The organism is Amycolatopsis azurea DSM 43854 (assembly GCF_001995215.1).
GTDB lineage: Bacteria > Actinomycetota > Actinomycetes > Mycobacteriales > Pseudonocardiaceae > Amycolatopsis > Amycolatopsis azurea.
Map to the genome: position 1 here is coordinate 56,926 of NZ_MUXN01000014.1, position 111,368 is coordinate 168,293.

A 111,368-nucleotide genomic window follows, 5' to 3' on the forward strand; every position below is an offset into this window, starting at 1 on the left:
TCACGATTAGCCCGCTAAAGTCGCGCCGCCTGTGGGGGCACCTACTTGGCGGGTTTGGGCTTCGGAGCGGGTTTCTTCGGGGCGTCGTCCTCGCCGATCACGGGCGGGACGACCTGACCGGGCTCACCGACCACATCGGACGGCTTCGAGGCGGGCCGTGTCTTCGACTGGTGCGCGGTCCCGCCTCCCCCGCCGGCGCCCATCCCCATCATGGGCGCCATCCCCATCGGCATCATCGCCGAGCCCGACCCCGCGGCCTGTCCCTGAGCAGGCGCGGCCTGCACGGGCGCGACCTCCGGGATCGGCGCCTGACCTTGCTCGATCAGCGGTTCGTGCGATCCGGTCTTCCGGCCGTCGCCGGGATCGGCCGCGGACGGCGACGTCGACTGCTCCTCCGACTCGGTACCGGAATCCGCCTCGGCGGACTTCTCAGCGGCCTTCTCCCGAGCAGGCGCGCTCGCCGGCTCGGACTCGTCGTTGAGCTTGAACTCGTCCTGCGGAAACCGGTGGGCGATCTCGATGCTCCGCGACGCACCGTCGGGATCGTCGACGCCGTCACAAAGGCGAACGAAGCCTTCGATGACGTTGCGGCCGGCTTCGAAGAGCGCCTTGGCCGACTCCTGAGCCTCTTCCAGCTGGGTCCGCGCCCGCCGGACACCGCCGACCGGCAGCATCGCGGTCTCGGAGGTCAGCTCGGCCGTGTCGACCAGGACCTCGACGAGGTCGGTCAGGATGCGCCGGATCGACAGCACCAGCTCGTCGAGCGAACCCGCCAGCGTGGTGAGGGCCTCTTCGACGTCGGTGCCCGCGATCTTGATGTCACCGATGTACGCGACGAACGCGTCGGCGTCCTTTCCGGACCATCCCGCGTCGAGGCGGCCAAGGTCTTCCGACAGTTCTTTCGAGACGGTGCCCGCGGTCGCCGCCGCTTTCCGGAGCCTGTCCGCTTCTTCCCTGAGGTCCTCCCAGCGCCCCGCCAGCGGGGTCAGGTAGGCCTCGACAGGGTCGATCAGTCCCAGATGGCCGGACAGCTCGGAGACGAAGGCGAGATGAGGCGCCGCGGCCTCGACCAGGTCCTCACCGCCCGACCCCGTCGCGTTTAGCGGGCTAAACGCGCTCGGGTCCGGCGCCGGCTCGGGAGCGGCGGCGCGGGCGGCCTTCGGGTGCGGGATGGAATCGGTCGGGTTCTCCGACTCGGCGATCATGCGGTTCAGAGCTCCACGGCGCGTTTGATCATCTGGGCGGCCTCTTCGTCGTGCCCGGCGTGCCGCGCGGTCACCGTGTGCAGGGCCTCGGACGCCGACCGCAGAGCGGCCGCGCCTTCCTCCAGCTGACGCCGGATGGCCTCGGCCGCACGTCCGTAAGACACGCCAAGGCCCAATTCCTCCCCCAGCGCGCCAAAGGACTCGACGGTGACGCCGTCCCCGGTCACCTCGGCGGCCGCCAGATCGAGCTCTCCGGCGGCCGCGTCCACCCGCTTCGCATAGTCAACGACGACGGTGCCGTCGATCTTCAGGCCGGCCACTGCACCCTCCACTCACCCGATACCGCTTGGGCGTTGAGACGCGCGCGCCGTCCAACGGGTTCCCGCGATCAGTTGCCCGCGGGAGCCTGCTGTGACTGTGTGGCGACCGAGCCCGCCCTGTCGTCGATCGGCACCGTGTCGAAGGTGCGAAGCACGTCCTGCGTGTTCAGCGAAGCGCCGGTCGGCAGGATCCGGATGATGGACTCGGGCGCGGGAACGCGCTTGTTGAGCCCGATCGAATCCGCTGTCACGGCGTCGGGGACGCCGTAGCGGATACCGCGATCGGAGATCAGCTGGATCGGTCCCTTGTCGAAGGTCTCTTTGCCGGTCGACGACTGGACGACCGCCGCGAGGCCGGGGTCCATGTAGAAGCTGTTGATCGGCGCGCCGGCCGGGCCGGGAGTACCGATCTTGATGCCGGGCGCGGACCGGTCGGCGTTCCTGCCCTTGGGCAGCTTGTCGTCGACGTAGACAGCGGTGTGGGCGTCCCGGCTGGCACCTTCGCCGGTGATGGACCAGCTCAGGCAGGAGACCCGGGAACCTTGGGTCGCGTTGAGCACCGTCGGGACGGCCTGGGGGTACGCGTCGAGCCCGACGAAGCCGTCCTGTCCCGTGGTCACCCGCGTGACGTTGCGGATCTTGCCCTGCGCCACGGACATCACCGAGGTGCTGCCGTCGTTCTTGCCGGTCTGGACGATGTCCGCGACCGCGGACGAGATGGACTGGATCCCTTGCCGCAGGATGAGGTGGAAGTCCTTCCGGCCGTCGGCCTGCTCCGTGGAGAAGACGTCGCCGACCTTCAGGCCTTCGATCTCATAGTTGGGGGTCCCCCCCTTGCCCTCGACGTCCGGCAGCTTCAGCTCGGGCACCTCGGGAATCGCGTCCAGCAGACCCTGGGAGATCCCGCGCGGCTGGTCCGGCAGCTTCAGCGCGGAAAGCACGGCGCTCGATTCGGGCTTGATCTCGGCCTTGACGGCGTTGGCGTTCGGCAGGTTGGGGTTCGCTGCCAGCCGGTAGACCAGATACGTCCTGCCGTTGGCGCCCTTGACCATCAGCGCCTCGTTCTGACCGAGCTCACGGTTCCCGAGCTGCTTCACACCCGCGTAGACGGTCGTCTCCGTCTTCGTCAGATCGGGCTTCGGCACCGACGGGTCGTACATGACCTCGTCGCACACGCCCCAGTCCGGGCTGACGCGCTGGGTCTCCGTCGGCATCAGCTGCGGGCCGTTGGGAATGCCCATGAGCTGACCGCGGGGGATGTTCTTGAGCTGTTCGTCCGAGACGACTGTGGGGTTCTTCACTTCGGAAGCCTGCTGCGGCCCGGAAGGCTTGGTCCCCGCCTGCTGCGCCCCCTGCTTCGACTGCGCGATGATCAGCAGCCGCGCGGAGGCGAGGTTGAAGGTCGGGACGAGTTTCTTCGGGTTCCCCGCGACGACGTACACCGTTCCGGACTGTTCCCCGATGACGATGTTGCCCGCCTCGGGCACCGAGGGCTTCGGGCTCAGGAGTCCCCAGATGACGAAGACCAGGACGCCCAGCGCGGCCAGCACGACCCCCACGATGGTGGCGCGCGTGTGCGTGCGCATCGGGTCATGGAGCATGACGGCATCGCGACGGACCAGCGCGGATTGCATCCGGCGCAGAACGAACTGATAAGCCTGAACTTGAGACTTAGTAGTCGGTGTTGATGGCATTCTCGACCTACAGTCCTCCCCGTCGCGGTACGGTTCCGCAGGATAGCCGTACGGGGACCGTCTGGTGTGGGGTTTCTACCAACTCCAGCTAGGGTCGAGTTCCTCGGGACCGGCTTTCCGGGTACGCAGCACGCACGAGGGGAAGAGAAAGCGCGGATGTCCGTCACCACTCCTCCACGTCCGCCCGGCCCTCCGGGGCCGCAACCTCCTGGTCGTCCGCCGGGGCCACCGCCGAGGCCCGGGAGACCGGGTGGTCCGGGCGGCCCGGCCGGAGGCCAGGGCGGTCCCGGTGTTCCTCGCGGTCCTGGCGGCCCCGGAGGCCCTGGAGGGCCCGGCGGACCGCAGGGTCCCGGCGGCGGCCCCGGTGGTCCGGGAGGACCCGGCGGCCCCAAGGGGCCTGGTGGTCCCGGCGGACCTGGTGGTCCCGGGGGTCCGGGAGGTCCCGGTGGGCCAGGCGGCCCGGGCGGTCCTCCGTCCGGCGGCCCCGGTCCGCAGTCCGGCCCCCCGCCCGCTCCGGCGACTCGGATCGCCGCGCCCACGCGGCGCCGCACCGGCGGGATCAACCTCGGCCCGCTGCCGGTGGCGAACCTGGTCGTGCTCGAACTCGGGCTCGCGATCGGCCTCGTCCTGCTCGCGATCGACATGAAGCTGAAGTGGATCGCGATCGGCGTGCTCGGCTTCGCGATCATCATCGCGTTCCTGCGCTGGGGCGGCCGCTGGTTCACCCAATGGGCTGGACTCACCATGCGGTACACGTTCCGCTCACACGACCGGGTGGCGAATCCGCTTCCGCCGAGCAGCATCGAATCGCTGGCCGCCGAAGAGGACGCCGTCACCGGCCCCGACGACGCCAGGGTCAACCTGCTCCGGCTCGCCGTTCCCGACCTCGTCGTCGCGCACGGTGTGGACCACGAACGCCAGCAGGTCGGCCTCGCGTGGAACGACGGGACGTGGACCGCGGTCCTGCTCGTCGAGCCCGCGCCCGCGCTGATCACCCAGGCGGGCGGCGCGCCGAGCCTGCCGCTGTCCGCGCTCGCCCCGTGCCTCGAGGACCGCGGTGTGGTCCTCGACTCGATCCAGATGATCTGGCACTGCTACCCCGGTAGCGCCGCGCTTCCGTCGGACTCGCCCGCGCTCAGCTCCTACATGGAGGTGCTCGGGCCGCTTCCCGCGGCCGCGCGGCGGACGACGTGGGTCGCCATCCGGCTCGACCCGCGCCGGTGCCCGGCCGCGATCCGCGAACGCGGCGGCGGCGTCGTCGGTGCGCATCGCGCGCTGATCGGCGCGCTGTCGCGAGTGCGCAACGCCTTGGAGTCGCAGGGCGTGCCGACCCGGCCACTCGACCCGGACGAGCTGCTGCGGTCCAGCATTTCGGCCGCGGAACTGACCGCGGTCGCCGGTTCGCCCGCGAAAGTCGGTCTGCAGGAGCGCTGGACCGGCGTCACCGCGGCGGGCATCGGGCACGCGAGCTACGCGATCACCAGCTGGCCGAAGGGCAAGATCAGCGGCAGCCTGAACGCGCTGACCAGTGTCCGCGCGCTGTCGGCGACGGTGGCGATGTCGATCTCGCCGTCCGCGGACGAGGGCAAGATCGGGCTGCGGGGAATCGTTCGCCTGAGCGCGCGGAACCCGCGTGAACTGGACGCCGCCGACCAGCGGCTGCAGAGTGTCTCGGACAAGCTGGGTGTGGCGCTGACGCCGTTGCGGGGCATGCAGATCTCCGGGTTCTCCGCGACTTTGCCGATCGGAGGCACGGCATGAGCACCCGCATGCGCGACGCAGGCCAGAGCACCGGTGTCGCCCCGGAATTCACCGTCGACCCGGCCATGCTCGACGCGATCAGCCCGTCCGGCGACCGGGGCGGGATCGTCCTCGGCTCCGGGCTCAAGGGCGAACCGCTGACGATCTCCGCGCTGCGTTCGACGCCGACCCGGATCGTGCTGGTCGGTGGCCTGTACCTGGCTCGCCAGGTCGCGCTGCGGGCGATGGCGGTCGGGGCGTGGGTCGTCGTGGCGACCGGTCGCCCGGCCGCGTGGCAGGTTCTCCCGCAGGCCGCGGGAAACCAGCCCAACGGCAGGCCTTCGCCGCTGGTGCAGATCCGGCGGCTGTCGCCGGTCGACCTCCCGCGCCCGTCCGAGGACGCGCCGCTGCTGGTGGTGACCGACGGCGGCCCGACACCGCAGGACCTGTTCCCGCCGCGTTCGCCGTGGCAGACGACGGTCTACGTGCTGCCGTACCTGCACCCGCAGGCCGGGGCGACCGCGAACGCGGCCGACCTGGTGCTGATGCAGCGGCTTCCGCCGGGGCAGGCCGAGCTGGCCGCGCGGATCTGGCGGCTCCCGCCGCAGATGATGAAGCAGCTCACGACGCTGAAGGACGACCAGGTCGTCGCCCTGGGCCGGAACCTGTGGCGCCCGCTTCGCCTCGTCACCACCGCGAAAGAACAGCAACTGCTGGGCCCAGTACGCCGCGGCGACTAACCGGCCGCGGCGACTTTAGCGGGCTAACCGTGCTCTGCGGGGGCATTGTCCACATCGGACAGTGCCCCCGTTTTGCGTCCGGCCCGCGTCACGATTAGGGGGCTAAAGTCGACCTGGCGCGGGAAGCGGGTCGGGAGTTCGGCTGTCAAGGGGCAATCGCGCGAGCTGTGGACAAGCGGGGGCTTGTGGATAAGTAGGCCCTGAGAGGCCGGGACGGCCTTGGGTTGTCGGTCTTCTCGATCACTGTGTCGGCATGACCAGACCCTTCGATTCATCTCATCTCCCCGACGTCTTCCGCGGCTCGGTTGCGCGCAAGGCGGGCCTCATCACGGCGAGCCAGCTGCGTGGTTCCAGCGTCCGCAGGCTGTTCCAGGACGTCTACACGCGCGCTGATGTCGAGGTCACACACGAGCTGCGTTGCCGTGGCGCCGCTTTGCTGGCGCCGCCGGAGGCCGTGCTGACCGGCCGATCGGCCGCGACCGTGCAAGGCGTCGAGCTGGCCAAACCCCATGATCCGGTCGAGATGGTCGTACCGGAGAAACAACGCTTCGGCCCGATAGTCGGCATCAAGGTCCGACGCACCGAGATCAAGCCAGAAGAATCGAAGCCGTGGAACGGCATTCGTATCGCGCGGAGGACCCGAGTCGCACTGGACCTGCTACTCCGGCTTTCTCCTCGCAAATCCGGGTGGGTGCGACGGCTCCGCATCGGCGTCCCGGATCTGGACCAGTTCATGAGAGCCGAGAAGTTGAGCGATCTGCTTCTCAACCGGGAGTTCTACGGTCGTCGCAATCGAGGAATCCGCTTGGCCAGACATGCTTTACGGCTGTCCGACCCTCGCGCGGAATCGCCCCCGGAATCGGAAGTCCGCATCGTGCTGGCCGCCGGCGGCATTACGGCGACGCCCCAGGTCGAGGTCTTCTCCCGCACAGGCCACTTCATCGCTCGCCTCGACCTTGGAGACAAGGAGCACAAGGTCGCCATCGAATACGACGGCCGATGGCACAACACGCCAGAACAACGAGCCCACGATCGCAGACGCCGAAGACGCGTGGAAGCCGAGGGCTGGCGCTTCGTCATCGTCACCGCGGAAGACCTGGCGAACGACTTCAAGGGCATCGTCGACGCCGTCTGGCGTGCCCGACGCGGCGCGATTAGCCCGCTAACTGCGCCACGTCCGGGTCAGGAGGGGGTGCGCATGGCGCGCGTTTGATCGGCCCGGGCCGCGAGTTCGGTATCCGGCGGGTAGTCGACGGCCATCAGCGTAAGGCCATGTGCGGGAGCGACAGCGCTGTCCCGCGTCCGGCTCTCCAGGACGCCACCGGGCCAGTCCAGCGGACGACGGCCGTCACCGACCAAAAGCAGTGCCCCCACCAGGCTGCGCACCATCGAGTGGCAGAACGCGTCAGCGGAGACGTCGACCTCGACAGCGTGCGGTCCGGTCCGCTTCCAGACGAGCTTCTGCAGCTCGCGAATAGTCGTCCCGCCTTCACGCTGCTTGCAGAAGGCCGCGAAGTCCTGAAGCCCCAAGAGAGACTCCGACGCCTCGTTCATCGCGTCGATCGAGAGCGGACGCCCCCAAGCCAGGGTGTCGTGACGCCTCAACGGATCCACGCCCCACGGCGCGTCCGAAACGCGGTAGCGATAGTGACGCCGCACGGCCGAGAACCGCGCGTCGAATCCGGGTGCGGCCACTCGGGCGTCCAGCACCCGCACGTCACCCGGCAGGTACCGATTCCAGCGGTGAAGCATCCGCCCCAGGTCAGGAATGCCCTGCTCGTCCAGTTCCAGGCGGCCGGATCGCGTTTTGCCCGCTAAAGGCGACACGTCGACATGGACCACCTGGCCGGCGGCGTGCACACCGGCATCGGTGCGGCCGGCGACGACGACGGACTTCGGCACCGAGGCCCCTGGAGGCTGCTTCGCGAGCGCCTCTTCTAGGAGTCCCTGCACCGTGCGCCGCCCGGGCTGCCGCGCCCAGCCGGAGAAATCGGTGCCGTCGTAGGAAACATCCAGACGCAGACGAACGAGCCCGCCCTCCGCAGTGGGAGTGGCGGGCTCGTCCGGGGTGTTCGGTGCCGTCAGGACGTCAGTCCTTCTTGCTGTCCGCGTCCGCGGCGGGGGCCTCAGCGGCCTCGTCGGCGGCGGGAGCCTCGGTGGCCTCCGGAGCCTCGGTGGCGGCCGTGTCGGCAACCTCAGGGGCGTCGGTGGTCTCCTCGGCGGCCGGGGCGGCAGCCTTCGGCTCGTCCTTGGCGAACTTCGTCTTGCGCGCGGCCTCGGCCTCGGCGGTGACGGTCTTCTCGGCCACCAGCTCGATGACGGCCATGGGGGCGTTGTCGCCCTTGCGCGCCATCGTCTTGGTGATCCGGGTGTAGCCACCCGGACGCTCCGCGAAGAACGGACCGATCTCGGCGATCAGCTTGTGCACGACGTCCTTGTCGCGCACGATGCGCTGGATCTGACGACGGTTGTGCAGGTCGCCCCGCTTCGCCTTCGTGATCAGCTTCTCGGCCAGCGGGCGCACCCGCCGGGCCTTCGCCTCGGTCGTCGTGATCTTGCCGTGCTCGAACAGCTGGGTGGCCAGGTTGGCCAGGATCAGCCGCTCGTGCGCGGGCGACCCGCCGAGACGGGGTCCCTTTGTGGGGGTGGGCATCGGTTCTCCTCGTTCAGCTCACAGCTGGAGGCCGGGGCTCCCCCACCCCTACCGGTGAGGGAGCCGTAGCTGGCCTTACAGCTGCTCCGTCTCTGCGTAGTCCTGGCCATCGTCGTGGCCGTTGTCCGAAATTCCGTCCGTGATGCTGTCGACGCCCTCGGACCAGCCTTCACCGTCGTAGCTGGCCGCGGCCGCGGTCGGGTCGAACCCGGGCGGGCTGTCCTTCAGCGCGAGGCCGAGACCGACGAGCTTGAGCTTGACCTCGTCGATCGACTTCGCACCGAAGTTGCGGATGTCCAGCAGGTCGGCCTCGCTGCGCGAGACCAGTTCGCCGACGGTGTGGATGCCCTCGCGCTTGAGGCAGTTGTACGACCGGACGGTGAGGTCCAGGTCCTCGATCGGCATCGCGTAGGCGGCGATGGTGTCCGCCTCCTGCGGCGACGGGCCGATCTCGATGCCCTCGGCGTCGACGTTCAGCTCGCGCGCGAGACCGAACAGTTCCACCAGCGTCTTACCGGCCGACGCGACAGCGTCCCGCGGCGTGATCGACGGCTTCGTCTCCACGTCCAGGATCAGCTTGTCGAAGTCGGTGCGCTGCTCGACACGGGTCGCCTCGACCTTGTAGGTCACCTTCAGCACCGGGGAGTAGATGGAGTCGACCGGGATCCGGCCGATCTCCGCGCCCGCCTGCTTGTTCTGCAGGGCCGGAACGTAACCGCGGCCGCGCTCGACGACGAGCTCGATCTCGAGCTTGCCCTTGCCGTTCAGCGACGCGATGTGCAGATCCGGGTTGTGCACGGTGACACCGGCCGGGGGCACGATGTCGGCGGCGGTGACCTCACCGGGGCCCTGCTTGCGCAGGTACATGGTGACCGGCTCGTCCTCTTCCGAGGAGACCACGAGCTCCTTGAGGTTCAGGATGATGTCGGTGACGTCTTCCTTCACCCCGGGAACGGTGGTGAACTCGTGCAGCACGCCGTCGATGCGGATGCTCGTCACGGCCGCGCCCGGAATGGACGACAGCAGCGTACGACGCAGCGAGTTGCCGAGCGTGTAGCCGAAGCCGGGCTCCAGCGGTTCGATGGTGAACCGGGAGCGGGTCTCGTTGACCGTCTCTTCGCCGAGAGCCGGTCGCTGGGAAATCAGCATCTTTCCTAATTCCTTTCCAAACGGCGCCCGCCATATGACACCGAAAGGGATGGCGACGCGGCGGCGCATTCTGAACGCCGCCGCGCGAACCCACGCCGGGCCGGAGGATCTCCGGCCCGGCGATGGATCACTTCGAGTAGAGCTCGACGATCAGCTGTTCCTGAACCGGAACGTCGATCTGAGCGCGCTCCGGGAGCTGGTGGACCAGCACACGGAGATTGGACGGAACAACCTGGAGCCACGCGGGAACGGGACGTTCGCCGAAGGACTCCTTGGCCGCGACGAAGGGCAGCATCGCGAACGACTTCGGCCGCACGTCGATGATGTCCCACTTCGTGACCTGGTAGGACGGGACGTTGACCTTGACGCCGTTGACCACGAAGTGGCCGTGGCTCACCAGCTGACGCGCCTGACGGCGGGTGCGGGCGATGCCGGCGCGGTAGATCACGTTGTCCAGACGGGACTCGAGGATCTGCAGCAGGTTCTCACCGGTCTTACCCGGACGCCGGACGGCTTCCTTGTAGTACCGGACGAACTGACGCTCGAGAACGCCGTACGTGTAACGAGCCTTCTGCTTCTCCTGCGACTGCAGGAGGTACTCGGACTCCTTGATCCGGCCACGGCCGTGCTGGCCGGGCGGATAGGGGCGACGCTCGAAAGCCTGGTCGCCGCCGATGAGGTCAACCTTGAGGCGACGCGAAATACGCGTCGCGGGGCCGGTGTAACGAGCCATTTCTTCTTACTCCTCCCCGTTCCTCAGACCCGGCGCCGCTTGGGCGGGCGGCAGCCGTTGTGAGGCTGCGGGGTCACGTCCTGGATGGTGCCGACCTCGAGGCCGGCCGCCTGCAGCGAGCGGATCGCCGTCTCGCGGCCCGAACCCGGGCCCTTCACGAAAACGTCGACCTTCTTCATGCCGTGCTCGGCAGCCTTGCGGGCGGCGTTCTCGGCGGCCATCTGCGCGGCGAACGGGGTGGACTTACGCGAGCCCTTGAAGCCCACGTGACCACTCGACGCCCACGCGATCACGGCACCGGTCGGGTCCGTGATCGAGACGATGGTGTTGTTGAAGGTGCTCTTGATGTGCGCGTGACCGTGCGCGACATTCTTCTTTTCCTTACGGCGGACCTTCTTGGCCCCCGCCGCAGTACGAGACTTCGGTGGCATGTTCTGAGGGTTCTCCTGTTAGCGCGCGTTCTCTTGGTGAGCGGCGACCGCTTCGGCCTGTCCGCGCCGGATGATCGAACCGGCGTCGGTGTACAGGTTGCGGAGCGCCATCGGGCGGGCGTAGAGCGCCTTGGGCGAGACACAAGCCGAGCCGCGGCGGTGAACGCCGCCCATCCGCACGACCTTCTTGCCCTGGACGCTCACTTCTTGCCAGCCTTCTTCTTGCCGGCGACCGTCTTCTTCGGACCCTTGCGGGTGCGGGCGTTCGTCTTGGTCCGCTGACCACGGACGGGAAGTCCGCGACGCCAGCGAAGGCCCTCGTAGCACCCGATCTCGATCTTCCGACGGATGTCGGCGTTCACCTCGCGGCGAAGGTCACCCTCGACCTTGAAGTTCTCCTCGATGTAGACCCGCAGCTTGGCGAGGTCGTCATCGCTCAGATCCTTGACGCGAGTGTCCGCGTTGAGCTCGGCAGCAGCGATGAGCTGCTTCGAGCGGGTACGGCCGATGCCGTAGATGTAGGTCAGCGCGATCTCCAACCGCTTTTCGCGGGGGAGGTCTACGCCAGCGAGTCGTGCCATTGGCGTTGATGCTCCTTCATAGAATTCATCTCCAGGTCTGCTCCCCGTCCGGTCCCGGGACCGACTCGCCTGTCGTGCCCTTGGCTTGCGCTTCGGGTGTCCCGGCCCCGGCCTGAAGTCCGGGGGTGAACCGGGCCGTTCACACGGCCCGGCAGGTGCGGGGAGATTGTGTAGCCGTCAATCCACTCTGTTACGAGTGCGAGTGATCAGCCCTGCCGCTGCTTGTGCCGCAGGTTCTCGCAGATCACCATGATCCGGCCGTGACGGCGGATCACCTTGCACTTGTCGCAGATCTTCTTGACGCTCGGCTGGACCTTCACGTCTCCTGCTCTCCTGCTTGTGCTAACTCGTCGTGATCACTTGTAGCGGTAGACGATGCGACCACGTGACAAGTCGTAGGGCGAGAGCTCCACGACAACCCTGTCCTCGGGCAGGATGCGGATGTAGTGCTGCCGCATCTTGCCGCTGATGTGTGCAAGGACCTTGTGGCCGTTCTCCAACTCGACGCGGAACATCGCGTTGGGGAGCGGCTCGACTACGCGGCCTTCGACCTCGATGGCCCCGTCTTTCTTGCCCATGTCCTCCGCATTTCCTGTCGCTACACTGTGTGATCAGTCAAAGCTTGAGTGCTTGGCTGGGTGGTGCTTCGGCACACTCCTGCCCGGCTCCAATGTCCGTTCGCGAGAATTCACGAGCGCGCAGGATCCGGGCGCGATGAGTACACCGACTTGACAGTGTACGCAACCCGTGTCGTGAGCCCCAAACGGGGGTAACTGTGTTAGGTGACCCCTGGGCCCGTCCGCAGCGACCTCCACCATCGTACGCCTCCGCCGACCTGCGTTTAGCGGGCTAAACGCGCTCCGTCGGGTGGGTGTCCTGGCGCGGTTGGCGGGCCGGGTGCGCCCGATGGGGGCAGCGGGCGGGCGCCCCATCGGCGGGCCCGGGCGCTGCGCCGACCGGCGGGCGGACTTGCGTTTAGCGGGCTAACCGTGCTCCCGGCGCGTTCGACTTTAGCCCCCCTAAACGAGCTCCGGCGATCGCGTTTAGGGGGCTAAACGCAGGTCCGGGCGCACTTGCGTTTAGCGGGCTAAACGCGATCCGGCAGGGGCGAAGGGGGTCAGGAGTCTTCGGGGGCGGTCAGCACCCACGGGCCGTCATCGGTGATGGCGACGGTGTGCTCCCAGTGCGAGGCCCGCGAGCCGTCCGCGGTCACGACGGTCCACCCGTCCTCGAGCTCGACGGTCTCACCGCCGCCGCCGGTCAGCATGGGCTCGATCGCGAGCGCCATACCGGTCTTGAGCCGCGGCCCCTTGCCAGGTTTCCCGAGGTTCGGCAGGAACGGGTCCATGTGCATCTGGCGCCCGATCCCGTGACCGCCGTATTCGACGATCATCCCGTATTCGACGCCGTCGTCCTGGCCGGCCTTCTCCGCCGCGGTCTGCACGGCGTGCGAGATGTCCGTGAGCCGCCCACCGGACGACACCGCGGCGATCCCCGCCCACATGGCGGCCTCGGTGGCCGCGGAAAGCGCGAGATCCGCCTTCGACACCTCGCCGATCGCGAGGGTGACGGCGGAGTCGCCGTGCCAGCCGTCGAGGATCGCGCCGCAGTCGACGGAGATGATGTCGCCGTCGTTCAGGACCTGCGTCTTCGACGGGATGCCGTGGACGATCTGCTCGTTCACCGAGGCGCAGATCGACGCCGGGAACCCGTGGTACCCCTTGAACGAGGGCACCGCGCCGGCGTCGCGGATCGTCTGCTCGGCGAGTTCGTCCAGGTCGGCCGTGGTCACGCCCGGTTTGGCGATCTCGCCCACCGCGGTGAGGGTGCGCCAGACGACCAGGCCCGCGGCCCGCATCGCCTGGAGCTCACCAGGCGTCTTGATTTCGATCATGCGCCCACGACGAAGCCGTTGCAGTACACGCAGTCCTCCGAGATTCACGTGCGGTCGCGCAGCGCTTCCAGCACGCGGGCGGAGATCTCGTCGACCGAGCCGACGCCGTCGACCGTGACCAGGATGTCCGCGTAGTACTCGAGCAGCGGAGCCGTCTCGGACACGTAGATCTGCTGGCGGCGACGGATGACCTCTTCGGTGTCGTCCGAGCGGCCGCGGGACAGCAGCCGCTCGACGACGACGTCTTCCGAGACCTGGAGCTGGATGACCGCGTTCAGCTCGGTGTCGACCTCGCCGAGGATCTCACCGAGGACGTCGGCCTGCTTGGTGTTCCGGGGGAACCCGTCCAGCAGGAAACCGACCTTGGCGTCGGGTTCGGCGAGGCGCTCGCGCACCATCTCGTTCGTGACCGAGTCGGGCACGAGTTCGCCGGAGTCCAGGTAGCGCTTGGCTTCCTGGCCCAGCGGCGTCTGCTCGCCCACGTGGGCGCGAAACAGGTCGCCGGTCGAGATGTGCGGGATCCGGAGCTTCTCCGACAGTGCTACCGCCTGAGTACCTTTGCCCGCGCCAGGAGGGCCAACGAGAACCAGGCGCGTCACTTCAAGAACCCTTCGTAGTTACGTTGCATCAGCTGGCTTTCGATCTGCTTCACGGTGTCGAGACCGACACCGACCATGATCAGCACAGCCGTGCCACCGAACGGGAAGTTCTGGTTGTTCCCGCTGCCGGTGACGGACAGGAAGAAGTTCGGAAGGATCGCGATGATGCCCAGGTACAGCGAGCCCGGCAGGGTGATCCGGCCGAGGACGTAGCTGAGGTACTCCGCGGTGGGGCGTCCCGGGCGGATACCCGGGATGAAGCCACCGAACTTCTTCATCTCTTCCGCACGCTCGTCCACGTTGAACGTGATCGTGATGTAGAAGTACGTGAAGAAGATGATCAACGCGAAGTACAGCAGGACGTGCGCCCAGCTGGACTGGTTGACGATGTAGTTCTGGATGAAGACCTGCCAGCCCGCGTTGCTGTTGGCGTCGCCGACGAGGCGGCTGATCAGGTCCGGCAGGTAGAGCAGCGACGAGGCGAAGATGACCGGGATGACACCGGCCTGGTTCACCTTGATCGGCAGGTAGGTCGAGGTCCCGCCGTACATACGGCGGCCGATCATGCGCTTGGCGTACTGCACCGGGATCCGGCGCTGGCCCTGCTCGACGAAGATGACGCTGGCGATGATCACCAGGCCGAACACACAGATCAGGGCGAAGACGACGCCACCCGCGCTGCTGAGGATGTTGCCACCCTCGATCGGGATGCGGGCCGCGATGTTCAGGAAGATGAGGACGGACATGCCGTTGCCGACGCCGCGCTCGGTGATCAGCTCACCCAGCCACATCATGACGGCGGTACCGGCGGTCATCGTGATGACGATGATGGCCAGCGTGTAGACGCTGTTGTCCGGGATGATCGCGGTGTCGCACTGCGGGAAGAGCTGCTTGCGGTCGGCGAGCGCCACCACACCGGTGGCCTGCAGGACCGCGAGGGCGATCGTCAGGTACCGGGTGTACTGCGTCAGCTTGCCCTGACCGGACTGGCCTTCCTTCTTCAGCTCCTCGAACCGCGGGATGACCACGGTGAGGAGCTGGACGATGATGCTCGCCGTGATGTACGGCATGATGCCGGTCGAGAACAGCGACAGCTGCAGCAGCGCACCGCCGCTGAACAGGTTCAGCAGCTGATAGACGCCCTCCTGCGACCCGGTTTCCGTACATTTCTGGACGGCGGAGTACGAGATGCCCGGGGCCGGGATGGTGGCACCGATTCGGTAGACCGCGACGATGGCTAGCGTGAACAGGATCTTCTTACGTAGATCCGGCGTCGCGAGAGCCGAGCGGAAGGCGCTGAGCACGCGGGAGACCTCCTCGGCGTCGTCGGCTGTCTTACCGACGATCGGCTTGGCCGACCTGGGGCCGGCGGGAACACACAGCTTTCTGGCACAAGCCAGGAACGCTTCGGGGCACACTCGTCCCGAAGCGTGCGGCCGACTCTAACAGCTTCACAGGGCGTGTCCGCAGTGCGTGTGGGTTTTCCGGACGAAGGTTGGTCCGCGAGGTTGATCGACTTGCTCTTCTCGCTCCGGAACCTTGACAGATCAGCCTGTCGTTCCTTGCTTTCCGGGCGCCGTCGGATCACGGTTAGCCCGCTAAACGCAACGTGATCAGGAGCTCGAAGCGGCGAGGGCGCCCGCCATCCCGAGGAGCACGACACCGGTGCCTCGGTCGACGTTGCGAGTCGCGCGGCGGGACAGCCGAAGCGACTTCACGAGCGCGCCGGCTCCGACGTAGGTCGCGCCCGCGACGAACTCCGCGAGCAGGTAGATAGCGCCGAGAATCGCGATCTGGGCGGGAAATGAGCCGTGAGCTGCGTCGATGAACTGGGGCACGAACGCCGTGAAGATGAGGATCGCCTTCGGGTTCGTGATCGCGACGACGAACTCCTTCCTCGCGATCCGCAGTGCCGGCACGGGTTCGGCGTCTTGCGGTGCTTGGACCAGTGCGGTTCGGCCGGCACGGAACGTCGACCAGAGCAGCCGCCCGCCGACCCAGACCAGGTAGGCGACACCTGCCCACTTGATCACCGTGAGTGCAAGTTCAGAGGCCGCGAGGAGTTGCCCGAGGCCTGCCTCGACCGCGGTGATCAGCACCGCGAATGCGGCCAAACGGCCTAAAAGTCCGGCGAGCCCTTTCCACGTCCCCTGTGTCATGCCGTGGTGCAGGCCGAGCAGGTTGTTCGCCCCTGGCGTAAAAGCCACGAGCACCGCCGCTCCGAAAAAGACCACCGCCCAAGTCATCGGCCACCTCCTCCCCCACCGTATCGGTCGCCGCGAGCGCGTTTAGCGGGCTAATCGCGCTCTTTCGGGCCGGGATCCGACGGAGGCGCGAAGGCCGAATAGTCCGGGGGCCCGGGCTGCGGCTCCGGTGGGAGCACCGTGATGGAGATGCCGTCCTTCGGGGTCGGCATCTCCGCGAGACCCGGGTCTTCGCTCACCGGGACCTCGTCCTCCTGGACCCGATGGCTCATGACGGCCGCGCCGACAGCGGCGACAACCGCGGCGAAGAGAGCCCACATGCCCGCCTCGAGAGTCAAAGCCACCTTGACGTCATCTCCTAGCTGGCGTCCGGCCCCCAGCGTGGCGACGCAGCTGACGACCCCGGCGAGAAACACCGCCGCGATGGTGGTGAGCCACCTGTCCAAGGCTCCCGGGCGATGACGCCCCGCCAGCCGCGTGCTGACGATCGCGGCCGCCAGCAGGAGCGTCGCTGCGATCAAGAGCGGGATACCGACAGGTGACGTCGACGTTGTGAAGGAAGGTTGGCCGGGCTGTTCCGCTGTGGTGTCCCACGCGCTCTGCACGAACACAAGCATGTTCTGTTCGCTGGCGTCGAAGGCGAACCGATGCTCGGTCCTGAAGAGCGGGAAGAAGCAGCCGACGAGGGTCAGCACGAGAGCCAAGACGGACAGTCCGGCCGCGACGAGCCTGCGAGGCTCGAGGTGACCGGACCGGCGTGGTTCTCCCGGAGGATCCATAGGACCCGAAACGGATACGACCATCGGCGGCGCATCCGGCTGCTGTTGGAAGGGCTGCGAATCCTGCCCGAGAGGTATGGCCACCTCATGATCCTCCCAGCTCAGGTACCCCTGCGCCACGCTCGCGGCCCCGGCGGCCGACCTGCGTTTAGCCCCCTAATCGCGATCCGGGCCGCGGGCACCTGGGCGACCGGAGGACTTGCGTTTAGCCCCCTAATCGCGATCCGGGGCCCTGGAGCGCCCCCGCCACCGGGATCGCGATTAGGGGGCTAAACGCAAGTCGGAGCGAGCAAAGCGAAAGGCCCGCCGGGCGGAGCCGGGCGGGCCTTTCGGTGAAGCTGAGGCTCCCGCAGCGAAGCGGAGGGAGCCGGGTGAAGCGGGAGCGAGCTCAGAGCGTGGTGGCGGAGCCACCGGCGGCGGAGAGCTTCTCCTTGGCGGAGCCGGAGAAAGCGTCGGCGGTGACGTCCAGCTTGACGCCGTTCAGGTCACCGTTCCCGAGCACCTTCACGAGCTTGTTCTTGCGAACAAGGCCCTTCGCGACGAGCTCCTCGTTGCCGACCTTGCCACCGTCCGGGAACACGCGGGCGATGTCGCCCAGGTTCACGGGCTGGTACTCGGTGCGGAAACGGTTCTTGAAGCCGCGCAGCTTCGGCAGCCGCATGTGGATGGGCATCTGCCCACCCTCGAAACCGGCGGGCACGTTCTTCCGGGCCTTGGTGCCCTTGGTACCGCGACCGGCGGTCTTGCCCTTCGAGCCCTCACCACGGCCGACGCGGATCTTGTCGCGCTTCGCGCCCGGAGCCGGACGAAGGTGGTGGATCTTGATGGCAGTCATGCCTTGACCTCCTCGACCTCCACCAGGTGGCGGACCGTGTGGATGAGGCCGCGAACCTGGGGGGTGTCTTCACGCACGACGCTCTGGCGGATCTTGCGCAGCCCGAGGGTGCGCAGCGACTCGCGGTGAGCGTGCTTCGTGCCGATCTTGCTCTTGACCTGGGTCACCTTGAGCTGAGTCATGTCAGACCCCCTGACCCGCGCGCTGACGCAGCATGCGAGCCGGAGCGACGTCCTCGAGCGGGAGACCGCGGCGGGCCGCGACCTCTTCGGGACGCTGCAGACCCTTCAGGGCCGCCACGGTCGCGTGCACGATGTTGATCGCATTGTCGGAGCCGAGCGACTTCGACAGCACGTCGTGGACACCCGCGCACTCCAGCACCGCGCGCACCGGGCCACCGGCGATGACACCGGTACCGGCCGAGGCCGGACGCAGCAGCACGACACCGGCGGCTTCCTCACCCTGGATCGGGTGCGGAATGGTGCCACCGACGCGGGGAACGCGGAAGAAGTTCTTCTTCGCTTCCTCGACGCCCTTGGCGATGGCCGCGGGAACTTCCTTGGCCTTGCCGTAGCCGACGCCGACCTGACCGTCGCCGTCACCGACGACCACCAGAGCGGTGAAGCTGAAGCGACGACCACCCTTGACGACCTTGGCGACGCGGTTGATCGTCACGACCTTCTCAAGGTGCGGGGTCTTCTCCTGGCCGGCCCCGCCACGGCCGCTGTCGCGCCGGTCCCGGCGGTCGCGACGGTCATTGCGGTCGTTGCCGCCCTGCCCGCCGGGTCCGCCCTGGCCGCCGCCGAATTGCCGTGTACGTCCCGGCATCAGGCTTTCCTTCCATTCACGAGCATCTGCATCAGAACTCCAACCCCGCCTCACGGGCAGCGTCGGCGAGCGCCGCGATGCGGCCGTGGTAGGCGTTGCCACCACGGTCGAACACCACGGTCGAGACGCCGGCGTTCTTGGCGCGGGCGGCGAGAAGCTCCCCGACCTTGGCGGCCTTGGCCTTCTTGTCGCCGTCCAGCGCGCGAACGTCCGCCTCGAGGGTGGACGCCGACGCCAGGGTCTTGCCGGCGAGGTCGTCGATCAGCTGCACGGCGATGTGCCGCGACGAACGCTTGACGACCAGGCGCGGACGCTGGTCCGTGCCGTTGATCTTCTTGCGAAGGCGGAAGTGCCGACGGGCCTTCGCGACGCGGCGGCGGGTCGAGATGTCCTTGCCGACCGGCTTGCGCTTCGTAGTCGTGTCGCTCATGATCACTTACCCGTCTTTCCGACCTTGCGGCGGATCTTCTCACCCTCGTAGCGCAGGCCCTTGCCCTTGTACGGGTCCGGGCGGCGCAGCTTGCGGATGACCGCGGCGATCTGGCCGACCTTCTGCTTGTCGATGCCCGAGACCGAGAACCGGGTGGGGGTCTCGACCTTGAAGGTGATGCCTTCCGGGGCCTCGATCTTCACCGGGTGGCTGTAGCCGAGGGCGAACTCGAGGTCCGAACCCTTGGCCTGCACGCGGTAACCGACACCGTGGATCTCGAGCTTCTTCTCGTAGCCCTCGGTCACACCGACGACGAGGTTGTTGACCAGCGTCCGGGTGAGACCGTGCAGGGCACGGCTGGTGCGCTCCTCGTCGGGACGCTTCACCTCGAGCGTGCCGTTTTCGGCCTGCTCAACGGTGATCGGCTCGGCGATGGTGTGCTCGAGGGTGCCCTTGGGCCCCTCGACCTTGATCTGCTGACCGTCGATGGTCACCTTGACCCCGGAGGGGACGGCGACCGGCAGCTTTCCAATGCGTGACATGTCTGTGCCCCCTTCCTTACCAGACGTAGGCGAGGACTTCGCCGCCCACGCTGTTGCGCTTGGCCTGACGGTCGGTCTGGAGGCCGGACGACGTCGAGATGATCGCGACGCCGAGGCCACCGAGAACCGACGGCAGTTCGGTCGATTTTGCGTAGACCCGCAGGCCGGGCTTGGACACGCGGCGGAGGCCGGCGATGCTGCGCTCACGGTTGGGGCCGTACTTCAGCTCCACGATGAGGTTCTTGTGCTTCTCGCCCGGCTCGTCACGGTAGCCCGAGATGTAACCCTCGCGCTTGAGGATCTCGGCGATGTTCGCCTTGATCTTCGAGTGGGGAAGCACGACCTCGTCGTGGTAAGCCGAGTTCGCGTTACGCAGACGGGTCAAGAAGTCTGCGATGGGGTCGGTCATCGTCATGGTGACCTGTCAACCTTTCTCGCCCTGGTTCCCTGCTGATTCGATGCGGGGCCTGTGGCGAAGTGGGAGTTAAAAAAGACTCTTACCAGCTGGACTTGCGGACGCCGGGCAGCTCGCCCGCGTGTGCCATCTCGCGAAGGCAGATCCGGCAGAGCCCGAACTTGCGGAACACCGAGTGCGGGCGACCGCACCGCTGGCAACGCGTGTAACCGCGAACCTTGAACTTCGGCGTCTTCGCGGCCTTGTGGACCAGTGCTTTCTTGGCCATCGACTCAGTTCTCCTTGAACGGGAAGCCGAGCTTGCGAAGCAGCGCGCGGCCCTCGTCGTCGGTGTTGGCGGTGGTGACGACAGTGACGTCCATACCGCGCGGGCGGTCGATGGCGTCCGGGTCGATCTCGTGGAACATGGACTGCTCGTTGAGACCGAACGTGTAGTTGCCGTTGCCGTCGAACTGCTTCGGCGAAAGCCCGCGGAAGTCACGGATACGCGGAAGCGCGATGGTCAGCAGCCGGTCGAGGAACTCCCACATCCGGTCGCCGCGCAGCGTGACGCGCGCGCCGATCGGCTGGCCCTCACGCAGCTTGAACTGCGCGATGGACTTGCGGGCCTTGCGAACCTCGGGCTTCTGCCCGGTGATCGCGGCCAGGTCCTTGATGGCGCCTTCGATCAGCTTGCTGTCACGGGCGGCGTCACCGACACCCATGTTCACGACGACCTTGACGACGCCCGGGATCTGGTGGACGTTCTCGAAGGAGAACTCCGCCTGGAGCTGTCCCTTGATCTCCTCGCGGTACCGCACCTTGAGGCGCGGGGCGATCTTCTCTGCGGTGGTCATGATCAGATGTCCTTACCGTTCCGGCGCGAGACCCGGACCTTCTTGCCGTCCTCGCCGATGCGGTAGCCCACCCGGGTCGGCTTGCCGTCCGAGTCGACGACCATCACGTTCGAGACGTGGATGGGCGCCTCCTGCGTGACGATGCCGCCGGACTGCGCGCCGCGCTGGGTCTGGGAGATCCGCGTGTGCTTCTTGATCCGGTTCACGCCCTCGACCAGCACGCGCTCGCGCTCGGGGTAGGCCTGGATGACCTTGCCCTTGGCACCCTTGTCCTTGCCGGCGATGACGACGACCGTGTCGCCCTTCTTCACCTTCATGCTCTACAACACCTCCGGCGCGAGCGAGATGATCTTCATGAACTTACGGTCGCGCAGCTCGCGACCGACCGGCCCGAAGATGCGGGTGCCGCGGGGCTCATTGTCGTTCTTGATGAGCACAGCAGCGTTCTCGTCGAAGCGGATGTAAGAACCGTCCGGACGACGGCGCTCCTTGCGCGTGCGAACGATGACCGCCTTGACGACGTCACCCTTCTTCACGCCGGCAGCCGGCATGGCGTCCTTCACGGTGGCGACGATGATGTCGCCGATGCCCGCGTAGCGCCGCCCCGAGCCACCGAGAACGCGGATGCAAAGGATCTCCTTCGCGCCCGTGTTGTCGGCAACCCGAAGCCGCGACTCCTGCTGGATCACGTCTACTCCTGTATGTCGCGCTGGTTCTCGCGGTGATCTGCGAGCCTTGCGGAACTAAGGGACTCAAAAAGAGCCCTACTTACTTGGCCTTCTCCACGATCTGCACCAGACGCCAGCGCTTGGTCGCCGACAGCGGGCGGGTCTCCATCAGGGTGACCCGGTCGCCCACGCCCGCCTCGTTGTTCTCGTCGTGCACCTTGACCTTGCTGGTGCTGCGGAGAACCTTGGCGTAACGACGGTGCTTCTTGCGGTCTTCGAGCTCGACCACGATCGTCTTGTTCATCTTGTCCGAGACGACATAGCCCTCACGGACCTTACGGTCGTTGCGGCCGGCCGCCTCGGTGGGCTGCTCGCTCATGCGGCACCTTCACTCTCGGCGTCAGGGGAAACGGACAGGCCGAGTTCACGCTCGCGCATGACCGTGTAGATCCGCGCGATGTCCGTGCGGACGGTACGCAGACGGCGGTTGTTGTCGAGCTGTCCGGTCGCCATCTGGAAGCGGAGGTTGAAGAGCTCCTCCTTGTATTCCTTCAGACGCAGGACGAGCTCTTCCGCGGTGAGCTCACGAAGCTCCGATGCCAGAGCGGCACCTGCCTTCGCCATCAGAACTCACCACCTTCACGGGTCACGATGCGGCACTTCATGGGCAGCTTGTGGATCGCGCGACGGAGCGCCTCACGGGCGGTCTCCTCGTTCGGGAACGAGATCTCGAACATCACGCGGCCCGGCTTAACGTTGGCGATCCACCACTCGGGCGAACCCTTACCGGAACCCATGCGGGTTTCCGCCGGCTTCTTGGTCAGCGGGCGGTCCGGGTAGATGGTCGTCCACACCTTGCCGCCACGCTTGATGTGACGCGTCATGGCGATACGAGCGGACTCGATCTGCCGGTTGGTCACGTAGCTGTGCTCAAGCGCCTGGATGCCGTACTCGCCGAAGTTCACCTTCGTACCGCCCTTGGCGGCACCGTGGCGCTTCGGGGAGTGCTGCTTCCGGTGCTTGACCCTGCGCGGGATGAGCACGTGTCAGCCCTCCGTCTTTTCTGCAGTCTCAGCAGCCGGGGCCTCGGTGGCCGCGGGGGCGGTGTCGTCGCTCTTCGCGGCGGCAGCAGCCCGACCGGCTTCGGTCGAGGTCGGCGTCGTGCCCGACGAGCCGGAACGGCGCGGTCGGGACGGACGGTCACCACGGTCACGGCGCGGGGCGCGCTCGGCGGCCGCGGCGGCGTCACGCGCCTCCTTGGCCTTGAGGCCACCCACGAGCTCGCCCTTGTAGATCCACACCTTCACGCCGATGCGACCGAACGTCGTCTTGGCCTCGAAGAAGCCGTAGTCGATGTCGGCGCGCAGCGTGTGCAGCGGGACGCGACCGTCGCGGTAGTGCTCGGAGCGGGACATCTCGGCACCGCCGAGACGACCGCCGCACTGCACGCGGATGCCCTTGACCTGCGGCGAACGCATGGAGGTCTGGATCGCCTTGCGCATCGCGCGGCGGAACGCCACACGGTTGCTCAGCTGCTCCGCGACACCCTGAGCGACGAGCTGGGCGTCGGCCTCGGGGTTCTTGACCTCGAGGATGTTCAGCTGGACCTGCTTGGCGGTCAGCTTCTCCAGCGCGCCGCGGATACGGTCGGCCTCCGCGCCGCGACGGCCGATGACGATGCCCGGCCGGGCGGTGTGGATGTCGACGCGGACCCGGTCACGGGTGCGCTCGATCTCGACCTTGGAGATCCCGGCGCGCTCCATGCCCGTGGACAGCAGCTTCCGGATCTTGACGTCCTCGGCCACGTACTCCGCGTACTGCTTGTCGGCGTACCAACGCGACTTCCAGTCCGTGGTGATACCCAGGCGGAAGCCGTGCGGGTTGATCTTCTGGCCCACTACCGGCCACCTGCCTTCTTCTTGCCCTGTGCCTTCTTGGCCTCGGCCTTGGGACGCGACTCCACCTCGACGGTGATGTGGCTGGTCCGCTTGCGGATCCGGTACGCGCGGCCCTGGGCCCGCGGACGGATGCGCTTGAGGGTCGGGCCCTCGTCGGCGTAGGCGTTCTTGACCCAGAGGGTGTCCGGGTCGAGATCGAGGTTGTTCTCGGCGTTGGCCACGGCGCTGGCGAGCACCTTCGCGACCGGCTCGCTTGCCGCCTGCGGGGCGAACTGGAGCACGGCCAAGGCGTCGGCGGCGCTACGTCCCTTGATCAGCTCGATCACCCGGCGCACCTTGGTAGGCGAGTCCCGGACGAAGCGAGCCCGCGCGTAAGCCGTCGGCAAAGCCTCGGCCACGTCGTTCTGGGCGTTCATCGCTAGTTCCTTGTTCTCTCGTGCCCGCTCAGCGGCGGCGCGACTTGCGGTCGTCCTTGATGTGGCCCTTGAAGGTCCGAGTCGGAGCGAATTCGCCCAACTTGTGACCCACCATCGCCTCGGTGACGAACACCGGGACGTGCTTGCGACCGTCGTGCACCGCGATCGTGTGACCCAGGAAATCCGGGATGATCGTGGAGCGTCGCGACCAGGTCTTGATGACGGTCTTCTTGCCCGACTCGTTGAGAGCGTCCACCTTCTTGAGCAGGTGGTCGTCCACGAAGGGGCCCTTTTTGAGGCTACGTGGCATGTTCTTCTACCTCCCTGCTCAGCGCTTCTTGCCGGTACGCCGGCGGCGGACGATCATGGCGTCGGAGGCCTTGCGGCGGCGGGTGCGGCCTTCGGGCTTTCCGTTCGGGTTCACCGGGTGGCGACCACCGGAGGTCTTACCCTCACCACCACCGTGCGGGTGGTCGACCGGGTTCATGACGACACCACGGACGGTGGGGCGCTTGCCGCGCCAGCGGTTACGGCCCGCCTTGCCCCAGTTGATGTTCGAGTGCTCGGAGTTGCCGACCTCGCCGATGGTGGCGCGGTTGCGCACGTCGACGTTGCGGATCTCGCCCGAGGGGAGACGAAGCTGGGCGTAAGGCCCGTCCTTCGCCACCAGCTGCACCTTGGCACCGGCGGACCGCGCCATCTTCGCGCCGCCACCGGGGCGGAGCTCGATCGCGTGGATCACGGTGCCGACCGGGATGTTGCGCAGCGGCAGGTTGTTACCCGGCTTGATGTCGGCCCGGGGGCCGTTCTCGACCGTGTCACCCTGCTTGAGCTTTTCCGGGGCGATGATGTAGCGCTTCTCGCCGTCGGCGTAGTGCAGCAGCGCGATGCGAGCGGACCGGTTGGGGTCGTACTCGATGTGCGCGACCTTGGCGGGAACGCCGTCCTTGTCGTTCCGGCGGAAGTCGATCAGCCGGTACGCGCGCTTGTGGCCACCGCCCTTGTGCCGGGTGGTGATCTTGCCGCTGGAGTTACGGCCGCCGGACTTGCTCAGCGGACGCAGCAGCGACTTCTCCGGGGTGGACCGAGTGATCTCGGCGAAGTCGGAGACGCTGGAACCGCGACGACCCGGGGTCGTCGGCTTGTACTTGCGGATGCCCATGTGTCAGCTCAGTCCTTTACGCGGTGGGTCCGCCGAAGATCTCGATCGGCTTGCTCTCAGCCGAAAGAGTCACGATGGCGCGCTTGGTGTCCTTGCGCTTGCCGAAGCCGGCGCGAGTCCGCTTACGCTTGCCCTGGCGGTTGGCCGTGTTGACGCTGACCACCTTGACGCCGAACACCTTCTCGACCGCGATCTTGATCTGGGTCTTGTTGGCGTCCGGGCGGACGATGAACGTGTACTTGTGGTCCTCGAGCAGCCCGTAGGACTTCTCGGAGATCACCGGCGCGAGCAAGATGTCGCGGGGATCGGGGATGGCGATCGCACTCACTGCTCGTCACTCCCTTCAACCTCGCTCGACCGCGCGCTTGCCTTCGCGCCCTTGCCCCGGACGGGACCGGCGACGAACACGTCGTAAGCGGCCTTGGTGAACACCACGTCGTCGTTGACCAACACGTCGTAGGTGTTGAGCTGATCGGGCGTGATGATGTGGACCTCGGCCAGGTTCCGCAGCGAGTTCCAGCTCAGCTCGTCGTCGCGGTGCAGGACCACGAGAACGCGCTTCGCCTGGGTCAGCGCGGCGATGGCGGCCTTGGCGGACTTGGTGGACGGCTTCTCGCCGGTCACCAGTTCGGTGACGACGTGCAGCTGTCCGGCACGGGCCCGGTCGGAGAGGGCGCCACGCAGGGCGGCGGCCTTCATCTTCTTCGGGGTCCGCTGGGTGTAGTCACGCGGCGTGGGGCCGTGGACGACGCCACCACCGGTGAACTGCGGCGCCCGGGTCGAACCCTGGCGGGCGCGGCCGGTGCCCTTCTGGCGGTACGGCTTCTTGCCACCACCGCGGACTTCACCGCGGGTCTTGGTGTCATGCGTGCCCTGGCGCGCGGCGGCCAGCTGGCCCACCACGACCTGGTGCATGAGGGGCACGTTGGCCTGCACGTCGAAGATCTCCGAGGGGAGCTCGACCGTGCCGTCGGCTTTACCGGCCGGGGTCTTCAGCTCGACGCTGGTCATGTTCAGTTACCACCCTTCGCGGCGCTGCGAACGAACAGCAGGCCGCCCTTGGGACCGGGCACGGCGCCCTTGATCAGCAGCAGGCCGTCCTCGGCACGCACCGCGTGCACGGTCAGGTTCTGCGTGGTGACCCGGTCGTTGCCCATCCGGCCCGCCATGCGCAGGCCCTTGAAGACGCGGCCCGGGGTGGCACAGCCACCGATCGAGCCGGGCTTGCGGTGCACGGCCTGGGCACCGTGGCTCGCGCCCTGGCCCTTGAAGCCGTGACGCTTCATGACACCGGCGTAGCCCTTGCCCTTGCTGGTACCGGTCACGTCGACCTCGATACCGGCCTCGAACACCTCGGCGGTGATCTCCTGGCCGACTTCGTAGGTCTCGGCGTCGGTGGTACGCAGCTCCGCAAGGAAACGACGCGGGGTCACGCTCGCCTTGTCGAAGTGGCCGGTGCGCGGCTTGTTCACCCGGCGCGGGTCGACCGCGCCGAAAGCCAGCTGCACGGCCTTGTAGCCGTCGTTCTCCTGGGTCCGAACCTGGGTGACCACGTTCGGCCCGGCCTGCACGACGGTCACCGGGACGACCCGGTTGTTCTCGTCGAAGACCTGGGTCATGCCGAGCTTGGTGCCCAGGATGCCCTTCACTTGCCTGTCAGACATGAGTCTCTTACTCTCCGCCGCTCGCCAGCCGCTGCTACTGGATGTTGACGTCGACGCTCGCCGGCAGGTCGATGCGCATGAGCGCGTCGACCGTCTTCGGCGTCGGGTCGAGGATGTCGATCAGACGCTTGTGCGTGCGCATCTCGAAGTGCTCGCGCGAGTCCTTGTACTTGTGCGGCGAGCGGATGACGCAGTAAACGTTCTTCTCGGTGGGCAGCGGCACCGGCCCGACAACACGGGCGCCGGTACGCGTGACCGTCTCGACGATCTTGCGTGCCGAGGTGTCGATCGCCTCGTGGTCGTAGGCCTTGAGCCGGATGCGGATCTTCTGTCCCGCCATGGTGGCTGCTCGTTCCTTGTCGTCTCGTGCCGCTTTTGTCTTTTCAAACCTCAGCCTGGCTGAGGTTTTCCCAGTTCAACGGCCCTGTCCCCGGTCCACGCGGTCGGGCGTGTCGTGCCCGACGCACAGACGGATCCCGCGGGATCTTCGTCTTGCCTGGTCTTCCTCAACGTGAGGAGGCATCGAGCCGGCGGAAAAGCTTGGTCGCCGTCTCAAACGCCTTTGCCCGCTAGCCTCACCCGAAGGAAGTGCTCCGCGGACCGTGGCCGCTCATACCAGGGCGGCCGGAACCCGTTCTCCAAAGAAGTACGAGTTCGGCCGCCCCAGGACGAGCAACCTGAATAGTGTCGCACACGTGATTTGACGCCTTGAACCCGGGGGTGTATCAGACCCCCGGGTCGGCGTTAAATCACTTGTTGATCTTGGTGACCTGGCCGGCGCCGACGGTCCGTCCACCCTCACGGATGGCGAAACGCAGGCCCTCGTCCATGGCGACCGGCTGGATCAGCACGACGCTGATGTCCGTGTTGTCGCCCGGCATGACCATCTCGACACCCTCCTTGAGGGTGACGACGCCGGTCACGTCCGTGGTACGGAAGTAGAACTGCGGGCGGTAGTTGTTGAAGAACGGGGTGTGACGGCCACCCTCGTCCTTCGACAGGATGTAGACCGAGCCCTCGAACTCCGTGTGCGGGGTGGTGGTGCCCGGCTTCACGACGACCTGGCCGCGCTCGACGTCCTCGCGCTTGATGCCACGGACCAGCAGACCGACGTTGTCGCCGGCCTCACCCTGGTCGAGCAGCTTGCGGAACATCTCGACACCGGTGACGGTGGTCTTGGTCGACTTCTCCTTGATGCCGACGATCTCGACCTCTTCGTTCACGTTGACGCGGCCACGCTCGATACGGCCGGTCACGACCGTGCCACGGCCGGTGATCGTGAAGACGTCTTCGATCGGCATCAGGAACGGCTTGTCGAGCTCGCGCACCGGGTCCGGCACGTTCTCGTCGACGGCCGCCATGAGCTCGAGAACGCTCTCGCCCCACTTGGCGTCGCCCTCGAGGGCCTTCAGGCCGGAGACCTTGACGACCGGAGCGTCGTCACCCGGGAAGTCCTGGGAGGACAGCAGCTCGCGGACCTCGAGCTCGACGAGCTCCAGGATCTCCTCGTCGTCGACCATGTCGGCCTTGTTCAGCGCGACCACGATGTAGGGCACGCCGACCTGCTTCGCGAGCAGCACGTGCTCACGGGTCTGCGGCATCGGGCCGTCGGTCGCCGCGACCACGAGGATCGCGCCGTCCATCTGCGCCGCGCCGGTGATCATGTTCTTGATGTAGTCCGCGTGACCGGGGGCGTCCACGTGGGCGTAGTGACGCTTCTCGGTCTGGTACTCGACGTGCGAGATGTTGATCGTGATGCCGCGCTGCTTCTCTTCCGGCGCGTTGTCGATCTGGTCGAACGCCGACGCCGTGTTCAGCTCGGGGTACTTGTCGTGCAGAACCTTGGTGATCGCCGCGGTCAGAGTGGTCTTACCGTGGTCGACGTGACCGATGGTCCCGATGTTGACGTGCGGCTTGGTCCGCTCGAATTTCGCCTTCGCCACTGGAATGTCCTCCTGGACTGTTTTGCTTACTCACCGGCCAACGTGGCTGTCGGACGGAGATTCGTTTGTTGACGGATGCTGCGGACGTTCAGGAGTGTTCCTTATGCCCGCGAGCGGACGGGAACTACTCCCCCGTCGCCTTCGCGATGATTTCCTTCGCGACGTTCGCGGGAACCTCGGCGTAGGAGTCGAACACCATGGAGTAGTTGGCACGTCCCTGCGTACGCGAACGCAGGTCGCCGACGTAACCGAACATCTCCGACAGCGGGACCAGTGCCTTGACGACACGGGTACCGGCGCGCTCCTCCATGGCCTGGATCTGGCCACGGCGGGAGTTGAGGTCGCCGATCACATCGCCCATGTAGTCCTCGGGCGTGGTGACCTCGACGGCCATCAGCGGCTCGAGGATGACCGGACCGGCCTTCTTCGCGGCTTCCTTCATCGCCATGGAGCCGGCGATCTTGAAGGCCATTTCCGAAGAGTCGACCTCGTGGTACGCGCCGTCCAACAAGGTGAACTTCAACCCGACGAGCGGGTAGCCGGCCAGCACGCCGTACTGCATGGCGTCCTGCGCGCCCGCGTCGACCGACGGGATGTACTCCCGCGGCACGCGACCACCGGTGACCTTGTTGTCGAACTCGTAGAGGGCACCGTCGGTGGACTCGAGCGGCTCGAGCTTGACGATGACCTTCGCGAACTGACCGGAACCACCGGTCTGCTTCTTGTGCACGTAGTCGAGCTTCTCGACCGTCTTGCGCACCGTCTCGCGGTAGGCGACCTGCGGCTTACCGATGTTCGCCTCGACCTTGTAGTCGGACTTCATACGGTTGACCAGCACCTCGAGGTGCAGCTCGCCCATACCCGCGATGATCGTCTGGCCGGTGTCCTCGTCCAGGTTGACCTGGAACGTCGGGTCCTCTTCGGCCAGCTTCTGGATCGCCAGGGACAGCTTCTCCTGGTCGGCCTTGGTCTTCGGCTCGATCGCGACGCGGATGACCGGCGCCGGGAACGTCATCGACTCGAGGACGACCGGGTTCTGCGGGTCGGCGAGGGTGTCACCGGTGGTGGTGTCCTTCAGGCCGATGACCGCGTAGATGTGGCCGGCCTGGGCCTCGTCGACCGGGTTCTCCTTGTTGGAGTGCATCTGGAAGAGCTTCCCGATGCGCTCCTTGCGCTCCTTGGTGGCGTTGATCAGCTGCGCGCCGGAGGCGACCTTGCCCGAGTACACCCGGATGTAGGTCAGCTTGCCGAAGAACGGGTGCGCGGCGATCTTGAACGCCAGAGCGGAGAACGGCTCGTCGACGGACGGCTTCCGGGTGACCGGGGTCTCGCCGTCGGGCAGCGTGCCCTCGACGGCGGGGACGTCCAGCGGCGACGGAAGGTAGTCGATGACCGCGTCGAGCATGGGCTGGACGCCCTTGTTCTTGAACGCGGAACCGGTGAGCACCGGGTACGCCTCGCGGTTCACGGTGAGCTTCCGGATACCGGCCTTCAGCTCGGCCTCGGTCAGCTCCTCGCCCTCGAGGAACTTCTCCATCAGGGAGTCGTCGGTCTCGGCGATGGCCTCGACCAGCTTCTCCCGGTACTCGGCCGCCTTGTCGGCGAGCTCGGCCGGGATCTCCTCGACGGCGTAGTCCTCGCCCTTCTGGACCTCGCCGCGCCAGGTCAGCGCCTTCATGCGGACCAGGTCGATGACGCCTTCGAACTCGTTCTCGGCGCCGATCGGCAGCTGGATGACCAGCGGGCGGGCGCCGAGGCGCTCCTCGATGGTGCGGACGGTGAAGTAGAAGTCCGCGCCGAGCTTGTCCATCTTGTTGACGAAGCAGATACGAGGAACCTCGTACTTGTCCGCCTGACGCCAGACCTGCTCGGACTGCGGCTCGACACCTTCCTTGCCGTCGAAGACGGCGACGGCACCATCGAGCACGCGGAGCGAACGCTCCACCTCGACGGTGAAGTCGACGTGGCCCGGCGTGTCGATGATGTTGATCTGGTGGTCGGCCCAGAACGTGGTGGTGGCAGCCGAGGTGATGGTGATACCCCGCTTCTGCTCCTCCTCCATCCAGTCCATGGTGGCGGCGCCATCGTGGACTTCACCGATCTTGTAGTTGACCCCGGTGTAGAACAGGATCCGCTCGGTGGTGGTGGTCTTACCGGCGTCGATGTGGGCCATGATGCCGATGTTGCGGACCTGGTTCAGGTCGGTCAGCACTTCACGTGCCACGAGAGTGTTCCCCTGTCTCAAAATTGGGGCCCGGCAAGGCTTTGATCGGCAGCCGGGCGGTCATCACCAGCGGTAGTGCGCGAAGGCCTTGTTGGACTCGGCCATCTTGTGGGTGTCCTCGCGCCGCTTCACGCTGGCGCCGAGGCCGTTGCTCGCGTCGAGGAGCTCGTTCTGCAGACGCTCGATCATGGTCTTCTCGCGGCGGGCCGCGGAGAAGGAGACGAGCCAGCGCAGCGCGAGGGTGGTGGAGCGGCCCGGCTTGACCTCGATCGGCACCTGGTAGGTGGCACCACCGACGCGGCGGCTCTTCACCTCGATGGTGGGCTTCACGTTGTCGAGGGCGCGCTTCAGCGTGACGACCGGGTCAGTGCCGGTCTTCTCGCGAGCGCCTTCGAGGGCGCCGTAGACGATGCGCTCGGCCAGGGACCGCTTGCCGTCCTTCAGCACCTTGTTCACCAGCTGGGTGACCAGCGGGGATGCGTAGACGGGGTCAGAGATCAGCGGCCGCTTCGGGGCCGGACCCTTGCGGGGCATTAGCTCTTCTCCTTCTTCGCGCCGTACCGGCTGCGCGCCTGCTTACGGTTCTTGACACCCTGGGTGTCGAGCGAACCGCGGATGATCTTGTAGCGGACACCCGGCAGGTCCTTCACACGACCACCGCGCACGAGCACCATCGAGTGCTCCTGCAGGTTGTGGCCTTCACCGGGAATGTAGGCGGTGACCTCGATGCCGCTGGTCAGCTTCACACGAGCGACCTTGCGAAGCGCCGAGTTCGGCTTCTTGGGGGTTGTGGTGTACACGCGAGTGCACACGCCACGCCGCTGCGGGCTCCCCTTGAGGGCCGCGGTCTTCTGCTTGGCAGCCTTGTCCTGGCGGCCCTTACGGACCAGCTGCTGGATCGTGGGCAATGGACCAGCTTTCTGTTCGCGATCTTGCTACTACGTGTTGTCTCCGGCCCCCGCGGTCGGGCGTGTCGGCCCGCGTCACGGTCTTGCGACCGGTAACTTCCCGTAGGGATTTTCCGTCGGATCCCGCGTGGGCGAAGCCGGTGGACCGGATGCCTGAGCACCCCGTCCATGCCGCACGGCACACGGGACGGCCCGACGCCTGCCGGGCACGGTCTCCAAAGATACCCGGCCACATCCGGACCGGCCAAATCGGGGGGTCGATAACTATATCGTGCCGGGCGTCACGCCGCGGCCACCCTGATGGAACGGCGATTCGGGGCTGATTCATTCCCCGTAGGCCTCCGGCGCCGGATCTCCCGGCAGAGGGTCATTCCCGCCCCACCCTCACCGGAGACGCCGCGCGCCCGGCCTTCACTCCTCGTCGGGCTTGGCGTGGTCCGCCCGGCCCGGGTGCGGGTCCCGGCTGAGGTCGATCAGCGGGTGAACGGGCGCCCCCTCCGGCGCCGCGTGACTCCCCCGCCTGGGTTCTTCGGTGCTTTCCTGCTTCTCGGCGTCCACGACGCCTCCCCTCATACGTACTGATACCGCCCTGCTCGGCGAACCACGCTACCTATTCCCCCAACGGGTGAGCCGGATGGATCCGGAAAGCACACCATCGCGTCAAACAGGTGAATGGGTCACGATGACACCGGTCACAGTGATGACCGCTGACGCACCGCAAGCACGGGGAGGCTCCATGTCGGCCGAGTTCGAACAGCTCGTCGCGGAATTCGAGAAATTCCAGTCCAAGATCAAACAGGCCGAGACGCAGTTCGCGAAGGTCGGCGAAATGCAGGGCGAACTGGCGGAACTGGAGTCGGTGGCGGCGTCGCCGGACCGCTCGGTCACCGTCGTCGCGGGGCCGGGAGGCTCCGTGAAGGACATCCGCCTGTCCCCGGAAGCCCTTCGGCAGCAACCACAACAGCTCGCCGCCGCCATTCTGTCCACTTTGCACACCGCGGTGGCCGACGCGGCGCGGAAGCAGGCGGGGATCGTCGACGCGCAGTTCGGCGGGGTCTTCCACACGAACGTCGAAGAACAGGTTCTCGAAGCCCAAGCGGAAGCATTGGGAACCACGAAGGACGAACTGCGGTCTCAGATGTCGGAGGAGCCGCCGCAGGACACCACCCGCGCCGACCGTCGCCCTCGCAACGAGGACGACTTCAGCGAGGAAACGGTGCTCCGGCGGTCGGACGAGCCGACTCCCGGGCAGTCGCCTTCGGGCGGGAACTCGGCCGGTGACCAGTTCCTCAAGAACCTGTTCGACGAGGAGGACCACTGATGACCGGACCAGGCGCCGGCGGGCACGCGGTCAAGACGCAGGCCTTGACCGACTACGCGCACAAGCTCGGCTACTACAAGGACGAGGCGGGCAAGTTCGGCGGCCTCGTCGACCAGGCCGACGTCACGGACAAGTCGTGGGGCCTGATCGGGCTCGCGGTGAAGCAGACCTACACCGGCAAGCTCGCCGACCTGCGCGAACTGCTCGAACTGATGAAGACCGGGGTGGACTCGTTCTCCGGGAAGATGACTCAGGCGGCGTCGATCTACAACGGCTTCGAAAACGACGCGACGATCACCCTGGGGAAGTACGAAGCCAAGATCGACGGACCGAAGTGAGCTGGGGGACGGCATGACCGACGAGAAGGCGAGCATCGCCGGTGGCGTGAAGATCACCGGCGACGACAGCTTCGGCAAGAACGCGGTCGACGCGGCGAAGAAGGTGCCGATCGCGGGCAAGGGCGTCGCCACCGTCACCACCGCCTACGAGAAGTTCAGCGCCGCGCAGGGCCCCGGCGACCTCGTGGCCGCCGGGGGGCAGCTGGTGCAGGACGGCGCCGGTTTCATCGCGGGGGCGGGCGCGGACCTCGCGAGCTTCGTGCTCGACCCGGTCGGCTGGCTGGTCAGCAACGGCCTGAACATCCTGATCGAGCTGATCCAGCCGTTGCAGGACGCGCTGCACTTCGTCACGGGTGACGGTCCGGCGCTCAAGACCGCGGCGGGCAACTTCGGCAACATCGCCAAGGGCTTCGTCACGCTGGCCGACGACTTCGTCAAGACCGGCGACGAGTCGCTGAAGGACTGGGTGGGCGACGCGGGCGACGCCGCCCGGAACGCCCTCGGCGACTTCGCCGTCGGCATCAAGGGCATCGGCAACAGCGCCGGCACGGTGGCCGAGACGCTGCAGATGTGGTCGATGGTGATGACCGTCATCGAAGAGGTCGTCAAATCGATCATCTCCGAACTGGTCACCTGGGCGATCTACATCTGGCTGCCCGCGCTGGCCGCGTCCGTCGTCAGCCTCGGCTCGACGGTGGCCGCCGCGATGACCGCGACGATCGCCAAGGCCGCGAGCGCGATGGGCAAGATCACCAAGCACCTCGGGAAGCTCGGCAAGCTGCTCGACAAGTTCATGGGCTTCATGCTCAAGTGGACCGATGACCTGGTCAAACAGGGTTCCAAGCTGACGAAGGCGGGCAAGGTCGGGCTGACCCCCGGTCAGGAGAAGTCGATCGTCGGCGCGTTCGCCAAGGACACCGGGACCCAGCTGGGGACGTTCGGCGACGCCGCGAAGGACGTCCTCAAGGGCGTGCCGAACCAGGCGATCAAGCAGGTGGTCGGGGTCAATCCCAGCGACCTGTCGAAGGGATCGGCGTACCAGGGCAAGGCGGCTTTCGACGCCGCGAACAAGGCCATCGACAACACCAAGAACATCACCACCGGGCAGGAGTACGGCCGCACCGGTGGTCGCCACAGCGAAGAGGAGACCCGCGAGAACCTCGACATGGACCAGTAGGGTCGCCCGATGGACGATCAGCTGGCCGGGCCTTGGCTCATCGCCGGTGGTTACACCGTGGCCTTGGCACTGTTGCTGCTCGGCGGGCGGTTCGACGGACGGCGGCCGACCGCGGCCGCCGTCAGTTACGCCCTCTGCGGGATCCTCGTCTCCGAGACGTCGCTGTACTGGCTCTCGGCGGGCTCCGGCAGTGCGGTGCCCGGCTGGCTGTGGTTCGCGTTCCCGCTGGTCATCGCGGCTCTGGCGGCATGGCGGGGGTATCGGCAGAAGACGTGGATCGGCAGGCTCGACGGGTCCGGTGAGCCTTCGTTCGGTGTGCTTCCCGTGCGTGGGATCGCCGTCACGGGGGCGTCCCCCGAGTCCGTGAACACGGCTGTCGAGTTCGGTCACAACGGGCATCGGCTGCTCGGGGTCGAGTACCGGCTCGGTGGTTCCCAGGGCTCCGACGGGTTCCCGGAGCTGGCCAGGACGGCTGACCTGATCGATGGGACGTACGCCCTGATCCAGCTGCGGACGCCGGTCGTGCCGTCGGTCGTCATCACTCCGGCCATCGGTGCTTTCGAACCGGAACGGTTCACGCCGCTGGAGGACGCCCGCATCACGCGGAACACCATCGGGGCACCGAAGCCGGACGCGTTGCTGCAACGGTTCGAGACCGGCACGGAGTTCGACCGCCGGTTCACCGTGAAGACGTCGGATCCGGAGTTCGCCGCGGCCCTGCTGACCCCGGACGTCCGTGGTCTGCTGGCGGGCGACCCGTGGTTCCGGGTCCGCGAGGTGGCTTTCCACGGTGGCTCACTGTGGGCAGCCGAATCCGGGACGCTGACCGAAGAGATGATGTTCGCCGACTCGCGCCGCCTGGCCATCCTGGCGTCCACAGTGGACTGGGAGGACGCCGATTTCCGTTCTGCCGCGAAGGCTTCGGACACCAGCGACGCCGGATGGCTCGGTGGACGGCGGGGGCCGCTCGCCGGGCTCCGCGTCCCGCTCAACGCGCGCCGGGAAGCGACAGGCCGTCAGCCGCTGTCTTCGCTGTCCCTGGTGGCGCGGACCGTCGTCGCGCTCGCGCTGGTGCTGCCCGGGCTGGCACTGGCGGTGAACTCGCTGACCGCGTTGACCGGGCTCGCGCCCGAAGCGCGGCTCACCGTGACGGCGACGTTGCGGGCAGAGGCGGGCACGTCGAACTGCACCAGTTGCGGCAACGGCAACCTGGTGGACGGCACATACGAACTCGACGGCGAGACGCACGAGGTCAAGGACCTGCGGTGGCTGTCGTTCGGGAACTTCCCGGAGCGGGGTGACGTCGTCGACATCTCCGTGACGCCGCTGTGGGGGCATCCGCTGATCGAGGGCAAGGACACGGGCGTCATCCTGCTGCTGATCGGCCTGGCCCCCGTCCTCGCCGGCGTCTTCCTCGCGAAGGCGACCTACCGCCCGCGACCGCGTCGCGTTTAGCCCGCTAAACGCGATCCGGGAGTTCCAGGGACTTCGCGAAGTAGTGATGGGCGAAGGGGTCGTCGTTGAAGGGCTCGACGGTCTCGTAGCCGAGACGCGCGTACAGGGCCCTCGCCTCGACGAGGTCGTCGCGGGTGTCGAGGCGGATCAGCGTGGCCCCGAGGTCGCGGGCGACGTCCTCGGCGGCGGCCACGAGCAGCGCCGCGCCGCCCTTGCCTCGCTCTTCCTTCCGGAGGAAGACGCGGGTGAGCTCGGTGATGTCGGGGGCGGCGACCCGGAGCCCGGCGCATCCGGCGAGCACCCCGTCGCGCCAGGCGAGGAGGAAGGCGCCGGTCGGCGGGGTCAGGTCCCGGCTGTGGTGCTCGTCGAGCGCGGCGTCGAGTTCCTCTTCGGTGATCTGGCGCTCGTAGAAGCGGGACGCGATCTCGTCCAGGTACTCCCGCAGCAGCTGGGCGGCGTCCGGGTGATCGACGGGGGTGACTTCGAAGCTCCAGGTCATGGCCCCATTCTGCCCACCCGCGCCACCGGTTTTCCCCGACCACCGGATCGCGATTAGGGGGCTAAACGCAGGTCCGCCGCCCGGATCGCGATTAGCCCGCGAAAGTCGACTCGGGGCCCCGGAGCGCGTTTAGCCCGCTAAACGCGACGCCCCGGTCAGGAGGGCCCCAGATCGCGATTAGGGGGCTAAACGCAAGTCCGGGGTCAGGAGGGGGCGAGGCGGCCGGCGCAGGTCGCGACCTCGCCGGGGGTGGACTTCTCGGACGTGACGACGGTGCCGCCCACGGTCACCCGGCATTCGACGGCGCCCTCGCCCTGCCCCATCACTTGGACGGTCGGCGGGGTGCCGGTGTTCTTCCACGTGAGCTCCTTGCGCCACGGCAGCGTCACCTGGAGCTCCTGATGCACGAGCCCCAGCCCGTTCGAGTCGTAGACCACCGTCGCGGTCCCCGTCCCGACCAGCTCGTAGGCGATCTGCCAGTCGTTCGACACCGGCGGCGGCTGCGCCTGGCTCAGCGTCCGTGTGATCGTGCGATCCGGCCCGCGCGACGGCGCGGCCTCGGTCGGCTCGCCGACGACGGCCACGCCCTCCGCCTGCGGTTCCTCACCGCCGTTGAGCAGCACCACACAGGTCGCGAGCGCGGCCACCACGATCCCCGCGATGGCGATGCGCCCGATCAGTTGTCTGTCGGCCATCGGTTCTCCTCACCGGAAGCGCCGGAAGCAGCGGCGCGACACCGGGACCAAGCCGGTGTCGCGCCACCACGGGGATCAGGACGGCAGCAGCTTGCCGGGGACGCCGTTGAGCGACTGGATGAGACCGAGCACCGGCACGCCGAGCGGCGCGAACGTCCAGATGTTGTTGAGGTCGCTCGTGTCGGGTTCGTCGACGACCACGACATCGTTCGGGGCGGCTTCCGCGGCGAGCGCCGGGGCGGCCGAGCCGAGTACGACGAGACCGGCGAGCGCCGCGCCGGTGACCGCGCGGACGAAGGTCTTCTTCATGGGATTCTCCTTTGCTGGTAACGGTTTTACGAAATGGGCGTGATGATCCCGTAGATCGGGGCCAGGAGGTCGGTGGGCACGGGGACGGTGGGGCCGAGCAGGCTGCCGAGGTCGACGCCCGGGATCAGCCAGACCGCGGGGTTGCCGCCGCCGGTGGGCAGACCCGGCAGCGGGTCGGCCGAGGCGACGCCGCCGGCGAGTCCGGACAGCGCGCCCGCGACGGCGAGCGGCAGCAGCACACGGGCCGCGATTCGTTTCATCTCTTCTCCCTTTTCTTTCGTTGAACTCGAGCCTTACCGCTGCTGGAATCGAGCGGAATCCTTCACCGCAGTACCGAGCTGACCGGCACGATCGTGCCGTCGGGGATCCATTGCCCCGCGTAGTTCCGGTCCGCGATCATCCCGACGGCGTGCGGTTCGCCCGGGTACATCGGCATGGCGTTGACCTGGGCCGCCGCGAAGATCTGCACGTCGCCGTTCATCGACCGCCACTGGTCACCCAGCCAGTTCCGGAACCCGCCGAGAGTGGGGCTTTCGCCGCCGAAGGCGTTGCCCGCGGCGACCGCGTAACTCACCGCGACCTGTTCGCGCGGGTCGAACCGCAGAGGTACCGAGGAACTGGCGACGGAGTTGACGATCGGCCCGTTGAGCAGCCAAGGCGCCAGGTACAGGCCGTACTGGTGGGTCGGCTTGAGCCGCTGGGACTCGGCCGCGCGGGTCATCGCCGTGTAGCCGCCCGCCCAACCGGACACCACGACCAGGGCGGTGTTCGGGCCCGCCTCGGCCTGCACCGGGAGCCCGGAGCGTGCGGCGGTCTCCCGGACGAGCTTCGCGGCCGCGACACTGCGCGGCGAATCGTCCTCGACGAGGGTCAGCGCGGAAGGCTTGCGCCCGGCGAGGAACTCGACGAGTTTGACGAGAGAACCGCTGTCCTCACCCGAAAGCGCGTCGGCGGGGCAGGAAGTGAGGACTTGGCGGCGGTCGGCGATCAGGCCGCCCAACGCGGCCGAAGCGCATTCGGGCGCGTCCGTGTCCGCGATGGCGAGCCCCTGCTCGTCGCCCGCGTCGACCTCGATCGTCGTTTTCTCCTCGCCGCGGCTGATGATCAGGTCGCTGCGCCCCTCCGGCAGGTCGACCTCGGCCCAGGTGCCTTCGGCCCCGGGCCGCACGATGGCCTTGCCGATCAGGCCGCCTTCGATCCCGGCGGAAAGTTCGTCGCCCGCGCTCGCCGGAAAATGGACGAGGTTCTTACCGGGCCGCTGCGGACTCACCAGCACCGGGAACCGCTGGTCACCGATGGCGGCGTCAGCGAGGAGGGCGACGCCGGGCGTCGGCGGTTCGGGCGGTTTGGGAATGGCCGCGAGTGCGCTCCAAGCGACGAAACCGACGGTCACGGCCGCCGCGCCCAGCCGGTACGCGCGCGTGGAATCCTTGCCGGAGAAGGAGAATCCAGCGACAACCGTGGCGACGATCGGCAGCAAGGCGATCACCAGCAACGTGACACCGAAGAGCGTGCCGTAGATCCTGCGGTCGAAACCGAGGCCGGAGGAGAACAGCTGGACCGTGCCCGCGACGACCAGAAGTCCGCCCAGGGTCAGGGAAAGCGGGCCGAGCCGGAAGTTCGTCTGACGCCACTGCTCGGCGGGTACCCAGACGGAAAGAACGGTGACGCCGAACCACAAAGCCGCGGCCGCGACGTAGACGGTGTCGATGGCGAACTCGACACCCGTCCGCCCGAGCGAGGTTTCGAGCACCACGAGAGCGGCGAGTGCCAGGGACGCCCAGCGACCGGCGGACGGCCAGCGGATCAGGACGGGAATGGCCAGCGCGAGCACGAGATGAACGATCAGCGCGATGACGTTGACGTCGGTAGCGAAGGCGGAAATCGCGGCGAGCGCGGCGGAAACCCCGCCGAGGACGGCGATGGTGACATGCGGGCGCCGAGGCAGTTCGCCCACCAGCGGGCGAAGGATTCCCGTACCGGCAAGGAAAGCGGTCGCCAGCAGGAGTCCGAGCCGAAGCAGGACCAGTGCGATGTCGACGCCGGCCGAACCCGAGCTCGCCGGTATGACGTGGTGATCCATGGGGACCTTCTCCGAGTAGGTCGGCGGGGCCGTGGGTGGCGGAGTGTGCCCGCCACCCACGGCCTTCCGCGCCGAGCAGGATTACTTGAGGTCCGCGTCAGCCACGACGAACAGTTCGGAGTGCGGCTTGGCGTTGCCGAAGGACCCGTGCGGCCAGGTCTTCCGGTTGAAGTTGATCCCGACCTGTCCGGTGAACTCGTCCCGGAAGTTCTGGTCGACCGCGAGCTTCCCGTCCTCGCCCAGGTTCAGCAGGTTGACCTTGTGGTCACCGTCCAAACCGGACCGTGCGACGAAGTAGTTCGACACCGCGAGGTGTTGCGGCTTGTCGGTTTCGCGGTAGTAGCCGTCACTGTCGAGCACGAAGTTGTCGTAAGCGCCCCAGTGCGGTCCGCCGCCGGATGTACCAGGGTTGATCGGCGCCGCGCCGACGACGGTCGGCAGGTCGCCGCCACCGCCCTGCTGGGACTTTTCCTTCGTGTCGATCCGGCCTTGGATGTCCTCGACCTTGTCGCCCGCGGCGAGCAGTTTCTGGATGTCGAGGACGTACACGCCACCGGTGGTGCCGGGGTCGTCCGGGCCGAGCGCGCCCTTGGACCGTCCGGTGATCGCGCGGTAGAGGTACTTGTCGTCGGGGCTGGTCTGGATCCAGCCGCCGTTCGAACCACCACCGTTGGAGTCGTTGTTCGGGTGAATCGCCTTGTTCGCGGCGCCGTCGTCGAACACCTGGATCCAGTGCGGTTCCTTGGCGGTGATGTCCGGTGTGTAGAACACCGCGCCGCCCTGCATGGTCTGGGCGAACGCGCCCTTGTGGCCGGGCAGGTTGGTCACCGTGGTCTCCATGACCGCGCGGCTTTCGGCGTGCAGCGGGTCCGCGGGATCGGCGCGCGGGCCGTCCGGCAGGTACGAAACCGCCTTGAGCTTCGGCTTGTTGCGGTCGGAGATGTCCCACGTGCGGACGGTCGGCCGCCGCAGATACGGCGACGGCTGCTTCACCGGATCGAGAATGATGTTGCGCGGCTCGGCGTAATCGCTGGTGACCAGGGTGTTGAGGTCCTCACGCGCCTGGATGCCGTGCGGGTTGGCGCAAGTCGGCTTGTCCAGTTGCGGGAGGTTGTCGCACAGCTTCTTGTTGTCGCCCTGCGGCGTGGCCGCCGGGGACTCGGAAAGCACCTGCGCGTTCTGGTCGAAGCGGACGACCTCGCCGGGGCTGCCGGCGAAACCGTTGCCCACCACGGTGGAACCGTTGGCGTAGGTGTGCGGGCCGGGCACGACCGGGCCGCCCATGTACGTGCCGTACGCGGTGCCGTCCTTGAGCACCCAGTAGGCGTCCGGCACGGAACCGCCGAGGGTCTGGGTCGGCAGGCTGACGCCCTTGAGCTTCAGTTGCGGCAACGCGGAAACGTCGAAGGCGTACGTCGCGGCGGCGAACAGCGCGCCGGCGTAGATCGTGTCGCCCTTGTGCCACACGTACTGCATGTGGTGCGGCTCGTTCTCGACGAGCGGTCCGACGGTGGCGGTGTTGACGACCTTGCCGTAGGTCGGCGAACCCTGCGTCGCGTCGATCACGGCGAGGAAGTCCGGACCGGGCAACGCGTTCTTGATCTTGTTCAGGCCGCCGCCGAGCGAACCCGGCAGGTTCTTGACGTCCTTGACCAGGGTGTCGGCGATGTTCTCGTCACCGGCCCAGACCAGCAGCCACTTCTTGCGCTTGCCGTCGGCGCTCCGGGACGCCGCGACGTCCTTGGACACCAGATGGTTCTGGACCCAGTACTCCTTGCCGTCGGCCGCCTTCTTCGCGTCCTTGACGACCTGGACGTCGGCGTAGGCACTCGTCGCGGAACCGGTATAGGTCACCGTGCCCACGGCGAGCGCCACCGCCATGGCACCTATCGCCACTTTTCGCCACTTGGGCGAGTTGGATAGCATTCTTTCTCCCTGTTTTCGCTACCGAAGCGCCAGACAATCGGCACACCTCTCCCCTGATTCGCGCAGGCATCACCGCGCCTTTGAAGGGGAAAGCAATCAGCCGCCGATTCACCCAGGGAACCGTTGCGGCACAGCGGAAAGTGTCAGCGCACGAAGAACCGGCGCATCCGTTTCGGACGCGCTGATCCAGCGAAACGCGACGAGCCTGTAATAGTCAGGAATCCATACACAGCGCGCTTGCTTGCTGCCGCAAGTCAACGTGCCGGCGCCACACCAAGGCGACTGGGGATTGCATGGGCGAAATACTCGTGTGAACCCGCCGGAGTGTCAATCTCGTGATCAAAGAATGAGACTCGTCACGACAGAGTGAATTTCCCACGATGCGGATGGACCATTGGACCGAACGGGTGGCGATTTTCCGAGTACTGGGAATTAGGCCACCTGGCGGCACTACCGCACGTCACAACGGACCAGTAACCTGCGTCCGGCGCCTGTGACGGCGTTATAATTTCGTTACTCGATCCCGGGAACTCTGGTGCCGCCCCGACAGATCGCGCTGCACCTCCTGACCCGGCAACGACCGCTGCGGCAGGCCTACCCGCCCGCCGGGGACCGCGTTCCCGCTCCCCCTCTATACCCCTCTCCCCCTGCGCCTGACCTGCGCTTCCCCGCCCCGGATCGCGTTTAGGGGGCTAAACGCAAGTCGGCGCCGGATCGCGATTAGGGGGCTAAACGCAGGTCGGCGGCGGGTCAGGCGGGGCCGCAGAGGGCCTGGTGCTTGAGGGTCGCGAGGGCGTCGTCGATGGGGTGCGGGGCGCCTTCGGCGTCCGGCTTGCGCCAGCGCACGAGGTTCATCGCGGCGGAGAACTGACGTCCGCCGTCGGCGCTGATCCAGGACATCGTCAACGCTCCCCACACCGTGCCGTCGTGTCCCCAGAAGGTGCCGTGGCCCGGGATCTCGGTCTTGTACAGGCCGAGCCCGTAGTCGATCGTCCGCCCGTCCTGCGCGATGACCGGGACCAGGCGCTGCATCTCCGCCAGCGACGACGGCTTGACGATCTCCCCGTCGAGGAGCTTGCGGTAGAAGCGGTTGAGGTCCGCGACGGTCGAGATCAGGCCGGCACCGGTCATCACCCACGACATGTTGTAGACGCTGTAGTCGCGCGGCGGATCGATCGCGCCGAACAGCGCTTCGTACATCCGCGGATGCGGCCCCACGATGGGCGGGCCGGCGGGAAAGCCGGTGCTCGCGAGGCCCGCGGGGTCGATGACGGCCCGGGAGATGTGTTCCTCCGCCGGGGTGCCGGTCAGATGTTCCAGGAGTTCGCCCAGGAGGAGGTAGTTCGTATTGGAGTAGATCCCGGGAGTGCTTCCCGGCTCGCCGGTGGCGGGCGCGCCGACGCCCATCGCGATCAGCTCGACCGGGCGGAACCGGCGGAATCGGTTGTCGTCGAGGCTCCCGGGGGCGAGCTCCTTGAGTGACGGGAAAGCGTAGGGCAGGTACTCGGCGAGGCCGCTGGTGTGGTTGAGCAGCATGCGGACCGTGATCGTCCTGCCTCGTTCGCCGGGGACCAGCTGCGGCAGGTAGTCGCCGATCGGCGCATCGAGCCCGAGCCGGCCTTCCTCGACCTGGCGCAGAACCGCGGCCGAGACGGAGGTCTTGGTGATGCTGCCGACGCGCTGCCGCATCCCGGCCTCGACAGGGCGGCCGGTTTCGAGGTCGGCGACTCCGGCGGCGCCGCGCCAGATCCGCTCGCCCGCGCGGATCTCGGCGAACACACCCGGCACGCCTGCCAGATGGACACCGTCCAAGGCGGACTTCAGGTTCTTCGCGGCCGTGTTCTCTTCTGTCACAAGGGGTTCCATATCGACCATCCTTTCGGCCGACAGCCCCCGGATCGCCCGCCATCCGTCGCGCATCCAGGCGGATACCGCACCGTTCGTCGGCCTCCCTCACCCCTGTGTCCGGATCGCGATTAGGGGGCTAAACGCAGGTCGGGGCGGGCCGGGCGGAGGGCGTGAGAGAGCCCCCGGTCTGGGCGGGTCCGGGGGCGTCTCGGGAGCGGTGTTAGTCGGCGGGTTGGCGACGGCGGCGGGTGCCGAAGAGCAGGACCGCGCCGAGGCCCAGCGCGGCGAGGGCGAGGGCGCCGAGACCGAGTACGTCGGCGCCGGTGCTGGCCAGACCAGAGCCACCCTGGCCGCCGCCGGACTCCTGCTGTCCGGGTGCCGGCGTGGTGGTTCCGGACGCGTCACAGCCGGGACGCCGGGTCGGCATGGTGAGCGGCGGTTCCTGGCCCTCTTCGGCAACGAACCGTAGTTCATGAAGATTGTCCGCCGGGCCGATGGCGTAGACCATGATCGGGTTCTCGTCCTTCATCCGCCATCCTTGCGGCGGTGCGAAGAACAGGCGGTACTTCGGCCCCGTCACGATGTTGTCGATCTTGAAGCGTCCCTCGGCGCCGGTCGTCGTTTCGACGACGGTCGGACAGTCACCGTCGGAGGTGAGCACGAGCTTGACTCCGGCGAGCCCCACGTCCGGCACGCCCGGATCAGCGCTCCGGATCACCCGTCCGGCGAGAGTGGCCATCCCACCCGGCACCTCGGCCATGTCCATCGCGACCGGGCTGTCTTCGAAACCGACGTCGTTATAGCCGAAGTCACAGACGACGGAGACGCGGCCATAGTTCAGTGTGGCGTCCGGGATTGTCTTGGTCACGTCGAAAAAGCGAGTCTGGCCGGGAAGGATCGTCGCCCCGTTCCCGAGTCTGGAGAGTTCGCCCCAACCGGGACCGCCGCTCGTCAGCTCGAAGTCGTTTCCGATGCGGTTGCACCCGGCCACGATGCCGACGAGCGGAAGCGTGCCCGTGTTCGACAGCTTCACGGTGAGATGGGCGAGCTCGCCGGGCTTGTAGACATCCTTGGTGAAGGAAATCGAGGCCTTGAGTTCGCCGTTCAACGGCCGCACACCGCGGATGGACAGGTCCTCGGTGTTCTCGCTGACCTGGATGATCCGTAACGGGAACAACCAACCCTTGATCGCGTCGCTGCTGAGGAAGTACTCGGCAGGCGGGACGTCGCCGAAATCGATCTCCCCGCCGGGACCGCTCGTGGCCTGGTACCCCTTGTAGCTGACGGTATGCCGCAAGGTGAGCGGGATACCGGCGAGCTGCTCGCCGTCGTCGAGCTTGCCATCGCTGTTCTTGTCGCCGAACACGACACCAGTCGCCCGCCCGACGTTCTTGGTGACGGCGACCTCGGCATCGAAGAACCCGACGCCGAACCCGCTCGTGTCGTAAAGGACGCCGCGAACGACGGCCTTACCCAGGTCGAGATCACGGACCTGCCCGGTGACAGCCAAGTCGATGCTCTTTCCCGGCGCGAGGTCCAGTCCCGGCGCACGCTTCAGGTCTCCCCAGCCCGGTTCATAGGGGATCGACAGTGCTCCCGGCTCGGTGAGGAACTGGGAGATGATGAGACCAGCCGCGGGGATCTTGCCGACATTTGTCAGCTTGAAGGTGAACCGAACGTCTTCGTCGGTCCTGTAGGTCGATTTTTCGAAGACGACGGACGCCTCGACCTTCGGCCGCTCGGCCCGCGGCTTCGGCGCGTCGGGCGGAGGGCTCTCGACGGGCGGCGCGCTGGGCGTCGGCGCCGGAGAGCTGAGCGTCGGCGCCGGAGAGCTGCTCGTCGTTTCCGAAGTCGCCGGTGCTGTGGACGTGGGCGCCGGCGGCTCCGCCGTGGCAGGCGTGACGAATACGCCGGTCAGTGCCGCCAAAGCGGCCAAGTAGACGACCCCAGCACGCGCGATCGATCTCGCGCCAGGTCTCTTGCTCACGCAGAGTCTCCCCAGATAACCCAATGGAATGCGCACAGCCCCCGAACCGCGTGGAACCCGTTCAATTTAGCGAGCGCCGAGGAGGATGCGTACGTGTTTCGGGTGAAGGGGGTTCGAATTGGAACATTCCCGGAAACGGGAAAGGCCCCCGCCTGATCGGCGGGGGCCTTTCTCGTCGTTATCGCTTCGGTCAGCGGAAGTCGCGGCCGAAGTCGTAGTCGTCCAGCGGCACCGCGGCGCCCGGCGTGGAGCCGAACACATCCGGGGTGTAGTAGCCGTCGTCGTAGGACGGGATCGCGTAAGCGGCGACCCGCGCCTCCTCGGTCGGCTGCACCTGGATGTTGCGGTACTTGTTGATCCCGGTACCGGCCGGGATCAGCTTACCGATGATCACGTTCTCCTTGAGGCCCACGAGCTTGTCCGAGCGGCCGTTGATGGCCGCGTCGGTCAGGACACGCGTGGTCTCCTGGAACGAGGCCGCCGACAGCCACGAGTCCGTGGTCAGCGAGGCCTTCGTGATCCCCATCAGCACCGGGCGACCCGAGGCGGGCTCGCCACCCTCGGCGACCGACGCCCGGTTCTTCGCCTCGAACTTGGTCCGCTCGGGCAGCTCGCCCGGGAGGAAGTCCGTGGCACCGGAGTCGATGATCGTCACGCGGCGCAGCATCTGCCGCACGATGACCTCGATGTGCTTGTCGTGGATCGACACACCCTGCGCCCGGTACACCTTCTGGACCTCGTCCACCAGGTGCATCTGCGCCTCGCGCGGCCCCATGACCCGCAGGACCTCGTGCGGGTCCGGCGTGCCTTCGAGCAGCTGCTGACCGACGGCGACACGGTCACCGTCACCCAGCGGGCCGTTCGGGGTGTTCGCGAGCCGCTGACGCTTGGACAGCTTGTCGAAGACGATCTCTTCGCTGCCGTCGTCCGGGATCAGCGTGATCTTCCAGAACCGCTCGCTCTCCTCGATGCGCACACGGCCATCGACGTCGGCGATCGGCGCCTTGCCCTTCGGGACCCGGGCCTCGAACAGCTCCTGGACACGGGGCAGACCGGTCGTGATGTCGTCACCGGCGACACCACCCTGGTGGAACGTACGCATCGTCAGCTGCGTACCCGGCTCACCGATCGACTGGGCCGCGACGATACCCACGGCCTCGCCGACGTCGACGAGCTGACCGGTCGCCATGGACCGGCCGTAGCAGGTGGCACAGATACCGACGGCCGACTCACAGGTGAGGACCGAACGGACCTTGACCTTGGAGATCCCGCTCGAGATGAGCTTGTCCAGGGCCGGGTCGCCGATGTCGTCGCCGGCGTTGAGCACGACGTTGCCCTTGGCGTCGACCGCGTCGGTCGCCAGGTTCCGCGCGTACACCGCCGTCTCGACGTGCTGGTCGCGCAGGACCTTGCCGTCACCGATGTCCTCACCGATCGGCATGTTGATGCCGCGGGTGGTGCCACAGTCGATCTCGCGGACGATGACGTCCTGCGAGACGTCCACCAGACGACGGGTCAGGTAACCCGAGTCGGCGGTACGGAGAGCCGTGTCCGCCAGACCCTTACGGGCACCGTGCGTCGCGATGAAGTACTCCGCCACCGACAGGCCTTCACGGAAGTTGGCCTTGATCGGACGCGGGATGTACTCACCCTTCGGGTTCGACACCAGACCACGCATACCGGCCAGCGACCGGACCTGCGTCATGTTGCCCGCCGCGCCCGACTTCACGATCATCGCGATCGGGTTGTCGTCCGGCAGCGCCGTCTCCATGATCTTGTGGACCTCTTCGGTGGCCTGCGTCCACACCTTGACGAGCTCGTTGTTGCGCTCGGTGTGCGACAGCTGGCCACGCTGGTACCGCTTCTCGACCTGGTCGGCCTTGCCTTCGTACTCGTCCAGAATGGCCTTCTTGCCTGCCGGGACGAGCACGTCGGAGATCGCCACGGTGACACCCGAGCGGGTCGCCCAGTAGAAACCGGCGTCCTTCAGGCGGTCCAGGGTCTGCGCGACCTGGGTCATCGAGTAGCGCTCGGCGAGGTCGTTCACGATCAGGGCCTGACGCTTCTTCGGCATCGGCTCGTTGATGAACGGGTAGTCCGCCGGGAGCAGCTCGTTGAACAGCACGCGGCCCAGGGTGGTCTCGGCCAGCCAAGCCTTGCCCGGCTCCCAGCCCTTCTCCGCGAGCGCCGCTTCGTCGGCCTTGGCGGGCTGACGGTCGGTGATGCGGATCTTGATCGGGGCGTGCAGGCTCAGCGCCTTGCGGTCGAACGCCATGATCGCCTCGGCCGGCGAGGAGTAGGCGAAGCCCGCTCCGTCGGCCTTCTCGTTCAGGCGGGTCAGGTGGAACAGACCGGTCACCATGTCCAGACGCGGCATGGCGAGCGGGCGGCCCGACGCCGGCGAAAGGATGTTGTTCGCCGACAGCATCAGGATGCGGGCCTCGGCCTGCGCCTCCGCGGACAGCGGGAGGTGCACGGCCATCTGGTCACCGTCGAAGTCCGCGTTGAACGCTTCACAGACCAGCGGGTGCAGCTGGATGGCCTTGCCTTCGACCAGCTGCGGCTCGAAGGCCTGGATACCGAGGCGGTGCAGGGTCGGCGCACGGTTCAGCATCACCGGGTGGCCGGTGATGACCTCTTCGAGCACGTCCCACACCTGCGGCCGCGAGCGCTCCACCATCCGCTTGGCGGACTTGATGTTCTGCGCGTGGTTCAGGTCGACCAGCCGCTTCATGACGAACGGCTTGAACAGCTCGAGCGCCATGTCCTTCGGCAGACCGCACTGGTGCAGCTTCAGCTGCGGGCCGACGATGATGACCGAACGGCCGGAGTAGTCGACACGCTTGCCGAGCAGGTTCTGACGGAACCGGCCCTGCTTGCCCTTGAGCAGGTCGGACAGCGACTTCAGCGGGCGGTTACCGGGACCGGTGACCGGGCGACCGCGGCGGCCGTTGTCGAACAGCGCGTCGACGGCCTCCTGCAGCATCCGCTTCTCGTTGTTGACGATGATCTCGGGCGCGCCGAGGTCGATCAGCCGCTTCAACCGGTTGTTCCGGTTGATGACCCGGCGGTAGAGGTCGTTCAGGTCGGAGGTGGCGAACCGGCCACCGTCGAGCTGGACCATCGGGCGCAGGTCCGGCGGGATCACCGGGACGGCGTCGAGCACCATGCCGCGCGGGTCGTTGCCGGTGGCCTGGAAGGCCGCGACGACCTTGAGCCGCTTCAGCGCGCGGAGCTTCTTCTGCCCCTTGCCGTTGCGGATGGTGTCGCGCAGGTTGTCGGCCTCGGCCGCGACGTCGAACTCGGTGGCCAGCTTCTGGATGGCCTCCGCGCCCATGCCGCCGGTGAAGTACTCGCCGTACCGGTCGATGAGCTCGCGGTAGAGCAGCTCGTCGGCGATCAGCTGACGGACGTCGAGCTTGGTGAAGGTCGTCCAGACCTCCTCGAGACGGTCCAGCTCGCGACCGGCGCGGTCACGCAGCTGACGCATCTCGCGCTCGCCGCCTTCCTTGACCTTGCGGCGGACGTCGGACTTGGCGCCCTCCGCCTCCAGCTCGGCCAGGTCGGCTTCCAGCTTCTGCGCCCGTGCCTCGATGTCCGCGTCACGCTTGGTCTCGAGGTTCTTGCGCTCGACGCCGATCTCGTTCTCGAGGGTCGGCAGGTCGTTGTGCCGCAGCTCGGTGTTCACACCGGTGATCACGTAGGCCGCGAAGTAGATGATCTTCTCGAGGTCCTTCGGCGCCAGGTCGAGCAGGTAGCCCAGGCGGGAGGGAACACCCTTGAAGTACCAGATGTGGGTGACAGGAGCGGCCAGCTCGATGTGGCCCATCCGCTCACGGCGCACCTTGGCGCGGGTGACCTCGACGCCACAGCGCTCGCAGATGATGCCCTTGAAGCGGACCCGCTTGTACTTACCGCAGTAGCACTCCCAGTCCCGGGTCGGGCCGAAGATCTTCTCGCAGAAGAGGCCGTCCTTCTCGGGCTTGAGCGTCCGGTAGTTGATGGTCTCCGGCTTCTTCACCTCGCCGAAGGACCACTGACGGATGTCGTCGGCGGTGGCGAGGCCGATGCGGAGCTCATCGAAGAAGTTGACGTCCAGCACGTCTTTACATCCCCTTGGGGTTGATGCGACTAGAGGAGTTGGCGAGCGGAGGATGGACCACGGGAGGCGCTGTGTCTTGTGGGACACCCACACCCGGGCCCAGCCTCATCGCGGGTCAGTGCACGACGTCGTCCACCGAGGGCGACTCGTTGCGGGACAGGTTGATGCCGAGGTTGGCCGCGGCACGCTCGAGGTCCTCGTCGTCGGAGTCGCGCATCTCGATCGCGGCGCCGTCGCTGGACAGCACCTCGACGTTGAGGCAGAGCGACTGGAGCTCCTTCAGGAGCACCTTGAACGACTCCGGGATGCCCGGCTCGGGGATGTTCTCCCCCTTGACGATGGCCTCGTACACCTTGACGCGGCCGACCACGTCGTCCGACTTGATCGTCAGGAGCTCCTGCAGGGTGTATGCGGCGCCGTACGCCTGCATCGCCCAGCACTCCATCTCGCCGAACCGCTGGCCACCGAACTGCGCCTTACCACCCAGCGGCTGCTGCGTGATCATCGAGTACGGGCCGGTGGACCGGGCGTGGATCTTGTCGTCGACCAGGTGGTGCAGCTTCAGGATGTACATGTAGCCGACCGAAACCGGGTACGGGTACGGCTCGCCGGAGCGGCCGTCGAGCAGCGTGGCCTTGCCGTTCTGCTTGACCATGCGCTCGCCGTCGCGGTTCGGCTTGGTCGCCGCGAGCAGCCCGGTGAGCTCCTCTTCCTTGGCGCCGTCGAACACCGGGGTGGCGGTGTTCGTGCCGGGGTCGACGTCGTAGAGCTCCTCGTTGAGGTTCTTCGCCCAGTCGGGCTCGCCCTCGATCTTCCAGCCCTGCGACGCCAGCCAGCCCAGGTGAAGCTCCAGGACCTGGCCGATGTTCATACGACGCGGGACACCGTGGGTGTTCAGGATGATGTCGACGGGCGTGCCGTCCTCCATGAACGGCATGTCCTCGGCGGGGAGGATCTTGCCGATGACACCCTTGTTCCCGTGGCGGCCGGCGAGCTTGTCGCCCGGCTGGATCTTCCGCTTCTGGGCCACGTAGACGCGGACCAGTTCGTTGACGCCCGGGGGCAGCTCGTCGTCGTCCTCGCGCGAGAACACGCGGATGCCGATGACCTTGCCGGTCTCGCCGTGCGGCACCTTCAGCGAGGTGTCGCGGACCTCACGGGCCTTCTCGCCGAAGATCGCGCGGAGCAGGCGCTCTTCCGGGGTCAGCTCGGTCTCGCCCTTGGGCGTGACCTTGCCGACCAGGATGTCGCCGTCGCGGACCTCGGCACCGATGCGGATGATGCCGCGCTCGTCGAGGTCGGCGAGGACCTCCTCGGAGACGTTCGGGATGTCCCGGGTGATCTCCTCGGCGCCCAGCTTGGTGTCGCGGGCGTCGATCTCGTGCTCCTCGATGTGGATCGACGTGAGCACGTCGTCCTGCACCAGGCGCTCGGAGAGGATGATCGCGTCCTCGTAGTTGTGGCCCTCCCACGGCATGACCGCGACGAGCAGGTTCTTGCCGAGCGCCATCTCACCGTTCTCGGTGGACGGGCCGTCGGCGATGACCTGACCCTGCTCGACCCGGTCACCCTCGTTGACGATCGGGCGGTGGTTGAAGCAGGTGCCGTGGTTCGAGCGACGGAACTTGTACAGTCCGTAGCTCTTCCGCGTGCCGTCGTCGTGCATGATCGTGATCAGGTCGGCCGAGAGCTCCTCGACCACACCGGCCTGCTCGGCGACGAGCACGTCACCGGCGTCCACCGCGGCACGCAGCTCCACGCCGGTACCGACCAGCGGGGCCGAGTTGCGCAGCAGCGGAACGGCCTGACGCTGCATGTTCGCGCCCATCAGCGCGCGGTTCGCGTCGTCGTGCTCGAGGAACGGGATCATCGCCGTCGCGACCGAGACCATCTGCCGCGGCGAGACGTCCATGTAGTCCACGTCCAGCGGGTCGATCAGCTCGACCTCGCCGCCCTTCTTACGGACCAGGACGCGGTCTTCGACGAAGGTGCCGTCGTCCGAGATCGGCGCGTTCGCCTGCGCCTTCACGAAGCGGTCTTCCTCGTCCGCGGTGAGGTAGTCGACCTGGTCGGTGACGCGCCCCTCGACGACCTTGCGGTACGGGGTCTCGATGAAACCGAACGGGTTGACCCGCGCGTACGAGCAGAGCGAACCGATCAGGCCGATGTTCGGGCCTTCCGGCGTCTCGATCGGGCACATGCGGCCGTAGTGCGACGGGTGGACGTCCCGGACCTCCATGCCGGCGCGCTCACGCGACAGACCACCCGGGCCGAGGGCGGACAGACGACGCTTGTGCGTCAGCCCCGACAGCGGGTTGTTCTGGTCCATGAACTGCGACAGCTGCGAAGTACCGAAGAACTCCTTGATCGCCGCCACGACGGGACGGATGTTGATCAGGGTCTGCGGCGTGATCGCCTCGACGTCCTGGGTGGTCATCCGCTCGCGGACGACGCGCTCCATCCGGGACAGACCCACGCGGATCTGGTTCTGGATGAGCTCGCCGACGGTGCGGAGACGACGGTTGCCGAAGTGGTCGATGTCGTCGGTCTCGACCGGGATGGTCTGGTCGCCGACGGTCGCCTTGTCCTCGCCCGCGTGCAGGCGGACCAGGTACTCGATCGTCGAGACGATGTCCTCTTCGGTCAGCGTCCCGGTGTCGTACGGCGTGGTCAGGCCGAGCTTCTTGTTCAGCTTGTACCGGCCGACCTTCGCCAGGTCGTAGCGCTTCGGCTTGAAGAACAGGTTCTCCAGCAGCGTCTGCGCGCTCTCCTTGGTGGGCGGTTCGCCCGGGCGCAGCTTGCGGTAGATGTCGAGCAGCGCCTCGTCGGTGCCGGCGGTGTGGTCCTTCTCGAGGGTGGCGAGCAGCGTCTCGGAGAACGAGAAGCGCTCGCGGATCGCCTCGGTGGTCCAGCCGAGCGCCTTCAGCAGCACGGTGACCGGCTGGCGACGCTTGCGGTCGATGCGGACGCCGACGGTGTCGCGCTTGTCGACGTCGAACTCGAGCCAGGCACCCCGGCTCGGGATGACGCGGACGTTGAAGACGTCCTTGTCCGTGGTCTTGTCGACGCTGGTGTCGAAGTACACACCCGGCGAACGGACCAGCTGGGACACGACGACACGCTCGGTGCCGTTGATGACGAAGGTGCCCTTGTCGGTCATCACCGGGAAGTCGCCCATGAAGACCGTCTGGCTCTTGATCTCGCCGGTGTTGTTGTTCACGAACTCGGCGGTCACGAACAGCGGGGCCGCGTACGTCATGTCCTTGTCCTTGCACTCCTCGACGGAGGCCTTGACCTCGTCGAAGCGCGGGTCGGAGAAGGACAGCGACATGGATCCGGAGAAGTCTTCGATCGGCGAGATCTCGTTGAGGACCTCTTCCAGGCCGCCGACCGGGTTTTCTTCACCTTCTTCGACGCGGCGTTCGAACCACGCCTCGTCGCCGGTGAACCATTCAAAGGACCTGATCTGCACGTCGAGCAGGTTCGGGGTGCTGAGCGGCTCGCGAATCTTTGCGAAGGAGACCCGTTTGGGGGCTCCCGGGATTCCCGTGGACTCCGAGCGAGATACAGCCGAGGTGGTCGCAGCAGTGGCCTGGTTCGCGGGAGAGACTGCCAAGATGCGTCCTTCCGGGGACAATGAGCGGTGAGCAGCCGCGTCAGCAACAGCTGAAGCGGACTGTCAAGGGTGCCGTGTGCCCACTATCCTAACTACCGGCTCCGGGCAGCCTGAAAGAGGGCAGCGCAAAGAAGCAGTCTAGCCCGAACGTCGCGGTCTGTCCAGGGGGCGCTCCCGATGGGGCCCAGCCTGCATCGCAACGTCTTCAGGTATGCCTCTCCTGGCCTCCCCGGCCCGTCCCTCCCGCAAGGGCACCGCCGGTTCTCGCCGTTGCCAGTAAGCGTGACCCCACAGGGGCTCTGAGTCAAGATGCCGCGCGGTGGTCCCGCCGGTTGGCGCAGCGTCGAAGAAGCTCCGCACAGGGTGCTTCACAGGACGATCATCCTGGTTACCGCCCGGTACGCGCAGGTGGCGGCGCTGGCGCGCCGACCTGCGTTTAGCCCCCTAATCGCGATCCGGTCGCCGGGGTGTCCTGGAGAGTCACCGGGTCGGGGGCGAGGTGTTCCGGGGCGGTTCGGGGCCTGTGGCGGCTGTGAACGGTGGGTCGGCTGGGGCGGCGCACAGGGAGGCCCCTCAGATCGCGTTTAGGGGGCTAAACGCGACGCGGTCGGCCCCGGGTACCCGACTTGCGTTTAGCCCCCTAATCGCGATCCGGAGGCGGGCGGCCCAAGCCCTCCCGGATCGCGATTAGCCCGCTAAACGCAAGTGGGCCGGTAGGACGCCGTGAAGGCCTCCTTGAGGGACACTGGGTCCCTCAAGGAGGCCTTCACGGAACGAGCGTGGACCCGCAGGTGGGCGCGGCGCCGGATCGCGATTAGGGGGCTAAACGCAGGTCGGGCGCTACTTGGAGGGGGCGGGCGAAGGGGGCGGGGAGGCGGGGGCCGAGGAGGCCGTGGGGTTCGGCGGAGCGGCGTAGGTGTTCATCGCCGTGATCTTCCACTTGTCGCCCTGCAGCTCCGCGTTCAAGTGCAGCTGCGCGCTCCCGGCGGTGGTCTTGTTCGTGTCGGCCCGCGTCGAGCTCTGGTCGACGAACACCATCACGTCGGCCCGGTCACCCTCCAGCCGGATGACGGCGCTGCGGGTGACCTTGCAGGTCACGACCATCTTCTGCTGCGGAGCCAGCCGCTTGACCTCGCCCATCAGCAGGTTGTACTTCGCCCGCACCTCGTCGTTGACCAGCAGGTCGCCGGCCGCGGTCTCGGTCTTCGAGATGTTCTTGTAGTCGTACGAGAACAGCGCCTCGGTCGCCTTCGCGACCTGGTCCTTGACCTGCGCGGTCTTCGCGACGTCCAGCAGCGCCGTGTTGTCCGTCGAGCTGGACACGTCGTCGGCCTGGATCTTGAAGAGCACCGCGGTCGCGGCCAGCAGCAGCCCGACGACGACCAGCGCGCCCGCCAGGATCAGCTTCCCGGAGCCCGGCTTCTTCGGCTTCTCTCCAGAGTCTTCGGAAGACTCGGCGACCTCGGCCTCGGCCTCTTCGATGTCGTCCGGCTTCTCCTCGGCGACCGCGCGCGTCTTCGCACGCGGACTCGGCTTCGCGACGACCTCGTCTTCGGAGGCTTCAGGGGTCTCCTCGACCTCCGAAGGCGCTTCGGGGGTCTCGACGGCCTCAGCAGTGTCCTCAACGGACTCAACGGACTCAGCAGCCTCGGCAGGCGCGGAGACCTCGGGTTCGACGGCCTCAGGCTCGACCATGGGAGCGGGACGCGGAGCAGGCCGCGGACGGCGCACCGGCGCCACCGGCGTCTCGTCGACCTCGACCTCCGCCGCGGAAGCCTCCGGCGCGGAGACCTCCGGCGCGGCGGAAACCTCCGAGGCGGGGGCCTCGGGAGCGGAAGCGGGCCGTCGCAGACCGGCCACCCGGGGGCGGCGCACCGGCGGAGTGCTGCGAGGGGGCTGGCGACGGGAGGGGGGCACTACGAGGCTCCGTTCTAGGTGACGCTCTTACTGACCGGCCGCGACGAGGGGCACGTTGTCGATCCCGGACAGCTTCCACTCATCGCCGACCCGGGTCATCGAGACCTCCAGGCGCAACGCCTTCGAGCTCGCCTTGTCGCCCTGGGTGACCTGGGTGGTGATGGCGGCGAGGAAGCTCGCCTTGCCCTCGTGGTCGTCGAGTTCCTCGACCGCGATGTCCTGGATCGTGGTCGCGACCTTGGTCTTCGCGTCGCTGAGCGCCTTGCGGTACGTCGGCTCCAGCTGGGACAGCTGCTGGCTCATCTTGTCGTCGGAGACGGCCTTCTGCCGGTTGAAGAACTCGTCGAGTTTCTCGAAGTCGACCTCGGTGTACGCCTTGATCGCGGTGCCGCCCGCCTTGACCACTTCGTCCCGCGAGCGCGCCAGGTCGGCGTTGTCGTCCGACGCGGCCACCGCCCACTGGACGCCGAAGATGGCCGCGGCGACGAAGGCGGCCAGGGCGAACGCGGCCGCCCCGAGGACCAGGGTCCGCGAGCGAGAAGAACTCATGACACTCCAGGGTAGGTATACGGTCTCGGGCTCAGCCGGGCAGGCCCAGCAGCGCGCCCAGGCTGGCCAGGCTGACCCCCGGGCTCTGCAGGACGCTCGGCATGCCCTGCGCCGCGCGCAGGTTGGCCAGCTCCTCGGCGGAACGGCCGGCGTTCGCCGCGACGTCGCCTTCGGTCGGGATCTGCGGGACCCCGTTGTACGGCACGTTCTGCGAACCGCGCACGTTGATCGGACTGCCCTTCGGCTCGGCGCAGTACGCGTCGTCCTTCGGCGCGCGAGGCGCCGTGTCGGTGCCTTCGCGGTACTTGTCGAGTCCGATGTAGCCCTTGGTGCACGACGGCGGGTTGAACAGGTTGAGCGCGAGGCCCAGGTGCGCGGTGCCGTCGTTGGCGACGCTGTTCGCGCCCGCCGCCAGCATCGGGTAGGTCACCAGGCCCTGTTCGAGGCCGTCGAGCCGGGTCACCAGCAGGTTCGACGTCGTGAGCAGGTTCGCCGTCAGCGCGCCCAGCCCCGGTCCGGATTCGGCGAGCACCGAGCTGATCTGGTTCGCCACCTGCGGGGTGATCCCGATCAGCTTCCGGATGTCGGCGTCGGAGTTCTTCAGCGTGCCGGACAGCTTGTCGAGATCCGCGCTGAACGACTTCATCGAGCTCGCCATGTCGTTCTGCGTGTCGAGCACCTGTCCGCCCTTTTCCAGCAGCTGGACGGTCTGCGGCAGGTACTCCTGCGCGGTCGCGGTGAAGCTCCGCGCGGTGTCGAGCAGCCGCTGCAGGTCCGGGCCGGTGCCGTTGAAGGCGTTGTACGACTCGTCGACGACCTTGCGCAGCGAGTCCGTCGGCACCGACGCCGCGAGGCTGTCGAGGTCGCCGATGAGCTGCTCGGTGGGCACCGGTGTCTTGACCTTGTCGGCCGGGATGACCGAGCTCGCGTTCAGGAACGGCCCGTTCTCGTGCTTGGGCCGCAGGTCGACGAACTGCTCGCCGACCGCCGACCGGTTCGCGATCACGGCGTCCAGATCGGCGGGCACCTGCGGGGCGTCCGGCGCGATGTTGAGGTCGGCTTCCAGCCCGGTCTTGGTCAGGCGCAGCTCGCCGACCCGGCCGATGTTGAAGCCGCGGTAGGTGACCTCGGCGTTCTGGAAGATGCCGCCGGACTGCTTGAGCTGGAGCTTCACCGTGTAGCCCTCGTCGCCGAAGACCTGGCCGAGCCCGGCGAACCGGATCAGCGCGTACACGATGAAGACCACGGAGATGATCGCGAACGCGACCAGCTGGATCTTCGTCCTACGGACCAGCATCAGCCGGCACCTCCCGACAGCAGGCCGAAGATCCCGGCGGGTCCGGTCTGTTGCGGCTTTCCGCCGCCCTGCGGCGCGCTCGCCTGGCCGCCGGCCTGGGTTCCGCCGACGCTGTCGGGGATCGGCAGCGGCGGGTTCACGCCCGGCCCCTCGGTGCCGCCGGTGAGGCCCTGCACCGGGATGACGTCCTGGAGCGGGTTCTGCCTGCTGCGGCCGAGGTTCTTCAGGATCTCGTTCAGGTTCAGGTCGACCTTCGCGAACAGGTTGAAGTAGTCGCCCTTGACGCCGTCGTACGCGGCGTCGCTGAACGGGAAGGTCAACAGGATCTCCAGCGCCTTCGGCAGATCCGAGCCGGCCTCGCCGAGCTTCTGCAACGTCGGCTGCAGCGCCTTCAGGTCGGCGACGAGGTCTTCCTTGCTCTTGTTCACCGTGTCGACGGCGACCCCGGAAAGGCTGTTGAGCGCGTTCAGCATGGTCACCAGCTGGCCGCGCTGCTGCTCCAGCACACCGAGCCCGGGGCCGAGGTTGTCGACCGCGCCGACCAGTTTGTCCTTCTGGCCGTTCAGCGTGGACGAGAGCCGGTTCAGCCCGTCGAGCGCCCGCGTGATGTTCGCGGACTGCCGGTCCAGGTTCGTGATCAGCTCGTTGGTGTTGTTCAGCAGCGCCTTCAGCTCCGGCGAACGGCCGCTGGTGGCGTTGTTGAGCTCCTTGGTGATGGTGTTGAGCTGCTCGACCCCCCCGCCGTTGAGCAGCAGCGAAAGCGCGCCGAGCAGCTCCTCGACCTCGACGCTGCGGTTCGTGCGGGCCAGCGGGATCACCGCGTTGTCGGCGAGCTTGCCCTGTCCGTCGGCGGGCGCGGCCAGCTCGACGTACTTCTCGCCGAGGAGGCTCGACTGCTTGACGTTGGCCAGCGCGTTCGCCGGCAGCTTCACGTCGCCGTTCACCCGGAGGGTGACTTCGGCGTTCCAGCCGTCCTGGGTCAGCCCGATCGCTTCGACACGGCCGATGGAGACCTCGTTGACCTTCACCCCGGCCTGCGGGGTCAGGTCGAGCACGTCCCGGAACTGCACCTTGACCGTGTACGGGTGGTCGCCGAGTTCGGCGCCACCGGGCAGCGGGACGTCGTAGATCCCGCTGAACCCGCAGCCGCTCAACGTCAGCGCGGCGACCGTCCCGACGGCCGCGAAAGCAAGTTTCGTACGCATCATTTAGCCGCCGATCCGTAGAGCTGACCGGCGATGGGCAGCGGCAGCGGCGGCAACTGGCCCGCCTGCGACGACTGGATCACCTGCGCGATCGACGGCAGCGGCACCAGCCCGTCGACCAGTCCGGCGATCCCCTTGCACGCGTCGCCCAGCGCGTCGAGCGCGTCCGGGGTCTGCTTGAGCAGGTTGCACACCATCACCAGCGGCGGCTGGGTGAGCTCGTTGAGGTTGGCCCGTGCGTCGAGCGTGCCCGACGAGGCGTTGTAGGTGTTGACCAGGTTCCCGAGGCCGACCGGGGCGACGTCGAGGATCTCGGCGAGCGCGCCGCGCTGGTCCACGAGCACCTTGGTCACACTGGCCAGCTTGTCCACATTGGACTTGAGCCGGTCGCGGTTCTTCTCGATGAACGCCTGCACCGCGGTGAGCGTGTCGGACAGCTGCTTCACCGTCGCGGCGAGGTTGTCCTTCTCCCCCGCGAGGAATCCGCTGACGTCGGCGAGCTGCCGCTCGAAGTCGCGGACCTGCTTGTCGCTGTTCACCAGCGTCTGGGAGAACGAACCCAGGTTCTCGACGGTCTTGAACAGGTCGTCCTTGTTGCCGGACAACGTGCCGGCGGCCTGGCCGAGCTTGGTGATCGTGTCGTGCAGCGCCTGCCCGTTGCCGTCGAAGTTCTTCGCGGCGGTGTCGAGCAGGTTCGACAGCGAACCGTTCTTGTTGGCGCCGTTGGGCCCGAGCGACCTGCTGACCCGGGAGAGACTGGCGGCGAGTTCGTCGACCTCCAGCGGGACTTCGGTGCGGTCGAGGCCGATGACGGCGCCGTCCGCGATCCGCGCGCCGCCCTTGTAGGCCGGGGCCAGCTGCACGTAGCGGTCGCTGACCAGCGACGGCGACACGATGATCGCCTTCGCGTCGGCCGGCACCGCCACCGAACGGTCGTATTCGAGTTCGACGCGGACCTGGTTGCCCATCGGCTGGATCTTGGTGACCGTGCCCATGTCGACGCCGAGCATGCGGACGCTGTTGCCTTCGTAGAGGCCGACGGCACCGGCGAAGTACGCGGTCACGTGGTTGCGGCCGGCGTCCTTGAGCGTCCACCACAGCGCGCCGGCGACGACCAGCGCGAGCACGATCGCGAGGGTGAAACCGCGCGCCAGGCTGGAACCGAGACGGGTACTCATTTCTCGTAGCACCCCTTGTCGTTGATCGGCCCGAACGACGGCAGGACCAGTCCGCAGATGTAGTTGTCGAACCAGCGCCCGTTGCCGATGGTGTTCGTGAACACCCGGATGAACGGCGCGAACCGCGCGATGCCCTGACCGAGGGCGTCCTGGTTGCGCTGGAGCATCGAGGTCAGCTGGTCGAGCTGGGTGAGCACCGGGTCGAGCTGCGCGTCGTTGTCGTCGACCAGGCCCTTGAGCTGAGTGGCGAGGTTGCGCGAACCGTCCAACAGCGCGGTGATCGCATCCTTGCGACGGGACACCTCGCCGAGCAGCTTGTTGCCGTCGGCCAGGAGCTTCTGGAACTCGGCGTCACGGTCGACGAGCGTCTGCGACACCTGCCGCGTGTTCGCGAGCAGGTTCGCCAGCTGCGTATCCCGCGAGGCGATGGTGTCCGAGAGGCGGGAAAGGCCGTTCAGGGCGCCCTTCACGTCGGACGGGGTGTCGGCGAAGGTCTCCGTGATGACGTCGAAGCTCTTGGCCAGCTGCGACGTGTCGATGTCGTCGACGGTCTGCGAAAGCCCGCGGAAGGCGTCGAGGACGTCGAACGGCGACGCCGTGCGCTCGCGCGGGATGGTCGCGCTCGGGTCGAGCGTGCGCTGCCCCTGCGGGTCGAGCGCCAGATACTTCTGGCCGAGCACGGTCTTGATCTTGATCGCCGCGCTGGTCTTGTCGCCCAGCCAGGCGTCCTTGACCTTGAACGAGATCCGGACCTTGTCGCCGTCGAGCTTGATGTCGGAGACCTTGCCGACCTTCACCCCGGCGACGCGGACGTCGTTGTCCTGCTGGAGCCCGGAGGCCTCGCTGAAGTCCGCGGTGTAGGTCGTGCCGCCGCCGATCACCGGCAGGTCCTCGGAGTTGAGCGCGGCGAGGAAACCGAGCAGCAGCACCGAGATGCCGACCAGCGCGATCGGGACCGGGTTGCGCTTCTGGAACGACTTCATGCCGTGCACCTCGCCCGGTTCACCGGCAGCAGCGGCAGGTCGATCGGTGCGTTGATCAGCGGAGGCAGGGCGACGGCCCCCTTCAGCTCACAGGCGAAGAAGTTGAACCAGGAGCCGTAGTCGGCCGTGCGGGTCAGCGCCGTCACCTTCTGCGGCAGGAACTGGATGAAGTGCTCGACGATCGGCTGGCTGTCGTTGAGGTTCTTCGTCAGCGTGCCGAGCGCGGCGATGTCCTGCTTGAGCGGCTCGCGGGCCTCGCCGAGCAGACCGGACGTGGTCTGGGCGAGGGTGCCGAGCGAGTCGATGGCGTCGCCGATCGGCTCGCGGTCCGCGGCCAGCCCGGAGACCAGCTGCTGCAGCTTGACGATCAGGTCGTTCAGCTGCGGCGTGTGCGCGTTGACCGTGTCGAGCACCGAGTTCAGGTTGTCGATGACCTCGCCGATCACCTGGTCCTTGTCGGAGATCGTGGTCGCCAGCGAGGCGGTGTGCTTCAGCAGGCTTTCGACCGTGCCGCCTTCGCCCTGCAGGACCTGGATGACCTCGTAGGACAACTTGTTGATGTCGTCCGGGTTGAGCGCGGTGAACAGCGGCTTGAACCCGTTGAACAGCTGCGTCAGGTCGAGCGCGGGCGTGGTCCGCTCCAGCGGGATGTTTCCGCCGGGCGCCAGGTTCTTCCCGGAGGAATCGGTGCCCTGCCCGAGCGAGAGATACCGCTGGCCGACCAGGTTCCGGAACTTGATCTGCGCGGTCACCCCGGCGGGCAGCTTGCGGCCGGCGTCCACTTCGAACTCGATCTCGGCCTGGCGCCGGTCGACGATGCGGACCTCCTTGACCTGCCCGACCCGGACCCCCGCGATGCGGACGTCGTCGTTGGGCAGCACCAGGGTCGCGTCGCTGAACCGCGCCTTGTAGGCGTTGGTGCTGGTGGTGTTGATGTTGGCGATGCTGATCCCGAGGATCGTCGTGAACAGCACGGTGACCACGATGAACGCGCAGAGTTTGATCAGCGGTGCGAGCAATCCCCTCACTGGACGTGCACCTCCGCTCCGCGGTAGAGCGGGCCGACCAGCAGCGAACCCCAGCCGGGCACGTCCGAGGCGGACATGCCGACCTGCGGGGCGACCAGCTGCGCGAGGAAGTCCGATTCGGACGCGCTGTAGGACGGGCTGCCGGCGGGCGCTCCCCCGCCGTTGTAACCGCCGATGTTCGCGAAGCCGTTCGAGGGCGAAAGGCCGTCGTTGGCCGAGCGCGCCGGTGCCTTGACCGTGCTGCCGTCCTTGATCGGGCCGTCCGGCGGGTACTGCGGGAACGGGTCCGGGAACTGCTTCAGGTCGTAACAGCGCGGACCGCGTTTGTCCTCGAACCTCGGCTCGTCCTTGCCCGGCAGGTACGGCCCGCGGTTGACGGTGATCTCGATGGTCGCGTGCAGACCGGGCCGGTTCGTGCCCTTGCCGAGCGCCTTGTCGATCTTCGGCAGGTTGGCGGCCATCTGCCCGACCACGCACGGGTACTCCGGCGCGTACTTCGCCAGCAGCTCCGCCGTCGGGCGGGCGGTGTCGGCGAGCCGGATCAGGTTGTCGGCGTTGTTCTGCAGGAAGGTCTGGAGATCGACCGAAGCCTGGGTGACGCTGCCGTAGAGGTTCTGCAGGTTCATCTTCTGATCGGCCACGGTGCGCGTGGTCGTGCTCAGGTTGTCCAAGGTCTGCACCAGATCCGGGGCGACGGCGTTGAAGTTGTCCGAGAACTCCGCGAGCTCCTTGAGGTTCTGCTGGAGCTGGGGCTCGTGCGGGTTCAGGTCCCCGACGTAGGTGCCGAGCTGCGCGAGGGTGTCGCCGAGCTGTCCGCCGCGGCCGTTGAGCGCGGTGGAGATCGCCGAAAGCGTGCTCGACAGCTTCTGCGGCTGGACGGCCTGGAGCACCGGCATCAGATGAGCGAAGGCCTGCTCCAGCTCGACGGCCCCGGACGTGCGGTCCTGGGTGATCACGTCGCCCTCGGCGATCGTCTTCACCGAAGGGGCGTCCGGGATTTCGAGGGAAACGAAGCGCTCGCCGAACAACGTCTTCGGCAGGAATCGCGCGGAAACGTTCTGAGGGATCAGTTTCGCCGACTCCGGATTCAGCGCGAGCGTGAGTTCGGCGCCGTCCGGGGTCGCGGCGATGTCCTTCACCGAACCGACGATGAGGCCGCGGACCTTAACGTCGGACTGCTTCAGCAACTGGTTACCGATGCTGCCGGATTGGAGCTTCACGCTCACGACGGGCGTGAAGGCCTTCTGGTACAGCGCGATGCTCAGCGCCACCCCGCCGACGAGCACGGCGACCAAGAGCAGGCCCAATAGCCTGCGCCGGACTGTCGCGATCATCCTGCGATCCTCACCGTGACGTCGGTTCCCCAGATCGCGAAACCGATGAAGAAGTTCATGATGGACACCGTGACGATGCTCAGCCGCACCGCCTTGCCGACGGCCACGCCGACACCGGCGGGACCACCGGAGGCCCGGTATCCGAAATAGCAATGGGACAGGATGATCAAGACGCTGAACAACAGCACCTTGATGAACGAATACAACACATCCTGTGGTGGTAGGAACAGGTCGAAGTAATGGTCGTAGGTACCCGCCGACTGGTTGTAGATGTAGATAACGACCAACCGGGACGCGAGATACGAACTCAGCAGGCCGATGACGTACAGCGGGATGACCGCGACGAAACCGGCGATGATCCGCGTCGTCACCAGGTAGGGCAGGCTCGGCACGCCCATGACCTCGAGCGCGTCGATCTCCTCGGAGATCCGCATCGCGCCCAGCTGGGCGGTGAACCCGGCGCCGACGGTCGCCGAAAGCGCGAGGCCGGCGACCAGCGGGGCGATCTCGCGGGTGTTGAAGAACGCGGTCAGGAAGCCGGTGAAGGCCGAGGTGCCGATCGAGTTCAGCGCCGAGTAGCCCTGGAGGCCGACGAGCACACCGGTGAACAGCGTCAGGCCGACCATCACGCCGACCGTGCCGCCGATGACGGCGAGTGAACCGGAACCGAAGCTCACTTCGGCGAGCAGCCGCAGGACCTCTTTGGTGTAGCGGCGCAACGTCCGCGGCGTCCACAGCAACGCGCGGCCGTAGAACGACATCTGGTCACCGAGGTTGTCCAGAGTCTGCAATGGACGGTTGGCGACCCGCTTGGCGCCCTGGAGGAAGGTCATGCGTCAGTCCAGCTTTCCGGGCACGATCTGCAGGTAGATCAGCGTGATCACGAAGTTCACCACGAACAGCATGAGGAACGTGATGACGACCGACTGGTTCACCGCGTCGCCGACGCCCTTCGGGCCGCCGGACGGGTTCAGTCCCCGGTAGGAGGCGACGACCGCGGCGATGAAGCCGAAGATCAGCGCCTTCAGCTCGCCGACCCAGAGGTCCGGCAGCTGGGCCAGCGCGGAGAAGCTCGCCAGGTACGCGCCCGGCGTCCCGCCCTGGAGGACGACGTTGAAGAAGTAGCCGCCGAGCACGCCGATGACGCTGACCATGCCGTTCAGCAGGAGCGCCACCAACATCATCGCGAGCACACGCGGCACGATCAGCCGCTGCACCGCGGAGACGCCGAGCACCTCCATGGCGTCGATCTCTTCACGGATGGTCCGCGCGCCGATGTCGGCGCAGACGGCGCTACCGCCGGCGCCCGCGACCAGCAGCGCCGTGACCAGCGGACTGGCCTGCTGCACGGTGGCGAGCACCGACCCGGCGCCCGTGTAGGACTGGGCGCCGAGCTGGCGGGCGAGCGAACCGAACTGCAGCGAGATGACCGCGCCGAACGGGATCGCGACGAGCGCCGTCGGCAGGATCGTGACGCTCGCGATGAACCAGGCCTGCTGGATGAACTCCCGCAGCTGGAACGGGCGCTGGAAGATGCCACGAACGATGTCGAGGCCGAGAGCGAACAGGTTCCCGGTCTCGCGCAACATGCCGATTCCGGGGATCTTCGCCGATGAAGCGGGAGAGCTCACGCGCCACCTGACCCCGGATCATGCGGCCGCAAGCGGTGGTTGCCCGGTCTCCCCGGATGCGGGATGGAGGCGACCTGGTCGTCGGGCAGCTGACCCTGGTGGTGGTTCGGCATCGGGCCGTCGTTCTGCGGCGCGGAACGGTGCCCCGCCGCGGCGAGCCGCTGCGGGCGGACGCCGTACCGCTGCTGCTCCTCGGGGGAGAGCGACTCGATGATGCTCTGCTGCGCTTCGTGCGGGAGACCGGACAGGATCTGCATGACGCGGTCCTTGCGGCGGACCGCGCCCATCCGGGTCGGCACGCCGGGCGTCGGCTGCATCTGCGGCGGCACTCCGCTGACGTCCTCGACACCGCCCGAGTGGTGACCGGCCTCGAACATCGCGCGTTCCGCGGCGAGCTGGGCCGAGTCCTTCTCCTCGCTCATGCCGATCGGGCCGTCCATCTTGCCGTTGAGGAACTGCTTGACGACCGGCTCCTCGCTGGTCAGCAACACCTCGCGCGGGCCGAACATGACCAGTTCCTTGCGGAACAGCATGCCCAGGTTGTCCGGGACGGTGCGGGCGAGGTTGATGTTGTGCGTGACGATCAGGAACGTCGCGTCGATCTGCGCGTTGACGTCCAGGAAGAGCTGGGAGATGTAGGTGGTGCGGACCGGGTCGAGACCGGAGTCCGGCTCGTCGACCAGGATGATCTGCGGGTCCAGCACCAGGGCGCGGGCGAGGCCGGCGCGCTTGCGCATACCGCCGGAGATCTCGCCGGGCAGCTTCTTGTCGGCGCCGTTGAGACCGGTCATTTCGAGTTTCTCGAGCACGATCCGGCGGACCTCGGTCTCCGACTTCTTCGTGTGCTCCCGCAGAGGGAACGCCACGTTGTCGTAGAGGTTCATCGAGCCGAAGAGGGCGCCGTCCTGGAAGAGGACACCGAAGAGCTTGCGCACCTCGTAGAGCTGGTGTTCGGAGCACGTCACGATGTCGACGCCGTTGATCATGCACCGGCCCTTGTCGGGCTTGAGCAGACCGATCATCGACTTCAAGAAGACGGACTTACCGGTTCCGGACGGTCCGAGCATCGCCGAGACCTCGCCCGGAGGCAGGGTCAGCGTGACGTCCCGCCAGATGGCCTGCTTACCGAAGGACTTGGAAAGACCTTCGATGACCACCTCGGCACCCATCGCACCTCCAGGAGCTGTTCCGCGTCGTCGCGCACTGCCGTCCCGTGCCACTGGCCCGGGAGGACGCATGCGTTCGCGCAGCGATACCCGCGTCAACCAGGTGCAACGAGCTGAGTGCGAACAGGTTACTCACCAGTTTTCTTTTCTGGCCAGACCCGCGGGTAACTTTTCGCGCAGCCCGCCGCCTGCCCGTGCACCGCTGGCAGCACCGTAGTGCACCTCACCCCCGCCCGCAGATCCACAACCCGGCCCCCTCCCAGCTCGGCGCGGCGCCGCGTCGCGATTAGGGGGCTAAACGCAGGTCAGCCCTCCGCCCGCTCCCGTCTCGCCCCGACCTGCGTTTAGCGGGCTAAACGCGATCCGGGGTCCTGGGCGGTGGCCAGATGCTTAGCGTCGCTACGCGTCGCGATTAGCCCGCTAAACGCAGGTCGGGGCGGGGGGGCTGGAGACAGCGAAGGGGCGGGCATCCAGAGTGGATGCCCGCCCCTTCGGCGGTGCTGCGGTAGGCGCTACGCGCCCGAGATCACTTGATGGCGATCTTGGCGCCCGCGGCCTCGAGCTTCTCCTTGGCGGCCTCGGCGGCCTCCTTGTCGACCTTCTCCAGGAGGGCCTTGGGAGCGGCCTCGACCAGCTCCTTGGCCTCCTTCAGGCCCAGACCCGAGACGACCTCGCGGACGACCTTGATGACCTGGATCTTCTTGTCACCGGCGGACTCGAGAACGACGTCGAACTCGTCCTGCTCCTCGGCGGCGGCCGGGGCGGCGCCGACCGGGCCGGCGGCGACGACGGCAGCCGGGGCGGCCGCGGTCACGTCGAAGGTGGTCTCGAACTCCTTGACGAACTCGGACAGCTCAAGAAGGGTGAGCTCCTTGAAGGCGTCGATCAGCTCGGCGGTGCTCAGCTTCGCCATGGTGGCTTTCCTCTCTGAAACGAACTAAAAGTTCGGGGTGGGGGGTGTTCAGCTCTCGGCGGGTGCTTCGGCTGCTTCGGTACCGGCGTTGCGCTGCTTCTCCTCCAGCGCGGCAGCCAGGCGAGCGACCTGGGACGCCGGCGCCTGGAACAGCGCGGCGGCCTGGGACAGCTTCGCCTTGAACGCGCCCGCCGCCTTGGCGAGCAGGACCTCACGGCTGTCGAGATCGGCGATCTGGTTGATCTCGTCCACGGACAGCGTCTTGCCGTCCATGAAGCCGCCCTTGATCACAAGCGCGTTGTTGTCCTTCGCGAAGTCGCGAAGCGCCTTCGCGGCGTCAACAGCTTCACCTTCGACGAAGGCGATCGCGGTCGGGCCGACGAACAGGTCTTCAAGGCCCTCGATGCCCGCGTCCGTGGCGGCACGCTTGACGAGGGTGTTCTTCGCGACCCGGTACTTGGCACTGGTGCCGAGAGCGCGGCGCAGCTGGGACAGCTGGGACACGGAGAGGCCGGTGTACTGGGTAACGACTGTGGCCGAGCTGCTGCGGAAGCTCTCCGCGATCTCGGCGACGGCCGCCTCCTTGTCGGGCTTCGCCATGGTCGCCTCCTCTCTTGGCTAGTGATCCACTGGCCTTGAGAGCCCTGAAACGACGAAACGCCCCAGCGCAGACAGGCGCGGGGCGTCAGGGCACACGACGACGTGCATCGTGGGCGAGCCTCGTTCCTCCTGCGCGGGTCGCCCGCCCTAGCGGGGCCTTCGTTCTCCAGGCCAGACGACCAGGAGAAGACCAGCGGTCTTCGGTAGAACCTTGACAAGAATACGCGCCCCTCTCCCACCCCTCACACGGGGTCCGGTCAGAGCGCGTTCAGCGGGCTAAACGCGACCGGCGGAGTGCGCCGGGGGTCTCGCGAGGCATCATGGTGACGTGGCGGAGCAGCGTGATGACGGAAAGCCGGGCAACGAGCCCGGCACGGACATCGAGCCCAAGGCGGGAGGTCAGCCCGCGCCTCGGCTGGACGAGGAGCAACTGCGCCAGTTCCAGCAGTTTCAGCAGTTCCAGGACTATCTGAAGTTCACCGAGGCGCAGAATCAGGGCCTCGTGCCGTCCCAGCCCGTGCAGCCCGTGACCCAGCACTACGGAGGACAGCCACCTGCGCCTCCCGGGCCCCCGCCCGGTGAACTCGTGCACGCCCCCCGCCCGCGCATGCCGCGCTGGCTGCGACGTCTCGGCGGGAAGCTGCTCGCCTGGGTGATCGTGATCGTGCTGATCTGCATCGGCGCGACGATCGCCTACCGGCAGATCTTCCCCAGCGACGCCGGGCAGGACACGGCGACGTTCGTCCAGGGCGGCGGTGGCAAGCACCACACCAACCGCGTGCTTGCGAGCAACCCGTGGGAGGCCGTGCGGGCCATCTACGACACGATCGGCAAGCCGTACCCACCGGACGTCCGCACCGAAACAGTCTGCCTGGCGATGACCGAACAGGCGCAGGCCCAGTTCGCCCGCGACCTCGGCTACCCGGACTGCGCGACCGCCGTCCCGGCGCTGAACGCCAAGGTCACCGACATCACGCCGTACATCTACGCGGTCCGCCCGATGTCGAGCGTGGTCCCGCGGCAGAACCTGACGATCCACTCGTGCTGGTACAACATCCGCGGCGGCCCCTTGCTGGGCAGCTTCACCCTGCAGGAAGTCGAGATGGGCCAGTGGCTGATCACCGGCCACGCGAACTCCCCCGAGCCCTGCCCCGCCCCGCCCACCGGGAACTGACCCCCGCTGACCTGGACTCCCCTGGCACCGGATCGCGATTAGGGGCTAAACGCAAGTGCCTCGCCGGATCGCGATTTGCCCGCTAAACGCAAGTGCCCCGGCGGATCGCGATCAGCCCGCGAAACGCAAGTGCCCCGGCGGATCGCGATCAGCCCGCTAAAGGCGACGCGTGCCCCGCGTCGCGATTAGCCCGCGAAACGCAAGTGCGCGCAGCATCGCGATTAGGGGGCTAAACGCAGGTCCGGTCAGAGGTCGTGCGAGGTGAGGAAGCCGGTCAGGGTGGAGCCGAAGGCGGGGTGCATGACGGCGGCCAGGTGATCGCCGGGCACGCGGACGAGGCGGGCGCCGGCGATGGCGGCGGCCAGGCGTTCGGGTTCGGCGGCCAGCGGGTCGACGTCCCCGGCCAGGATCAGGGTCGGGACGGCGATCGCGGTCAGGTCCAGTTTCGGGTTCGCGGTCCCGCGCGCGACGGCGGCCAGCGCGATCCGGTCGGCCCGCAGGGCGTCGGCCAGCATCCGGAAAGGCGCCGAAGACGGCGGCAGCGTCGAAGGGTCCGAAGCGAGCAACGCCTCGCTGATCGCCTCCGGTGTGACCACCCGCGTGTCCACACCCCCGAAGTCGACGATCCCCGAGCCGACCCCGCCGATCGCGAGGCACCGGATCCGCGGGTCGGCGGCCACCGCGCCGAGCGCGATCATCGCACCCATCGAGTAGCCGACCATCGAGACCTCGTCGAGGCCCAAGGAGTCGAGCAGAGCCGACACATCGCGAACCATCGCGTCGTCGCCGTAGCTGGCCTCGTCGTGCGGTTTCGCCGATCGTCCGTGCCCGCGCGCGTCCAGGCTGATCACGGGCAGTCCGGCGTCCTGGAGGGTGTCGACGACGCCGGTCGCGATCCAGTTGGCGTTCGTGTCCGCGGCGAAACCGTGCTGCAGCAGCACCGGACGCCCTTCACCTTCCCAAACGGTGTAGCTCAGCTGGAGCCCGTCGAACGTCGCGAAGGTAGGCATACCCTCCAGCAAACACGAAAAAGGGGCGCCCCCGCCGTAGCGGGACCGCCCCTTTCTCAGTGATGTCTAACTCAGACTCACGCGTCCTCGGAGAGGAGGTTGCGGGTCCGGGCCGGGTCGACCGGGACACCCGGGCCCATCGTCGTGGAGATCGTGACCTTCTTCAGGTAGCGACCCTTCGCCGACGACGGCTTGGCGCGCAGGACCTCGTCCAGCGCGGCCGCGTAGTTCTCCACCAGCTTGTCGGTGTCGAACGAGGCCTTGCCGATGACGAAGTGCAGGTTGGCCTGCTTGTCCACGCGGAAGTTGATCTTACCGCCCTTGATGTCCGACACGGCCTTCGCGACCGCGGGGGTCACGGTGCCGGTCTTCGGGTTCGGCATCAGGCCACGCGGGCCGAGGATGCGGGCGATGCGCCCGACCTTGGCCATCTGGTCCGGCGTCGCGATCGCGGCGTCGAACTCGAGCCAGCCACCCTGGATACGCTCGATCAGTTCGTCCGTACCGACCACGTCCGCGCCGGCGGCCTCGGCCTCGGCGGCCTTGTCACCAACGGCGAAAACGATGACGCGGGCGGTCTTACCGGTGCCGTGCGGCAGGTTCACGGTGCCGCGGACCATCTGGTCGGCCTTGCGAGGGTCGACACCGAGGCGCATGGCGACCTCGACGGTGGCGTCCATCTTCTTGGAGGAGGTCTCCTTGGCCAGCTTCGCGGCGTCGAGCGGGGCGTAGAGCCGCTCGCGGTCCACCAGCTCAAGAGCCTGACGGTAGGCCTTGCTGTGCTTGGGCATTGCTTCTGTCCTTAACTCTTCAACGGATCAGTGTGGTGTTGGAGCCAGCACTGGCTCTCCCACGGTGGAGCTGGGTGGAACTCAGTCGACGACCGTGATGCCCATCGAGCGGGCGGTGCCGGCGATGATCTTCGCGGCCTGGTCGATGTCGTGCGCGTTCAGGTCGGATTCCTTGGTCTTCGCGATGTCGCGGACCTGGTCCCAGGTGACCTTGGCGACCTTGGTCTTGTGCGGCTCGCCGGAGCCCTTCTCCACGCCCGCGGCCTTCAGCAGCAGCTTCGCGGCCGGCGGCGTCTTGAGCTTGAAGTCGAACGTGCGGTCTTCGTACACGGAGATCTCGACCGGGACGACGTCCCCGCGCTGCGACTCGGTCGCGGCGTTGTAGGCCTTGCAGAACTCCATGATGTTGACGCCGTGCTGACCCAGCGCGGGGCCGACCGGCGGCGCGGGGTTGGCCGCACCCGCCTTGATCTGCAGCTTGATGATCGCCGCAAGCTTCTTCTTCTTGGGTGGCATTTCGTTTGATCCTTCTTACTGACTTGAGTCCCCCGCACACCTGCCAGTACGCGGGGACTGCCGGCCGTCTGGCGGCCGTCAGATCTTGGAGACCTGGTTGAACGACAGCTCGACCGGGGTCTCCCGGCCGAAGATCGAAACCAGGACCTTCAGCTTCTGTCCGTCCACGTTGACCTCGGAGATCGTCGCGGGCAGCGTCGCGAACGGACCGTCCATGACGGTGACCGACTCGCCGACCTCGAAGTCCACCTCGACCGCGGGAGCGCCCAGCTGCGACTCGGCGGAAGCGGCCTCGCCCTTGCCGGGCTTGGCCGGGGCGGCCGTCTCGACCTTGGGCGCGAGGAACTTGAGCACCTCGTCCACGGTCAGCGGCGACGGGCGCGACGTGGCGCCGACGAACCCGGTGACACCCGGCGTGTTGCGCACCGCGCTCCACGAGGCGTCGTTCAGGTCCATCCGGACCAGGATGTAGCCGGGCAGCACCTTGCGCTGCACCTGCTTGCGCTGGCCGTTCTTGATCTCGGTGACCTCTTCGGTCGGGACCTCGATCTGGAAGATGTAGTCCTCGACGTCCAGCGTCTGGGTACGGGTCTCGAGGTTGGTCTTCACCTTGTTCTCGTAACCCGCGTACGAGTGCACGACGTACCACTCACCGGGAGCGGCGTTGAGTTCTGCGCGCAGCTTCGCGACCGGGTCGACGTCCTCGTCGGCCTCGGGCTCGGCTGCGGTGTCGTCGGCTGCGTCGTCGTCGGTCTCGTCGGACGCCTCGTCGGCCTCCGCGACATCTCCGGCTTCGTCGACCTCGTCGCCTGTGGCGGGCACCTCGACGGAGTCCAGGTGCTCGGACTGCTCGTCGCCGAGTGCCGCGTGCACCTGCTCGTCGGAAAGCTCGGTCAGCTCATGACCGGCTGCTGTGCCGTTCTCGGAGGTCACGTTCCGTCCTCTCAGTTGATCGGTTGCCGTGGCGCAGGCCACCGTGCGGTGCGCTCAAGCACCGCTACCGGCTGCCTCAGCTGCCGAAGACGGCACCGACGACCTCTTTGAAGGCCAGGTCGAGGCCGCTCACCAGCGCCACCATGAACACCACGAAGACCAGCACCACCGCGGTGTAGGTGACCATCTGCTTGCGGTTCGGCCAGATGACCTTGCGCAGCTCGGCCCAGACCTCGCGGATGAAGCGCATCAGCCGGGCGAAGATCGACGCCTGCTTCGGCTTGCGGTCACGCTTCGGGGTCGCCGTGCCTTTGGCGTCCTTGGACTTCTCGGTCTTGTCCCCGGCCTTCGCCTTGCCGGCGGGGCGGGTCTTGTCGTCCGACTTGGCGTCGGCCTTACCGGACGGGCGCGCGGACGCACGGCGCTCACGCCGGGCAGCGGCGGTCACCGGGCGGGACTGTTCGTCGGGCTTCTGCCCGGCGCCGTCCTGCGCCTTCTCACCGCTGGCGTCGCTGTCGCTCACGACCACTCCTCCGCCTTCACCAGTTCGCTTACGCAGGGGTGACAGGACTTGAACCTGCAACCTGCGGTTTTGGAGACCGCTGCTCTGCCAATTGAGCTACACCCCTTTGGGGCCCCGATGCTCTGGAGCTCCCGAGGACGCATTCCATCGTCCCCACCGCCGTGGCGGGGATGACCGTAGTGCGTTCCGAGACCAGAAGTCTACGGCAACCCCCGAACAGCTTCGCAACCGCGCCCCTCAAAGCGGCGCGGAGCAGCCTTCCGCGGGGAAACTCCCCACGGCCGACCCCATGATCGTGCCACGATGTCGTCATGAGCGCTCCCGCACCCTCGTCCTCGGCGGCATCCCGCGTCTCGGCCCGGATCGGCGGCATCACGCCGTCGGCCACGCTGGCGGTCGACGCGAAGGCCCGGGAGCTCAAGGCCCAGGGCCGCCCGGTGATCGGGTTCGGCGCGGGCCAGCCGGATTTCCCCACCCCCGCCAACGTGCTCGAAGCCGCCGAAGCGGCCGTCCGGGACAAGGTCAACCACGGCTACACCGCCGCGGGCGGGCTGCCGGAGCTGCGCGAGGCGATCGCGGCGAAGACCGTCCGCGACTCCGGGTTCGAGATCGACCCCGGCCGCGTCCTGGTGACCAATGGCGGCAAGCAGGCGGTCTACTCGGCGTTCGCGACGCTGCTCGACCCGGGCGACGAGGTGCTGCTGCCCGCGCCGTACTGGACGACCTATCCCGAGTCGATCGCGCTCGCCGGCGGCGTCGGAGTGCAGGTCACGGCGGACGAGACGACGGGTTACCTGGTCACCGTCGAGCAACTCGAAGCCGCGAGGACGCCGCGCACGAAGGTGCTGCTGTTCGTCTCGCCGTCGAACCCGACGGGCGCGGTGTACCCGCGCGAGCAGGTCGAGGCGATCGGGCGCTGGGCGCACGAGAACGGCCTCTGGGTCATCACCGACGAGATCTACGAACACCTGGTCTACGACGGCGCCGAAGCGCCCTCGATGCCGGTCTTGGTCCCGGAGCTCGCCGACCGGACGATCGTCCTCAACGGGGTCGCGAAGACGTACTCGATGACCGGCTGGCGGGTGGGCTGGATGCTCGGCCCGCAGGACGTGATCAAGGCGGCGACGGCGTATCAGTCGCACTTGTGCGGCAACGTTTCGAACGTCGCGCAGCGGGCCGCGCTGGCGGCGGTGAGCGGTCCGCTCGACGCCGTCCACGCGATGCGCGAGGCGTTCGACACCCGACGGAAAAGGGCGCTCTCCCTGCTTTCCGAGATCGCGGGAGTGGAGACTCCGGTGCCACTCGGCGCTTTCTATGTGTACCCGTCGGTCAAAGCGTTGCTGGGCAAGGAGATCCGCGGCGAGCGTCCGGCGGACACGGTGGCGCTGGCCGATCTGATCCTGCGCGAGGCCGAAGTCGCCGTGGTGCCCGGCGAGGCTTTCGGCACACCCGGGTACTTCCGGATTTCCTACGCGCTGAACGAAAACGATCTCGCCGAGGGGGTCACCAGGATGGGCCGGCTGCTCGCGGAAGCACGGTGACCGGGATGCGCCTGGGGATCGCCCTTCCGCAGTACGGTCCCCTGGCGTCGATGGACGCCGTCACCGGTTTCGCCACGGCGGCCGAGGAACTCGGGTACGAGTCCTTGTGGGTCGGGGATCGGGTGCTGGCCCCGGTCTCGCCGTCGGACTTCTACCCCGGCGGCACACCGGAACGGCCGTACCCGCCCGAATTCGTCACTTTCGGCGATCCGCTGATCCTGTTGACGGCGGCCGCGAGCGTCACGCGGCGGGTCCGGCTCGGCACCAGCACGCTCACCGGAACGGTGTACCCGGCCGTGGTGCTCGCGCGGATGCTCACTTCGCTGGATCAGGTGAGCGGGGGCCGGCTGGACGTCGGGCTGGGCACCGGCTGGCTTCGCGACGAGTACACGGCGACGGGCACGCCGTGGAAGGGCCGCGGCGGGCAGCTGGAGGAGCTTCTGGACGTCCTCCGGAGGTTCTGGACCGGCGACCCCTTCGAGCACGAGGGCGAACGCTGGCGGATCCCGGCGTCGAAGGTGGGACTGCGACCGGCGCAGAGCCCGCATCCGCCGGTGTTGCTGGGCGGGCGATCGGCGACGACGCTGGAGCGCGTCGGCCGCCGGGCGGACGGCTGGCTGCCCGCCGGACTGCCCGCGCCGTATCTGGCGAAGCTCTGGAAGACCGTGGTGAGCGCGGCCGAGCAGGCGGGCCGCGACCCCGGCACGCTGCGGCGGGTGCTGCGGATCAACCCGAAACCCGGCACGGACCTCGGGGACGTCGCGGCGCAACTGGGGGCGGCCGCCGAAACCGGGATCACCGAGGCCTTCGTCGACCCGCACTACCTCGCGCGGGACGTCGCTCATGCCCTGGATCTCGCCGCCGAGCTGCGCGATCTCGTCCCGAAGGACTGAAGGCCCCTCCCGGCCGGGGAAGGGCCTTCAGTGGTCAGGATTCGCCGTCGGCGAGCTGGACGAGCGCGTGGGCCTTCGCGGCGTACTTCCAGTTGCCGAGGTCCCGAACGGTCTTGATCTTGAGTTCCGCGAGGAGTTCGTCGTGTTTCGGGGTCAGGCCCTCGAGCGCCGACGGCGGAGCGTCCAGCAGCTCGTTGATGCTCTTGTCCTCCCACGCCTTGTCGACCAGCTTGTTCAAGTTCAGGCTCACGTCTTTCGCCTTTCCTCGGGGCTAGGTACGCGCCCCACCCTGAACGTGATCCACGTCTCAGGCAACCGGTGATCACCCGTTCACGCGTAGTTCACCGACGGTCGGACCGATGACAAAAGTGACCCGGGTCGCGTACAACGAACGGGTGACGCAGCGGAGAACTGGCGGCGGCTGCCTCTTCCTGGTGATCGTGCTGTCCGTCCTGGGGATCGCTTACCACCTTTGGGAGCAAGGGACGTCGGTGACGCCGGCGGGGGTGACCACGGCGGAGGGCTCGGGCCGGTACGTGGCATTGGGTGATTCCTATACGGCGTCGCCGGGCACGGGACGGGCCGTGGGCGCGCCGGCGGGGTGCGACCGCTCGGACAACAACTACCCGAGCCTGCTCGCCGCGAAGCTGCGTCCGGCGGAGTTCGTCGACGTCAGCTGCGGTGGCGCCACGACCGAACATCTCACCGGCGAGCAGAAGACCCGGGACGGCACGAACGCTCCGCAGCTCGACGCGGTCAACGGGGACACGACGCTGGTGACGGTCGGGATCGGTGGCAACGATGTGGGCCTGGCCGGCCTCGCGGGCCAATGCGCGACGCAACAGCAGACCGCTTCGCCCTGCAAGACCCGGCTGAACGCGGGTGGACGCGACCAGCTCGCCGAGCGGATCACCACCGCGGCGGACCGGCTGGGCGGACTCCTGGACCAGATCCGCTCGAAGGCGCCTGAAGCGCGCGTCGTGGTCGTCGGGTATCCGACGGTGCTTCCGGACGACAACGCGGGCTGCTGGCCGGTCCTGCCGGTCGGCGAGGGGGACGTGGCCTACTTCCGCGACTCGCTGAAGCTGTTGAACAGCACGCTTCAGGCGACGGCGCGGGAGCACGAAGCGGGCTTCGCCGATATGTCGACCGCGAGCAAGGGGCGGGACATGTGCAGCGCGGCGAACCGGCGGTGGGTGGAGGGCCCGGCGCCCTCGGTCCCCGCCGCGCCGCTGCATCCGAACGCGCGGGGTGAGGAAGGGATGGCGGAGGTCGTCGAGAAGCTGCTGAAGGTCGCGTAGCTCGCGAAGCGACGCTATTGGCTGAGGATCATTACTGGCAGTACACGAACGGTGTTGCGCAGAGTGAGGGGTGTGTGGAAATAGGGACGCTCAGTGTCCCTATTTCCACACACCCCTCATGTTTCTGTCCATCCACCCGCGTGACTGGCCCGGCCATGCGGACTGTGTGGATTTCGGGTCATCTGACGCCCCAAAATCCACACAGTCGGCTTCACGGGTCCGACATCGCGTGCTCTTAAGGCCGCTTAAGCGCGCGAAGCAGCCCCTCTTAAGCCTGCGAAGCGCCCTTCGAAGCGCTACGCGAGGCAACCTGGTTCCTGCACACCCTCGCTGACCTGCGGAAAGAGAGCAAGGGACCTTCGCTATCGCTTCTCTCAACGTTGAGAGAGGCGATAGCAAGGGTCCCTTGCTATCGCTTTGAGGTCAGCCGCGGACGACCGCCTGCGCCTTCCCGAGGACCGCCTTGCCCTCGAACTTGGCGGTGATGTCGACCCGCGCGGTGCCGTCGTCGTTGACCACGGCGACCTTCCCGGTGAACTCGATCGTCGCGGCGCCGTCGTTCGGCACGACCACGGGGCGCGTGAAGCGCGCGAAGTAGTCGACGAGGCGGCCGGGGTCGCCGAGCCAGTCGGTGACGAGCCTCGACCCGAGCGCCATGGTGAACATGCCGTGCGCGATGACGTCCGGCAGGCCGACCTCCTTGGCGAAGGCCTCGTTCCAGTGGATGGGGTTGAAGTCCAGCGAAGCGCCGGCATAACGCACCAGCTGCTCCCTGGTGACCTCGACGGTCAGCGGAGCCAGTTCTTCCCCGGCGGTGAACGTGCTCACGCGCCCTCCCCTCGGACGACGAGCTGCGCGTACGTGGTGGCGATCAGGCCGCCGTCGGCGCCGGAGATCTCGGCACGCAGGTTGATGAAGTCGTTCCCGGCGCGGGTCATGATGTTGTCGATGTACGTGGTGAGCGACAGGAGGTCGCCCGCGTGCACCGGCCGCGTGTAGGTGAACCGCTGGTCGCCGTGGACCATCCGTGAATAGTCGAGCCCCAGCTCGGGGTCGGAGACGATCGCGTTGATCGACGCGAGGTTGATGATCGTGAGGAACGTCGGCGGCGCGATGACGTCGGGGTAGCCGGCCGCCTTCGCCGCTTCGGTGTCGCGGTAGAGCGGGTTCGTGTCGCCGAGCGCGTCGGCGAACTCCCGGATCTTCTCGCGACTCACTTCATAGGTACTGGTCGGCGGGTACGCCCGCCCGGTGAACGACTGGTCCAAGGCCACCCGAGCAGGCTACCGAACCCGGAAAATACTCGAAGCCGCCCTGGTGACCAGGACGGCTTCGGGTAAGACTGGTAGAACCGCTAGACGCTCAGCGGGTCTCTTTGTGAGTCCGGTGCGTACCGCAGTTCGGGCAGAACTTCTTCATCTCCAGGCGATCCGGGTTGTTGCGCCGGTTCTTCTTGGTGATGTAGTTGCGGTGCTTGCACTCCTCACACGCGAGCGTGATCTTCGGTCGCACGTCAGTGGCAGCCACAGCATTTCCTTCTCTACTAGGCCTGGGAAACCCAGGATTACCGCGTAGCGGTGGCCGGACTTGAACCGGCGACACAGCGATTATGAGCCGCTTGCTCTGCCAGCTGAGCTACACCGCCCTTACATAACCCTAACCGCGACACGCTTGCGTGACGCGGTTGAGGTTGCGAGCCCCTTTACGGAATCGAACCGTAGACCTTTTCCTTACCATGGAAACGCTCTACCGACTGAGCTAAAGGGGCCTTGCCCTCTCGCGAGGACTTGGAAAGATTAGCAGGCCTGCCGAAGGGCCGTAACCGGGGGGCCGGTTACCGCGAAACCTCAGGTCAGCAGGGTCAGGACGGTCTCGGAGTGGCGTCCTGGCGAACGCGCCGTGCGGGCCTGCAGCCACGCCTCCAGGCGGTCCTCGGGCAGCGGCCGCGAGATGAGGTAGCCCTGCGCCACGTCACAACCCATCGCTTCGAGCTGATCCCGCGCGACGTCCTCCTCGACACCCTCCGCCACGACCGTGAGGCCGAGCGAGTGGCCCAGCTCGACGATGGAGCGCACGACGGCGAGGTCCCCGAGATCGGTGCCCATGCCGAGGACGAAGCTCTTGTCGATCTTGACCTGGTCGACCGGGAGCTGCCGCAGGTAGGCCAGCGACGAGTAGCCGGTGCCGAAGTCGTCGACGGCGAGCACGATGCCCAGCGAGTGCAGTTCCCGCAGGATCGGCAGCGCCTTCTGCGGGTCGGACATCACACCGGATTCGGTCAGCTCGAACGTGAGCAGCTCGGGCGGGATGCCGAAGCGGTCGAGTTCGCGTGCGACCTTCGTCGGGAAGTCCTCGTCGGCGAGGTTACGGACCGAGAGGTTCACCGCGGCGGAGATCCGCAGGCCTTCGTCGAGCCACTTCCGCACCCGCTTCAAGGATTCTTCGAGCACGAAGGACGTCAGGACGCCGATGAGGCCTGCCGCCTCGATCGCCGGGACGAACTCGTCCGGGCCGAGCCTGCCGAACTCCGGATGCACCCAGCGCACCAGCGCCTCGACGCCCTGGATCTGCCGGTTCGGCAAGGTGATCTTCGGCTGATAGTGGACGCTCAGCTGGCCTTCTTCCAGCGACTGCCGGAACTGCGTGACCATCTGGAACCGGCGCATGAAGATCTGGCCCATACTGGCCATGTAGCCGCGGACCTCTTCGCCGCCCTTGGTCGCCCGGACGGCGACGTCGGCGCGTTGCAGAAGCCCGTCGACGTCGACCTGCTCGTCGTCTTCGGCCGAGGACGTGGCGTAGCCGATCATCGCGTTGGCTTCGACGGAGAGCCGGTCCACCGGATACGGGGCGACGAGTTCCGCGCGGAGCAGTTCCGCGGCGGCCTGGGCGCGTTCCGGCGCGCAGCCGACGAGGAGCGCCGCGAAGGACGCGCCTTCGAGTCTGGCGAGCGGGACGTCGGGGCCGAGCGCGTCACGGATGCGCCGTCCGGCGGCGATGACCATCCGGTCGGCCCACACGTAACCGAGGGCGTCGCTGACGGTGGAGAAGACGTCGAGATCGACCCGCAGCACGACCGCGTCGACCTGTTCCCGCAACGGTTCCTTGGCGACCTGGCGGAAGCCCGGGCGGTTGAGCAGGCCGGTCAGCGGATCGTGGTAGGCGTCGTGGCGCAGGGTCGCGAGCAGGCGCCGGTTGTCGAGCGACGTCGCGAGGTGGCTGGCCATCGTGCCGAGCAGCTGGACGTCGTACTTGCCGAAACCGCGCCAGCGGGACAGCCTGTCGTGCGCTTCGACGACGCCGAGGAGCTGGTTCGCACTGCGCAGCGGGACGACCAGCGCCTCCTGCGCGCCGCGGTCGAGCAACGCGGAGCGGACGTCGGGATTCGCTTCGGTGATCCGGAAATGCCGGACATGCGCGCCAGGCAGGCGCAGCAGCGGGTCGTCGGCGGCCGGGTCGACGGGCGGCAGTTCGTCACCCGCGACGACCATGCGCATGGTGTCCTTGGGTTCCAGCCGCAGCCTGAGCACGACACGGCCGGCGGCCAGCTGGTCCTTGATGCGTTCGGCGATGGTCGCCCACTCGCGGACGTCGACGCCGCCGACGAGCTCGTCGGCGCGTCCGGCGGGACGTGCGGCGGCCTGCTGACCGGATCGCGCGACCATCAGGCTGACGTCGGACAGCGCTTCCATGTCGCGCTGTTCACGAAGCAGATCGGAGTACGCCCAGTACAGCGCAGTGAGGCCGAGGAAGACGGCCAGCACGAGCGGCCAGGCCTTCGGCGTACCGGAAATGACCAAATAACCGGAAAGACCGACCGAGGCGTTGACGAATCCGACGACGAGGATGCGGCCGGTCAGCCGGATCGCGGTGCTGACCCGCATGCGGCGGCGCAGCACCCGGACGGCGGCGAGCGCGAGCAGCGTGCTGACCAGCGGCGCGGTCAAAGTGCCTGCCAGCGCGGCGATCCAGGTCATCGAGTGGGCGCCGGAGGCCTGTTTCACCAGTCCCGCCACGGCGAACGCGCCGGTGATCTCCAGCAGGAAGGCGCCGGCGTTGTAGAGGACACGGCCCGCGACCTTGCGGGCCAACAGGGTTCCGATGCCCGCCGCGAGATGCGCGGCGAGGACGACTTCGAAGGGGGCGACGAAGAATCCGATGACCAGCGGGATCTCGGTGAACGAGATCGTCCAGGAGATGCCGCTGCGGACGTCGACGTTGATCCCGAGCTGTTCGGCGAGAAGGAACGCGAGCGCGAGGATCGGCCCGATCCACAACAGGTCGTCCGAGGCCTCGAAGTCCAGCCAGAGGCTGACCGCGGCCGCGGCGGCGATGCCCATGGTGAGTACCGCGAAGGTGTAGACGCGGAACCGTCGCTCGTCGGTACGAGCCTCCGTAACGGCGCCTCCCTTGCCCGCTGCCGTCTGTGCGGCGCTCCCGGGCCTGCCGTTCGTGTCCGGCATCCGACCTTCCTTCCCGGCTGCCCAACCGGTCCTGTCCTACCGCGACCTCGGGGACGAGGGCAATACAGTACCCCGGAGGGCGTACCCAAGTCCCATTCGAGACAGTATGAGATCACCCCAGGGTTAACAATGGGCGCGTCGCGCTGACCTGCGTGGACCAAGGGGTGAAATGGGAGCGATATTCGCGTTCCTTCCGACTACCGGAAGTCACCTGGCGCCACGGTCAAGCCAATCTCGTGAAGTTCCCGTCGGACCCGCCAGTAGGGGCTTGAATAGTCCTATGAATAGCCACGCCATCGCCGCCGGGCATGCCGAGCGGCTCGCCACCGTGGACGCCCTGCTCCCTGAAATGCCTGCACTGGAGCCTGTCGAGGGCTCCGTGTCACTCTCCGCGACAGCGGGCGACTCGGCCGCCGCCGGATTGTCGGTACGGACTGAAGCGGGCCCCGATTCTGTTGACTCTCCGTGGCGGGCCCTCGTCGAGCATCGCCTCGAAGCGCGGCTCACCGGACCTCGCCCGGAAGCGGCTCTCGACGCATTACTCACCCGATGGGATGAACATCTGAAGGCGGTCGCCCCACCCGGTGATGTCGAAACGGCGGCGACCGTGGTGCGGCCCAGCCGGGATTCGCCCGGCTCGGCCGAATTGCTGCGCCGCGGATTCGCTCCGGTGCTGGTGATCGCGGTCCGCCCGGCCGACCGGCTCGCCGTGACGGGGCCGCCCGCCACACCCGGCGTGCACATCCGGCCCGCCGAAGCCGATGATCTGGAAACCGCAGTCGGGCTCGAGCTGGAATTGCAGCGTTATGACGCGCAGTTCGGTTCCGTCACTTTGCGCGAGGGCGCGGAGGAAGCGATCACCGCGCATCTGTCGAAAGAGCTGAAGCGGGAAAACCCGACGTTGTGGATCGCCGAGCTGTACGGGCGGCCGCTGGGCATGGTGCGGGTGCAGTTCCCCGGCGAGACGGCGTGGATCGGCGGCCGGGTCGCGGCCGAGAAGGTCGGGTACCTGTCGTCGCTGGCGGTGGCCGAACCGGCGCGGTCGAGCGGGGTCGGGTCGGCGCTCGCCGCGCACGCGCACCAGATCTTCGACGAATGCGGGACCGAAGCCGTGCTGCTGCACCACGCGCTGGCGAATCCGCGGTCGACTCCGTTCTGGTACGCGCAGGGCTATCGGCCGCTCTGGACGTATTGGCAGCGGCGGCCGGCGGTGTACTGATCCCGATAGGCTCTTTTCGGGAGAGCAGGGGGTTTTCTGTGACCAGGGACGATGACGCGGCCCCGGTGGCACCGACCGGGGTCGACACCGAAAAGCCGTCCGCCGCGAGGATCTACGACTGGTTCCTCGGCGGGACCCACAACTGGGCGGTCGACCGCGAGTTCGCGCGGCGGCTGGAACGGCAGTGGCGCTGGGTGAAGCCGGGCGCGCAACACAATCGCGAGTTCATGAACCGGGTCGTGCGCGCGGCGCTCGACGCCGGGATCCGGCAGTTCCTCGATCTGGGTTCCGGCGTCCCGACCGCCGGGAACGTGCACGAGATCGTCCAGGAAGAACTGGAGCCGGGCGATGAGGCGAAGGTCGTGTACGTCGACTACGAGCCGGTGGCGGTGGCGCACGCGGAGCTGATCCTCGAGCGGCACGAGGCGACCGACTGGGCCGGGATCGTCCAGGCCGACATGCGGCGGCCGAAGGACGTCCTGCGGCATCCGGAGACGCGGCGGCTGATCGACTTCTCGCAACCCGTCTGCCTGATGATGATGGCCGTGCTGCATTTCGCCGGGCCGCACGACGATCCGCCCGCGCTGGTCGCGACCTACCGGAACGCGCTGGCGCCGGGAAGCTGGCTGGGGCTTTCGCACATGAGCTTCGGCGGCCAGACGGGCGAGGACGCCGACGGGCTGCGCTGGATGGTCGAGCAGTACCGGAAGACGAGCAACCCGGTGTGGATGCGGGACCGCGAAGAGATCGAGCCACTCTTCGGGGACTGGCCGCTGATGGAGCCAGGGCTCGTTCACCTGCCCGAGTGGCGGCCGACGCGGGAGCTGCGGCGGGACGAGGAAGGCGCCCGGCCGTTCGCCTGGTGCGGTGTCGCCACCCACCCCTGACGCCCGTCCACCCCTCTTTAGACATCCGACCTCTGGCCCCGTCGCGTCGCGTTTAGCCCGCTAAACGCGACGCGTTGGGGCGCGGAGGTCGGAGGGGTGGGTGATCGCTGACGGCGAACGCGGAAAGGAAACAAACGGGTCGATCGGAGAGTTGAGCTAGGCAGACTCAACTAACCGAGGAGTGCACAGATGACCGACAACCGCCTCCTGCCCGTCCTCCCGCTCGATGACGACGTCGTGCTGCCGGGCATGATCGTCCCGCTCGACCTCGCCGACACGGAGACGCGCGCCGCGGTGGAGTCCGCCCAGGCCAACACGCCTGCCCAGGCTTCCTTCCCGGGAATCCGGTCCGGCGCAGGCGCCAAGGCCGAAGTGCTGATCGTCCCCCGCGTCCACGGCGAGTACGCCGAACTCGGCACCATCGCGACCGTCGAGCGCATCGGCCGCGTGCCCGGCGGCAAGACCGCGGTGCTGCTGCGCGGCACCCGCCGCGCCGTCGTCGGCCGCATCGCCGACGGCCCCGGCGCCGCCCGCTGGGTCCACGCCGAGGTCGCCACCGAGACCACCGACGACGACTCCGCGAAGCTCGCGTCCGAGTACAAGAGCGTCGTCCTCGCGATCCTCCAGCAGCGTGGCGGCTGGCAGATGATCGACGCCGTCCAGGAGGTCGAGGACCCGTCCGCGCTCGCCGACCTCGCGGGCAACTCGTCGTACCTGAACACCGAGCAGAAGCTCGAACTGCTCTCCGCGCTCGACGTTTCGGCACGGCTCGAAAAGGCCCTCGAATGGAGCCGCGAGCAGCTGGCCGAGCTCGAGGTCACCGACACGATCCGCAAGGACGTCCAGGAGGGCATGGAGAAGCAGCAGAAGGAGTTCCTGCTGCGCCGCCAGCTCGAAGCGATCCGCAAGGAGCTGGGCGAACTCGACGGCACCGCCAACGACGACGACTACCGCGCCCGGGTCGAGGCCGCCGAACTGCCGGACGCGGTCAAGAAGGCCACACTGTCCGAAGTGGACAAACTGGAGCGGACCTCGGACCAGTCCCCCGAGGGCGGCTGGATCCGCACGTGGCTGGACACCGTCCTCGAACTGCCGTGGAACGAGCGCACCACCGACGTCCACGACATCGCCGCCGCGCGCGACATCCTCGACGCCGATCACGCCGGTCTCGACGACGTGAAGGAACGCATCATCGAGTACCTGGCCGTGCGCAAGCGCCGCGCGGAGTCGGGCCTCGGCCCGGTCGGCGGACGGCGTTCGGGCGCGGTGCTCGCGCTCGCCGGTCCTCCCGGGGTCGGCAAGACCTCGCTGGGCGAGTCCGTGGCGAAGGCGATGGGGCGCAAGTTCGTCCGGGTCGCGCTCGGCGGCATCCGCGACGAGGCCGAGATCCGCGGGCACCGCCGCACCTACGTCGGCGCGCTGCCCGGCCGGATCGTCCGCGCCATCAAGGAAGCGGGCTCGATGAACCCGGTCGTGCTGCTCGACGAGATCGACAAGGTCGGCGCCGACTACCGGGGCGACCCGACGGCCGCGCTGCTGGAGGTGCTGGACCCGGAGCAGAACCACACGTTCCGCGACCACTACCTCGAAGTCGAGCTGGACCTGTCCGACGTCGTGTTCCTCGCGACGGCGAACGCGCTCGAAACCATCCCCGGCCCGCTTCTGGACCGGATGGAGCTGGTCACCCTCGACGGCTACACCGAGCACGAGAAGGTCACCATCGCCCGCGACCACCTGCTCCCCCGCGAGCTGGACCGCGCGGGCCTCGGCAAGGACGACGTCACGCTGACCGACGGCGCGTTCAGCCGCATCGCCGCCGAGTACACGCGGGAGGCCGGGGTGCGCAACGCGAACCGGACCATCGCGAAGGTGCTGCGCAAGGTGGCGACCAAGGTCGCGCTGGACGAGGTCGAGCTGCCGCTGACGATCGACGCCGACGGGCTCGAAACTTACCTCGGCCGCCCGCGGCACCTGCCGGAGTCCTCGCTGCCCGCGTCGACCCAGCGCACGTCGACGCCGGGGGTGGCGACCGGTCTCGCGGTGACCGGCGCCGGCGGTGACGTCCTCTACATCGAGGCGTCGCTGGCGGATCCGGAATCCGGTTCGACCGGGCTGGCCCTGACCGGTCAGCTGGGCGACGTGATGAAGGAGTCGGCGCAGATCGCGCTGTCGTACCTGCGTTCGCACGGCGCGGAGCTGGAACTCCCGGTCGGCGACCTGAAGGACCGCGGCATCCACGTGCACGTCCCCGCGGGCGCGGTGCCCAAGGACGGGCCGAGCGCCGGGATCACGATGACCACCGCGCTGGCGTCCCTGCTTTCGGGCCGGGTCGTGAAGTCGGACGTCGCGATGACCGGTGAGGTGTCGCTGACCGGCCGTGTGCTGCCGATCGGCGGGGTCAAGCAGAAGCTGCTGGCCGCGCACCGGGCCGGGATGAAGACGGTGATCATCCCGCAGCGCAACGAGCCGGACCTCGACGACGTCCCGGCCGAAGTGCTGGCACAGCTGGACGTCCACGCCGTCGCGAACGTCCGCGAAGTGCTGGACCTCGCGCTGGCCCCGGCGTCCACCCCGGTCGCCCAGGCGGCGTAACGGCTCGAACCGAAAGCCCCGGATCCCGGCCAGGATCCGGGGCTTTCGCCGTCGAAACCCGGACGAACCCGGACATTAAACATCCTTAAACTCCCTATCACGATTTGATAACGTGTATTCCGTGCCATCCACCCGGATGCCGCCACTGAGCCTTGAGAGGGCAAGGTCATGAGTCACGGAATCCTGCCGCCCCTGCGGCCGAGGCGAAGCTGCGTTTCGGCCGGTCAGATCGTTTGCCTGAGCATTCTCACCGTATTCGTCACGGCGCTGACCTTCGCCGGTACGAGTGCGCCGATCGCGGCAGGGGTCGCGATCACTTTGCTCGGCGCCGTCCTCCGCCCGGCACCCGCGCGGGCACGCCGATGAACACCACTCTCACCACGGAATCGGAATTCATGGCGCGGCTGCGGGAACTCCGTGACCGAAGCGGCCTCAGCATCCGCGCGCTGGCCGCCGCGACCGGCCAATCCCGCAGCACCCTGGCCGACACCTTGGCCCGGAACACCTTGCCGGGCAACGAAAATCAGATGCGTACCCTATTGCGCGCCCTGCTTCGGGCAGTACCGGGAGAGCCCGCGCTCGACGAGTATCTCGCCGACTGGCGTCACCTGATCGGACGTCGTCACCACCGAAATGGCGGATGCGCGCCGCTCGACCGGATACTCGTCGCCTTGGAAATCGCCGAACAGCGCGGAGGCGCCGAAGCACCAGGCCTTCGCAAGGCGAGGGAAATCGTGCTGAGCGAGGCTTCCCTACGAAAGTTCTCTCCTCCCGGTGAATACGCCGCGAATTCACCTGGAAGTCCCGTTTCATCCGTAACCTCCCCTCCGCTCCTTCCCGCACCACCACATCAGCGGAGGCACGAGTGAAGCGACGGAATTTCCTGCGCGCGGCCGTGGTCGGCGCCGGCGTCACAGCGTTCGGAAACAGGCTCTCGGGGGCCGCACTGGCGGCGCCCGCGCAGAACGGACCCAGCCCGTACGGCGCGCTCCAGGCCGCCGACGCGAACGGGATCCAGCTGCCCGCGGGATTCACCAGCCGCGTCATCGCACGATCCGGCCAGAAGGTCGCGAGCACCGGTTACACCTGGCACAGCGCGCCGGACGGCGGCGCGGTGTTCGCCGACGGTGGCGGCTGGATCTACGTGTCGAACTCGGAGATCACGCCCGGCGGCGGAGCGAGCGCGGTCAAGTTCGACGCGAGCGGGAACATCACCGGCGCCCACCGTGTCCTGGCGAACACCCGCCAGAACTGCGCGGGCGGCAAGACTCCTTGGAACACCTGGCTCTCCTGTGAGGAGATCGATCTCGGCTTCGTCTACGAATGCCAGCCGAACGGCCCCGCCTCGGCCGCCGTCCAGCGGCCCGCGATGGGGAAGTTCAAGCACGAGGCCGCGGCGGCCGACCCGGTGCGCAAGGTCGTCTACCTGACCGAGGACACCACGGACGGCTGCCTTTACCGCTTCGTCCCGACGACCTGGGGTGACCTTTCCGCCGGGACGCTGCAAGTGCTGAAGGCGGGCACGGCGACGTCGGGCAGCTTCACCTGGGCGAACGTGCCCGACCCGGACGGCTCCCCCACCGCCACGCGCAACCAGGTGTCCGGTGCGAAGCGGTTCAACGGCGGCGAAGGCCTGCACTACGCCAACGACACCGCATGGTTCACCACGAAGGGCGACAACCGCGTCTGGCAGCTCAATCTGACGAGCAGCACCTACGAACTGGCCTACGACGACTCGCTGGTCAGCCCCGGTTCGGCGCCGCTGACCGGCGTCGACAACGTCACCGGGTCCTCGTCGGGTGACCTGTACGTCGCCGAAGACGGCGGCAACATGGAGATCTGCGTCATCACGCCGAACGACATCGTGGCGCCCTTCCTGCGGATCACCGGCCAGAGCTCGTCGGAGATCTGTGGTCCCGCGTTCACGCCGGCGGGGAATCGGCTGTACTTCTCGTCGCAACGCGGCACCTCCGGTTCGTCGTCCGGCGGGATCACTTATGAGGTGACCGGTCCCTTCCGGTCCTGATGCGACCGTGTGGGGCGCCCGCTCCAGGCGCCCCACACGGGCTCACGCGTTGGTGCGGTTCTTCTCGCGAAGCCGGTTCACGACGAAGAGCACGACCGCGACCGCGACGGCGGCGATCACGAAGTACTGGAAGAACCCGGCGTACTCCTCGACCAGGTGCCAGCTCTCCCCGAGGGCGTAACCGGCCAGGACGAACACCGTGTTCCAGATCAGGCTGCCGAGCGTGGTCAGGGCCAGGAACCGCCAGAACGGCATCCGCTCGATCCCGGCGGGCAGGGAGATGAGGCTGCGGAAGATCGGCACCATCCGGCCGAAGAACACCGCCTTGGTGCCGTGTTTCTGGAACCAGGCCTCGGTCTTGTCGAAGTCGGATGCCTTGACCAGCGGGATCTTCGCCATCCAGCGGCGCGTGCGGTCGCGGCCCAGCAGCAGGCCGAGGTAGTAGACGATGATCGCGCCCGCGACCGACCCGAAGGTCGTCCACACGAGCGCTTCCACCAGGGTGAACGTGCCCTGGCTGGCGGAGAACCCGGCGAGCGGGAGCACGAGTTCGCTCGGGATCGGCGGGAACAGGTTGTCCAGTCCGACGATGATCGCGGCTCCCGGGCCGCCCAGCGCGTCCATCAGTGACACCGCCCAGCCGGCGAGGCCGCCCATCGGTTCGCTGGCGGCTTGGGCGAGGAGGAGGTTCATGGCGGCCTTTCGTGGTCGTCTGCAGGTGTCAACGAACGTACGAAATGCCCGGGTTCCGCACCCTGCGGTGAAGCGGCACAGATCACTGCGGAAAACCGCAGTACCGATCTTCGGGTACCCCGCTAGCCTGGCGTTATGCCTGTTCTGGCAGCGACGCGCCGCTACCTGCGCAAAGCGCTCCGCGGCACGCTGGGCCTGGCGATCGGCGCCATGACCGCGTTCGCGGAGTTCTTCTACGTGCTCTTCGGCGGCCTCGCGCTCACGATTCCCACGCTGAGGGAGTCTGTCTTCGCCGGTGCCCACATACTGTCCGAAGTGGAGCGACGACGGCTGGAGAAGTACTTCGGCGATCGGAACGCCATCGACTACGACGATCGCCGCGCGATGGTCTACCTGATCCCGCGCTGCGTCATCGGACTGCTCAGCGCCGGGGTCTTCATCCTGATCCTGCTGGGCGCCGGCTCCGGCGTGATCATCACCTATCAGTTGTTCAACGGTCAGTCTCCCGGAGGCGGAGCGCCCGCCGACTGGTACGACCCCGTCACCACCGCGCTTTTCGGCGCGCTGCTCATTTTCCTTTCACTGCAAGGGCTTCTGGGCACAGCGACGCTGGACCGCAAGCTGGCGCGACACTTTTTCGGCCCTAGCAAACAGGAAACGTTGCGCCGCCGGGTCTCCGAACTGGCGACCAGCCGGGCCGAGGTGGTCGAAGCGGTCAACGGCGAGCGCCGCCGGATCGAACGGGATCTGCACGACGGCGTCCAGCAGCGGCTGGTCGCGCTCGGGATGCTGCTCGGCCGGGCGCGGCGCACCGGCGATCCGGACCACGCGTCGGATCTGCTCCGGCAGGCGCACGAAGAATCCCAGCGCGCCCTCGAAGACCTGCGTGAGGTCTCGTGGCGGGTGTATCCGATCGCGTTGGACTCGGACGGGCTGCACCCCGCACTGGAGGCGCTCGCGGAACGCTCCGGCGTGCCGGTCCACCTGCGGGTCGACCTGCCGGCACGGCCACCGGCGGCCATCGAGACCGTCGTCTACTTCGTCGCGTCCGAGGCGGTCACCAATACGATCAAGCACGCCGCGGCGACGCGGATCGACATCGAGGCCGAGCAGGACGGGGACGAAGTGCGAGTGCGGATCACCGACGACGGCGTGGGCGGGGCGCGGGGGTCCGGCGGCGGTCTCTCCGGCCTCGCGCGGCGCGTCGCGGCGGCGGACGGTGAGTTCACCGTGGTGAGCCCGCCCGGAGGTCCGACCGTGGTGACGGCGGTGCTGCCGTGCGGGTGATCCTCGCGGAGGACTCGACGCTGCTGCGTGAGGGGCTCGTCCGGCTGCTGGTCGAAGAGGGGCACGACGTCGTGGCGTCGGTCGGCGACGGCGACGCGCTCCTCTCGACGACCGCCGCGTATCGGCCGGACGTGGTCGTCACCGACGTCCGCATGCCGCCGACCCACACCGACGAAGGCCTGCGCGCGGCGCTCGAGATCCGGAGACGCTGGCCGGGGATCGGCGTCCTGGTGCTCTCGCAGTACGTCGAGAAGCGGTACGCCGCCGAGCTGATCACCGGCGACGGCGAACGCGTCGGCTATCTGCTGAAGGACCGGGTCGCCCAGGTGGGCGAATTCCTGGACGCGCTCGACAGGGTCGCGGCAGGCGGGGCGGCGTTCGACCCGGAGGTGGTCCGGCGGCTGCTCGCGCGGACGACGCACACCGATCCGCTCGCGAAGCTGACCGCCCGCGAACGCGACGTGCTGGAGAAAATGGCGCAGGGCCACACGAACGCCGGGATAGCCGAGTCGCTGTTCGTGTCGCTGAGCGCGGTCGAGAAGCACGTGAACGCCATCTTCGACAAGCTCGGGCTGGCCACCACGGCGGGCTACAGCCGCCGTGTCCTGGCGATCTTGCGCTACCTCGGCTCCTGACCCCCGATTTGACAGGCAAGTGACGACTTGCCTATAACGGGGTCGTGGACGGCGACCTGTTCAAGGCGATCGGCGACGCGACGCGGCGCACCATCCTGGACGAGCTGACCGAAAAGGACGGTCAGACCCTGTTCGAGATCTGCGGCAGGCTGACCATGAAACACGGCCTAGCCTCTTCACGGCAGGCCATCTCGCAGCATCTCGCGATGCTCGAGCAGGCGGGCCTGGTCCACACCCGGCGGCAGGGCCGCTACAAGTTCCACCACATCGACACGAGTCCGCTGCGGTCGATCGTCGAGCGGTGGCCCATCGACCGAGAGGAACCGAACCCGTGATCCGCATCAACATCACCAGCGTCTTCGTCGACGACCAGGCCAAGGCGCTGGCTTTCTACACCGAGAAGCTGGGGTTCACCAAGAAGACCGACGTGCCCACCGGCGACGCCCGCTGGCTCACCGTGGTCTCCCCCGCCAACCCCGACGGCGTCGAACTGCTGCTGGAACCGGACGGCCACCCCGCGGCGAAGCCGTTCAAGAAGGCACTGGCAGACGACGGCATCCCTTTCACCCAGTTCGCCGTCGACGACGTGTACGCCGAGGTCGAGCGGCTCAAGGGGCTGGGTGTCGAATTCACCCAGGACGCCGTCGACATGGGGCCGGTGGTCACCGCCGTCTTCGACGACACCTGCGGCAACCTGATCCAGCTCGCCACGATGAAGTAACGAAAAGCGGGGCTCGGTCCACAGTGGACCGAGCCCCGCTTCGGCGTTTCCTTACTGCTGAACCCATTCCACGAGTTCCACGGGCACACCGTTCGGGTCGGTGACCATGAAGAGGCGTTCTCCCCACGGCTCCTCCCGCAGCGGCAACGTGATCTCGACACCTTCCTCGCGCAGGCGCTTCTCCTCGGCCTCGAGATTCTCGACCGTGAAGGCCACGATCACGCCGGCCGCGCGCACCTGCCGCAGGTTCTCCGGCAGGACCTCGATCCCCGCCTGGAGCAGGACGATGGCCACCTTCGCGGTTTCGTGCCCGAGGGAGACGAAACCCTCAGCGGCCATCTGCTCGGTGAAGCCGAAGTGCTCGGTGAAGAAACGGCTGGAAGCGGCGACGTCGTCGACGGTCAGCGAAACGGTGGAGGCAAGGACGTTCACGGGCTATCCCCTTCGGTCGGCGGTGAGTTCTCGGACGGACTGGCCGGTCAGTACGACCGGCGGCGCGGGATGCCGGTCGAGCGGCGCACCGGCATCGAGCGGCCGGGGAACGGCTGCTGATGACGGCGGTCGGCCCGGCGGACCTGGGCGCGATTGGCGCCTTCGTCGCCTTGGGGGATTCGAGCGGGCAAGGAGCCTCTTCTCTCTCATTCAGTAGTACGGACGTAAGTTTACATCCGGCCTACCGTAAGTCAAGGATATTTTTACGACGGTGGTAAACTTCGCCCATGACCAGCGCTGATGTGGGCCTACGAGAGCTCAAGAAGCAGGAGACGCGGCAGCTGATCTCCGACAAGGCGACGCTTCTCTTCATCGAGAAGGGCTTCGAGGACACGACGATCGCGGAGATCGCCGCGGCGGCGAGGGTCGCGAAGAAGACCGTCACCAACTACTTCGCACGCAAGGAAGACCTGGCGCTGGACCAGCACGAGGAGTTCACGAACGGGCTGGCGAACGCCGTTCGCGACCGGGAACCGGGCGAGTCGGCGCTGGCCGCGCTCCGGCGCACCTTCCTGGACGCGGTGGCCGAGCACTCCCCTGTGATCGGCTTCACCGGGACGGCCTTCGCGAAAATGGTGCTGGAGAGCCCGACGCTGACCGCGCGGCTGCGTGAACTGCACGAACTGCGGGAAGAAGCGCTCGCCGTGCTGCTCGCGACCGAGACCGGAGCCGACGCGGACGACGTCACCCCGGTCATGGCGGCCGCCGAGCTCAACGCGATCGACCGTGTCCTGTTCCGCGAGGTCCTGCGGCGTTCACACGCCGGCGAGAGCGACGACGAGATCGCCGAAGCTCTGACCAAGGCCACACAGTGCGCTTTCGAACTGCTGGAACCGGCCTTCGGCGACTACGCGATCCGTGAGTAGGTCAGCACTGAAACAGCCTAGTGTTTTTGTCGGCGGTGCCCGCTAGGGTCCGCTGCATGTCTGAGGGGACTTCGTTCGGAGTCATCTGTTGTGAGGGCTGGGATCCGGCCGCCCGTGCGCTGGTCGGCAGGCTCACGTCCGATACCGCCCGGGAACGCGACGCCACCGGTGAGCAGTACGCCGTCGCGCTGGTCCGTCCCGGCACCGAGTCGCCGGCGGTGCTGCTCGAAATCGCGTGGCAGCACCACTTCGCCCGCTGCTGGCACGTCGACGAGCAGGGCAGGCGGAGCGCTTCGTTCGAGTACCGCCTGCTCGAAGACGGCGCCTTGTTCCTCGTGCGCGTCGAACAGTGGACCTACAAAACCGCCGACCAGGAGGAATTCGACAAACAGACCGCCGGCCGCGTGGAGATGTCCTTCGGCCCCGAAGGCGAAGGCTGGATGTATCAGGCGCCCGACGGCTACGCGGGCGGCTCCAGCAGCGGGCGCGCGCAAAAGCCGTTGTCCGAGCTGACCTCACCGAAGCCCGCCTTCGGTGACTGGGAATCTCTCGCGAATTCGGGACCGCTGTCCCTCCAGGTGCCGGAGGCTCCCGAAACCGACCCACCGCTTCCCGTCGACGAGCGTCCCTGGCGCCCGTCGGTTCCGTTGCGGCCCAAGGACATGGTGGAGATGTTCACCGCGGGCACACGTTTCGCGTTGAGCAACGACCGCGGTCTCGTGGAAGTCGAGCTTCAGGACGCCGGGAAACTCCGCATGCCCAGCGGCAGGCTCGTCGCCTCGGATCCGGCCTTCCTGGATGCCGGTTCCGGCCACTTCACGGTCACCGCCCCGCCCGGCGAACACCGGGTCGAACTCGCCGTGATCCGCTTCGTCGACGAGCCCGCGCACGAGCGGGTCGCCGCCGCCAAACTCGTCGTCGCCGACGTTCCGGTGGCCGGCTGGGAAGTCGCGGTCTGGCCGGAGCAGAACGCCCTCTTCCTGGGAGACGGGGAGTTCTACGGCTACGGCGTGGACAGCGGGACAGGCTGTTTCGCCGACGCCGACGCTCTCCCCGACGAGGTGGACGACGACCTCATGGAGAGGTTCGCCGAGGTGGATCCCCACGTCGACATCACCCCGGACGGAGCCGACTGCAACATCATCGCGTTCGCCACCGGCTGGGGAGACGGGAGCTACCCGACCTGGATCGGCCGGGCGGCCGACGGCGCTCTGGTCTGCTTCGTCACCGACATGCTGGTGCTCAACGGCGCACAGGTGGTCACGGCCTAGCCGAGGATGATGGCGTCATGGCCTTCACAGAAGACGAAATCGCGTACCTTCGTTCCCAACCCCTGGCCCGCTTCGCGACCCTGTCCGAGGACGGCGAGCAGCCCGATGTCGTCCCGCTGGCGTTCGAGTTCGACGGGACGGATTTCTGGATCGGTGGCGCGGGAGCGTCGGTTCTCATGACCCGGAAGTTCCGCAACATCCAAGCGGGACAACGGAAAGTCGCCTTGGTCATCGACGACCTGGTCGCACTGGACCCGTTCGTCGCGCGTGGTGTCCGGATCTACGGCGAGGCCGCCGATCCCGTCGAACGCACGGGGATCGTCGGTCCGGGGATCTACGCGCGCGTCACGCCCACTGTGTCGTGGAGCTGGAACATGGCGGGCGAACCCGCGGGGGAGACGTGGTACCCGTCGAGGCGCGCGGTTCACGGTGACACGTAGAGGAGCATGTCCCGCGCGACCCCGCCGATCTCCTGATGAGCGGGCAACAGGCGTTCGCGCCGGTAGCCCGCTTTCTCGGCCGCGCGCAAGGAGCTGCGGTTCCACGGCTCGATGCACAGCTCGATCCGCTCGACACCGGGGACTGTCCAGGCGAAGCCGGTGATCGCCTTGAGCGCGTCGGTCGCGACCCCGCGTCGTCGATGCGCGGGCGAGACGGAATAGCCCAGGATCCCGATGCCTTCGGACAGCTTCCGCAGCCAGAGGCCGATCGTGCCGACCGCGGTCCCGTCGACGGTGATCACGAAGGGAAATCCCCGCCCTTCGGCGTGACGGGTCTGCTGCCGCCGCACCCAGTCTTCGGCCTCCTGGCGGGTCGGATGCGCGGGAAGGCTGCCGATGAGCGGGACATAGGGATCCTCGCCGAGTTCGAGGGCGAGCGAGACGTCGGTTTCGGCGAACTCGCGCAGGACGACGGATCCGTGGGCCGGCGGGGTGGCAGGCCAAGGCGGCGGCTCGGTCATCGGTCCATTCTTGTCGGTGGGCGGCGGTACGGTCGGGCGTATGCGGGACCTGATCGTCACGGAGAACTGCACGATCGACGGCGTGATCGAACTGGCGGGAGACTGGTTCGTCCCGGGCGACACCGACCAGTCTGACGTCCTGGCCGCGCTGCGCGAACAACGTGAGAACGCCGACGCGTTCCTGACCGGACGCGTCACTTTCGAGGACATGCGCGGCTACTGGCCGAAGCAAACCGAAGACACGACAGGGATTTCGGCTTACCTGAACTCGGTGAGCAAGTACGTGGTCTCCAGCACGCTGACGGAGCCGGAGTGGGAGCACACGACGGTGCTCTCCGGTGAGCTGCGTTCGGAGGTCGAGGGGCTGAAGGCCGCCGAGGGCAAGGACATCGTGACCACCGGCAGCATCTCGCTGGTGCACGCGCTCATCGCCGAGGGGCTCGTCGACGAGTACCGGCTGTTCGTCTACCCGGTCGTGGTCGGCGAAGGTCGTCGACTGTTCGAAGGCGCCACCGGCGTTCCGAAGCTCCGGCTGGTCGAGGAGCGGGCGTTCGCTTCGGGGATCGTGCTGCTGCGCTACCGGGCTCGGTAGGGTCGTCTTACTCCGCGTAGCGGCGGGGCACGACGGAGGTGACGATCATGGTCGACGCGTCGAAGTTCACGGCCGAGGTGTTCCGCGTCGCGGCGGAACGGCCCGGCGCTTCGCCGCGGCTGACCCGGGCGGCGGGCTGCGTCCGGGACGGCAAGTTCAGCTGGGAGGACGTCGCGACCGGGACTTGCGAGCATCCGCTCGCGCAGGCGCTGTTCGCGCCGAAGGCCCAGGAGAAGCTGTGGCCACAGCTGGCCGAGATCGCCGCCGAACTCGAATCCGTTCCCGAAGCCGCCCCCGCACCGGCGGCCCCGCCCCGGCGCGCGAGGAAAGCGCCCGCGGCCGACGACGACTTCAGCGAGCACACCTATCTCGAAGACCTGGCCGAACCGAACAGCCACCCGGCGTGGCCGCAGCGGCGGGATCGCGGCCGGTAGGGGCACGAACAAGAGCGGCCCCGTGACCTGGTCACGGGGCCGCTCTGTGTGGCGAGTGAGGGATTCGAACCCCCGAAGGCGTAGCCGTCTGATTTACAGTCAGATCCCTTTGGCCGCTCGGGCAACTCGCCGTGGCCGGGCAAGCCCGGTCGAGACGAAAGAATACCCAATGCCGTGGCGGGCCGGTCAACCGGGTTCCACAGGGCTAGGGTGGAAGCTCCTGACAAGCGAGTACGAGGTGTGAGAACACGTGGCGGATCCCTCTTTCGACGTGGTGAGCAAGGTCGATCGCCAGGAGGTGGACAACGCCCTGAACCAGGCCAGCAAGGAACTCGGTACGCGGTTCGACTTCCGGGGTACCGGGACCAAGATCGACTGGTCCGGTGAAGAGGCGATCGCGATCGAGTCCGAGACCGAAGAGCGCGCGCTGGCGGCGGTCGAGGTGTTCAAGGAGAAGCTGATCAAGCGCGGCATCTCCCTGAAGGCGTTCGAGGCGGACGAGCCGGCGCTGTCCGGCAAGATCTACAAGGTGGGCGGCAAGATCCTGCAGGGGATCGCGTCGGACAAGGCGAAGCAGATCGCCAAATTCATCCGCGACGAGGGCCCCAAGGGGGTCCAGGCGCAGATCCAGGGCGACCAGCTGCGGGTGTCCGGCAAGAAGAAGGACCAGCTGCAGGACGTGATCGCCTTGCTGAAAGGCAAGGACTTCGAGATCGCGCTGCAGTTCACGAACTACCGCTGATCCCGGCGGGGAAGGCCACCTTCGGAAGTCTCGAAGGTGGCCTTCGTCATACCCGAGACAGCTAAGACCCGGTGACCGTCCAGGTCCCGTCGCCTTCCACCGACAGGTAGGCCGGGCCGGACACGGGCACGTCGCCCTTGTAGTCGCCGAGCTGGTTCACGGGGAGATCCGAGTAGTCGCCGCTGTGCACCCACACCGCGGTGCGGCCGCTGTTCTTGGTCGTGACGGCGACCGACGAGACGGCGTCGGGGACCGCGAAGACCGCTTCGCTCTTGCCCGAGAGGGGTTTGCCCGGTTCGAGTACGGGCAGGCCGCTTTCGTCGGTGATGGTCAGCGTCCAGGCGGCGTTGGCCTTGATGGTGAACGTCTTCGCCCGGTAGCCGGGCATGTCGTTGATCCACTGCGTGCCCTTGTACGGGCCGATGTCGTTGACGATCAGCTCGTTCTCGGTGTTGACCGCGACGTGCCCGGAGCACTTCGGACAGTCGAAGGTCACGAAGCCGAGGCGCATCGGCCAGGTCATCGGGACCGACGCGTTCCCCTTGCCCGAGTACTTCTCCGCCGGCTGCGGGCCGGGGCGCGGGGTGGTCGTGGACGTCGGCGGCGTGGGGGTCGCTGAGGGTGAGCGCAGCCCTTCCGGGGCGGCGGCCCGCGGGACGACGCGGCCCAGGTTCGACGGCGAGCAGGCCATCAGGCCGAAGGTCAGCAGCACGGCGGCCGACGCCGCGCACAAGCGCCTGATCACGGACTTCCCCCTAGTTGATCGGTCATGGGATCTTCGCCGACCGATAGCCCAGCGTTACCGGACCACCCGGCCGAGCGATTCAGGCCACCCGGGCGTGGGTTTCTGCCGCAACGCCCTCGCGGGAGTCCGAAAAGGACAAATGTCCGTGTTGTAATCCGGCGATCGCGTTCAAGGAAGGTCTCGATGAAGCGCCGTTTCAGCTCCGCACTCGCTCTCGCACTGTCACTCACAGTGATCGCTTCCCTGTTCACGTCCGCGCAGGCCGCGGACCGGCAACAGCTCGTGCCCGGCTACGGTTCGTATCCCCGGCTCATCCGCCTGGAGCATTCGCCGATCGGCCGTGGCCGCATCCTCGCGTCGCTGACCAGCGAAGACGCGAGTGGCAAGTTCACCCCGATCATGGAGAGCACCGACGAGGGCGCGACCTTCCACAAGGTCGGCGAGATCCGCGACCGTGACGGCCGCTACGGCATGTGCTGCGGGACGCTGTACGAGTTGCCGCAGCGTGTCGGCAGGCTTCGCGCGGGCACTCTGCTGTGGGCGGCGAGTTACCGGCAGGACTCCGGTCCGCAGCGGCGGATCGGCATCAAGATCTGGTACAGCCGCGACGCCGGCCGCAGCTGGTCCTTCCTGTCCGAGGCCGCCCGTTCGCACAACCACGACGGCATCTGGGAGCCGGAGTTCGTCGTCGACGCGGGCGGCACGCTGTGGGTGCACTACGCCGACGAGACCGAGGCACCGCAGTTCGCGCAGGTGATGAACCGCGTCGCGTCCACCGACGGGGTGAACTGGGGCACCAAGCAGCGCACCATGGCCATCCCGCCCCATCGGGTGCGGCCGGGGATGCCGATCATCCGCCGCCTCCCCGACGGCCGGTACTACCTGGCCTACGAGATCTGCAACTACGGCGACCGCTACTGCGACCCGTACTTCAAGATCTCCTCCGACGGCGCCAACTGGGGCGATCCGCTCGATCCCGGCACCCGCGTCATGACCGCCAACGGCAACTACTTCCAGCACGCCCAGACGATCACGCTGTTCCCCGGCGGCCCGAACGGGGTGCGGCTGGTGATGGTCGGGCAGATCTACACCAACGCCGCCGGTGCCCCGCAGGACAGGAACGGCCAGGTCCTGCTCGCCAACGACAACTTCGGCGCCGGGAACTGGTACGAACTGCCCGCGCCGGTGCACATCACCGGCATCTACAACAACTTCTGCCCCAACTACAGCTCGACGCTGCTGCCGGTCGACGGCGGCAAGAACGTGTTGCAGATCTCCACCGAGTACAACCTGGGCTGCAAGGCCTATTTCGCGAAGGGCCCCGCGTTCTGACCCACCCGGTAGTGTGAGCCGTCGAGAGAACGGCTACGGAGTGGGGGCGCGCATGAAGGGCATCGTGCTGGCCGGGGGAAGTGGGACGCGTCTGCATCCCATCACCCAGGCGATCTCGAAACAGCTGCTGCCGGTCTACGACAAACCGATGATCTACTACCCGATCTCGGTGCTGATGTTCGCCGGGATCCGCGAGATCCTGATCATCTCGACCCCCGTCGACCTGCCGCATTTCCGGCGGTTGCTCGGTGACGGCAGCCAGTTCGGGCTCAGCTTCAGCTACGCCGAACAGGCCGCCCCCAACGGGCTGGCCGAGGCGTTCGTCATCGGCTCGGACTTCGTCGGCGACGACGACGTCGCGCTCGTGCTCGGCGACAACATCTTCTACGGCCAGGGGTTCTCCAGCAGGCTCCAGGCCGCCGCGACAGCGCTCGACGGCTGTGTCCTGTTCGGCTACCCGGTGAAAGATCCGCAGCGCTACGGCGTCGGCGAGATCGACGCCGACGGCAAACTCCTCTCCATCGAGGAGAAACCCGAGAAGCCGAAGTCGAACAAGGCCATCACGGGCCTGTACTTCTACGACAACCAGGTCGTCGAGATCGCCCGTGACCTCAAGCCCTCGCCGCGCGGGGAGCTGGAGATCACGGACGTCAACCTCACCTACCTGCGGCAGGACCGCGCGACCCTGATCGACCTCGGCCGCGGGTTCGCCTGGCTCGACACCGGCACGCACGACTCGCTGCTGGAGGCGGGCCAGTTCGTGCAGGTCCTCGAGCACCGGACGGGTGTCCGGATCGCCTGTCTCGAGGAGGTCGCGCTGCGCATGGGCTTCATCGACGCGGACCAGTGCTTCGCGCTGGGCGCGAAGCTGGCGAAGTCCGGCTACGGCGAATATCTGATGAACGTCGCACGCACGCAGGGCGCTAGCGGCTGAACAGGTGCTCCCGCAGGGTGTCGCCGGTGTAATCGGTCCGGAAGACGCCCCGTTCCTGGAGATGCGGGACGACGTCGTCGACGAAGGCGTCCAGACCGCCCGGGGTCAGGTGCGGCACCAGCACGAAGCCGTCGGCGGCGTCGCTCTGGACGTACTCGTCGATCGACTCCGCGACCTGCCGGGCGGTCCCGACGAACTGCTGGCGCGCGGTCACCTCGATGACCAGTTCGCGGATCGAGAGTTTCTTCTCCTCCGCGAGCGCCCGCCATTTCGCGGCCACGGCCAGGGGATCCTTCTCGTGCCGGACGCGGCCCCAGGTCAGCGGTTCGGCGTCGGGGTCCGGGTCGACCTCGGGCAGCGGGCCGTCGGCGTCGTAGGCGGAGAGGTCGCGGCTCCACACCTGTTCGAGGAACTGGATCGCGGTGGCCGGGCGCACCTGCTGGTAGCGGATCTCCCGCGCGTACTCGTGCGCGTCCTCCTCGGTGTCGCCGAGGACGAAGGTCGCGGCGGGCATGATCAGCAGTTCGCCGGGCTCGCGACCGTAGGCGGGAAGGCGTCGTTTGACGTCGGCGAAGAACTCCTTGCCGCTTTCCAGTGAACCGTGGCGGCTGAAGATGACGTCGGCGGTCTTGGCGGCGAATTCCCTGCCCTCGTCGGAATCCCCGGCCTGGATGACGATCGGCTGTCCCTGCGGTGTCCTCGGAACGGTGAACTCGCCGCGGATGTCGAACTGCGGTCCACTGTGGACGAAGCGGCCGATGCCGCGCGCGAAGACGCCGTTCTCCTTGTCCCCCACCAGCGCGTCGGGTGCCCAGCTGTCCCAGAGTTCCCGCACGGTGGCGAGGAATTCCTCGGCGCGGCGGTAGCGGTCCTCGCGTTTCAGGAAGCCGCCTCGCCGGAAGTTCTGCCCCGTCCACGCGTCCGGCGAGGTGACGACGTTCCACGCGGCGCGGCCGCCGGAGAGGTGGTCGATGCTCGCGACCTGCCGCGCGACCTCGTACGGCTCGTTGAAGGTCGACGACAGCGTGCCCGCGAGGCCGAGGCGGGTGGTGACCGCGGAGAGCGCGGCCAGCACGGTGGTCGTGTTCGGCCTGCCGACGACGTCGGAGTCGAGGATCTCGCCCGCGTGTTCGCGCAGGCGGAGGCCTTCGGCGAGGAACAGGAAATCGAACTTGCCCCGCTCGGCGGTGCGCGCGAGGTGCTCGAAGGACGAAAAGTCGATTTGGCTACCCGAACGCGGGTCGCTCCACACGGTCGTGTTGTTGACGCCGGGGAAGTGCGCGGCAAGTTTGACCTGCTTGGGCATCTGTCACGCCTCCGCGTACTGGTTGGCGGCGACCCCGAGGCCGAGGTGGTCGCGCAGGGTGGAGCCGGTGTAGGTCTGCCGGAACGCGTCCGCGGCCTGGAGCGCGGGGACGGTCTCGGCGGTGAAGAGCGCCAGGTCGTCGGGCAGGACGGCGGGCCGGATGTGGAAGCCGTCGAGGCCGGCCGACGCCGCGATGCCGGGCAGTTCGGAGGCGAGGTCGGCGGGCGTGCCGGTGAAACTCAGGCCCGGCGGGAAGGGCGCGTAAGCCTCCAGCGCTCGGCGGCGGTCGATGGCCGCCTGCTCGGTTTCGGCGAGCACGATCGAGAGGCCGGCCAGGAGTTTGGCGTCCGGGAAGCGCTCGCGGGCGTCGCGGATCTCGTCGATCAGGACGACGTCGGCACCGTGTGCGTAGGGCGAGTCGCCGTACACCGCGACGACGGGGTGGCCCTGCGGCGGGCGCGGCGTGATCGAAGGTCCCTTGATGTCGAAGAAGCGGCCTTCGAAGTCGACGTAGTGGAGCTTGTCGCGGTCGATGAAGCGGCCGGTCGGCTCGTCGCGGATGATCGCGCCGTCCTCCCAGCTGTCCCAAAGGCGCGCGACGACGTCGACGACCTCGGCATTCTCGGCTTCGGCGTCCACCTCGGACGGCAGCGTGCGCCTGCCGAAGTGCGCGACCTCGGCTTCGGTGCGCGAAGGGACCGCGAGGACGCCTGCGCGGCCGCGGCTCGCGAAGTCGAGCGACGCGACGGCCGTCGAGATGTGGAACGGCTCGGTGTGGGTGGTGGTGACCGTCGGGACGAGGCCGATTCCGCTGGTCGCGGGGGCTATCGCGGCGAAGGTCAGCAGGGCGTCGAGCCGCCCTCGGACGACCTCCTCACCGCCGGGCTGGAGCGCGAGGGTGTCGTCGAGGGTGACGAAGTCGAGCGAAGCCGCTTCGGCGAGCTTCGCGTGGGACAGGTAGTGGGCGGCGGTGAACAAGGCGGCCGGGCGGACGTCGGACACCCGCCAGGCGGCCGGATGCTGCCCGGCCCCGTCGAGCGCGACCCCGAGGTGCAACTGCTGTGCGGAAGCCATGCCCGGGGAACCCCCAGGCCCACCCCTCGATTCCCCCTCCCACTACCTGGGACGTTCGCGTTTAGCCCGCTAAACGCGATCCGGCCGCCGACCTACGTTTAGCCCCCTAATCGCGATCCCGGGGGCCGGGCGGGCGACCTGCGTTTCGCGGGCTAATCGCGATCCGGACACGGAGCGCAGTTAGCGGGCTAAACGCGATCCCGGGGAGGGAGGGGCGGGACTTGCGTTTCGCGGGCTAATCGCGATCCCGGCGGCCCACCTGCGTTTCGCGGGCTAAACGCGATCCGGGGTGCCGACCTGCGTTTAGCCCCCTAAACGCGATCCGGGGGGATGGGGGGCGGGCGGGGTCAGAAGGGGTGGCGCGCCATTTCTTCCAGGCGCCGGATGCGTTCGGCCATGGGCGGGTGGGTCGAGAAGAGCTTCGAGAGGCCTTCGCCCGGACGGAACGGGTTCGCGATCATCAGGTGCGACTGCGAGACGAGCTTCGGCTCCGGCACGAGCGGGGCCGCCCGCGTGCCTTGGTCGAGTTTCCGCAGCGCCGACGCCAGGCCGAGCGGGTCGCCGGTGAGTTCCGCGCCCGACGCGTCGGCTTGGAACTCCCGCGACCGGCTCACCCCGAGCTTCACGACGGCGGCTGCGATCGGACCGACGAGCACCAGGAGCAGCGCCACCAGCGGGCTGTCGCCGTCCTCGCGGTCGTTGCCGCCGAAGACGCTCGCGAACATCGCGATGTTGGCGATCACGCTGATCACGCTCGCCAGCGCGCCCGCGACGCACGAGATGAGGATGTCGCGGTTGTAGACATGGGACAGTTCGTGCCCGAGCACCGCCCGCAGCTCGCGTTCGTCGAGCAGGTCGAGGATGCCGGTGGTGCAGCACACCGCCGCGTGCCGGGGGCTCCGGCCGGTGGCGAAGGCGTTCGGGGCCTGCGTGGGGCTGAGGTAGAGCCTCGGCATCGGCTGGCGCGCCGTGGTCGCCAGCTCGCGCACGATCCGGTACATCGCCGGCTGCTCGGCCTCGGAAACCGGTCGGGCCCGCATGGCCCGCAGCGCCAGCTTGTCGGAGTTGAAATAGGCGTACGCGTTGACCCCGAGCGCCACCACCAGGCCGATGACCAGCGCGCCCCGCCCGAAGAACCCGCTGATCCCGACGATGAGCGCGGACAGCACGCCGAGCAGGACGACGGTCTTCAGCCCGTTCTGGTGTTTGTGCACGGCGTCCTGCTCCTTTCCTTCTCCAGGGAGGGGTTACTCATCGGAAACAACGCGATCGGGGGACGCGAAGTTCCTTCGCGTGCCCGGTTCGCGGGTTATCGTCGAACCCCGGAACGATCATGGGGAGGCGCCTGTGCGAGGACCCGAACTGAGCCGCCGAGCCCTGTTCACGCTGGCCGCGGCCGGTGCTTCCGCGGTCGCCTTCGCGCCGGCGGCCAGAGCCGAAAAAGTGCTCGTCATCGAGGTCGGGGGCGCCCCGGAGGCGGTCGCGGTGAATTCCGTCACCGGCTTCGCCTACGTCTCCGATCCGGCCACTGGCACGGTCGTCGTCCTCGACTCGCGGAGCGGCACCGTCGGTGACGTGATCCCGGTCGGCGGCGAGCCCGCCGGGCTGGCCGTGGACACCGTGACCAACCGCGTCTACGTCACCAACCCGCCCGGCGGGACCGTCCTCGTCATCGACGGCCTGGTCAACGAGGTCGTCAGTGTGGTGCCCGCCGGTCCCGGCGCGTCCGATGTCGACGTCGACGAGCAGGCGAACCGCGCCTACGCGGTCAGCGATCTCACCGGGACGCTCGCCGTCATCGACGGCGTCGGCTGCCGCATGCTGGACCTGGTCCCCGGCCCCACGCGGTCGCTGGCGGCGACGGCGGTCGACAGCGGGCGCAAGCTGGCGTACTGCACCAGCCCGGACACGGACTCGCTGGAGGTCTACGACATCGGCGCCCGCAAGTTCACCGGCGGGATCCCGGTCGGACAGTCCCCGACCGGGGTCGCCGTGCACCGGCCGTCCGGGACGGTGTTCGTCGCGAATTCGGCGATCCATCATCTGTCCGTCGTCGACGGCGGAGCGCGCAAGGAGAAAGCGACCGTGCTGCTGCGCTCGGAATCGTCGGCGGTCGCGGTCCACGAAGGATCGAACACCGTCTACGCCAACGGGGGCCCGAACGGGGTCGCCAGGATCGACGGCGTCACGAGCCTGCTCACCGGCGACCTGTCACTCGGCGTGAACCCCGGCGCGGTCGCGATCGACCAGCGCACCAGAACGGTGTACGTGACGGATCCCTTGCGCGGCAGGGTTTCCTTGATCAGGGATTTCTGAGTGACCGGCACTCGCCCGCCTCGCCGTCCGCGGGCATGATGGCGGGGTGAGCGAGTACGTACTGCGCGGCGGACTGCAACCGGACGTCTCGGCCGTGGCCGCCCTGCTGGCACACCACGGCGTCGAAGGGCCGGACGGGAAGACGCCGAGCGAAGCGCTGGTGTTCGCCGTGTCCGGCGGCATCGGGGCGGGCTACATCCTGTGGGACTTCGCGCACGAGACGACGTCGAAGATCGTGTTCGGTTTCCGGGCGCGCTGGCAGTATCCGCAGGAGTGGCTGAAGTCCACAGTGGACCGTCTCGGGCTCGGCGCCGACCTCCACACCACCGGCGGCAAACGCGCCGCCGCGAAACGGCTCACCGCCGAACTCGAAGCGGGACGGCCGGTGATCGTCCTGCCCGACCGCGAGTCCCTCGGCTATTGGCACCTGCCGCCGGAGATGTCCGGCGGTGGCGGCCATTTCGTCGTCGCGTACGGCGAAGAGGACGGCCGGGTGCTCGTGGACGACCGGAACCTCGCGCCGCTGACGGTCGACCGGAAGACGTTCGACGCCGCGCGCGGCCGGGTCGGCTCGTACAAGAACCTGCTCGCGACGATCACGCCCGGCGAGGTCCCCGACTGGCAGGCGGCCGTGCGCGCCGGGCTGACGGACTGCGCGCGGAACCTCTCGGAACCGTCGAAGTCGTTCTCGCTGCCCGCCTGGGGGCGCTGGGCGAAGGCGATGACCGACGAACGCGACCCGAAGGGCTGGCCGCGCGCGTTCGGTGAGCGGCGCGGGCTCGTCGGAGCGCTGTTCGACGTCTGGGAGAACGTCACCCCGGCCGGGATGGAGGGCGGGCACCTGCGCGGGCTGTTCGCCGACGCGCTCACCGAGGCCTCCGGTCTGCTCGACCTCCCCGATCTGGCCGGACAGGCCTCGACGTGGCGCGGGATCGCCGAGCGCTGGGCCGAACTGGCCGAGGCCGCCGTTCCGGCGTCGACGGCGGAGTTCGGTTGGGTCCGCGGTCTGGTCAGCGCGGTGTCGGCGGGAGTCCGCGAGGGTGACGCGGGGCAGGACGCGGCCGCGGAAGCCGGTGCGGAGATGTGGAAACTGCGCGCCCACTACAACGACGAAACACCGTTCACCGACGTCGAGGCCCGCGACCTGTTCGCCGCGATGGGCACGATGATCCGGGACATCCACACCGCCGAGACCGCCGCGATCCGTGAGCTTTCCGAAGCCCTGATGGAGTGAACCGGGCCGGTGTCCGTTGCGCCGCGCGGCCGGAACACCGCGCGATCGTTGAAGATCCACTTCGTGCACGCCCATCCGCTGGGGACGACCAGTGCGAGTCCCGCTTCCGAGATCCACCTCTACCGTCATCGCCTGCGTGTCGCCGACCTGGACTACCTGGGTCACGTCGGGAACGTGCGACTGCTGGACTACTTCCAGGAAGCCCAGGTCGCGATGCTCGACCCACGACGTGAATGGGTCTTCCGGACCAAGGGACCGACTTACCTGATCGCGAAGCACAACGTCAGCTACCTGCGCCGGCTGACGTTCCGCGACAACCCCGTCGAGGTGGAGACCGTGGTCGGGCGGATCGGGAGCTGCGACGTCGTGGTGAACAGCAGGCTGCGCGACGAGAAGGCCGTCTACGCGCGCTGCCGCACCATCTGGGTCGCGTGCACCCTGCCCGAATGCGGCACGCGGCGCCTCGACGAGCAGGAGCGCGAGCGGCTGGCACGATTCACCGGGGCGATCGACGAGATTTCCTGAACGAGTTTTTAACCGTTTATGCTCCATTTCCCGCACTACCGGAAAACCGCTGGGCCGTTCAGCGGCTGATCACCGGGCTTTTCGGCCGGTACCTTCGGAAGACCTCTCCCCTGCTGAGTTCCCGGAGGTATTTCATGATACGGCCGAAGTCTGTCCGCTTTCTCGCGCCCTTGGTCGGCGCGATGCTCCTGACGAGCGGGGTGGCCGTCGCCGCCCCCACTCCCGAAGATCCCCAGTTCATCCGCCTGGCCAGCAGAACCTTCGATCCGCTCACCCAGCGGACCGCCGCGAGCCAGGACTGGAAGGGCGCCTATCTGCTCCAGGTCCGGAGCGCGCTGACCGACGCGCAGCGAGGGCAATTGCGCGCACTCGGGGTGCGAATCGGAACCTACATTCCCGATTTCGCCTATGTGGTCCGGCTCAAGCCGGAGAATCGCGAATCGGTCGCGAAACTGAATTTCGTCCGCTGGCTCGGCGAATACCGGCCGGACGACAAGACGGAAATCTCACTGGCCGGGACGGGCAGCTATCTGGTGACGCTGGTCGAATCGGACACCCGGGACCAGCGCGCGGTGGCCGAGCGGATCCTGCGGCTCGGCGGCGGCGTCGAGGCGATCTCGCAGAGCGGCCAGCACATCGTCGCCACCCTCGGCTCCGGCCAGGTCGCGACCGTGGCGCAGGGCGCCGAGGTGCTCGCGGTCGGCGCGATCACCGCGCCCGGGACCGACATGGCCAACGCCAGGGAAAGTGGCGGCGCGAACTACATCGAGAGCGTCGGCGGCTACCGCGGCCAGGGCGTGCGCGGTGAGGTGATGGACGGCGGGCTACGCGCCACGCACCAGGAGTTCAAGGCCCGGCCGACCGTGCTGCACGGCTCGAACTCGACCGACACCAGCCACGGCACCTCGACGTACGGGCAGATCTTCGCCTCCGGGGTGAGCGCGCCGCAGCGCGGCCTGCTGCCCGAAGGCCAGGGCATCTTCGCCACCTACAACAAGCCGGATCGCTACGCGCACACGAAGGAACTGGTCGACGCGAACGGCAAGTACCGCGCGGTGTTCCAGAGCAACAGCTGGGGCGGCGGGCTGACGGCGTCGTACACCTCGGTCTCGGCCGAGCTCGACAAGATCGTCTTCGACCTCGACCTGCTGATCTGCCAGTCGCAGAGCAACGCGGGGACGCAGCAGTCGCGGCCGCAGGCCTGGTCGAAGAACGTGCTCTCGGTCGGCGGGCAGTACCACTACAACACGCTGAGCCGCACCGACGACAAGTGGAGCGGCGGCGCCAGCGTCGGTCCGGCCTCGGACGGCCGGATCAAACCGGAACTGTCGAACTACTACGACAAGATCGACACCACGTCGTCCGGCAGTGACACCTCGTACACGACGTCGTTCGGCGGTACGAGCGGCGCGACCCCGATCACCTGCGGAAACGCCGGTCTGCTGTTCCAGATGTGGGCCGACGGCGTGTTCGACGGCGGCCCCGGCAAGGGCCGCGACGTCTTCACGAGCCGCCCGCACGCCTCGACCGCGAAGGCGCTGCTGATCAACGGAGCCGACCAGTTCGCGTTCAGCGGCACCTCGCACGACATGACCCGCACGCACCAGGGCTGGGGTACCGCGAACGTGCGTTACCTGCACGAACAGGCCAAGGCGAACGGGTGGAAGCTGCCCGTGCTGGTCAACGAGACCGATCTGCTGGCCACCGGGCAGTCCAAGAAGTACACGGTCGCGGTGAACGGGTCGAAGCAGTTCAAGGCGACGCTGGCCTACACCGACCCGGCGGGCTCGCCGAGCGCGTCGGTCGCCAGGGTCAACGACCTGACCCTGAAGGTCACCGCTCCGAACGGGACCGTCTACTACGGCAACAACGGGCTGAAGGCCGGCAACTTCTCGACCGCGGGCGGGTCGCCGAACACCGTCGACACGGTGGAGAACGTCATCCTCGAAAAGCCCGCCGCCGGTACCTGGACGGTGGAGGTCGTGGCGACGCAGGTGAACGCCGACGGGCACCCGGAGACGTCGTCGACCGACGCGGACTACGCCCTGGTGGTTTCTTGACGATGTGAGCGGCGCCACTGGCCACTTCGCGTTTAGCCCGCTAAACGCGAAGTGGCCGGTTCCGTGAATGCGGGTCGCGGTTAGCGGGCTAAACGCGATCCGGAGGGGTCCGGAATCACCCTCGGTCACGGGGTTCCGGCATTGCCCGCGCCCGGATGGCGGACGCACCTGCGCCGATGGCCGAGACGCCAGGTTTCGGTTTCGAGACGGAAACGGGAGAGCCCGGAAAGGCATGTAACGAGGCGGCCCGAGGTGCCGACGTCTGGGATACGTGACGCGAGCCAAGGAGCCCCTCGATGACCACCTGCCGACTCTGCGGATCGGCCCATCTCGCCAGCGTCGTCGACCTCGGGGCGACGCCGCCGTGCGAACGTTTCCTGACCGCGGAACAGCTCGCGGAACCGGAGCCGACCTATCCTCTGCACCTGCTGGTCTGCACCGAATGCTGGCTCGCCCAGATCCCGCCGCTGATCACCCCGGAAGAGACTTTCACCGAATACGCGTACTTCTCGTCGTATTCCGCCTCTTGGGTCGAACACGCCAAAACCTTCGTCGACGGCGCCGTCGAACGACTGGGGCTCGATGAGTCCTCGTTCGTCGTCGAGGTCGCCAGCAACGACGGCTATCTGCTCAAACATGTTCTGGCGCAGCAGATCCGCTGTCTTGGCGTGGAACCTTCGGTGAACGTGGGCCAAGCCGCGCGTGACGCCGGGGTGCCGACGAAGACCGCCTTCCTCAGCCCCGAAAGCGGACGCGACGTCCGCGAGGAACACGGTCCCGCCGACCTCGTCGTGGCGAACAACGTTTACGCACACATTCCGGACATCATCGGCTTCACGCACGGGCTCCGCGCCCTCGTCGCCGATGACGGCTGGGTCAGCATCGAGGTCCAGCACCTGCTGACGCTGATCCAGGAGAACCAGTACGACACCATTTATCACGAGCACTTCCAGTACTACACGGTGGAATCCGCGCGCCGGGCCCTTTCGCGCGGCGGATTGTCCGTTGTGGACGTCGAACTCCTGCCCACCCACGGCGGTTCCATCCGGCTGTGGGCGCGCCCGGACGCCGTCGCGGGCGAGCCGAGCGAGCGGATGATGCAGGTCCTCGACGCCGAGAAGGCCGCCGGACTGCACGAAATGTCCGGCTACACCGAATTCTCCGAGCGGGTCACCAAGGTCCGGCTCGAGCTGAACAAGTTCCTCACCGACGCGGCGCTCGAAGGCAAGACCGTCGTCGGCTACGGCGCCCCCGGCAAGGGCAACACGCTGCTGAACCACTGCGGTATCCGCCCGGACGTGCTGCGGTACACCGTCGATCGCAACCCGTACAAGCACGGCCGGTTCACCCCCGGAACCCGGATCCCGATCCTCCCGCCGGAGCGCATCGAAGCGGACCGGCCCGATTACGTGCTCGTCCTTCCGTGGAACCTCCGGAAGGAACTGACCGCCCAGTTGTCCTTTGTGGACGAATGGGGCGGGAAACTGGTCTTCCCCATCCCGCACCTGGAAATCGTCGAGGTGAAGTCGTGAAGGTTGTCCTCTTCTGCGGCGGCTACGGCATGCGGATGCGCAACGGTGACGCGTCCGACGTGCCCAAGCCGATGGCCATGGTCGGCCCCAGACCCCTGATCTGGCACGTGATGCGGTACTACGCGCATTTCGGCCACACCGAGTTCATTCTCTGCCTCGGTTACGGCGCGCACCACATCAAGGAGTTCTTCCTCAATTACCAGGAGACCACCAGCAACGATTTCGTCCTGCGGAACGGCAAGGCGGAACTGCTGTCGACCGACATCGCGGACTGGTCGATCTCCTTCGTGCAGACCGGCCTCGAATCGGCCATCGGCGAGCGGCTGCGCCGGGTGCGCCCGTATCTCGAAGGCGACGAGATGTTCCTCGCCAACTACGCCGACGTCCTCACCGACGCCCCGCTGCCGGAGATGATCGAGCGGTTCAGGAACACCGACGCCGGCGCCTCGATGATGGTCGTGCCGCCGCAGTCGTCGTTCCACTGCGTCGAAATGAACGAGGACGGCCGGATCGGCGCGCTGACCCCGGTCAGCGAGATGCCGCTGTGGGAGAACGGCGGGTACTTCGTGCTGCGCCAGGAGGTCTTCGACCACATCCCCGAGGGCGGCGACCTGGTGGCCGACGGCTGCGGCGAACTCGCCAAGCAGGGCAAGCTGCTCGCGTACCCGTACCGCGGGTTCTGGAAGCCGACCGACACCGTGAAGGAACGCGTTCAGCTCGACGACGCGTACGCGCACGGAGACCGCCCCTGGGCGCGGTGGGAACGCGAACCGGCGCCGGCGGTCACGGCGTGATCGGACTCGGTACCGGCGGGATCGAGCGGATCGTCGCGCTCGGCGCGCATTGTGACGACATCGCCATCGGGGCGGGCGGCACACTGCTGACGATCTGCGCCGGCAACCCGGGCGTCCGGGTCGACGCGCTCGTCCTGTCCGGCGGCGGCACCGAGCGGGAGGCCGAGGAGCGCGCCGCGCTCGCGGCCTTCTGCCCCGGCGCCGACGTCGAGGTCACCGTGCTCAAACTGCCCGATGGCCGGTTCCCCTCGCATTGGGAAGAGGCCAAGAACGGGCTGGAGGACCTGCGCCGCCGCACGGACCCGGACCTCGTCCTCTCCCCGCGCACGGCCGACGCGCATCAGGACCACCGCGGCCTGGCGACGCTGGTGCCGACGGTGTTCCGCACCCATCTCCAGCTGGAGTACGAGATCGCCAAATGGGACGGCGACCTCGGCAAACCCACCGCGTACGTCCCGCTGACGGCGGAGCGGGCCGAGGACAAGGTCCGGTTGCTGCAGGAGCATTACGCCTCCCAGCGGCACCGGCCCTGGTACGACCGGGAAGCCTTTCTCGGCCTCGCCCGCATTCGCGGTATCGAATGCGGGCAGCGCTATGCCGAGGCCTTCGACCTCAAGAAACTGACGCTCGATCTCACTGCGAAAGGCTGAAAGTCATGCGTGTGCTGCTGACCGGGCACAAGGGGTACCTGGGCACGGTGATGGCCCCGGTGCTGGCCGCCGAAGGCCACGAGGTGGTCGGCCTCGACTCCGGTCTCTACGACACCTGCGTGCTGGGCCCCCAGCCCGAGGACCCCGAAGGCTTCGAGGTCGACCTTCGTGACGTCACGGCCGAGCACGTGGCCGGGATCGACGCCGTGATCCACCTGGGCGCGCTGTCCAACGACCCGCTCGGGTCGCTGGCGCCGGAGCTGACCTACGACATCAACCACCACGCTTCGGTCAAGCTCGCGAAGCTGGCGAAGGACGCCGGGGTCAAGCGGTACCTCTACGCCTCGACGTGCTCGGTCTACGGCGCCTCGGGCGGCGACGGCCTGGTCGACGAGGACGCGCCGCTGCGCCCGGTGACGCCGTACGCCGAGTCGAAGGTGCGGGTGGAGGACGACGTCCAGGAGCTCGCCGACGACGACTTCAGCCCGGTGTACATGCGCAACGCGACCGCGTTCGGTTTCTCGCCGCGGCTGCGCGGCGACATCGTGCTGAACAACCTGACCGCGCACGCGTTCCTCTCCGGTGAGGTCCTGGTGCTCTCGGACGGCACGCCGTGGCGGCCGCTGGTGCACGCCAAGGACATCGCGCGGGCCTTCGCGGCGGCGCTGGTGGCGCCCAAGGAAGCCGTGCACGGCAAGGCGTTCAACATCGGCACCGAACGCAACAACGTGACCGTCGCCGAGATCGCCGAAGAGGTCGTCGAGGCCGTTCCGGGCTCCACCCTGCGGATCACCGGCGAGGCGGGCGCGGACCCGCGTTCCTACCGCGTCGACTTCTCCCGGTTCCGCGCGGCGATCCCGGGCTTCGACTGCGACTGGTCGGTCAAGGACGGCGCGCTCGAACTGATCGACGCCTACAAGACCCACGGCCTCACCGAGCACGGCTTCCAGCGCCTGTTCACCCGGCTGGCGCGGTTGCAGGACCGCACCACCGCCGGCGAACTCGACGACACCCTCCGGCGTCGCTGATGTCGAACCGGGGCCTCGAGACGAGCGCCGACCTGCGAAAGCTGGTCGAGCGCTTGTACCCGTTGTGCCGCAGCATCACCGGCGACGGCGTCCGCCGCACGCTGGAGATCGTCGGCGAGCACATCCCGCTGGAGATCCACGAGGTCCCCACCGGCACCCAGGTACTGGACTGGACGGTGCCGCAGGAATGGAACATCCGCGACGCGTACGTCAAGGACGCCTCCGGCAGGCGCGTGGTCGACTTCGGCGAGTCGAACCTGCACGTCGTCGGCTACAGCGTCCCGGTGTCGCGGAAGATGTCCCTGGCAGAACTGCGCGGTCACCTCCACACCATTCCCGACCAGCCGTCCTGGGTGCCGTACCGGACCAGCTACTACTCGCCGACCTGGGGTTTCTGCCTGGCGCAGGAAACCCTCGACGCGATGCCGGAAGGCGAGTACGAGGTCCGCATCGACTCCACGCTGGCCGACGGGAGCCTCACCTACGCCGAGCACGTCGTGCCGGGCGAGGTCGCCGACGAGGTGATCGTCTCCTGCCACACGTGCCATCCGTCGCTGGCGAACGACAACGTCGCCGGGATCGCGATCGCCGCCGCGTTCGCGCAGCGACTGAAGAATCCGCACTACA

At 67.7% G+C, this 111,368-nt stretch carries 122 protein-coding genes and 4 tRNA genes (1 of these 126 running past the window's edge); 38 read left to right on the forward strand and 88 right to left on the reverse strand.

What is annotated here, in order from left to right; translation table 11 throughout:
• Positions 1–41 precede the first annotated feature (41 nt).
• The 3 genes from B0293_RS18815 to eccB all read right to left on the reverse strand — a co-directional run bounded on the left by B0293_RS18815 (position 42) and on the right by eccB (position 3,219).
• Positions 42–1,205 carry a WXG100 family type VII secretion target gene (locus B0293_RS18815; protein ID WP_005166821.1) on the reverse strand — a complete coding sequence of 388 codons (1,164 nt, stop codon included), beginning with the start codon at positions 1,203–1,205 and terminating at the stop codon, positions 42–44.
• Between the two features lie 5 nt (positions 1,206–1,210).
• Positions 1,211–1,525 carry a hypothetical protein gene (locus B0293_RS18820; RefSeq protein ID WP_005166819.1) on the reverse strand — a complete coding sequence of 105 codons (315 nt, stop codon included), beginning with the start codon at positions 1,523–1,525 and terminating at the stop codon, positions 1,211–1,213.
• Positions 1,526–1,593: 68 nt separating this feature from the next.
• On the reverse strand, positions 1,594–3,219 hold the full coding sequence (gene eccB / locus B0293_RS18825; protein ID WP_077241336.1) for a type VII secretion protein EccB: 1,626 nt from the start codon (positions 3,217–3,219) through the stop codon (positions 1,594–1,596).
• A gap of 579 nt (positions 3,220–3,798) precedes the next feature.
• Between eccB and eccE the strand changes: the two genes are divergently transcribed.
• The 3 genes from eccE to B0293_RS18845 all read left to right on the forward strand — a co-directional run bounded on the left by eccE (position 3,799) and on the right by B0293_RS18845 (position 6,912).
• Positions 3,799–4,980: a type VII secretion protein EccE gene (eccE, locus tag B0293_RS18835; protein ID WP_005166816.1), complete on the forward strand. Its 1,182-nt coding sequence runs from the start codon at positions 3,799–3,801 to the stop codon at positions 4,978–4,980.
• Positions 4,977–5,699: a hypothetical protein gene (locus B0293_RS18840; RefSeq protein WP_005166815.1), complete on the forward strand. Its 723-nt coding sequence runs from the start codon at positions 4,977–4,979 to the stop codon at positions 5,697–5,699. The genes eccE and B0293_RS18840 overlap by 4 nt, the downstream gene beginning before the upstream one ends.
• A 253-nt stretch (positions 5,700–5,952) precedes the next feature.
• Positions 5,953–6,912: an endonuclease domain-containing protein gene (locus B0293_RS18845; protein WP_005166814.1), complete on the forward strand. Its 960-nt coding sequence runs from the start codon at positions 5,953–5,955 to the stop codon at positions 6,910–6,912.
• Here the strand turns inward: B0293_RS18845 and truA are convergent.
• From truA to B0293_RS43105, 40 genes are all read right to left on the reverse strand, one after another.
• Entirely contained in the window at positions 6,882–7,715 is an 834-nt protein-coding gene (gene truA, locus B0293_RS18850; RefSeq protein ID WP_077241341.1) for a tRNA pseudouridine(38-40) synthase TruA, read from the reverse strand. The genes B0293_RS18845 and truA overlap by 31 nt on opposite strands.
• Positions 7,716–7,788: 73 nt before the next feature.
• A complete protein-coding gene (rplQ, locus tag B0293_RS18855; RefSeq protein ID WP_005166812.1) occupies positions 7,789–8,352 on the reverse strand; it encodes a 50S ribosomal protein L17 in 564 nt (187 codons plus the stop codon).
• A gap of 75 nt (positions 8,353–8,427) precedes the next feature.
• Positions 8,428–9,501, reverse strand: a complete 1,074-nt coding sequence (locus B0293_RS18860; RefSeq protein ID WP_005166811.1) for a DNA-directed RNA polymerase subunit alpha — start codon at positions 9,499–9,501, stop codon at positions 8,428–8,430.
• Between the two features lie 127 nt (positions 9,502–9,628).
• Entirely contained in the window at positions 9,629–10,234 is a 606-nt protein-coding gene (rpsD, locus tag B0293_RS18865) for a 30S ribosomal protein S4 (protein WP_005166810.1), read from the reverse strand.
• A 23-nt stretch (positions 10,235–10,257) separates the two neighbouring features.
• The gene (gene rpsK / locus B0293_RS18870; protein ID WP_004558885.1) at positions 10,258–10,665 is read right to left on the reverse strand and encodes a 30S ribosomal protein S11; all 408 of its coding nucleotides are present in this window, start codon (positions 10,663–10,665) and stop codon (positions 10,258–10,260) included.
• A gap of 18 nt (positions 10,666–10,683) precedes the next feature.
• The gene (locus B0293_RS18875; RefSeq protein ID WP_005166807.1) at positions 10,684–10,869 is read right to left on the reverse strand and encodes a hypothetical protein; all 186 of its coding nucleotides are present in this window, start codon (positions 10,867–10,869) and stop codon (positions 10,684–10,686) included.
• Positions 10,866–11,246, reverse strand: coding sequence for a 30S ribosomal protein S13 (gene rpsM, locus B0293_RS18880; protein WP_005166805.1), 381 nt, complete (start codon positions 11,244–11,246; stop codon positions 10,866–10,868). Before rpsM ends, B0293_RS18875 begins: the two co-directional genes overlap by 4 nt.
• A 206-nt stretch (positions 11,247–11,452) precedes the next feature.
• Positions 11,453–11,566, reverse strand: a complete 114-nt coding sequence (gene rpmJ / locus B0293_RS18885) for a 50S ribosomal protein L36 (protein ID WP_004558882.1) — start codon at positions 11,564–11,566, stop codon at positions 11,453–11,455.
• Between the two features lie 36 nt (positions 11,567–11,602).
• Positions 11,603–11,824 carry a translation initiation factor IF-1 gene (infA, locus tag B0293_RS18890; protein WP_005166804.1) on the reverse strand — a complete coding sequence of 74 codons (222 nt, stop codon included), beginning with the start codon at positions 11,822–11,824 and terminating at the stop codon, positions 11,603–11,605.
• Positions 11,825–12,363: 539 nt separating this feature from the next.
• On the reverse strand, positions 12,364–13,140 hold the full coding sequence (gene map / locus B0293_RS18895; RefSeq protein ID WP_005166802.1) for a type I methionyl aminopeptidase: 777 nt from the start codon (positions 13,138–13,140) through the stop codon (positions 12,364–12,366).
• A gap of 44 nt (positions 13,141–13,184) precedes the next feature.
• On the reverse strand, positions 13,185–13,739 hold the full coding sequence (locus B0293_RS18900; protein ID WP_005166801.1) for an adenylate kinase: 555 nt from the start codon (positions 13,737–13,739) through the stop codon (positions 13,185–13,187).
• Complete coding sequence (gene secY, locus B0293_RS18905; protein WP_039919707.1) at positions 13,736–15,043, reverse strand: preprotein translocase subunit SecY; 1,308 nt, start codon at positions 15,041–15,043, stop codon at positions 13,736–13,738. Before secY ends, B0293_RS18900 begins: the two co-directional genes overlap by 4 nt.
• Positions 15,044–15,352: 309 nt before the next feature.
• A complete protein-coding gene (locus B0293_RS18910) occupies positions 15,353–15,985 on the reverse strand; it encodes a LysE family translocator (protein WP_005166799.1) in 633 nt (210 codons plus the stop codon).
• A 50-nt stretch (positions 15,986–16,035) separates the two neighbouring features.
• On the reverse strand, positions 16,036–16,638 hold the full coding sequence (locus B0293_RS18915) for a hypothetical protein (protein WP_245192148.1): 603 nt from the start codon (positions 16,636–16,638) through the stop codon (positions 16,036–16,038).
• Between the two features lie 472 nt (positions 16,639–17,110).
• Positions 17,111–17,557, reverse strand: coding sequence for a 50S ribosomal protein L15 (rplO, locus tag B0293_RS18920; RefSeq protein ID WP_005166797.1), 447 nt, complete (start codon positions 17,555–17,557; stop codon positions 17,111–17,113).
• The gene (gene rpmD, locus B0293_RS18925) at positions 17,554–17,739 is read right to left on the reverse strand and encodes a 50S ribosomal protein L30 (RefSeq protein WP_005166796.1); all 186 of its coding nucleotides are present in this window, start codon (positions 17,737–17,739) and stop codon (positions 17,554–17,556) included. Before rpmD ends, rplO begins: the two co-directional genes overlap by 4 nt.
• A gap of 1 nt (position 17,740) precedes the next feature.
• Entirely contained in the window at positions 17,741–18,385 is a 645-nt protein-coding gene (rpsE, locus tag B0293_RS18930) for a 30S ribosomal protein S5 (protein WP_005166795.1), read from the reverse strand.
• Between the two features lie 31 nt (positions 18,386–18,416).
• Entirely contained in the window at positions 18,417–18,815 is a 399-nt protein-coding gene (gene rplR, locus B0293_RS18935; RefSeq protein ID WP_039919720.1) for a 50S ribosomal protein L18, read from the reverse strand.
• 2 nt (positions 18,816–18,817) lie between these two features.
• Positions 18,818–19,357, reverse strand: a complete 540-nt coding sequence (gene rplF / locus B0293_RS18940; protein ID WP_005166793.1) for a 50S ribosomal protein L6 — start codon at positions 19,355–19,357, stop codon at positions 18,818–18,820.
• A gap of 16 nt (positions 19,358–19,373) precedes the next feature.
• Positions 19,374–19,772, reverse strand: a complete 399-nt coding sequence (gene rpsH / locus B0293_RS18945) for a 30S ribosomal protein S8 (RefSeq protein WP_005166791.1) — start codon at positions 19,770–19,772, stop codon at positions 19,374–19,376.
• Positions 19,773–19,854: 82 nt separating this feature from the next.
• The gene (locus B0293_RS18950) at positions 19,855–20,040 is read right to left on the reverse strand and encodes a type Z 30S ribosomal protein S14 (RefSeq protein ID WP_005166789.1); all 186 of its coding nucleotides are present in this window, start codon (positions 20,038–20,040) and stop codon (positions 19,855–19,857) included.
• A 4-nt stretch (positions 20,041–20,044) separates the two neighbouring features.
• On the reverse strand, positions 20,045–20,608 hold the full coding sequence (rplE, locus tag B0293_RS18955) for a 50S ribosomal protein L5 (RefSeq protein WP_005166787.1): 564 nt from the start codon (positions 20,606–20,608) through the stop codon (positions 20,045–20,047).
• Positions 20,609–20,610: 2 nt separating this feature from the next.
• Positions 20,611–20,925, reverse strand: a complete 315-nt coding sequence (gene rplX, locus B0293_RS18960; protein ID WP_005166786.1) for a 50S ribosomal protein L24 — start codon at positions 20,923–20,925, stop codon at positions 20,611–20,613.
• A gap of 3 nt (positions 20,926–20,928) precedes the next feature.
• On the reverse strand, positions 20,929–21,297 hold the full coding sequence (gene rplN / locus B0293_RS18965; protein ID WP_005166785.1) for a 50S ribosomal protein L14: 369 nt from the start codon (positions 21,295–21,297) through the stop codon (positions 20,929–20,931).
• A 79-nt stretch (positions 21,298–21,376) separates the two neighbouring features.
• The gene (gene rpsQ, locus B0293_RS18970) at positions 21,377–21,655 is read right to left on the reverse strand and encodes a 30S ribosomal protein S17 (RefSeq protein WP_005166784.1); all 279 of its coding nucleotides are present in this window, start codon (positions 21,653–21,655) and stop codon (positions 21,377–21,379) included.
• On the reverse strand, positions 21,652–21,900 hold the full coding sequence (gene rpmC / locus B0293_RS18975) for a 50S ribosomal protein L29 (protein WP_005166783.1): 249 nt from the start codon (positions 21,898–21,900) through the stop codon (positions 21,652–21,654). Before rpmC ends, rpsQ begins: the two co-directional genes overlap by 4 nt.
• Positions 21,900–22,319, reverse strand: coding sequence for a 50S ribosomal protein L16 (rplP, locus tag B0293_RS18980; protein ID WP_005166782.1), 420 nt, complete (start codon positions 22,317–22,319; stop codon positions 21,900–21,902). Before rplP ends, rpmC begins: the two co-directional genes overlap by 1 nt.
• A 3-nt stretch (positions 22,320–22,322) precedes the next feature.
• Positions 22,323–23,174 carry a 30S ribosomal protein S3 gene (rpsC, locus tag B0293_RS18985; RefSeq protein WP_005166781.1) on the reverse strand — a complete coding sequence of 284 codons (852 nt, stop codon included), beginning with the start codon at positions 23,172–23,174 and terminating at the stop codon, positions 22,323–22,325.
• Positions 23,174–23,590 (reverse strand): 50S ribosomal protein L22, encoded by a 417-nt coding sequence (gene rplV, locus B0293_RS18990; RefSeq protein ID WP_005166780.1) that lies wholly within the window; start codon positions 23,588–23,590, stop codon positions 23,174–23,176. Before rplV ends, rpsC begins: the two co-directional genes overlap by 1 nt.
• Before the next feature lie 28 nt (positions 23,591–23,618).
• Positions 23,619–23,900 (reverse strand): 30S ribosomal protein S19, encoded by a 282-nt coding sequence (rpsS, locus tag B0293_RS18995; protein WP_003102083.1) that lies wholly within the window; start codon positions 23,898–23,900, stop codon positions 23,619–23,621.
• 18 nt (positions 23,901–23,918) lie between these two features.
• Positions 23,919–24,752: a 50S ribosomal protein L2 gene (gene rplB, locus B0293_RS19000; protein WP_005166779.1), complete on the reverse strand. Its 834-nt coding sequence runs from the start codon at positions 24,750–24,752 to the stop codon at positions 23,919–23,921.
• A gap of 16 nt (positions 24,753–24,768) precedes the next feature.
• The gene (rplW, locus tag B0293_RS19005; RefSeq protein WP_005166778.1) at positions 24,769–25,080 is read right to left on the reverse strand and encodes a 50S ribosomal protein L23; all 312 of its coding nucleotides are present in this window, start codon (positions 25,078–25,080) and stop codon (positions 24,769–24,771) included.
• A complete protein-coding gene (rplD, locus tag B0293_RS19010) occupies positions 25,077–25,763 on the reverse strand; it encodes a 50S ribosomal protein L4 (protein WP_005166776.1) in 687 nt (228 codons plus the stop codon). Before rplD ends, rplW begins: the two co-directional genes overlap by 4 nt.
• Before the next feature lie 2 nt (positions 25,764–25,765).
• Entirely contained in the window at positions 25,766–26,416 is a 651-nt protein-coding gene (gene rplC / locus B0293_RS19015) for a 50S ribosomal protein L3 (protein WP_020633317.1), read from the reverse strand.
• Positions 26,417–26,450: 34 nt separating this feature from the next.
• The gene (rpsJ, locus tag B0293_RS19020) at positions 26,451–26,756 is read right to left on the reverse strand and encodes a 30S ribosomal protein S10 (protein ID WP_003102098.1); all 306 of its coding nucleotides are present in this window, start codon (positions 26,754–26,756) and stop codon (positions 26,451–26,453) included.
• A gap of 409 nt (positions 26,757–27,165) precedes the next feature.
• Positions 27,166–28,359, reverse strand: a complete 1,194-nt coding sequence (gene tuf, locus B0293_RS19025; RefSeq protein WP_005166772.1) for an elongation factor Tu — start codon at positions 28,357–28,359, stop codon at positions 27,166–27,168.
• Positions 28,360–28,483: 124 nt separating this feature from the next.
• Positions 28,484–30,583, reverse strand: a complete 2,100-nt coding sequence (gene fusA / locus B0293_RS19030) for an elongation factor G (protein WP_005166771.1) — start codon at positions 30,581–30,583, stop codon at positions 28,484–28,486.
• Between the two features lie 63 nt (positions 30,584–30,646).
• A complete protein-coding gene (gene rpsG, locus B0293_RS19035; RefSeq protein WP_005166770.1) occupies positions 30,647–31,117 on the reverse strand; it encodes a 30S ribosomal protein S7 in 471 nt (156 codons plus the stop codon).
• The gene (rpsL, locus tag B0293_RS19040; RefSeq protein ID WP_003102113.1) at positions 31,117–31,491 is read right to left on the reverse strand and encodes a 30S ribosomal protein S12; all 375 of its coding nucleotides are present in this window, start codon (positions 31,489–31,491) and stop codon (positions 31,117–31,119) included. The genes rpsG and rpsL overlap by 1 nt, the downstream gene beginning before the upstream one ends.
• A 411-nt stretch (positions 31,492–31,902) precedes the next feature.
• Entirely contained in the window at positions 31,903–32,049 is a 147-nt protein-coding gene (locus tag B0293_RS43105) for a hypothetical protein (protein ID WP_005166767.1), read from the reverse strand.
• A gap of 178 nt (positions 32,050–32,227) precedes the next feature.
• Here B0293_RS43105 and B0293_RS19045 point away from each other — a divergent pair, with 178 nt between their 5' ends.
• From B0293_RS19045 to B0293_RS19060, 4 genes are read left to right on the forward strand one after another with little or no spacing between them, the layout of a single operon-like run.
• Complete coding sequence (locus B0293_RS19045) at positions 32,228–32,812, forward strand: YbaB/EbfC family nucleoid-associated protein (RefSeq protein ID WP_005166764.1); 585 nt, start codon at positions 32,228–32,230, stop codon at positions 32,810–32,812.
• Positions 32,812–33,150, forward strand: a complete 339-nt coding sequence (locus tag B0293_RS19050) for a hypothetical protein (RefSeq protein ID WP_005166763.1) — start codon at positions 32,812–32,814, stop codon at positions 33,148–33,150. The genes B0293_RS19045 and B0293_RS19050 overlap by 1 nt, the downstream gene beginning before the upstream one ends.
• Positions 33,151–33,163: 13 nt before the next feature.
• Positions 33,164–34,327 (forward strand): hypothetical protein, encoded by a 1,164-nt coding sequence (locus B0293_RS19055; protein ID WP_005166761.1) that lies wholly within the window; start codon positions 33,164–33,166, stop codon positions 34,325–34,327.
• Positions 34,328–34,336: 9 nt separating this feature from the next.
• Positions 34,337–35,782 (forward strand): hypothetical protein, encoded by a 1,446-nt coding sequence (locus B0293_RS19060; protein WP_005166759.1) that lies wholly within the window; start codon positions 34,337–34,339, stop codon positions 35,780–35,782.
• 4 nt (positions 35,783–35,786) lie between these two features.
• Here B0293_RS19060 and B0293_RS19065 read toward each other — a convergent pair whose 3' ends face one another.
• From B0293_RS19065 to rplJ, 23 genes are all read right to left on the reverse strand, one after another.
• The gene (locus B0293_RS19065) at positions 35,787–36,281 is read right to left on the reverse strand and encodes a GNAT family N-acetyltransferase (RefSeq protein WP_005166757.1); all 495 of its coding nucleotides are present in this window, start codon (positions 36,279–36,281) and stop codon (positions 35,787–35,789) included.
• Positions 36,282–36,484: 203 nt separating this feature from the next.
• Positions 36,485–36,976 carry an MmpS family transport accessory protein gene (locus B0293_RS19070; protein ID WP_005166756.1) on the reverse strand — a complete coding sequence of 164 codons (492 nt, stop codon included), beginning with the start codon at positions 36,974–36,976 and terminating at the stop codon, positions 36,485–36,487.
• Between the two features lie 75 nt (positions 36,977–37,051).
• The gene (locus tag B0293_RS19075; protein WP_005166755.1) at positions 37,052–37,285 is read right to left on the reverse strand and encodes a hypothetical protein; all 234 of its coding nucleotides are present in this window, start codon (positions 37,283–37,285) and stop codon (positions 37,052–37,054) included.
• A 26-nt stretch (positions 37,286–37,311) separates the two neighbouring features.
• Entirely contained in the window at positions 37,312–37,545 is a 234-nt protein-coding gene (locus tag B0293_RS19080; protein ID WP_005166754.1) for a hypothetical protein, read from the reverse strand.
• Between the two features lie 62 nt (positions 37,546–37,607).
• Positions 37,608–39,368, reverse strand: a complete 1,761-nt coding sequence (locus tag B0293_RS19085; protein ID WP_039919703.1) for a hypothetical protein — start codon at positions 39,366–39,368, stop codon at positions 37,608–37,610.
• Between the two features lie 81 nt (positions 39,369–39,449).
• Positions 39,450–41,249: a hypothetical protein gene (locus B0293_RS19090; protein WP_039919702.1), complete on the reverse strand. Its 1,800-nt coding sequence runs from the start codon at positions 41,247–41,249 to the stop codon at positions 39,450–39,452.
• Positions 41,250–42,044: 795 nt separating this feature from the next.
• Positions 42,045–43,148 carry a serine hydrolase domain-containing protein gene (locus B0293_RS19095; RefSeq protein WP_245192146.1) on the reverse strand — a complete coding sequence of 368 codons (1,104 nt, stop codon included), beginning with the start codon at positions 43,146–43,148 and terminating at the stop codon, positions 42,045–42,047.
• Positions 43,149–43,362: 214 nt separating this feature from the next.
• Positions 43,363–45,129 (reverse strand): hypothetical protein, encoded by a 1,767-nt coding sequence (locus B0293_RS19100; RefSeq protein WP_005166750.1) that lies wholly within the window; start codon positions 45,127–45,129, stop codon positions 43,363–43,365.
• A 190-nt stretch (positions 45,130–45,319) separates the two neighbouring features.
• The gene (locus B0293_RS19105) at positions 45,320–49,231 is read right to left on the reverse strand and encodes a DNA-directed RNA polymerase subunit beta' (protein WP_005166749.1); all 3,912 of its coding nucleotides are present in this window, start codon (positions 49,229–49,231) and stop codon (positions 45,320–45,322) included.
• Between the two features lie 115 nt (positions 49,232–49,346).
• Complete coding sequence (gene rpoB / locus B0293_RS19110) at positions 49,347–52,847, reverse strand: DNA-directed RNA polymerase subunit beta (protein WP_039919700.1); 3,501 nt, start codon at positions 52,845–52,847, stop codon at positions 49,347–49,349.
• A gap of 840 nt (positions 52,848–53,687) precedes the next feature.
• Positions 53,688–54,578, reverse strand: coding sequence for a hypothetical protein (locus B0293_RS19115; protein ID WP_052014620.1), 891 nt, complete (start codon positions 54,576–54,578; stop codon positions 53,688–53,690).
• A 213-nt stretch (positions 54,579–54,791) separates the two neighbouring features.
• Positions 54,792–55,313, reverse strand: coding sequence for a hypothetical protein (locus B0293_RS19120; protein WP_005166746.1), 522 nt, complete (start codon positions 55,311–55,313; stop codon positions 54,792–54,794).
• Between the two features lie 31 nt (positions 55,314–55,344).
• Entirely contained in the window at positions 55,345–56,610 is a 1,266-nt protein-coding gene (locus B0293_RS19125; protein WP_005166744.1) for an MCE family protein, read from the reverse strand.
• The gene (locus tag B0293_RS19130; RefSeq protein WP_005166742.1) at positions 56,610–57,818 is read right to left on the reverse strand and encodes an MCE family protein; all 1,209 of its coding nucleotides are present in this window, start codon (positions 57,816–57,818) and stop codon (positions 56,610–56,612) included. The genes B0293_RS19125 and B0293_RS19130 overlap by 1 nt, the downstream gene beginning before the upstream one ends.
• The gene (locus B0293_RS19135) at positions 57,815–58,993 is read right to left on the reverse strand and encodes an MCE family protein (RefSeq protein WP_039919699.1); all 1,179 of its coding nucleotides are present in this window, start codon (positions 58,991–58,993) and stop codon (positions 57,815–57,817) included. The genes B0293_RS19130 and B0293_RS19135 overlap by 4 nt, the downstream gene beginning before the upstream one ends.
• Entirely contained in the window at positions 58,990–59,976 is a 987-nt protein-coding gene (locus B0293_RS19140) for an MCE family protein (RefSeq protein ID WP_005166740.1), read from the reverse strand. The genes B0293_RS19135 and B0293_RS19140 overlap by 4 nt, the downstream gene beginning before the upstream one ends.
• A complete protein-coding gene (locus B0293_RS19145; protein WP_005166739.1) occupies positions 59,973–61,004 on the reverse strand; it encodes an MCE family protein in 1,032 nt (343 codons plus the stop codon). Before B0293_RS19145 ends, B0293_RS19140 begins: the two co-directional genes overlap by 4 nt.
• Positions 61,001–62,338 (reverse strand): MCE family protein, encoded by a 1,338-nt coding sequence (locus B0293_RS19150; RefSeq protein ID WP_077241338.1) that lies wholly within the window; start codon positions 62,336–62,338, stop codon positions 61,001–61,003. The genes B0293_RS19145 and B0293_RS19150 overlap by 4 nt, the downstream gene beginning before the upstream one ends.
• Positions 62,335–63,171 (reverse strand): MlaE family ABC transporter permease, encoded by an 837-nt coding sequence (locus B0293_RS19155; protein ID WP_005152080.1) that lies wholly within the window; start codon positions 63,169–63,171, stop codon positions 62,335–62,337. Before B0293_RS19155 ends, B0293_RS19150 begins: the two co-directional genes overlap by 4 nt.
• Positions 63,172–63,174: 3 nt before the next feature.
• The gene (locus B0293_RS19160; RefSeq protein ID WP_020633292.1) at positions 63,175–63,927 is read right to left on the reverse strand and encodes an MlaE family ABC transporter permease; all 753 of its coding nucleotides are present in this window, start codon (positions 63,925–63,927) and stop codon (positions 63,175–63,177) included.
• 38 nt (positions 63,928–63,965) lie between these two features.
• A complete protein-coding gene (locus B0293_RS19165; protein WP_005152073.1) occupies positions 63,966–65,138 on the reverse strand; it encodes an ABC transporter ATP-binding protein in 1,173 nt (390 codons plus the stop codon).
• 523 nt (positions 65,139–65,661) lie between these two features.
• On the reverse strand, positions 65,662–66,048 hold the full coding sequence (gene rplL / locus B0293_RS19170) for a 50S ribosomal protein L7/L12 (protein WP_005152072.1): 387 nt from the start codon (positions 66,046–66,048) through the stop codon (positions 65,662–65,664).
• A gap of 48 nt (positions 66,049–66,096) precedes the next feature.
• Positions 66,097–66,648 carry a 50S ribosomal protein L10 gene (gene rplJ / locus B0293_RS19175; protein ID WP_005152070.1) on the reverse strand — a complete coding sequence of 184 codons (552 nt, stop codon included), beginning with the start codon at positions 66,646–66,648 and terminating at the stop codon, positions 66,097–66,099.
• Between the two features lie 328 nt (positions 66,649–66,976).
• Between rplJ and B0293_RS19180 the strand changes: the two genes are divergently transcribed.
• Positions 66,977–67,822 (forward strand): hypothetical protein, encoded by an 846-nt coding sequence (locus B0293_RS19180; RefSeq protein ID WP_005152067.1) that lies wholly within the window; start codon positions 66,977–66,979, stop codon positions 67,820–67,822.
• A 245-nt stretch (positions 67,823–68,067) separates the two neighbouring features.
• Here the strand turns inward: B0293_RS19180 and B0293_RS19185 are convergent, their stop codons facing one another.
• The 6 genes from B0293_RS19185 to B0293_RS19210 form a co-directional block, all read right to left on the reverse strand.
• Complete coding sequence (locus tag B0293_RS19185; protein ID WP_005152065.1) at positions 68,068–68,832, reverse strand: alpha/beta fold hydrolase; 765 nt, start codon at positions 68,830–68,832, stop codon at positions 68,068–68,070.
• 77 nt (positions 68,833–68,909) lie between these two features.
• Entirely contained in the window at positions 68,910–69,623 is a 714-nt protein-coding gene (rplA, locus tag B0293_RS19190) for a 50S ribosomal protein L1 (protein WP_005152063.1), read from the reverse strand.
• An 81-nt stretch (positions 69,624–69,704) separates the two neighbouring features.
• On the reverse strand, positions 69,705–70,139 hold the full coding sequence (gene rplK, locus B0293_RS19195) for a 50S ribosomal protein L11 (RefSeq protein ID WP_005152062.1): 435 nt from the start codon (positions 70,137–70,139) through the stop codon (positions 69,705–69,707).
• Between the two features lie 78 nt (positions 70,140–70,217).
• On the reverse strand, positions 70,218–71,072 hold the full coding sequence (nusG, locus tag B0293_RS19200; RefSeq protein ID WP_005152060.1) for a transcription termination/antitermination protein NusG: 855 nt from the start codon (positions 71,070–71,072) through the stop codon (positions 70,218–70,220).
• Positions 71,073–71,148: 76 nt separating this feature from the next.
• Positions 71,149–71,601: a preprotein translocase subunit SecE gene (secE, locus tag B0293_RS19205; RefSeq protein ID WP_007031001.1), complete on the reverse strand. Its 453-nt coding sequence runs from the start codon at positions 71,599–71,601 to the stop codon at positions 71,149–71,151.
• A gap of 27 nt (positions 71,602–71,628) precedes the next feature.
• Positions 71,629–71,701: transfer RNA gene (locus B0293_RS19210), tRNA-Trp, on the reverse strand.
• 205 nt (positions 71,702–71,906) lie between these two features.
• Between B0293_RS19210 and B0293_RS19215 the strand changes: the two genes are divergently transcribed.
• Complete coding sequence (locus B0293_RS19215) at positions 71,907–73,136, forward strand: pyridoxal phosphate-dependent aminotransferase (protein ID WP_005152057.1); 1,230 nt, start codon at positions 71,907–71,909, stop codon at positions 73,134–73,136.
• Positions 73,133–74,029 carry a TIGR03619 family F420-dependent LLM class oxidoreductase gene (locus tag B0293_RS19220; protein ID WP_005152055.1) on the forward strand — a complete coding sequence of 299 codons (897 nt, stop codon included), beginning with the start codon at positions 73,133–73,135 and terminating at the stop codon, positions 74,027–74,029. Before B0293_RS19215 ends, B0293_RS19220 begins: the two co-directional genes overlap by 4 nt.
• Positions 74,030–74,063: 34 nt before the next feature.
• Here the strand turns inward: B0293_RS19220 and B0293_RS19225 are convergent, their stop codons facing one another.
• Complete coding sequence (locus B0293_RS19225; RefSeq protein ID WP_005152054.1) at positions 74,064–74,279, reverse strand: hypothetical protein; 216 nt, start codon at positions 74,277–74,279, stop codon at positions 74,064–74,066.
• A 118-nt stretch (positions 74,280–74,397) separates the two neighbouring features.
• Here B0293_RS19225 and B0293_RS19230 point away from each other — a divergent pair, with 118 nt between their 5' ends.
• Positions 74,398–75,330, forward strand: a complete 933-nt coding sequence (locus B0293_RS19230; protein WP_005152053.1) for an SGNH/GDSL hydrolase family protein — start codon at positions 74,398–74,400, stop codon at positions 75,328–75,330.
• Positions 75,331–75,753: 423 nt separating this feature from the next.
• Here B0293_RS19230 and B0293_RS19235 read toward each other — a convergent pair whose 3' ends face one another.
• From B0293_RS19235 to B0293_RS19260, 6 genes are all read right to left on the reverse strand, one after another.
• A complete protein-coding gene (locus B0293_RS19235) occupies positions 75,754–76,158 on the reverse strand; it encodes a MaoC family dehydratase (RefSeq protein WP_005152051.1) in 405 nt (134 codons plus the stop codon).
• The gene (locus B0293_RS19240; RefSeq protein ID WP_005152049.1) at positions 76,155–76,604 is read right to left on the reverse strand and encodes a MaoC family dehydratase N-terminal domain-containing protein; all 450 of its coding nucleotides are present in this window, start codon (positions 76,602–76,604) and stop codon (positions 76,155–76,157) included. Before B0293_RS19240 ends, B0293_RS19235 begins: the two co-directional genes overlap by 4 nt.
• An 88-nt stretch (positions 76,605–76,692) precedes the next feature.
• Positions 76,693–76,857 carry a 50S ribosomal protein L33 gene (gene rpmG, locus B0293_RS19245; RefSeq protein ID WP_005152047.1) on the reverse strand — a complete coding sequence of 55 codons (165 nt, stop codon included), beginning with the start codon at positions 76,855–76,857 and terminating at the stop codon, positions 76,693–76,695.
• A gap of 45 nt (positions 76,858–76,902) precedes the next feature.
• A tRNA-Met gene (locus tag B0293_RS19250) sits at positions 76,903–76,975 on the reverse strand.
• Between the two features lie 50 nt (positions 76,976–77,025).
• Positions 77,026–77,098, reverse strand: a tRNA-Thr gene (locus tag B0293_RS19255).
• A 79-nt stretch (positions 77,099–77,177) separates the two neighbouring features.
• Positions 77,178–79,793 carry a putative bifunctional diguanylate cyclase/phosphodiesterase gene (locus tag B0293_RS19260; protein ID WP_005152039.1) on the reverse strand — a complete coding sequence of 872 codons (2,616 nt, stop codon included), beginning with the start codon at positions 79,791–79,793 and terminating at the stop codon, positions 77,178–77,180.
• Between the two features lie 280 nt (positions 79,794–80,073).
• On the opposite strand from B0293_RS19260, the gene B0293_RS19265 reads away from it, so the two are divergent.
• The 6 genes from B0293_RS19265 to B0293_RS19285 all read left to right on the forward strand — a co-directional run bounded on the left by B0293_RS19265 (position 80,074) and on the right by B0293_RS19285 (position 86,517).
• Positions 80,074–81,012, forward strand: a complete 939-nt coding sequence (locus B0293_RS19265) for a GNAT family N-acetyltransferase (RefSeq protein ID WP_005152037.1) — start codon at positions 80,074–80,076, stop codon at positions 81,010–81,012.
• Between the two features lie 38 nt (positions 81,013–81,050).
• Positions 81,051–81,899, forward strand: a complete 849-nt coding sequence (locus B0293_RS19270) for an SAM-dependent methyltransferase (RefSeq protein WP_005152034.1) — start codon at positions 81,051–81,053, stop codon at positions 81,897–81,899.
• Between the two features lie 189 nt (positions 81,900–82,088).
• Positions 82,089–84,491 (forward strand): endopeptidase La, encoded by a 2,403-nt coding sequence (lon, locus tag B0293_RS19275; protein ID WP_005152033.1) that lies wholly within the window; start codon positions 82,089–82,091, stop codon positions 84,489–84,491.
• A gap of 168 nt (positions 84,492–84,659) precedes the next feature.
• A complete protein-coding gene (locus B0293_RS19280; RefSeq protein WP_005152032.1) occupies positions 84,660–84,857 on the forward strand; it encodes a hypothetical protein in 198 nt (65 codons plus the stop codon).
• Complete coding sequence (locus B0293_RS43110; protein ID WP_143254600.1) at positions 84,854–85,360, forward strand: helix-turn-helix domain-containing protein; 507 nt, start codon at positions 84,854–84,856, stop codon at positions 85,358–85,360. The genes B0293_RS19280 and B0293_RS43110 overlap by 4 nt, the downstream gene beginning before the upstream one ends.
• Positions 85,357–86,517, forward strand: coding sequence for an alkaline phosphatase PhoX (locus B0293_RS19285; RefSeq protein ID WP_005152031.1), 1,161 nt, complete (start codon positions 85,357–85,359; stop codon positions 86,515–86,517). Before B0293_RS43110 ends, B0293_RS19285 begins: the two co-directional genes overlap by 4 nt.
• A gap of 42 nt (positions 86,518–86,559) precedes the next feature.
• Here B0293_RS19285 and B0293_RS19290 read toward each other — a convergent pair whose 3' ends face one another.
• The gene (locus B0293_RS19290; protein WP_005152030.1) at positions 86,560–87,210 is read right to left on the reverse strand and encodes a DedA family protein; all 651 of its coding nucleotides are present in this window, start codon (positions 87,208–87,210) and stop codon (positions 86,560–86,562) included.
• A 135-nt stretch (positions 87,211–87,345) separates the two neighbouring features.
• Here B0293_RS19290 and B0293_RS19295 point away from each other — a divergent pair, with 135 nt between their 5' ends.
• From B0293_RS19295 to B0293_RS19310, 4 genes are read left to right on the forward strand one after another with little or no spacing between them, the layout of a single operon-like run.
• Positions 87,346–88,497, forward strand: a complete 1,152-nt coding sequence (locus B0293_RS19295; RefSeq protein WP_005152029.1) for a sensor histidine kinase — start codon at positions 87,346–87,348, stop codon at positions 88,495–88,497.
• Positions 88,488–89,132: a response regulator transcription factor gene (locus B0293_RS19300; RefSeq protein ID WP_039915768.1), complete on the forward strand. Its 645-nt coding sequence runs from the start codon at positions 88,488–88,490 to the stop codon at positions 89,130–89,132. Before B0293_RS19295 ends, B0293_RS19300 begins: the two co-directional genes overlap by 10 nt.
• A gap of 44 nt (positions 89,133–89,176) precedes the next feature.
• Positions 89,177–89,467, forward strand: a complete 291-nt coding sequence (locus B0293_RS19305; protein ID WP_005152025.1) for an ArsR/SmtB family transcription factor — start codon at positions 89,177–89,179, stop codon at positions 89,465–89,467.
• Complete coding sequence (locus B0293_RS19310; RefSeq protein ID WP_005152022.1) at positions 89,464–89,853, forward strand: VOC family protein; 390 nt, start codon at positions 89,464–89,466, stop codon at positions 89,851–89,853. Before B0293_RS19305 ends, B0293_RS19310 begins: the two co-directional genes overlap by 4 nt.
• Positions 89,854–89,904: 51 nt before the next feature.
• Here the strand turns inward: B0293_RS19310 and B0293_RS19315 are convergent, their stop codons facing one another.
• Positions 89,905–90,285: a VOC family protein gene (locus B0293_RS19315; protein ID WP_005152021.1), complete on the reverse strand. Its 381-nt coding sequence runs from the start codon at positions 90,283–90,285 to the stop codon at positions 89,905–89,907.
• A gap of 47 nt (positions 90,286–90,332) precedes the next feature.
• Positions 90,333–90,476, reverse strand: coding sequence for a hypothetical protein (locus tag B0293_RS43540; RefSeq protein ID WP_005152019.1), 144 nt, complete (start codon positions 90,474–90,476; stop codon positions 90,333–90,335).
• A 96-nt stretch (positions 90,477–90,572) separates the two neighbouring features.
• Between B0293_RS43540 and B0293_RS19320 the strand changes: the two genes are divergently transcribed.
• From B0293_RS19320 to B0293_RS19330, 3 genes are read left to right on the forward strand one after another with little or no spacing between them, the layout of a single operon-like run.
• Positions 90,573–91,211, forward strand: a complete 639-nt coding sequence (locus B0293_RS19320; RefSeq protein WP_039915766.1) for a TetR/AcrR family transcriptional regulator — start codon at positions 90,573–90,575, stop codon at positions 91,209–91,211.
• Positions 91,212–91,267: 56 nt separating this feature from the next.
• Positions 91,268–92,482, forward strand: a complete 1,215-nt coding sequence (locus tag B0293_RS19325) for a DUF4241 domain-containing protein (protein ID WP_005152016.1) — start codon at positions 91,268–91,270, stop codon at positions 92,480–92,482.
• Between the two features lie 17 nt (positions 92,483–92,499).
• On the forward strand, positions 92,500–92,922 hold the full coding sequence (locus tag B0293_RS19330; RefSeq protein WP_005152014.1) for a PPOX class F420-dependent oxidoreductase: 423 nt from the start codon (positions 92,500–92,502) through the stop codon (positions 92,920–92,922).
• On the opposite strand, the gene B0293_RS19335 is transcribed toward B0293_RS19330, so the two are convergent.
• Positions 92,907–93,443: a GNAT family N-acetyltransferase gene (locus B0293_RS19335; RefSeq protein WP_005152010.1), complete on the reverse strand. Its 537-nt coding sequence runs from the start codon at positions 93,441–93,443 to the stop codon at positions 92,907–92,909. The two genes, B0293_RS19330 and B0293_RS19335, sit on opposite strands and share 16 nt — an antisense overlap.
• Positions 93,444–93,483: 40 nt before the next feature.
• Here B0293_RS19335 and B0293_RS19340 point away from each other — a divergent pair, with 40 nt between their 5' ends.
• Both B0293_RS19340 and B0293_RS19345 read left to right on the forward strand, forming a co-directional pair.
• A complete protein-coding gene (locus tag B0293_RS19340) occupies positions 93,484–94,035 on the forward strand; it encodes a dihydrofolate reductase family protein (RefSeq protein WP_005152006.1) in 552 nt (183 codons plus the stop codon).
• A 47-nt stretch (positions 94,036–94,082) separates the two neighbouring features.
• Positions 94,083–94,469, forward strand: coding sequence for a hypothetical protein (locus tag B0293_RS19345; RefSeq protein ID WP_005152004.1), 387 nt, complete (start codon positions 94,083–94,085; stop codon positions 94,467–94,469).
• Between the two features lie 49 nt (positions 94,470–94,518).
• On the opposite strand, the gene B0293_RS19350 is transcribed toward B0293_RS19345, so the two are convergent.
• A tRNA-Tyr gene (locus B0293_RS19350) sits at positions 94,519–94,600 on the reverse strand.
• Positions 94,601–94,719: 119 nt separating this feature from the next.
• Here B0293_RS19350 and B0293_RS19355 point away from each other — a divergent pair.
• A complete protein-coding gene (locus B0293_RS19355) occupies positions 94,720–95,211 on the forward strand; it encodes a YajQ family cyclic di-GMP-binding protein (RefSeq protein WP_005152002.1) in 492 nt (163 codons plus the stop codon).
• Positions 95,212–95,272: 61 nt separating this feature from the next.
• Here the strand turns inward: B0293_RS19355 and B0293_RS19360 are convergent, their stop codons facing one another.
• Entirely contained in the window at positions 95,273–95,956 is a 684-nt protein-coding gene (locus B0293_RS19360; protein ID WP_005152001.1) for a hypothetical protein, read from the reverse strand.
• A gap of 183 nt (positions 95,957–96,139) precedes the next feature.
• On the opposite strand from B0293_RS19360, the gene B0293_RS19365 reads away from it, so the two are divergent.
• Both B0293_RS19365 and rfbA read left to right on the forward strand, forming a co-directional pair.
• Positions 96,140–97,288 carry a sialidase family protein gene (locus B0293_RS19365; protein ID WP_005151999.1) on the forward strand — a complete coding sequence of 383 codons (1,149 nt, stop codon included), beginning with the start codon at positions 96,140–96,142 and terminating at the stop codon, positions 97,286–97,288.
• A 52-nt stretch (positions 97,289–97,340) separates the two neighbouring features.
• Complete coding sequence (gene rfbA / locus B0293_RS19370; RefSeq protein WP_005151994.1) at positions 97,341–98,222, forward strand: glucose-1-phosphate thymidylyltransferase RfbA; 882 nt, start codon at positions 97,341–97,343, stop codon at positions 98,220–98,222.
• Here the strand turns inward: rfbA and B0293_RS19375 are convergent.
• From B0293_RS19375 to htpX, 3 genes are all read right to left on the reverse strand, one after another.
• Entirely contained in the window at positions 98,212–99,528 is a 1,317-nt protein-coding gene (locus B0293_RS19375; RefSeq protein WP_005151993.1) for an NtaA/DmoA family FMN-dependent monooxygenase, read from the reverse strand. The genes rfbA and B0293_RS19375 overlap by 11 nt on opposite strands.
• 3 nt (positions 99,529–99,531) lie before the next feature.
• Positions 99,532–100,602 carry an LLM class flavin-dependent oxidoreductase gene (locus tag B0293_RS19380; RefSeq protein WP_005151991.1) on the reverse strand — a complete coding sequence of 357 codons (1,071 nt, stop codon included), beginning with the start codon at positions 100,600–100,602 and terminating at the stop codon, positions 99,532–99,534.
• A 347-nt stretch (positions 100,603–100,949) separates the two neighbouring features.
• Positions 100,950–101,816 carry a zinc metalloprotease HtpX gene (gene htpX, locus B0293_RS19385; protein WP_005151986.1) on the reverse strand — a complete coding sequence of 289 codons (867 nt, stop codon included), beginning with the start codon at positions 101,814–101,816 and terminating at the stop codon, positions 100,950–100,952.
• A 133-nt stretch (positions 101,817–101,949) separates the two neighbouring features.
• Here htpX and B0293_RS19390 point away from each other — a divergent pair, with 133 nt between their 5' ends.
• From B0293_RS19390 to B0293_RS19430, 9 genes are all read left to right on the forward strand, one after another.
• Positions 101,950–102,918, forward strand: a complete 969-nt coding sequence (locus B0293_RS19390; protein ID WP_005151984.1) for a YncE family protein — start codon at positions 101,950–101,952, stop codon at positions 102,916–102,918.
• Between the two features lie 46 nt (positions 102,919–102,964).
• Entirely contained in the window at positions 102,965–104,152 is a 1,188-nt protein-coding gene (locus B0293_RS19395; RefSeq protein ID WP_005151982.1) for a BtrH N-terminal domain-containing protein, read from the forward strand.
• A gap of 9 nt (positions 104,153–104,161) precedes the next feature.
• On the forward strand, positions 104,162–104,677 hold the full coding sequence (locus B0293_RS19400) for an acyl-CoA thioesterase (RefSeq protein WP_005151980.1): 516 nt from the start codon (positions 104,162–104,164) through the stop codon (positions 104,675–104,677).
• Positions 104,678–104,859: 182 nt separating this feature from the next.
• On the forward strand, positions 104,860–106,737 hold the full coding sequence (locus B0293_RS19405) for a S8 family serine peptidase (RefSeq protein WP_245191852.1): 1,878 nt from the start codon (positions 104,860–104,862) through the stop codon (positions 106,735–106,737).
• 296 nt (positions 106,738–107,033) lie between these two features.
• Positions 107,034–108,269, forward strand: coding sequence for a class I SAM-dependent methyltransferase (locus B0293_RS19410; RefSeq protein ID WP_005151975.1), 1,236 nt, complete (start codon positions 107,034–107,036; stop codon positions 108,267–108,269).
• Positions 108,266–109,063, forward strand: a complete 798-nt coding sequence (locus B0293_RS19415) for a sugar phosphate nucleotidyltransferase (RefSeq protein ID WP_005151974.1) — start codon at positions 108,266–108,268, stop codon at positions 109,061–109,063. The genes B0293_RS19410 and B0293_RS19415 overlap by 4 nt, the downstream gene beginning before the upstream one ends.
• Positions 109,060–109,713 (forward strand): PIG-L deacetylase family protein, encoded by a 654-nt coding sequence (locus B0293_RS19420; RefSeq protein WP_005151973.1) that lies wholly within the window; start codon positions 109,060–109,062, stop codon positions 109,711–109,713. The genes B0293_RS19415 and B0293_RS19420 overlap by 4 nt, the downstream gene beginning before the upstream one ends.
• A gap of 5 nt (positions 109,714–109,718) precedes the next feature.
• A complete protein-coding gene (locus B0293_RS19425; protein WP_039915764.1) occupies positions 109,719–110,741 on the forward strand; it encodes an NAD-dependent epimerase/dehydratase family protein in 1,023 nt (340 codons plus the stop codon).
• Positions 110,741–111,368 carry the start of a DUF4910 domain-containing protein gene (locus B0293_RS19430; protein ID WP_005151968.1) on the forward strand. The gene runs 647 nt beyond the window's last position, so 628 of the gene's 1,275 nt are visible here — the first part of the coding sequence; the start codon lies at positions 110,741–110,743; its stop codon lies off the right edge, out of view. Before B0293_RS19425 ends, B0293_RS19430 begins: the two co-directional genes overlap by 1 nt.

Excerpts from the sequence above, each read along its gene's own strand:
- B0293_RS19290 (WP_005152030.1), bottom strand. The coding sequence starts at position 87,210 with ATGAACCTCCTCCTCGCCCAAGCCGCCAGCGAACCGATGGGCGGCCTC.
- rpsH (WP_005166791.1), bottom strand. The coding sequence starts at position 19,772 with ATGACGATGACCGACCCCATCGCAGACTTCTTGACCCGTCTGCGTAAC.
- infA (WP_005166804.1), bottom strand. The coding sequence starts at position 11,824 with ATGGGCAAGAAAGACGGGGCCATCGAGGTCGAAGGCCGCGTAGTCGAG.
- B0293_RS19160 (WP_020633292.1), bottom strand. The coding sequence starts at position 63,927 with ATGTTGCGCGAGACCGGGAACCTGTTCGCTCTCGGCCTCGACATCGTT.
- lon (WP_005152033.1), top strand. The coding sequence starts at position 82,089 with ATGACCGACAACCGCCTCCTGCCCGTCCTCCCGCTCGATGACGACGTC.
- B0293_RS18950 (WP_005166789.1), bottom strand. The coding sequence starts at position 20,040 with ATGGCCAAGAAAGCACTGGTCCACAAGGCCGCGAAGACGCCGAAGTTC.
- rplJ (WP_005152070.1), bottom strand. The coding sequence starts at position 66,648 with ATGGCGAAGCCCGACAAGGAGGCGGCCGTCGCCGAGATCGCGGAGAGC.
- map (WP_005166802.1), bottom strand. The coding sequence starts at position 13,140 with ATGATCGAAATCAAGACGCCTGGTGAGCTCCAGGCGATGCGGGCCGCG.
- B0293_RS18860 (WP_005166811.1), bottom strand. The coding sequence starts at position 9,501 with ATGCTGATTTCCCAGCGACCGGCTCTCGGCGAAGAGACGGTCAACGAG.
- rpsD (WP_005166810.1), bottom strand. The coding sequence starts at position 10,234 with ATGGCTCGTTACACCGGCCCCGCGACGCGTATTTCGCGTCGCCTCAAG.
- rplC (WP_020633317.1), bottom strand. The coding sequence starts at position 26,416 with ATGTCTGACAGGCAAGTGAAGGGCATCCTGGGCACCAAGCTCGGCATG.
- rplV (WP_005166780.1), bottom strand. The coding sequence starts at position 23,590 with ATGAACGCCCAGAACGACGTGGCCGAGGCTTTGCCGACGGCTTACGCG.
- rplD (WP_005166776.1), bottom strand. The coding sequence starts at position 25,763 with ATGACCAGCGTCGAGCTGAAGACCCCGGCCGGTAAAGCCGACGGCACG.
- B0293_RS19410 (WP_005151975.1), top strand. The coding sequence starts at position 107,034 with ATGACCACCTGCCGACTCTGCGGATCGGCCCATCTCGCCAGCGTCGTC.
- rplB (WP_005166779.1), bottom strand. The coding sequence starts at position 24,752 with ATGGGCATCCGCAAGTACAAGCCGACGACCCCGGGTCGTCGCGGTTCC.
- rpsJ (WP_003102098.1), bottom strand. The coding sequence starts at position 26,756 with ATGGCGGGACAGAAGATCCGCATCCGGCTCAAGGCCTACGACCACGAG.
- B0293_RS19135 (WP_039919699.1), bottom strand. The coding sequence starts at position 58,993 with ATGAGTACCCGTCTCGGTTCCAGCCTGGCGCGCGGTTTCACCCTCGCG.
- B0293_RS18815 (WP_005166821.1), bottom strand. The coding sequence starts at position 1,205 with ATGATCGCCGAGTCGGAGAACCCGACCGATTCCATCCCGCACCCGAAG.
- rplA (WP_005152063.1), bottom strand. The coding sequence starts at position 69,623 with ATGCCCAAGCACAGCAAGGCCTACCGTCAGGCTCTTGAGCTGGTGGAC.
- B0293_RS18910 (WP_005166799.1), bottom strand. The coding sequence starts at position 15,985 with ATGACTTGGGCGGTGGTCTTTTTCGGAGCGGCGGTGCTCGTGGCTTTT.
- rpsK (WP_004558885.1), bottom strand. The coding sequence starts at position 10,665 with ATGCCACCGAAGTCTCGTACTGCGGCGGGGGCCAAGAAGGTCCGCCGT.
- B0293_RS19045 (WP_005166764.1), top strand. The coding sequence starts at position 32,228 with ATGTCGGCCGAGTTCGAACAGCTCGTCGCGGAATTCGAGAAATTCCAG.
- rpmC (WP_005166783.1), bottom strand. The coding sequence starts at position 21,900 with ATGGCGAAGGCAGGTGCCGCTCTGGCATCGGAGCTTCGTGAGCTCACC.
- B0293_RS19405 (WP_245191852.1), top strand. The coding sequence starts at position 104,860 with ATGCTCCTGACGAGCGGGGTGGCCGTCGCCGCCCCCACTCCCGAAGAT.
- B0293_RS19075 (WP_005166755.1), bottom strand. The coding sequence starts at position 37,285 with ATGAAGAAGACCTTCGTCCGCGCGGTCACCGGCGCGGCGCTCGCCGGT.
- B0293_RS19050 (WP_005166763.1), top strand. The coding sequence starts at position 32,812 with ATGACCGGACCAGGCGCCGGCGGGCACGCGGTCAAGACGCAGGCCTTG.
- B0293_RS19125 (WP_005166744.1), bottom strand. The coding sequence starts at position 56,610 with ATGCTGGTCCGTAGGACGAAGATCCAGCTGGTCGCGTTCGCGATCATC.
- B0293_RS19295 (WP_005152029.1), top strand. The coding sequence starts at position 87,346 with ATGCCTGTTCTGGCAGCGACGCGCCGCTACCTGCGCAAAGCGCTCCGC.
- B0293_RS19165 (WP_005152073.1), bottom strand. The coding sequence starts at position 65,138 with ATGGGTGCCGAGGTGGTCATCGAAGGTCTTTCCAAGTCCTTCGGTAAG.
- rplR (WP_039919720.1), bottom strand. The coding sequence starts at position 18,815 with ATGAGCGACACGACTACGAAGCGCAAGCCGGTCGGCAAGGACATCTCG.
- B0293_RS19345 (WP_005152004.1), top strand. The coding sequence starts at position 94,083 with ATGGTCGACGCGTCGAAGTTCACGGCCGAGGTGTTCCGCGTCGCGGCG.
- rplO (WP_005166797.1), bottom strand. The coding sequence starts at position 17,557 with ATGACTGCCATCAAGATCCACCACCTTCGTCCGGCTCCGGGCGCGAAG.
- B0293_RS19085 (WP_039919703.1), bottom strand. The coding sequence starts at position 39,368 with ATGGATCACCACGTCATACCGGCGAGCTCGGGTTCGGCCGGCGTCGAC.
- B0293_RS19120 (WP_005166746.1), bottom strand. The coding sequence starts at position 55,313 with ATGAGTTCTTCTCGCTCGCGGACCCTGGTCCTCGGGGCGGCCGCGTTC.
- B0293_RS19330 (WP_005152014.1), top strand. The coding sequence starts at position 92,500 with ATGGCCTTCACAGAAGACGAAATCGCGTACCTTCGTTCCCAACCCCTG.
- rplE (WP_005166787.1), bottom strand. The coding sequence starts at position 20,608 with ATGACCACCGCAGAGAAGATCGCCCCGCGCCTCAAGGTGCGGTACCGC.
- rplK (WP_005152062.1), bottom strand. The coding sequence starts at position 70,139 with ATGCCACCCAAGAAGAAGAAGCTTGCGGCGATCATCAAGCTGCAGATC.
- B0293_RS19325 (WP_005152016.1), top strand. The coding sequence starts at position 91,268 with ATGTCTGAGGGGACTTCGTTCGGAGTCATCTGTTGTGAGGGCTGGGAT.
- B0293_RS19425 (WP_039915764.1), top strand. The coding sequence starts at position 109,719 with ATGCGTGTGCTGCTGACCGGGCACAAGGGGTACCTGGGCACGGTGATG.
- B0293_RS19065 (WP_005166757.1), bottom strand. The coding sequence starts at position 36,281 with ATGACCTGGAGCTTCGAAGTCACCCCCGTCGATCACCCGGACGCCGCC.
- B0293_RS19340 (WP_005152006.1), top strand. The coding sequence starts at position 93,484 with ATGCGGGACCTGATCGTCACGGAGAACTGCACGATCGACGGCGTGATC.
- rpsM (WP_005166805.1), bottom strand. The coding sequence starts at position 11,246 with ATGGCACGACTCGCTGGCGTAGACCTCCCCCGCGAAAAGCGGTTGGAG.
- B0293_RS19320 (WP_039915766.1), top strand. The coding sequence starts at position 90,573 with ATGACCAGCGCTGATGTGGGCCTACGAGAGCTCAAGAAGCAGGAGACG.
- B0293_RS43110 (WP_143254600.1), top strand. The coding sequence starts at position 84,854 with ATGAACACCACTCTCACCACGGAATCGGAATTCATGGCGCGGCTGCGG.
- B0293_RS19060 (WP_005166759.1), top strand. The coding sequence starts at position 34,337 with ATGGACGATCAGCTGGCCGGGCCTTGGCTCATCGCCGGTGGTTACACC.
- B0293_RS19140 (WP_005166740.1), bottom strand. The coding sequence starts at position 59,976 with ATGAAGTCGTTCCAGAAGCGCAACCCGGTCCCGATCGCGCTGGTCGGC.
- rpsE (WP_005166795.1), bottom strand. The coding sequence starts at position 18,385 with ATGCCGGGACGTACACGGCAATTCGGCGGCGGCCAGGGCGGACCCGGC.
- B0293_RS19335 (WP_005152010.1), bottom strand. The coding sequence starts at position 93,443 with ATGACCGAGCCGCCGCCTTGGCCTGCCACCCCGCCGGCCCACGGATCC.
- rplX (WP_005166786.1), bottom strand. The coding sequence starts at position 20,925 with ATGAAGGTGAAGAAGGGCGACACGGTCGTCGTCATCGCCGGCAAGGAC.
- B0293_RS19215 (WP_005152057.1), top strand. The coding sequence starts at position 71,907 with ATGAGCGCTCCCGCACCCTCGTCCTCGGCGGCATCCCGCGTCTCGGCC.
- rplF (WP_005166793.1), bottom strand. The coding sequence starts at position 19,357 with ATGTCACGCATTGGAAAGCTGCCGGTCGCCGTCCCCTCCGGGGTCAAG.
- B0293_RS19375 (WP_005151993.1), bottom strand. The coding sequence starts at position 99,528 with ATGCCCAAGCAGGTCAAACTTGCCGCGCACTTCCCCGGCGTCAACAAC.
- B0293_RS19155 (WP_005152080.1), bottom strand. The coding sequence starts at position 63,171 with ATGACCTTCCTCCAGGGCGCCAAGCGGGTCGCCAACCGTCCATTGCAG.
- rpmD (WP_005166796.1), bottom strand. The coding sequence starts at position 17,739 with ATGACTCAGCTCAAGGTGACCCAGGTCAAGAGCAAGATCGGCACGAAG.
- B0293_RS19185 (WP_005152065.1), bottom strand. The coding sequence starts at position 68,832 with ATGCCTACCTTCGCGACGTTCGACGGGCTCCAGCTGAGCTACACCGTT.
- B0293_RS19090 (WP_039919702.1), bottom strand. The coding sequence starts at position 41,249 with ATGGCGGTGGCGCTCGCCGTGGGCACGGTGACCTATACCGGTTCCGCG.
- B0293_RS19130 (WP_005166742.1), bottom strand. The coding sequence starts at position 57,818 with ATGATGCGTACGAAACTTGCTTTCGCGGCCGTCGGGACGGTCGCCGCG.
- B0293_RS19080 (WP_005166754.1), bottom strand. The coding sequence starts at position 37,545 with ATGAAACGAATCGCGGCCCGTGTGCTGCTGCCGCTCGCCGTCGCGGGC.
- B0293_RS19265 (WP_005152037.1), top strand. The coding sequence starts at position 80,074 with ATGAATAGCCACGCCATCGCCGCCGGGCATGCCGAGCGGCTCGCCACC.
- rpsG (WP_005166770.1), bottom strand. The coding sequence starts at position 31,117 with ATGCCCCGCAAGGGTCCGGCCCCGAAGCGGCCGCTGATCTCTGACCCC.
- B0293_RS19070 (WP_005166756.1), bottom strand. The coding sequence starts at position 36,976 with ATGGCCGACAGACAACTGATCGGGCGCATCGCCATCGCGGGGATCGTG.
- rplQ (WP_005166812.1), bottom strand. The coding sequence starts at position 8,352 with ATGCCCACCCCCACAAAGGGACCCCGTCTCGGCGGGTCGCCCGCGCAC.
- rfbA (WP_005151994.1), top strand. The coding sequence starts at position 97,341 with ATGAAGGGCATCGTGCTGGCCGGGGGAAGTGGGACGCGTCTGCATCCC.
- B0293_RS19380 (WP_005151991.1), bottom strand. The coding sequence starts at position 100,602 with ATGGCTTCCGCACAGCAGTTGCACCTCGGGGTCGCGCTCGACGGGGCC.
- rplL (WP_005152072.1), bottom strand. The coding sequence starts at position 66,048 with ATGGCGAAGCTGAGCACCGCCGAGCTGATCGACGCCTTCAAGGAGCTC.
- rpsS (WP_003102083.1), bottom strand. The coding sequence starts at position 23,900 with ATGCCACGTAGCCTCAAAAAGGGCCCCTTCGTGGACGACCACCTGCTC.
- B0293_RS18845 (WP_005166814.1), top strand. The coding sequence starts at position 5,953 with ATGACCAGACCCTTCGATTCATCTCATCTCCCCGACGTCTTCCGCGGC.
- B0293_RS19365 (WP_005151999.1), top strand. The coding sequence starts at position 96,140 with ATGAAGCGCCGTTTCAGCTCCGCACTCGCTCTCGCACTGTCACTCACA.
- B0293_RS19150 (WP_077241338.1), bottom strand. The coding sequence starts at position 62,338 with ATGATCGCGACAGTCCGGCGCAGGCTATTGGGCCTGCTCTTGGTCGCC.
- B0293_RS19260 (WP_005152039.1), bottom strand. The coding sequence starts at position 79,793 with ATGCCGGACACGAACGGCAGGCCCGGGAGCGCCGCACAGACGGCAGCG.
- B0293_RS18840 (WP_005166815.1), top strand. The coding sequence starts at position 4,977 with ATGAGCACCCGCATGCGCGACGCAGGCCAGAGCACCGGTGTCGCCCCG.
- B0293_RS19280 (WP_005152032.1), top strand. The coding sequence starts at position 84,660 with ATGAGTCACGGAATCCTGCCGCCCCTGCGGCCGAGGCGAAGCTGCGTT.
- eccB (WP_077241336.1), bottom strand. The coding sequence starts at position 3,219 with ATGCCATCAACACCGACTACTAAGTCTCAAGTTCAGGCTTATCAGTTC.
- B0293_RS19055 (WP_005166761.1), top strand. The coding sequence starts at position 33,164 with ATGACCGACGAGAAGGCGAGCATCGCCGGTGGCGTGAAGATCACCGGC.
- rpsQ (WP_005166784.1), bottom strand. The coding sequence starts at position 21,655 with ATGAGCGAGCAGCCCACCGAGGCGGCCGGCCGCAACGACCGTAAGGTC.